Genomic DNA, 87,478 nt, shown 5'->3' on the forward strand with positions numbered 1-87,478 from the left:
GATAGATAACCGCACCCTTGCCCTCGCCCTTATCCGAGATAAAGTCGATCTTCGGGCGGCCAATAATAGTGCCTTTCACTGGCAGCGGCTTATAGATATCAAGCCATTGCTCGCCGTGGAGCACCTTCTTCCAATCCACGCCCGTTTTGGGGTTGCGTAACCAGAAGCCGGGATAGCCCAACACAACCGGCATGGAGGGAACCGTTTTCAACCCGTCCTCATAGACGAATTGCAACTCCTTCTTGTCGCACGGATCCTCGCCAAAACCCAGCCCCAGCGCATAAAGCATGGTATCGCGCTCGGTCACGGTTTGCCTGATTTCATCGAACTCCCAGCTTGAAAGCGCAGCAATATCCAGTGGCATCGGTTCCCCCTTTGATGATGTTAGAGCGTGGCGGCAGACCCCAGAATAGCGGTGACCTGGCTGGTGAGAACACCGCCATTGCCATGCGCCAGCGCCAGGTTCACATCCTTGATCTGCAATCCAGGCGCATCGCCGCGAATTTGGCGGGCGGCCTCTATGATGGTGAAAATGCCGTACATGCCGGGATGCACGCATGAAAGCCCGCCGCCATTCGTGTTCACCGGCAGCACCCCGCCCGGGGCGATCCGCCCGCCCTCGACAAAAGTCCCGCCCTCACCTTTCTTGCAAAAGCCAAGATCCTCCAAAAACAAAATTGTATTGATGGTGAAAGCGTCGTAAAGCTCCACCACATCTATATCCGCAGGCTTCACCCCCGCCGCGGCGAAGGCGCGCTGGCCGGATTCGCGTGCCGCCGTCACGGTGAAATCCGGCATCTGGGAGATCTGACGGTGGGCGCTCTCGGCAGCGCTGCCCAGCACATAAACGGGGGGCTTGGGAAAATCCTTTGCCCGTTCCGCCCGCACCAGCACCACCGCGCCACCGCCATCGGTGACGAGACAGCAATCCCGCACGGAAAGCGGGTCGCAAACCATGCGCGCTGACAGCACTTGCTCTTGCGTCAGCGGCCCGCGCTCGAACGCCTCCGGATTCTGCTGCGCCCAGCCGCGCGCGGCCACAGCCACATCAGCCAGCTGCTCGCGAGTCGTGCCGAATTCATGCATATGACGCGCCGCCGCCAACGCATAAGCGGAAATAGGGTAACGCGGATTGTAGGGGGCCTCATAAGGTGGCGGACGGGAGACCGTGACCAGCTTGCCCGAGGCGGTGCGCTGGTTGGAACCATAAACGATCAGCGCCACATCGCAAAGCCCGGCCTCCAGCGCCATCGTTGCCGAGGTCAGGTAATTCACGAAAGACGAACCGCCGGTCATCGTGCCTTCCACGAAGCGGGGACGGATGCCGAGATATTCCGCCGCCATAAGCGCGGGCATGCTGTCTTCCATCATGGTGCAGAACAGCCCGTCCACGGCGTTCAGCTTGAGTCCGGCATCGCCAAGCGCCGCCAGCGCCGCCTGGGCCATGATCTCATAGGCGGTCAACCCATGCGCTTCACCAAAACCGGCATGGCCTGTGCCCACGATCGCGGCTTTGCCACGCAATTGGTTCGTCATGGTTTTATCCCTCCGCCGGCTTGCAGAGAACCGCCGCGCCCCCCGCGGCCTCGCCGACATAGGCGGTCACTACCATGCCGATCTTTACCTCTTGCGGAGCAAGCCCTTCCACCCGGCTCATCATCCGCACGCCTTCTTCCAACTCCACCATGCAGATATTGTAGTCACCGCCATGTTCCGGTTTCTGCCGCACCACGGTGGTGGTGTGTATTTCGCCCCGTCCGGATACCGGATGCCAGGCGAATTCCATGGCGTGGCAATGGGGACAGACAAGGCGGGGAAAGAAATGAAATTTACCGCAGGAGCGGCATTTCGGCAAAATGATTCTGCCCTCCGCCAACCCGTTCCGGAACATTTTATCCGGATGCCCGGTAGTTTCCATCCCTTGGTCCTTTCCTGGTCGCTTCCGCGCAACAATCTAACGGATGTTAGAATTTTGGCAACCCGGGCTCCGTCCCTTCAATATGATTTGGGCAAGCCTAACGCATTTTCGGCGATAAAGGATAAGATGAGCTGCGGTGTGATCGGGGCGATCCGGAACAATATTGCCTCTCGCACCAGACGCTCTACATGATATTCCTTGGCGTAGCCGAAACCGCCGAAGGTCAGCTGGGCAGTCTGCGTCGCTTTCACAGCGGCCTCGCCGGCAAGATACTTGGCGGCATTCGCCTCATTGCCGCAAGGCTTGCCCGCATCATACAAGGCTCCGGCATGCATGGCCATCAGATTAGCGGATTCAAGCTCAGCCCAGGACACCGCAAGCGGATGCTGCACGCCTTGATTCTGGCCAATCGGCCGGCCGAAGACCACACGCTCATTGGCATAGGCTGCGGCGCGTTTGAGCGCGTTGCGGCCTATGCCGACGGCCTCCGCGGCGATCAACACCCGTTCCGGGTTGAGCCCGTGGAGGATCTGACGGAAGCCCTGCCCTTCTTCCCCGATCAGGTCTTCAGCGGGAATCGGCAGACCGTCGATGAACAACTCATTTGAATCCACGCATTTACGGCCCATTTTCTCGATCTCGCGGACATCGACATAATTACGGTCGAGATCGGTATAAAATAGGCTTAACCCCTCAGTCGGCTTCTTTACTTCATCCAGCGGAGTGGTACGCGCCAAAAGCAGGATTTTATTCGCCGTCTGGGCGGTGGAAATCCACACCTTCTGGCCGTGGACAATATAGCGGTCGCCCTGACGTACCGCCCGGGTCTTGAGCTTGGTCGTGTCGAGGCCTGTCGTTGGCTCTGTGACTCCAAAACAAGCCCGCTCCTTGCCAGCGATCAAAGGCGGTAAATAGCGCCGCTTCTGCTCGTCAGTGGCGAATTTTACCACTGGATTGAGACCAAAAATATTCATGTGAATCGCGGAGGCGGCGCTGTTGCCCCCACCCGATTCGGCGATGGCCTGCATCATGATGGCTGCCTCGACGATGCCTTGGCCCGAGCCGCCATATTCTTCCGGAATGGCGATGCCAAGCCAGCCGTCCTTAGCGAGCTTCTGATGCAGCTCTACCGGGAAGCCCCCCTTGCGGTCGCGTTCAAGCCAGAAGGCATCGTCGAATTCCGCGCAAATTCGTAAAATCGCTTCCCGGATATGCGCCCGTTCCGGCGTCATTTCATAACTCATTTCATTTCCCCTTCATTCCGGCCGCCGCCGCACCAACAATTTCCAAATTCCCTCGACCACGATTTCGCCGCGCTGGTTCGTTACCTCGCGTTTAAGCGACAAGACGCCACGATCCGGCTTTGACGTCTCCCGCTTGTCCTCGACAACCACCCGCAACCCGATCGTGTCGCCAATGAAGGCCGGCTTTGGAAAACGGCAATGCATGTCCAGCAATCCCAGCAGGGACGGCTCGAGAAAATTGTTAAGCAGCATCCGAGTGAAGAGCCCGGACATCACGGCAACCACCAGCAAACCATGGGCAATGCGCTGGCCGAAAGGGGATTTTCCCGCATATTCGGCATCCACATGCAGCCGGTTGAAATCACCGGAGAGGCAAGCAAAGGCTGTAATATCAGCCTCGGTGATCGTGCGGGTCGCGCCTTCAAAACAATCCCCGACGGCGAGATCCTCCCAAAAGATCTGCTCGTCCTTCAATTTGTTGAAATCGACTGTCACCCTCTATCCTCCTGAAGATGAAGCTGGGCGAGTACCTGCTCCTTCAATTCGCCTTTGAGAACGCGGCCGGTGAGATTGCGCGGCACCGACTCCATGAACACAACGCGGCGCGGCCGCTTGTAACGCTCAAGCCGGGCCTCGGCATAAGTGATCACGTCTTCCTCGCTCAACGAGGCGCCTGGAGCCGGGACGATCACCGCGCAGATCAACTCGGTCCAATGGGGATCGGGCAGACCGATGCAATGCGCCTCGGCAATACCGGAATGGTTAATGAGGAGTTCTTCGATATCTCCTGCATAAATATTGATGCCGCCGCTTTTGATGATATCGCGCTTGCGCCCGGCGAACCAGAGCAGCCCGTTTTCATCCATCCGGCCCAAATCACCCACTGTCACATAGTCGCCACGGCGGGTTTCGTTGGTGAGTTCGTTTTCCTTATAATAACAATCGAAGCGAGATTCGCTGCGTGTGCAAATTTCCCCAACCTCGCCCAGCGGAACCTCATTAAGGTCATCATCCAGTAATTTCAGTTCGACTCCAAAAAAGGGACGGCCCACGCAATTGCCGGTCATGTGCGCGCGCAAATCGGCGGCGCGAAGATTGGCGTACGGGCCGGCCTCGGTGGAGGCGGCGTAAATATTCAAGGCATCGCCGAAACGCGCTAGAATTTTGGCTTTTAAATCAGGGAAAATCTCTCCCGCGCCAGATTGTAGCGTGCGCACCGATGAAAGATCGGCGTCATCGAAACCCGGCACTTCGGTGAGACGCTGCAGCATCGCCGGCAGCAGCATGGTCGCGGTGATCCGCTCGGTTGTGATCAGGCGAAGCGCTTCCTCGGCCTCGAAACGCTCCATCAGATACACGGTGCCGCCCAGATAAAGTGGCAGCAAAGTATAGGCGCAACCCGCCGAAAGGCAGATGGGCAAGGCGCAAAGCATCCGATCATCTGGACGAAAACCCTGCTCGATCGCCCGCTCTTCCATGCCATAACGGCTGCGTAGCGCGCCCTTCGGCACACCTGTCGTTCCGGATGTATGCAGCATGATGGTGGTGCCCCCTTCCCCCGGTGGCGGATCAGGCGGGGTGGCAGCGATCATATCCGCCAGCAAAGGCAGGCCGGTATTGCCAGCACGCTCGCCCAGCACCAACATTCCGGGTACGGCATCCCGAAACAACCCGGCATGCTCCAATACCGTTTCATCGAGCAGAAGCAGAGCGCTATCCGCCCGGCGCACCACCTCAGCCATAATCTCCGGCTTGATTCGGTAATTCACCGGCGCCGGAATCGCGTCCAGCCCGGTGATCGCGATATAGGCGGCAAGAAAATCCGGGTGATTCTCGGCGATGATCGCTACCTTATCGCCTGGGGCGATGCGCTGGCCGTGCAGAACCGTCATCATCCGCTCGACCCGGTCCTGAAACGCGGCGTAGGATTGAGGCTGGCCCTTGAAAACCACCGCATCCTTTTTGGGAAACCGCTTGGCATTCAGGCGTAGCGCCTTCAGGAAGGTCATGGGCATCGACGGCTCCTCCGTCAGCTGAACGCGGATAGGCCCAGAATTTCGCGTCCGATGATCAGGGTTTGAATTTCCGAGGTGCCCTCCGGGATCAGGCCGCCCCGTGTATCGCGGAAAATCCGTTCAATGGGATAATCCGTGCTGTAGCCCATGCCGCCATGCGCCTGCAACGCCATGGACGCGACCTCATGCGCCGCCTCGCTGGCATAGAGCTTGGCGATGGAACACTCCCGCCGCGCGCTCAAGCCTTGATCCATCGCCTGGGCGGCACGATCCGTCAAAGCCCGGGCCGCCTCGGTGCGCACCGTCATATCCACAATCAGCTTCTGCACCAATTGGAAACCGCCGATCGTCTTGCCAAACTGCTTGCGGGTTTTAACGTAATCAGTCGCTAAATCCAGCGCCGCCTGGGCCGCGCCCACCGCACCCGCCGCCACGTTGAGCCGGCCGTAATTCAATCCAGTAAGGATCGCTTTCAATCCTTGCCCTTCCGGCCCCAGCAGGTTTTCCCGAGGGATGCGCGCATCGCGGAACCCGAGCTGCGAGGTGGCCGTGGCCTTGACGAACATGGTGCCGACCCGGCTCGCCTCGTACTCCGTTTCATCGCGATCGACCAGAAACAGGCTGAGACCGCCATCGCAACGCGGCGAAAAAGTCCGAGCCACCAGAACTCCCAGGCGGCCGTTCACACCATTGGTGATCCATAATTTATTGCCGTTGACAAGCCAGTGATCGCCCCGCTCCTCCGCCCGGGTGGTGACACTCGCCACATCCGACCCATGCTCCGGCTCGGTGATCCCGACCCAGACGGGCAATTCGCCACGTAATAACGGCTCCAGCCATTTACGCTTCTGCCGCTCATCTCCCAGATGATGCAGGAGTGCCACGACGATGTTCAGGGTGTTCAGCAAAACCCGCAAAGACAACCAGCGATACCCGGCCTCTTCCATCATCATCGCCCACGCGCGATAGGTAAGACCGAAACCACCCGCCTCCTCCGGCAGGAGGCCTCCCACATAGCCGAATTCGCGCAACTGCCCGATGAGTTCCCAGGGAAACGAGCCTCGCGCCTCACTTTCGGCGATACGCGATTCGGACAGGTTCTTACCCATGAACGCGCGAATGCTCTCCCGCAGCATCCGCGCCTCGTCGCTCAGCCCATCTGCGGCTGGGGCCTCAGCCATACCGGCCGCCGGTGATGTGCAGCGTCTCGCCTGAAATATATCCCGCCGCTTCGGAGACCAGAAAAAGCACCCCATTGGCGATATCACGCTCAGTGCCCAGGCGTGGAACGGTGTTCATCGCCAGTGCCCGCTGCTTGATCTTCTCGTAATGGGGTAAAGCGGCGATCATCTCAGTGGCGATGAAGCCTGGCGCGATGGCATTGACCGTGACGTTGAAGCGGCCTTGTTCCATCCCGAGCGCGCGGGTGAAACCGATGATGCCCGCCTTGGCGGCGGAATAATTTGTTTGGCCTGGATTGCCGAAATGCGCCCGGGAGGAGATATTCACGATCCGGCCGTATTGCTGCTTCATCATATGGGGCACGACCGCCGCTGAGCAGAGATACGCGCCCTTGAGTATGACCTCGACAACCGCGTCCCAATCCTCCTCCGGCATCTTGGTGATGTAATTGTCGCGCGGAAAGCCCGCATTATTGACGAGAATATGGACCGTGCCGAACGCCTCGACCGCTTTATCAACCATTGCCGCCACGCTGGCCTTGTTTCGGACATCGCAGGGCACTCCGATCACCTCATAACCCTCGACGGCCAGGGCGCCCCGCGTGGCCTCGGTGGTATCGGGATTGATGTCGGTAATGACGATTTTAGCGCCTTCCTCGGCCAGGGCCCTGGCGGTGACCGCGCCTATGCCCCGCCCAGACCCGGTGACGATCGCCACTTTATCCTTCAAGCCGAGATCCATGCCATCACCCCCCTTCTCAATCTTTCCCGCAGAATTCCGTAAGAACGGCCTGGGTATGCTCACCCAGCGACGGCACCGGTCCGTAATGGCGTTCGGCCCCGCGAACGATTGGCGCCGGAGCTGGAAACGATATTTCCCCCGCAGCGCTTCTCACCGTGATCCGTCGCAAATGCGGGTGGCGGGAAAGCGCCTCCATATCGTTCACCTCCGCAAAGGCGATGTCCGCCTTGGTCAAATGCTTGAGCAACTCCGCCGCTGACAGCGCGCCGAACGCCTGCGCCACGGCAGCGTCGGTCTCGGCCCGGTTGGCGACCCGCAGCACTGTACTCGCAAAACGTGGATCGGAAGCCATCCAGGCAAGTCCGGGCACGCCCGCGCAAAACGCCTTCCATTCCCTCTCATTCTGAATGGAAATGAGAACTTGCCGCCCATCCGCAGTGGAAAACACCCCATAAGGCGCAATGGAGGTATGCGAAAGCCCCGAGCGTTTTGGAGGATTGCCCTGCTCGGCGTTGTAGAGCGGCACGGCCATCCAATCCGCCATCACATCGAACATCGAGATGCGGATATCTGCGCCCTCACCCGTGCGTCCCCGTCCGATCAGCGCCTCTAAAATGGCGGTCTGCGCGGTAACGCCGGTTGAGATGTCAACGACGGATATGCCAACGCGCGCCGGCCCTTCCGGGCCGCCGGTAATGGAAGCCAACCCTGATTCGGCCTGGATGAGCAGGTCATAAGCTTTGCGGTTGGCGAGCGGTCCCTCATCTCCATAACCTGTGATGGAGCAACAGATGAGCCGGGGATAGGCAGCGCGGAGGGATTCGATGGAAAGCCCAAGCCGCGCCATCGCCCCTGGTTTCAGGTTTTGAATCAGCACATCGGCCTGGGCGATGATGGCCCGCAATTGTTCGCGTGCCTCGGGCTGCGTCAGATCGAGCACCACCGATTCCTTGCCGCGGTTCAGCCAGATGAAATAAGAACTCCCCGCAGGCGTCGCCGCGTCATAATACCGGGCGAAATCGCCTTCCGGGCGCTCGATCTTGATCACCCGCGCGCCGGCATCAGCCAGACGCGCGCTGCAAAATGGCGCGGCGACGGCCTGTTCGATACTGACGACCAGCAATCCCTCCAGCGGCAACGCACTCATATCAATACGACCTTGGCATGCCGAGCACATGCTCGGCGATGAAACTCAGGATGAGATTGGTGGAGATCGGCGCCACTTGGTAAAGCCGGGTTTCGCGGAATTTACGCTCAACATCATATTCCGCCGCAAAGCCGAACCCGCCATGGGTTTGCACGCAGGCCTCCGCCGCCTCCCAGGCGGCCTCCGCGGCGAGCATCTTCGCCATATTGGCCTCGGCACCGCAATTCTCTCCGGCTTCGAACAAGCCGGCGGCTCGATGCACCATCAATTCCGCCGCCCGCATCCGCGCATAGGCTTTGGCAATGGGGAACTGGATACCCTGATTCTTACCGATCGGCCGTCCAAACACCACCCGCTCATTGGCATAAGCGGTTGCTTTATCGATGAACCATTTGGCGTCGCCAATGGATTCAGAGCCGATCAGGATACGTTCCGCATTCATGCCTGAGAGGATATAACGGAAACCCCTACCCTCTTCGCCAATCAGATTCTTGGCGGGAACCATCACATTGTCGAAAAACACTTCTGTGGTGGAATGGTTCATCATGGTGGGAATAGGACGAATGGTAAGCCCTGCCTTCTTGGCCTCGCGCATATCCAGCAGAAAAATGGACAATCCGTCCGTGCGCTTTTTCACCGCGTCCAGCGGCGTGGTGCGCGCCAGCAGCAGCATCAGGTCGGAATACTCCGCCCGCGATGTCCAGATTTTTTGGCCGTTGACGATGTAATGATCACCTTCCCGGCGCGCCACGGTGCGCAGAGAGGCGGTGTCGGTGCCGCTGGTCGGCTCCGTCACCCCGAAGGCCTGCAAACGTAACTCGCCGCTGGCGATTTTGGGCAGATATTTAGCCTTCTGTTCCGGGCTGCCATGGCGCAGCAGCGCGCCCATAATATACATCTGCGCGTGGCAGGCAGCGCCATTGCAGCCCGCGCGCTGCACCTCTTCGAGGATCGCCGCGGCCGCTGAAAGGCCGAGTCCCGAGCCGCCATATTCTTCCGGAATAAGCGCCGAAAGCCAGCCTCCCTCGGTTAAGGCTTGGACGAATTTAGCCGGATAAGCATCCTTGCGGTCCAGTTCTTGCCAATAAGAGCCTGGAAACGCGGCGCAAAGCTTGCGCACTTCGGCGCGGATCTCAGCATGCGATTCCTGCTCTGCGGCTTTAGAGGTGGTCAATATCCTACTCCTGATTCCGTTTTCCGTTCCGTGCTGTGTGATCGAATTGGCGTCGAGGATCAAGCCGCCCGATCACTTGGGCTTGGGACCGGATGTTTCCAAAATTTCGGCTTCGGCACGCTGCCAGATCTCGAAGGAAATCGGGTCCTGGCTTTCCTCGAAAATATGCCCGACGAGTCCAATCGCCCGCGCCATCACGCCGAATCCGCGCACGATTTTCCACGGAAAGCCAAACTCGCAACAGATCGCGCCGATCGCCCCCGTGGCATTGATCGGCAACACCTTGCCGGAAGTCTTTTCCGCCTGAGCCTGTATTTTCTGAACCAGTGCCACATACTCGCCAGACATGCCATTCTCGGCGGCGATCTGGAACAGGCGCGGCGCCCGCGGATCTACCGGCTTGTGCAACGGATGGCCCAGCCCCGGCACAATCGCCTTGGCAGCATGGAATTTCTCAACGGTCGCGGCGGCGATAGCATCAAGATCGGCGCCAGAGCCAACCTTCTCGCGCGGCAGCGCCTCGGAGAGCATTTTTGCGGCCCCCTCCATCGAGCCCACAAACACCGAACCCAGACCGCACAACCCGGCCGCCACTGCCGCCTGGAGGGATTCGGGCGCGCCCATATAGGTCATGCGCGCGACGAGCGCCGAAGGGGTAATCCCATGCTCGACCAAAGTGATGAGGATGGCATTGAGCACCCGGCTCTCTTGCGGTGTCGCCTTGCGGCCCATTAATTGTAAAAAGGCGAAATCGCCGAGATCCATGTGTCCGAGGATCTCATTGGGAAGATCGAGACCGCGCACGCAGATTCTATCCGGTGTGCTCCAGGCGATTTTTGAGGTAATTTTCTCTTTACGCTTTGCCATGTCAAATATCCTTGAAGCCCTTCATGCCGCCTTGCGGTATTTATCCAGCCCGCCGGAATGCATCACCCGTCCCATCAAGGGCGCGCCGATGATTTCCTCGGCCTTTTGCGCCGCCGCGATCAGCTTATCGAGATCAATCCCTGTCTCGATGCCGAGTTCGCGGCAAAGAAACACGGCATCCTCGGTGCAAACATTTCCGGCGGCCCGGGCATGGCCGTGCCCCGCAAAGGGACAACCGCCCAACCCCGCTACCGAGCTTTCAAACATGTCCACCCCCATGGAAAGCGCCGCGTAGAGATTGGCGATGCCCATGCCGCGCGTGTCGTGAATATGCATCCCAATCCGAGCCTGGGGAGCCATTTCGCGCAACGCGCCGATCATACGCTTCACCGCCTCGGGATTTCCCCAGCCCATCGTATCGGCGATCACCAGAATGGGAACGGGAATATCTTCTTCCTGGCAAAGTTGTAAAACGAAGCGGAAATCATCGAGAATCCGCTCCTGCGGAATCGGACCTTCGAGATTGCAGCCGAATGCTGTCATTACATAGGCCGCATCCACCCTCAGGCCTTCTTGCTTGTAGAGGCGCACCCAATCCCGCTGCTTCTCCCGTATTTCTGCGGACGAGCAATTGTTGTTTGCGCGCGCGAATTTCTCGGATGGATAAAATAGGAGGCGGGGATCGAGATCCACTTTATGAGCGCTCAGCGCTTTGCGGAATCCCTTTTCGTTCAGCCAGAGCGAGGTGTATTTCACGCCCGGCTTGCGCTCGATCCGCTCGAATAACTCGCCCGTATCCGCCATTTGCGGCACGTATTGCGGGCTGACGAAGCTTCCGACCTGAATACGCTTCAGCCCAGTCTCGCTCAGCATATTCAAAAGCTCGACGCGCTGTTCGATCGGATAGATTTTCTTCTCGATCTGGAAGCCTTCGCGCGGCCCCTCCTCGCGGAATTCGACGAATTTAGGAAAATCGCTCATGCACCTGCCTCCTCGGGCGGCAAAATTTCAGCAATGACCCGGCCCCGGTCGACCATGGCGCCTTTCGTGACGACAATATTCTTGACGATACCCGCCGCGGGTGCCCGGATTGAGATTTCCAGTTTCATCGACTCCATCACCGCGATCACCTCGCCCTCAGAAACAGTCTGATCCTCGGCAACCTTGACATCCACGATCAAGCCGGTCAGGGGAGAGATGACCGCGCGATCCGCCGCTGTATCGCTTTCCGCAAAGGCCAAGGCGGGAGCGGGACGGTACAGAACACATCCTTCCGGCGTGTCGATCTCAATGACGCCGGGGCCGCGTCTAACCGTCACCATATGCACGGCCCCGCCTTCGCTCACGCGCCAGCGGCCCCGCTTTAACTCATGCGCAGCCAGCATGAGCGCTTCGCCATTTTCGGCGATCACCTCGTAATGTTCACCGGCTTTTACGGGGCCTACGCGGAACTCCTCCGAGTCTCCCGCATCATCGGTCAGAATCACCAATTGCCTGGCTTCCATGGCGCCGCCCCCGAGGCCAAGCCGCCATCCGGTGTAGATGTCGCGATTGATCGAGGGATCAGCCATGCCATCCCGGCGCGGCTCCGCCATGAACAATACAGCGGCGAGTGCTTTCCACAACCGATTATGGACGAGTTCGCGCGGACGCAACAATTCGTCCAGGCGCTCATCGATCCAGCGCGTATGCACCCGCATGCGGGCGAAATCCGGATCACGCGCTAAAGCCGCAAGAAAAGCGCGGTTGGTCTGCACGCCTTCCACCGCGACATGATCAAGCGCCTGCGCCAGGCGGGCCAGGGCCGTCTCCCGGTCTGGCGCATGCACGATCAGCTTGGCGATCATCGGATCATAATAAGGTGTGACAGCGTCCCCCGCCTCCACGCCGCTATCGATACGCAACCCGGCGGGCAGGCTGAGCGTGGTCAGTTTGCCGGTGGAAGGCGCGAATTGCATCGCCGGATCCTCAGCATAAAGGCGGGCTTCGACGGCATGGCCATTGATCTTGAGATCGGCCTGGGTCATGCCCAACCCCTCACCTTCGGCCACACGCAAATGCAAGGCAACAAGGTCGAGTCCGGTGATCGCCTCGGTAACCGGATGCTCGACCTGAATGCGTGGATTGACTTCCAGAAAGAAATATTCCTCACCGGCGACAAGAAATTCAACCGTGCCCAGGCCGCGATACGCCAGCGTTTTACCCAGCCGCACAGCGTCATGCGCGATCTTGTCGAGCAAAGGCCGGGGCAGACCCCAGGCGGGGGCTTCCTCGATGACTTTTTGATGCCGCCTTTGCAAGGTGCAGTCGCGCTCGAACAAATGAATGACATGCCCTTTGCCATCCCCAGCGATCTGAATCTCGACATGGCGGGCGCTCGGCAGAAAGCGTTCGAGGAGCAAGCCTTCTGAACCGAAGGTGGATTTCGCTTCGCGCAAAGCGCCTTCGATATCGGCCATTAGCGTCGCCTCGCTGGTGACGAGACGCTGCCCGCGGCCGCCGCCGCCGCCCACGGCCTTGAGCAGCACGGGCAATCCCATTCGCCGCACCTCGGCCGCGATTTCCTCCGGGTTGGAACGGGCGCCCTCCGCCCCTGCGATCACGGGCACGCCCGCCGCGATCGCAGCCTCCTTGGCGCTGGCCTTGTCGCCGAAGCGTTCCAATGTCTCCGGCGTCGGCCCCATGAAGATCATGCCCGCCGCCTCCACAGCGCGGGCAAATTCTGGATTTTCCGCCAGGAAACCATACCCCGGATGAATGGCATCCGCCCCGGCGGTTTTCGCCGCCGCCACCACCGCGTCAATGCGCAGATAGCTCTCCGAGGCAGGGCCGCCGCCAATGCAGAATGACTGGCCGATCTCGCGCACATGCAGCGCGTTCGCGTCAGCCTCCGAATGGACAGCCACAGGGGTAATGCCGAGTTCCCGCGCGGTGCGGGCGATGCGGCAGGCGATTTCGCCACGATTGGCGATGAGAAGCGTTTTGATTTTCATCTGGTTTCGCCTCACATCCTGAAGACGCCGAAATGGGTTTCAACCTTGGGCCGCCGGGAAGTAATGTCCAGCATCATCGCCAGCACGTCCCGGGTTTCACACGGTTCGATCACGCTATCGATCCAAAGATTGGAAGCAAAATTATAGGCTCCCTGAAAATCCTCATATTCCTTCCGGATCGGCGCCTTGAAGGCTTCCTCCTCCTCGCGGGTCCAGCTTTTGCCCTCGCGCTCGTTGATCTGGGCGCGAACCTGGGCGAGCACGCTCGCCACCTGCTCTGGCCCCATGATCGCCGCCCGTCCGGTGGGCCAGGCGAAGGTCGCGTCCGGCCGGAAGGGGCGGCCCAACATGGCGAGATAGCCGGCTCCGTAAGACCCGCCGGTGATGACGGTGAATTTGGGCACCTTGGCCGAGGACATGGCGGTGATCATCTTGGCGCCTGCCTTGGCGATGCCCGCCTGCTCGACATCACGGCCGACCATGAAACCACTGACATCAGCCAGGAAGACCAGCGGAATGTCCCGCTGGACACACAGGCTGATGAAATGAGCGGCCTTAAGCGCCGATTCCACGAATAAAACCCCGGTATTCGCGAGCACTCCCACCTCGTGGCCATGGATGCGGCCCCAGCCAGTCATCAGCGTATCGCCATAAAGCGGCTTGAACTCGTGAAACTCGCTACCGTCCAGCAGCCGGGCAACGATCTCGCGGTTATCGGTAGGAACCTTAGCGTCGCGGCTGACAATGCCATAAATTTCCTCAACCGGATAAGCGGGCGGCTGCGGCGCGAGTGGCGTTTTCCGCGGTTGAGGTTTTTCTCCCAGATGCTTGACGATATTACGAGTAATCGCCAGGGCATGGGCGTCATTCTCCGCCAGATGGTCTGTGACGCCCGACACCGAGCAATGCATTTTACCGCCGCCCAGCGTCTCGTTATCCACCCGCTCACCCGTGGCGGCAAAGGTCAATTCCGGCCCGCCGAGATACATGAAGCCCTGCCCCCGGACGATCACCGCCTCATCGCAAAGGGCGGGAATATAGGCCCCTCCCGCTGTGCAGGGCCCCATGACCACCGCGATCTGCGGCACTCCCTCGCCCGACATGCCGATCTGCTGGTAAAAGATGGAGCCGAACTGCCCTTCATCCGGAAAGATGTTTTCCTGATCCGGCAGGAAGGCCCCCCCCGAATCCACCAGCGTGATTACCGGCAGACGATTGGCCCAGGCGATGCGCTGGGCGCGAACATGCTTCTTGCAGGTCATGCCGAAATATGTGCCGCCCTTTACCGTGGCGTCATTGGCGATGATCATGCAATACCGGCCTTCGATCAAGCCGATGCCGGTAATAATGCTGGCCCCTGGCGGCACGCCCTCATATTTATTGAGCCCAGCGAGTTCCGCCAATTCGAGAAAAGGCGTGCCTGGATCAAGCAGCCGCTCCACGCGCTCGCGCGGCAGCAACTTGCCTTTATCCACGTGGCGCTTGCGGGCGCTTTCGGGGCCGCCCACGCGCTGTAAGCGCCGCAAGGATTGAAGCTCCGCCACCTTGGCCCGGTAGAACGCGTCGTTGGCGCGGAACTCCTCTGAGCCGGCATCCAACAGGGATTTCATTTTTGTCATGGCAGTTGGGGATACTTTCTCAAAACGAAGGCAACTTTAGCGACGCCAGGCTTCTCGAACGTGCCTGGAGGAACGAGCCGCACATCGGCCCGGAAGACCAACGCGTCATGAAGGCGCTGCTCAATTTTTTTCTTCAGAGCCGGATCATCGCTTGGATCCTGGCCAGGGCCGCGCTCGACGATGATTTTGAGCGGCGATTGTGTGGTATGCCCTTCGAAATCAGCCACGATCCTCATCACGCCATTGGTCTCCGGCACCAGCTCATTGATGATGCTATTGATCGCGGAAGGAAAAACATTGGCTCCGCGCACGATCAGCATATCATCAGTACGGCCGGTGCAGCGGATCTTTGGGCCGGTGCGCCCGCAAGAGCAAGTCGTGCCGAGAATCTCGACATAGTCGCCGGAGCGGAACCGCACCAGCGCGCTCGCCTGCCGCCCCAGCGCGGTATAGATCAGCTCTCCCTTCGCCCCGCTTTCCATCGGGATGATCTTGCCGGTTTCAGGGTCGAGCAACTCAGTGAGAATATGATCGAGGCTGACCATATGCATGCCCGATTGCTCTTCACACTCCGCCCAATAGGTAACGCCGAAATCGGTGCCCCCCATCATCTCGGTGCATTTTGCTCCCCAGGCGGCCTCAATTTTGGCACGGATGGCGGGAATACCTCCACCCGGCTCGCCGCCGACAATGACTCGCTGAACGCCAAGTTCGTGCGCCTGCTTGCCCACGATCTCAGGCGCCTTCTCGGCCAGATGCAGGACGAAATTGGGCGCACCCACCATGCAGCGCGGCTTGAGATCGGCGCAAACACGCAAAAGCCGGTCGATGCCGCCATCAGCGCCGATCGGCAGATCGATCGCGCCCATGTATTGGAGCCCCTGCACCACGGGTATACCACCGACAAAGCCTTTCGCCAGCGAGAAAGCATGCAATACCAGATCGCCTGGCCGCACACCATTGGCGAAAAAACAGCGGGCCGTCATTTCATGCCAGGCTTCGGCGTCCGGCTCGGTCAGTGCAACATAAGACGGACTCCCGGTGGTGCCGGACGAGGCCTGGACCTGGATGATATCAGCCATCGGCGCGGCGCGATGGCGGCCGAAGGGAGGCTCAGCCGCCAGACTCTCACGCAGTTCAGTTTTAAAGGTGTAAGGAATCTTCTGGAGATCCTCGATCGTGCGAATCTCGTCGAAACTGACCCCCGCCTTGGCAAATTTGTCTTGATAAAAAGGGGAGTGGGTTTTCAAATAGGCCATTTGCTCAACCAGGCGCCGCTCCTGGATGCGGCGAATCTCGCTCAAGGGCATGCCCTCTATATCATGCCAAAATTTACCTTTAGCCTTTTCGGCCGCGTCAGCCCGGCGGTAACGCATTCCAAATTCCATACTCGTCCTCCCCAATCGCTCAATAAGACCGCGGCAGTCCCATCACTTTTTCGCCGATGAAACTCAGGCAGAGTTCGCGGTTCACGGGCGCCGTGCGCAGCAGGCGCACCAGCGGATACATCTCATAAATCCCCGTATCCTCGGTAAAACCCGAGCCACCATGCGCCTGCAACGCGGCATCCACGGCCTCGATCCCCGCCTCTGCGGCGGCATATTTCGCCATGTTGGAAGACGCGCCCGCCGGCAGTTTGTTGTCAAATTCCCAGGCCGCCCGCCGGGTCATCAGGCTCGCCATCTCAACCGCCGTATAGGCTTTGGCCAGCGGGTGCTGCACGCCCTGATGCGCGCCGATCGGCTGGCCGAAAACATTACGCTCTGAGGCATAGCGTACCGCTTTATTAAGGACATAACGCCCTATTCCGCAGCACAGCGCGCCCAGAATGATGCGCTCAGGATTTAGGCTGTCGAACAGGATGGAGAATCCATGATCCACCTCGCCTACGATATCCTCGGGTCCAAGGTCGACATTATCGAAGAAAAGCGTCCACTGTTCTTCAGGCAGCGGAATCGACACCTTGACCCTCTGTTTATCCACACCCTTCTTCTTGAGATCGACGACGAACAAAGTGAATCCGTCCGTTTTGCGCTGGACTTCGGTATATGGCTTGGTCCGCGCCACCACCAGGCAATAATCCGCCACGTCCACCCCGGTGATGAAGGTTTTCTCGCCTGAGAGGCTGAAACGGTTGCCGTTTCGTTTGGCCAGCGTCGTCGCCTTTATGGTATTGGATCCAGCACCCGGCTCGGTAATCGCGAAGCAGAACTGAATTTCGCCCCGGCAAGCCGCGGGAAGCAATTCTTTCTTATGATATTCGGTACCATGAGCAGCAATATGCGCAAGCGACATGGTAGGCCCCACCACCATCATCAGCAGCGGGATGCCGTGATTGGCCGTACCTTCCATGAACAGCGCCATCTCCGTCATGCCAAGGCCGGCGCCGCCATATTGTTCAGGCACCATGATGCCGAGATAACCGTCGCTCGCGATCTGCTGAAACATCTCCCGCGGGAATTCGTGCCGGCGCGCGTGGTCCAGCCAATAGGTATTACTGAATTTCTGCGCCAACTGCCCGCCATATTCATAGATTTGACGCTGCTCATCGTTCAAAGTAAAATCCATGATTATCGTTACCCTTTGAAAATTGGTTGACGGCGATTTTCGAATGCATCCAAACCTTCGGCCACGTCGCCGCTCGGCAACGCGCGCAGAACAGCATCACGCTCAAGCCGCATTTGTTGATCGATGGTCATGTCATCCCCCTCGCGCGCGAGCCTCTTCATTTCCGCAAGGCCGATGCGGGAGCGCGTTTCCAATTTCCGGCAATAGGCCATCGCGGCTTCTTGGAGTTCGCCGTCAGATACGACATAATTGACCAAACCCGCTTCCTTCGCCTCCGCCGCTTTCAACCAGCGGGCGGAAAACATGAGGTCCAGCGCCCGCCGCACGCCCATCAGGCGCGTTAGCCGCTGCGAACCGCCCCACCCTGGGATCAGACCGAACTGGGCGTGCTGATCCCCGAACTGCGCGCTCTCCGCCGCGAAACAAACATCACAAGCCAGCATCAACTCAATGCCGCCAGCGAGGCACAATCCCTGCACCGCCACCACTACTGGCAGAGCGCTTTTTTCCAGTGCCCGCAAATTTTCCATGCCAAATGATATGAAGTGATCGAGCGCCTTGGGGTGTTGGAGCTTGCCCTTGACCTCGATCAGATCCGCTCCGGTACAGAAATGCTTGCCTTGGGCGCGGATGAGAATGGAGCGGACCGAATGATCCGCCTCGAACCCGGCCCGCGCCTGGGAAATCGCCTCATGCACAGCAACCGAGAGGCAATTGAACTTGTCGGGCCTTGCCAATTCGATGATGCCGACACTCCCATCCTTGCTCACATTGACCGGGCCACTCATTCTGGACTCCTTGAATTTTATAAAAAATTATTCAGGCCACACGCCGTTCCCCGCCGGATGTCCTATCCGGCGAAGCGGGAAAACCGGAACCATGCCTCAAACCACCCTCCCGGCGCGTGACCTACTTTTCAAAAACCTAACAAACGTTAGAATGCCTGGCAAGACACTAAAGGGAGGATTGTGACCATGACCGAGACCGCACGCTACCAAACGCTGCTATCGCCCCTCCGCGCCGGACGCCATGAGCTGCGGAACCGGGTCATCATGGGCTCAATGCATACGCGGCTGGAAACGGCTCCCGATGGGCTGGAGCGGCAGATCGCCTTTTACCAGGAACGCGCCCGGGGCGAAGCCGCGATCATCGTCACGGGTGGCTTCGCCCCGAATGCCGAGGGGCGGTTCGATCTGGAAGGCCCCCGGCTCGATCATGCCGAGGCGGCGCGTGAACTCACCCCCATCTGCGATGCCGTCCATCAGGAGGGCAGCCTCATCTGCGCACAGATCTGCCACGCGGGGCGGTATGCCAAATTTGAAGGCTGTGTGGCTCCCTCTCCCATCCGCGCCCCCATCAATCGGTTCACCCCGCGGGAAATGACCGAGGCGGATATTCACCGTACCATCGCGGATTTTGCCGAAGCCGCCGCCAATGCTCAGGCCGCCGGGTTCGACGGGGTCGAAATCATGGGCTCGGAAGGCTATTTAATCAATGAATTCACCGTGCTCCATACCAACCACCGGAAGGATGATTGGGGCGGCAGCGCTGAAAACCGGCACCGTTTCCCCGTGGAGATCGTGCGGGCCGTGCGGGAACGCTGTGGCCCGCAATTGCTAATCATTTATCGCATTTCCGTGGCGGACCTCGTCGAGGATGGCGCGCCAGCCGGGGAGATCGCGGCTCTGGCGCGCCGGCTCGAGGCCGCAGGAGCAGATATACTCAACAGCGGCATCGGCTGGCATGAGGCCCGGGTGCCTACCATCGCCTATCCCGTGCCCCGCGCCGCCTGGCGCAAGGCCACCGCCCGCGTTAAAGCGGCAGTGTCGATCCCGGTCGTGGCCTCTAACCGGATCAATACCCCTGAAATCGCCGAGGACATACTCGCCTCGGGCGACGCCGATTTGATTTCCATGGCGCGACCGCTTCTGGCCGACCCGCATTTTGCCAGAAAACTGCGTGAAGGGCGGGCGGATGAAATCAACCCTTGCATCGCTTGTAACCAAGCCTGCCTCGATTTCATTTTTTCTGAGAAAACCGTGAGTTGCCTCGTCAATCCCCGCGCCGGGCATGAGACGGAATTCAGGGAAACCCCCTCGGATCACCCGCGCAAAATCGCGGTGGTGGGGGGCGGCGCGGCGGGCATGGCGGCAGCGGCCGAGGCCGCGCGGCTTGGCCATAGGGTAACGCTTTTCGAGGCCAGCGACCGGCTGGGCGGCCAACTCAATCTTGCCCGCGCCGCCCCCGGCAAGGATGAGTTCGATGGCACGCTACGCTATTATGCCGGCCAGTTGAAGAAATATGGCGTCGTCCTGCGGCTCGGCCACCGGGCCGAGGTTGAGGATTTGACCGGTTTCGATCATGTGGTGATCGCGACCGGCGTGACGCCGCGCATCCCCGACCTGCCTGGCATCGATCATCCCAAGGTCGTGACATATGCCGAAATTCTTTCCGGCGCGCGCCAGGCTGGGAAATCGGTGGTGGTGATGGGCGCGGGCGGAATCGGCCATGACGTCGCCGAATTTCTCGCGGTGGACCCGGACGAAGCGAGAAAAGAGGAGGGCTTTTTTGCCAGCTGGGGTGTTGATAGCCGCTTCGAGACCGCTGGCGCGCTGGCCGGTGATCCTTTGGCTCCACTGCCCGCCCAGCGACAAATTCTCATGCTGCAGCGCAAAACAGCCAAGCAAGGCGCCGGTCTTGGAGTATCGACCGGCTGGATATTGCGCAATTCGCTGCGCAAGCATGGGGTGGAGGGGATTTCCGGCGTCACCTACGAGAGGGTGGACGATGCCGGCTTGCATATCCTGGTGGACGGCGCCCTAAGGATTATCGCGGCGGATACCATCGTGCTCTGCACGGGGCAGGAATCCGAGCGCTCCTTGGCCGAAGCCCTGGCCAGCCGAGGTATCGCCGCGACCATGATCGGCGGCGCCGAGGAAGCGGCGGAGCTTGACGCCCTGCGGGCCATAGATGAAGGGGTGAGGCTCGCTCAGAGCTTCTAAAACGTCTCACCACTATAAAACATGCCGTTCGAGCTCTCTTGAACGGCATGGTCTTTCATGCCATCCCATCCGCCATCGCGCCGGGCCTCATTTGGCGGCCGGCTAGGAAATGGAGGAAGCAAACCATGCGGGAAATCGGACATTTCATCGGCGGCAAGCGCGTCGCGGGCGGTAGTGGCCGGTTCGCGGAGGTATTCAACCCTTCCACTGGCTCGGTACAGGCCAAGCTGGCTCTGGCGACGGCGGCGGAGCTGCGCGCGGCGGTAGAAAATGCCAAGGCGGCCCAGCCCGGCTGGGCCGCGACCAACCCGCAACGCCGGGCCCGGGTGCTGATGAAATTCCTGGAGCTGGTCCATAAAGAATATGACAGCCTGGCCGAGCTTTTGGCCAGCGAGCATGGCAAGACAGTGCCCGACGCCAAGGGCGATATCCAACGCGGCCTGGAGGTGGTAGAATTCGCCATCGGCGCGCCGCATCTCTTGAAGGGTGAGTTCTCGGATTCCGCCGGCTCCGGTATCGACGTTTATTCCATGCGCCAGCCCCTCGGGGTGGTGGCGGGCATCACCCCATTCAATTTTCCGGCTATGATCCCGCTTTGGAAGGCTGCGCCCGCCCTGGCCTGCGGCAATGCGATGATCCTAAAACCCTCCGAGCGCGACCCCTCCGTACCGCTGCGCCTGGCCGAGCTGTTTCTTGAGGCGGGGTTACCCCCCGGCATTCTCAACGTGGTGAATGGCGACAAGGAGGCAGTGGATGCCATTCTCGATGACCCGGACATCGCCGCGGTCGGCTTCGTTGGCTCCACGCCAATCGCGCAATATATTTACGGACGCGCTGCCGCCACAGGCAAGCGCGCCCAATGCTTCGGCGGCGCCAAAAACCACGCGATCATCATGCCTGACGCGGATCTTGACCAAACCGTGGATGCGCTGATCGGTGCGGGATATGGCTCAGCGGGCGAGCGCTGCATGGCGATTTCGGTGGCGGTGCCGGTCGGCAAGGAAACGGCGGAGCGGCTGGTGGCAAAGCTCACTCCCCGCGTCGAGGCTCTCAAAATTGGCCCCGCCACGGATGCGAGCGCCGATTACGGCCCCCTGGTGACCAAAGAGGCGCTGGCCCGTGTTGAATCCTATATCGGCATCGGCGAGAAGGAAGGTGCCAAGCTGCTGGTGGACGGACGCGGCTTTAGGCTGCAAGGCTATGAAAATGGTTTTTATATAGGCGGAAGCCTGTTTGATCATGTGACGCCGGCGATGCGCATCTATAAGGAAGAAATTTTTGGCCCAGTGCTCTCCGTGGTGCGCGCGGGCACTTATGAAGAAGCGTTGGCTCTGGCCACCGATCACGAATACGGCAATGGCGTTGCCATCTTCACGCAATCCGGAGACGCGGCGCGGGATTTCGCCAGCCGGGTGCAAGTGGGTATGGTTGGGATCAACGTGCCAATCCCCGTCCCCATCGCCTACCATACCTTTGGCGGCTGGAAACGCTCAGCTTTTGGCGATCTCAACCAACACGGGCCGGACGCCTTCCGCTTTTATACCAAGACCAAGACCGTGACGGCGCGCTGGCCTTCGACCAACCGGGACGGCGCTTCTTTCGTCATCCCCACTATGAGCTAAGATGGGCGGCCCGCCTTTCGGCCTGGGGGAGGAACAAATCGCCATCCGCGACATGGCGCGCGCTTTCGCGGATGAACATCTGGCCCCCCATGCCGCGCTTTGGGACCGCGAGCGGATCTTCCCCGTCGAGACACTGCGCGCCGCAGCGGCGCTCGGCATGGGCGGCATCTATGTGGACGAGGCGCATGGCGGCTCGGGTCTCACGCGGCTCGACGCCGCCCTCATCATCGAGGCGCTGGCGACAGGCTGCCCCTCCCTCGCCTCCTATCTTTCGATCCATAATATGGTCGCGGGGATGATCGACCGCTTTGGCGACGAGACCCAGCGCGCCCGTTATCTGCCGAAACTATGCAGCATGGAGCATCTCGCGAGCTATTGCCTGACAGAGCCCGCCGCCGGGTCGGACGCGGCGGCCGTACGCACCAAAGCGATACGCCACGGGGATGAGTATATCGTCAGCGGCGTCAAGCAATTCATTTCAGGGGCCGGAGCGGCGGATATCTACGCCGTCATGGTCCGCACCGGCGAGGATGGACCACGCGGTATCTCCTGCCTGATCATCGAGAAAGACATGCCGGGGCTCTCCTTCGGCCCGAATGAGCAAAAAATGGGCTGGAACGCCCAGCCGACGCGGCAGGTGATCCTGGAAGAGTTACGCGTGCCCGTGGTAAACCGGCTCGGTCCGGAAGGCATCGGCTTCAAAATCGCCATGGCCGGGCTGGATGGCGGGCGGCTCAACATCGCGGCGGCCTCGCTAGGCGGCGCCCAGACGGCTTTTGAAAAAACCCTCGCCTATATGGCGAACCGCAAGGCATTCGGTCAAAGCCTGACCGAATTCCAGGCTCTGCAATTCCGCCTCGCGGATATGGCGACGGATCTCGAAGTGGCGCGCACCTTCCTCTGGCGGGCGGCCTCCGCCCTGGACGCCAAGGCACAGGATGCGACGCGGCTCTGCGCGATGGCCAAAAAATTCGTCACCGATGCTGGTTTCGAGGTGGCGAACCAGGCGCTCCAGCTCCATGGCGGCTATGGTTATCTTGCTGATTACGGCATCGAAAAAATCGTGCGTGATCTGCGGGTTCACCAGATCCTCGAAGGCACCAACGAGATCATGCGGGTGATTATCGCGCGCGGACTGACCGGGAAAGGCTAGACAAACATGAGCGAAACCCAGGACGTGCTGTTGGAAACGCGCGGGGCACTCGGGCGTATCCGTCTCAACCGGCCGAAGGCGATCAACAGCCTGTCCCTACCGATGATCCTCGCCGTCGAGTCTGCCCTCGATCGTTTTGAAAGTGACCCTTCCATCGGTCTCGTTCTCGTTACTGGCGAGGGTGAGCGCGGGCTTTGCGCGGGCGGCGATATACGGGTTCTGTACGAGAACGGCCGGGAGAAAATGGCCGAAAGCCTCGCCTTTTTCCGCAATGAATACCGGATGAACGCTCATATCGCCCGCTATCCCAAGCCCTATGCCGCCATCATGGACGGCATCACCATGGGCGGCGGGGTCGGCATTTCCGCGTATGGCCGAATACGCATCGTCACCGAACGCACGAAAATGGCGATGCCGGAAACCGGTATTGGCTTCTTTCCGGATGTCGGAGGCACTTGGCTGTTGAGCCGTGCGCCAGGTGAGATCGGCACCTTTATGGGTCTGACCGGCGAGGCGTTCGGCGGCGCGGATGCGATCTATGCCGGGTTGGCCGATTTTTACGTACCGAGCGAGACCCTGACCGGTTTGATCGAGGCTCTGGCCGCCCTCCCTGTGACCGCCGCAGAGGCAAGCGAAACCGTGAAAAAATTCGCCCAGACCGTGCCGCCGCCGCTCGCCGCGCACCAGGAAGAGATCGACCGCGCCTTCGCTTTCGATCGGGTCGAAGAGATCATTGCCGCGCTGCGCGCTTCCCCAACCCCGTTTGCGGCGGAAACGTTGAAAATAATGGGTCGGAAATGCCCACGCAGCATGAAGGTGACCCTCGAGCTGCTGCGCCTTGCCCGCCAGGACACCACCCTAGAGCAAAGCCTGCAACGCGAGTTCGACGCCGTGCATGCCGTGCTGGCCTCGGATGATTTCTACGAGGGCGTGCGCGCCGCCGTGGTGGATAAGGACCGCAACCCGCAATGGTCTCCCGCCCGGTTGGAGGATGTCACCCCGGCGATGGTGGAGGCATATATGAAGCCAGCGGGAGACTCGCTTTTTTAATCCGGACGGGAGGGGAACCATGGCCGAAACAATCGCGTTCATCGGGCTGGGCAATATGGGCCTGCCCATGGCGGCAAATCTGGTGAAGGCGGGATATAAGGTCCAAGGCTTTGATGTGGTGTCCGCCGCCAATGCCGCCGCCGCCAATGTCGGCGCCAAGATTGCGGCCAGCGCCTCTGATGCCGTCAAAGGCGCGGACATCGCCATCTCCATGCTGCCCAATGGCAGGCTCGTGCTGGATTTATATGAAAGCGGAATTCTTCAGGCCGCCGCGCCGGGGACCTTATTCATTGACTGCTCCACTATTGATGTGGATAGCGCCCGCGCCGCGCACGGTTTGGCGGCGGCGGCGAAAATGGAAAGCCTGGATGCGCCGGTCTCGGGCGGGGTGGGCGGCGCCCAGGCCGCAACGCTTACTTTCATGGCGGGCGGTAGCGAGGAAGCTTTCGCACGCGCCAAGCCTGTGCTCGAGCACATGGGCCGCAAGATCGTGCATTGCGGCGGAGCCGGAGCCGGCCAGGCAGCGAAAATCTGCAACAACATGATTTTGGGCATTTCAATGATCGCGGTTGGCGAGGCCTTCGTTCTGGCAGAGAAGCTGGGCCTCTCCCATCAGGCACTGTTCGACGTCGCTTCCACCTCCTCCGGCCAGTGCTGGGCCCTTACCACCTATTGCCCCGTGCCAGGTCCGGTGCCGACGAGCCCCGCCAATAACGGATATAAGCCGGGTTTTGCCTCCGCCTTGATGCTGAAGGATTTGCTGCTCAGCCAGGAAGCGGCGGAATCGGCCGGAGCGGCCACTGAGCTAGGCCATCACGCGGCGGAGATTTATCAAAAATTTGTCAGCGCCGGCGAAGGAAAGATGGATTTCTCCGCTATCATCAACGCCATTCGTAGCGCGTCATCAAATTAAGAGGGTACCGGCTGCATTAAACTCCGCTCCGCGGTTCCGCCTCCCAGATCTGGTGGCGGCGCATCCGGAAAAAGCGGCGTGCGAAGACCGGAGAGCGCCAGCAGGGCTTCCCGATAAGTCTTCGCGTCATGCATCAGCGCGGCGAGAGCCTCATCCAGCATTAAAAGGAGCGCCTGGGGCGGGGGGTCGCGCGGATCGGCACGGTAATGTGCCGCGAGCATCGAGAATATTCTCTGGATACGGTCGCGCATCACCGGCGGTAAGCGCCAGAATTCATGGTGCAATGTGATGATGTTAAAGCCGATCCGCAAATCGCGCAGCACGATGCTCACGGCATCATCCGCGCCAGCGGCGACGGAGGCCAGGCGCGGCACCATAAGCCCCAACCGGTCCATCATAATGCCCGTCAAAGCCGCGCGGTCATAGGCGGTACGCGCCTCGGCGGCAGCGGCGATATCCAGCCAGTTGGCCCGCATAAGCCTATCCGCACCCATCGCCGCCCCTACTGAGCGGATGAGCCGGGTGACGATGAAGGCGCTGGAAATCCCGATGATCAAGGCAAAGGAGTTATTGGCAAACGTCAGAAAATTAGCATGATATCCGTTTTCGAGGGCGAGTTGGGTGGAGCCGAAGGCGCCGAACCGCATGCCTGTATTGAAGGTCGCGGGACGGGAAACCATGACCCCGATGACGAGTCCCAAAGGCAGCAGCACCAGGCAAAGCGCGTCAAAGCCGGTTATGGCAGGCAAAACCCCAAAATTTAAAAGAAAAATTCCGGTCAGCACGATCAGGATATTACGCATGAGCGATGTCAACGCCCGCGCGGGGTCGTCCTGCGCCGCCGACATGCTGCACGCGACCGCGGCTAGAACCGCGGCTCCGGCGCCGGCACTCCACGCCGTTTGAATCCATACGGCGCACACCAGAAGAACGGCGAGCGCCGCACCAATGCCTGAAAGCACGGCCAGCCGCTGGTCCTGGTGCTGGCGTGCCGCCGCCACGTACTCCGCATTTAATTGGACCAGAGAAGCTGGCTCTTCCCTGCCTTCCAATACGTATTGGCGGAGTTTGCGGGATTGATGGGTCAAGCGAACCAGCTCCTCGAGCCGCAGCGCGAGGCTCGTGCGCAACAAGGAGAGCCAATTCTGAACGGGTTCGTTTTCCAAGCCGCGAATATCCTCGAGCAAGGCATCAGCGCCTTCCGCTTTTCCGCTTTTTACCCAGGCGGAGATTGCGGCGAGTACGCCCTTCAAAGCCGGCGTGATCCCTCCCAGCTGTTCAAGTTCCGCAACCCGCGCTCCAACGGAATTGAGGATTGGAATGATGCTGATGAGATAGACCCGTAACCGGGCGATTTGCTCGACCGCTATACGAGCGTTTAATATGTCATAGGCGAGATGCGATATCAGCATAGACGTATCGGCGGCCTCTGCCGCTAGATGCCGCCGTGCCTGCCGGGCTTCGGGCGAAGCCTCCTTACCCGCCAGGGCCGCCTCTGCCCAGTCTAGGCCCGGTTGTACCCAGCTGGCGATACGCCTTGACAATACCGGGAACAAGGCGCGGGGAAAAATTATCATATTGCTGACCGTCGTGCAGACGATGCCGAGCGATATTTCTTCCATACGGGCCAGGGCGGTCTCAAAAACATGGGCGGGAGCGGCAACCGAGGGAAAACCGATAATGGCGGCGGTATAACCTGACAGCATAAAGGCGTAGGAGCGGGGCGTTCGGTCCAAGAGAGAAATATATAGGCAAAGCCCTGTCCACACCGCCATGGCGGCGGAAAGCAGAACCGGAGCGTTGACTAGATTAGGAACCAGCGCCACGGCGGCCGTGCCGCCTGTGATGGTGCCAAAGACGCGGTAAAGAGCCTTGGAGCGTACCGCCCCGGCGAAAGGCTGTGCGACTATATAAGCCGTCGCGAGCGACCAATAAGGATTGTCCAGACCAAGCTTGCAGGAAAAATAAAAAGCCGCCATGCCTCCGGCGAAGGTTTTCATGGCAAAGATGAGTTCGTCTGTCGTGGGCATGAAGCTGTCCCTGGTGACAGGCTATATTCCTCCAAAACCGGAGAGAGGAATAGCCACGCGGGGGGTTACCCCCCTGGCATGCCGGCCTGTTGCTCCAGCAAATCCCGGTAGGGGCCAGAACGGCTTGACAAATCCTCCGGGCTGCCTTGCTCGACAATCCTACCTCCGGCCATTACGACAATCCTATCGAAATCCCGCAAAGTTGAGAGCCGGTGGGCTACAGCGATCACCGTGCGGCCTTCAGCCAAATCGCCCAGCGCCTGATGCACGATCGCCTCGGATTCCGAATCGAGAGCGGAGGTCGCCTCATCGAAAAGCAGAATTGGCGCATTACGCAGAAACGCCCGGGCGATGGCGAGGCGTTGTCGCTGCCCTCCGGAGAGGCGCAATCCGCGCTCTCCCACCAGCGTGTCATACCCTTGAGGAAGGGCGCGAATAAACTCATCAGCATAGGCCGCACGCGCCGCCGCGTAAATTTCTTCCTCACTCGCATCCCAGCGCCCATACCGGATGTTTTCAGCGATCGACCGATGGAACAATTGCACATCTTGCGACACGACTGAGATAAAGTTGGCCAGGCCCGCACGGCTGAAAGAGGCAATATTGATCCCATCAATGCAAATTTCGCCTCGCACAGGATCATAATGACGCTGGATCAAGGCCAGGAGTGTTGACTTCCCTGATCCGGATTTTCCCACCAGCCCGATATGCTCACCCGCCTCGATGTCCAAATTAAAATCGCGCAAGATCATCTCGCCGCCATAGGAGAAGTCAACATTGCGGAACGAAACCGCGCCGCGCGCTACCGGGAGCTTGCGTGCCTCTGGGGCATCCGGCATATCATGCGGGATCAATAAGGCGCGCAACGCTTCGGCCAGTCGCGCCCAATCCTGCACCATTTCCACCAGCGCCACGGCGAGATCCCGGGTACCGTGCAATACCGTAAAACCTAGGGATACCACCAACACGACGTCACCCGGCGTTGCCTGCCCTTTTTCCCAACGCGACAAAATCCAAAACAAAAGGCAGGCCGTAAGCACTGCGGTAATAACCGCGTGAAGAATTCTAAGTTTTTCTAAATAGAGCAGGCTGTTCCGGCGCGTGCCGATCTCTTTCCCGACCTCTGTGGCAAATGTTCGATTTTCCCGGAACAATCCGCCGAACGACCGCACCAAGCCGACATTGTTGATCACGTCCACAATCTGCCCATCCACGGCCGCCGCCGCCTCGGCGTATTTTTGATGCAAATGGCGTCCTCGCCAAGCAAGATAAGCGAGCAGACCGCCCAACATGAGCGACACCAGAATCAAGGCCACTCCCATTGTGGCATCCACGAACATGATCATTACCACCGAACCGAGAACAGCCAGAAGGGGCGGCAACACGTTCCAGACGGTGACGCTTTCAATTCTAAAAACCGCGTTCCCGGTCGCGGAAATACGCCCTGCCAGCGTGCCCGCACGCCGATTTATAAAAAACGCAGGTGAGTGTCCGAGTGTATGTTCAAATAAAATTTTCCTTAAATCACCTGTAACCTCGGAAAATGTTTTCGCAGCAATCCAACCTCCGACACGCCAGGACAAATTATCCGCCCCGATAAGCACTGCCAAAAACAGAAACGCATGCCAAACCGCGGCTATATTGTCTTTTGCGAGAACATCAACGAGATTTTTTACCGCATATTGCGACCCAACCGAGCATCCCACCCCCGCGACCACCGAAAGTAGTATAACGACATGCTGAGCCGCATGACGTTTTACAGCATTAAAAACAAACGCTACCGGGTTGGTAGTTATAGACGATGTAATTTTTTGGAAATTCACCCGTCATTTCCTTGAAGTTTATCCATGCATGGTAAATCGTGCCTTATTACTGCCACATCAACTCTCTTAATCCTCAGTCTCCGTACTAAAAATGAGGTGTGGAAGACAATGCGTATCGCTCAAATTGCCCCATTATACGAATCGGTCCCGCCTAAACTTTACGGAGGGACCGAGCGGGTCGTGTCATTTCTAACGGAAGAACTCGTCGAGATGGGCCATGAAGTCACATTATTCGCCAGCGGCGACTCGAAGACGAACGCCGAACTTTTTTCTGCGTGGCCGCGCGCATTAAGGCTCGATTCGACCATACGCGATGCTCTTGCCCCTCAATTCCTGCTTCTGGAACACGTTTATAAACGGGCCCATGAGTTCGACATTCTCCACTTTCATCTGGATTATTTTCCCTTTTCACTCTTCTCGCGACAAGCAACACCGTTTCTCACAACTCTGCATGGTAGGCTGGACCAGCCCGAGTTGAAGCCTGTTTTCGGCGCATTGCCTAAAACGAATCTTGTTTCAATTTCGAATTCTCAACGCAGGCCTCTGCCAGATACCGATTTTACCGGTACCGTTTATCACGGTCTACCAACAGATTTGCTGCGGCCCGCTGCGGTTCAGCCATCCTATGTCGCGTTTCTAGGCAGAATTTGTCCAGAAAAAAGAGCGGACCGCGCCATCCGGATTGCCCAACGCGCTGGCGAACAGCTCAAAATCGCGGCCAAAGTGGATAAGGTTGATGAAGCATATTTCATCGCTGAAATCGCCCCGATGCTGACCGGAGATGCCGAACTAATCGGGGAGATTTCAGATAGCGAAAAAAGCCAGTTTCTCTCCGGCGCTAAGGCATTGCTCATGCCTATCGATTGGCCAGAGCCGTTTGGGCTTGTCATGATCGAGGCGATGGCTTGCGGGACCCCCGTTATCGCTTTCAATCATGGCTCTGTTCCGGAAATTATCGAGCACGGAGTAACCGGTTTCACCGTGTCCAACGAAGACGAGGCGATCGAAGCTTTACGGAAAATCCACACGCTCGACCGGGGCCTAATTCGTTCCCGTTTCGAAGCACGGTTTTCTGCCCGCCGGATGGCGGAAGATTACGTAAACATTTATCGTGCCCTAGCGCCGGCCAGCACACGCCCAAGACTCACTCTGGTGCAATAGAAACCCTGGACTCGGCTCTCTCAGCCACGGCGCTGATCAAAATTTCGTCCATAAACCATGGAGGCGATAGTGTTCCGCAGGATTTCGGTTGTACCTCCTCCAAGGGAGAAGCCTCTCGCATCGCGCAACATGCGTTCCAAAGGAAAGTCGCGGGTAAACCCGGCATGACCATGGATCTGGAGCGCTTCGTTGGTCACACGCTGTACCATCTCGTTGGCATAAAGTTTGGCAATAGCGGCCTCCCTTGGATCAGGAAACCCATCCACAAGATTGGTCGCCGCCCGGTAGATCATCAGCCGCGCCGCATGCAACTGTACCGCCATGTCCGCGATCTTCCATTGAATCCCTTGGAACTCACAAATTGGGCGCCCAAACTGTTCCCGCTCCTCTGAATAGGCTTTCGCTGCTTCAAACGCTCCTTGAGCCACACCTAAACACATGGCGGCATTCCCCACCCGCTCGGGGCCAAAGGAACTCATTAACCGCTTGAAACTCGCTGTCGATTCAGGATCACCAGCGAGAATTACGTTTTCACGTGGCACCCTGCATTGATCGAAATAAAGCTCAACCTCCGGCATACCACGCCCGCCCATCTTGCGAGCGGGATGACCGACCTCGAAACCAGGCGTGCCGCGCTCAACCACCAACGCGCCAATCCCGCGCGGCCCCTTGGTTTTCCCCCAGCGGGCAAAGACGAGAATATGCGTGGCAAGATGCCCGCCGGTACAATAGGCCTTTTGGCCATTGAGTATAATATGGTCGCCATCCGGCACGGCCGAGGTAATCATATCGGTCATTGCCGAACCGGCCCCCGGCTCACTAATGCCAATGCCGAACATATTCTCCCCACGCGCACAATCCGGCAGCCAGCGGCGCTTCTGCTCCTCCGAGCCCAGCACGGCGATCGCCCGGGACGGGCCGTTGAGCGCCAGCTGGGTTATTAGCGCGGTGTTGAAACAGACACGGGAAATTTCTTCAAGCAGGACCGTGCCCTGGATTACCGGCGCACCCGAGCCGCCATATTCTTCTGGGATCACCATGCCAAGATAGCCGAGCTTGGCGAGCAGATCCCGATTTTCGGCGGGAAACTCTTCCTTTTCATCCCAGTAAGCCGCCTTTTCCCGAAAAGCGCGTTCCGCAGTTTTACGAATCTCCTCGCGAAAGGCCTCGATCTCGTGGTCAAGCTGGAACATGGAACGTCTCCGGATGGTTCGTAATCAATGGCCGACGAAATTCGGCTTGCGTTTCTCACGGAAGGCCGCGGCGCCCTCGCGATGATCGTCGCTGCGCAACACGAGATTTTGGACATGAGCTTCCAGATCGAGGAAAGATTCGAGGCTGGGCTGCACCGCGCCTCGAAACATCCGTTTCCCCATCGCCAACGCAAAGGTCGCGGACTCGGCGAGTTCATCCGCCAGCGCGCCTGCCCGCGTCTCCAACTGGTCGTCCGCCACCACCTCATTGACCAGCCCCATGGATAGCGCTTCGTTCGCCTCCACCAACCGGGCCGACATCATCAATTCGCGCGCCCGCAGCATCCCGATATAATGAGTTAGAAAATAAGCCATTCCGCCATCCGGAGCGAGGCCGATTTTCTTGAAGACCACGCCGAAGCGGGCCGTGTCGGAAGCGAGAATCAGGTCGCAGGCCAGGGCGATGCTCCACCCCACGCCCACTGTTGGCCCCCGCACAGCGGCGATGACTGGCTTGTCGAGGTTGGCGAGGGCCGTGATCACCCGGTGCGCCCTATGGATACGGGCCCGACCTGCCACCACGTCAAATCCCGTCATCGTGCCCACATCGCTCCCGGCGCAAAAGCCGCGGCCTTCCCCCCGGAGAATAACGGCCCGCACATCGCGATCCTTTTGCAGATCCAGCGCGACATCGCCCAATGTCTCCATCATCTCCGCCGAAAGGGCATTAAGCTTGTCAGGCCGCGCCAGAATGACATGCGCAACCGCTCCATGGGTTTCCGTTCTTATCGTCATGGCCGCCTTCCTCCTGCCGATTTCTGGCTGAAAATATGGCCGGCGATCACGTTCTTCTGTGTCTGGGTGGTGCCGCCGGTCAAGGTGAGCATTCGTACATCGCGTACCATGCGCTCAAGCGGCAGCAGGCCAAAATAGCCATAGCCGCCAAACATCTGCTGGCATTGAAGCGTCACGCGCTGGGCCATTTCAGTCGCGAATACTTTGGCCATGGAGCATAGCGCCGGGTCGGGTTTGCCCGCGTCGATCAGCGCCAGCGCCTTGTAACAAAGGCAGCGCGCGGCTTCGATCTCGATCAACGCATCGGCCATCATCCAGCGCAAACCCTGCATATCGCAAAGCTTTTGCCCGAACTGCTCACGCACGGTCATATATTCCCGGGCGAGATCAAATGCTCCCTCTGCCACGCCAAGCGCCATGACTCCCATGCCGACCCGCGTTCCGTTATAGATGGTCAGCGGGCCGACGAAACCACGGGAATTTTCCGGGTCGCCCATCGTAACGACATTGCCGGCTGGCACGCGGACATTATCAAAGAATAGTTCGTTTTCAGCGGCGCCGCGAACGCCCATTTTGCCTTCGATCTTCCGCACGGTCAGGCCAGGGCTGTCGCGCTCCACAAGAATGGTGCCGATCCCCTTCGCCCCGCGCGAGGGTCCGAACCGGGCGTAAACGAGATGCATATGCGCCCGGTCGCCAAAGGTGGTGAACACTTTCTGGCCGTTGACAATATAAAAATCACCGTCGCGTATAGCGGTCGTGCGGATCGCCGTGCCGTCCGATCCCGCCTCTGGCTCCGTCCAGGCGATGCTGCATTCAATCTCGCCTTTCACGACACCGGGCAGCACCCGGCGGCGCAACTCATCCGGCGCATGGTTGGCGATGATCCGCGGCGAGACGTTCTGGTCATGCACGATCATCGCTGTCAGCAGATCAACCTTGGCCAGCTCCTCTATGACGAGATAGGTGCTGACCAGACCAGCCTCGGACCCGCCATATTCACGCTCCATGCTGAGCCCGAGATACCCGAGCTCGGCGAGACGGTGTTTGTTTTCCTCCGGGAATTTTTCTTCCTTGTCCCAGCGCCCCGCCTTATCACGAAATTCCTGCTGGGCCAGACGGCGCGCCGCGTCGCGCAGATGAATTTGGTCTTCGCTTAACTCGAAATCCATATCCGTCTCACTTTGTCTTGAGGCCGAGCAAACCGGCGATCAGATTACGCTGCATTTGTGAGGTTCCGGCCGTTACTGTGGTCACACGCGCGTCCCGGTAATGGCGTTGCATGTCAAATTCCATCATGTAGCCATAACCGCCCATGATCTGCATGCCTTGATTGGCGATGCGCGCATAGGCTTCCGACCCGAAAAGCTTGGCCTGGGAAATCGCCATGAGCGCGTTCTCTCCGCGCGAAAGCTGCCAGGCCGCGCGCCAGGTGAGGAGCCGGCTCGCCTCCACATCGGTGCGCATATCCGCGAGCATGTGGGCGATAGCTTGGAAGGTGCCGATTGGCTGGCCGAATTGCTTGCGCTCCTTCGCGTAATTCAGCGCCAGATCAACCGCCGCCTCAGCCGCCCCGACATATCCTGCGGCGGTCATCAGCCGTTCCAACTGCAAGCCGGAGAGCATATAGGCCCAGCCCTTATTTTCTTCGCCGACCAGACGGTCGGCCGGCACCCGCACATCATCCAGAAATACTTCGTAAGTGCCAAGCGCGCGCCGCCCTAGCGTGTCCAGCTTACGCAAGGTGATACCAGGCGTGGTATTGTCCACAAGAAAGAGCGAAAGGCTATCCTGATGCGGGCCTGTGGGCTGGGTGCGCACATAAAGATTGATCACGTTGTTCTTGGCGCCAGCGCCGGTTGAGAACACCTTCTGGCCGTTGATGACCCAGCCATCCCCATCGCGCCGGGCGCTGGTGCGGATGGCGCCCGCATCGGAGCCGGCCCCCGGTTCGGTCATTGAAATCGACATACGGATCGTGCCGTCGAGCAGGCGCGGCAGCCAATAGGCGCGCTGCGCCTCGGTGCCATTCTTCAGAATATTCAGACCGTTAAAAACACAGGTGCCATACGCGCCCAGGAAATCGTAGCTCTTTCTGCCGAGTTCTTCCGCAATGATCATGAAATCAATCACGCCACCGCCCAGCCCTCCCACCGACTCAGGAAAAGGCATACGGAGCAGACCCATCTCGATGAACGCTTGATACAGCTCCTCCGGATAATAAGGCTCGGTGTCGCAGCGCTTCACATATTGCGGAGTCGCAATACGGTTGAGCATTGTCCGCACGCTTTCGCGCAGCAATGTCTGTTCTTCGGTAAATTCAAAATCCACGCAAACCCTCCGTTGGCCCTTAGAAGCCTAACGGGCCGTCATTTCCTCCTTTGAGCGCGCATCCGGATGGAGAAACCGCTTGAGCCCTCGTTCGGTCCAAGCGGATCACAGGGGGTCGGGGATGTCAAGCGTCAACCATATGACCCATCTTGCCCGCCCGGCTCACTTCGCCCAATATGCTGCTGAGCGCGCCGGCGAAAGGCGGGCCAGCAAAGCAGGAGGAATTACATGTCCATGCCGGATTTGTTCAAGAACCGTCTCTCCGTGCCGGTCATCGCCGCGCCCATGTTCATCGTCTCCACCCCGGATCTCGTCATCGCCGAATGCCGCGCCGGGGTGGTGGGTTCATTTCCCTCTCTCAACGCCAGGCCATCCGGTGTGTTCGAGGAATGGCTCCAACGGCTGCGCCGGGAACTCACCGGCAATGATGCGCCCTTCGCCGTGAATCTCATCGTCCATAAAACCAACCAGCGCCTGATGGAAGATCTCGAACTTTGCGTGAAATACGAAGTTCCGGTGATCATCTGTTCGCTGGGCGCGCGGCCCGAGGTCAACGAGGCCATTCATTCCTATGGCGGCATAGTATTTCATGACGTCATCAATGACGAATTCGCCCACAAGGCCATCGAGCGCGGCGCCGATGGCATCGTCGCCGTTGCAGCGGGGGCGGGCGGCCACGCCGGCACCATCTCACCGTTCGCCCTGGTGCAAGAGATCCGGGCATGGTTCAACGGCCCGCTCGCGCTTTCCGGCGCCATCGCCCACGGCAACTCCATCGCCGCCGCGCGTGCGCTGGAGGCGGATTTCGCCTATATTGGCTCTCCGTTCATCGCGACGCGGGAAGCCAATGCCGCCGAAGCTTATAAACAGATGATCGTCGATTCGACTTCAAAAGATATCCTCTATTCGGATGTCTTTTCCGGTATCCATGGCAATTATCTCATTCCTTCCATTGTAGCGGCGGGTTTCGATATCGCCAAGCTCAAAACCCAGGCCGGCGGCAGCATGGATTTCGGCGCCAGGGTGGATGAAACGGGCGGCGCCAAGGCATGGCGCGACATCTGGGGCAGCGGTCATGGCATCGGCGCGGTACAGGATATCGTGCCGGTGGCAGAGCTGGTGGACCGCCTCGCGCGGGAATACCAGGCGGCGTTGAAACGTCTCTGCGCCGAAGCGTGACCGGTCAGGCGGGACGGTCACCCGCCAAAATGACCCGGTGCATGACGCGGCGAAAGCCGTGATAATCGTTTACCGGGTTATGCAACACGCAGCGATTATCCCAGAACGCGAGCGAACCCGGCCGCCATGAGAAGCGGCAGGTGAATTCCGGCCGCGCCTGGTGCGTGAATAAATAATCCAGCAATGGCGCGCTTTCCGCCTCCGTCATGCCGGCGAATCTCGTAGTGTGGCCATAATTCACATACAGCGCCTTGCGTCCCGTTTCCGGATGCGTGCGCACCACAGGATGCTCGGCTTCATAAATATCCTGCGCATCGGCGCGGGCGCTGTCCCGCAGCCGGTCCTCTCGGGTCTTGGTCGTCTCGGCTTTCACGCTGCTGTTTACGGCGCGCAACGGGCCCAGCATTCGTTTCATGCCCTCGGAAAGCGCATCGTAAGCGGCATAACCGCTGGCGAATAAGGTGTCGCCGCCATAAGGCGGCACTTCCCGCGCGATCAGCAGAGTCGCCATCGGGGGAGAGTCCAGATACGCCGTATCGGTGTGCCAGAGCCCGCCGAAATTCGTGGTCTCATGCTCCAGCTTGATGATGGGAATCACCTCTGGCGCCTCAGCTAGACCTTTGACAAAAGGATATTCGGTCACCTCCCCGAAGCGGCGGGCGAAATCCGCGAAGGCCTTGGGGCCAAGCGCCTCCTGGTCATGGAAAAACACCACCCCGTGCCGGAGCCAGACCTCCCGGATCGCGGCAATGGTCTCCTCTGGCAAGTCCGGCGATATTGTCACGTCCTTGATTTCCGCGCCAATGGCTCCCGCCAGTCGTCGCACCGTTAATCCTCTTTCCTTGATCTCATTATTGATTGTGAGCATCGTTCATTCCTCCTGGAACGAGCATAGCCAGCCTGGCCCGACCGCCTCAAGCTACGCCTCTCGCGCGGTGTTCAGGAGAACTCTTGGGCACCGCGCTGGCGCTTGAGCGCGCCACGCCGGGACTTGGTCTCCAGCCGCCGGGTCTGGGCGGCCTTGGTCGGCTTGGTCGCCCGCCGGGTTTTTGGCTGCGTTGCCGCAGCACGGATTAGGGAAAATAATCTATCCCGCGCCGCCTCACGGTTGCGGAGCTGGGAACGGTAGGTTTCCGCCTCGATGGTCAAAATCCCATCCCGGCTCAGCCGCCTGCCCGCCAGCCGGGCGAGGCGGGCCTTCACCGGTGCTGGCAAGGTCGTATTGCCCCCAAGGTTAAAACGCAACTGCACGGCGGTGGCGGTCTTGTTAACGTTCTGGCCGCCTGCCCCCGTGGCGGTGACAAAAATTTCCTCCAAATCGGTGGAATCGATCTGGAGGGTCCTGGTAATCTCAATCAGCATCTTAAAGCCAGCGGGCGGGCCGGGCTCAACCCCGCTCTCAGGCGGCCTGCGCCCCTCTCTTGGCCAGGGCGCGCTCCAAGCGGCGTTTGAGCGCCAAACCTTCATCTGTCAGCTTCGCATCGGCATGGGAGAGCAGAAACGCGTCCAACCCGCCATTATGTTCAATAGTACGGATGGCCCGAGTTGAGAGTCGCAGCCGGACCGCCCCCAGCGTGTCGGAAAGCAAGGTGGCGGTTTGCAGATTGGGCAGAAACCGGCGGCGAGTCTTATTATTCGCATGGCTGACATTATTGCCAGATTGCACGGTCTTTCCGGTCAGGTCGCAGCGGCGGGCCATGGTGCTCTATCCTCAAAACAACGCAAAGAGGGCCAGCGCAGGAGCCAGCCCGGAATTCGATGGCGGCTTATGGCGGAACCGGCCCGGCCCGTCAAGCTAATGAGGCTGGTCCTTCTCGGCCACGGATTTCATTTCTCCGCTTTCAATGCTTTCGATGGCATTGCGCAAAATCTGGACGACCACATTGTCCGGCAGGGCGCGCGTGAGCAGCCCGATGGCCCCGCCCAGAAGAGCCGAGGCGATGGCAAGTTCCGAGATGTCCTGCCCGCTCATATATTCGATCGCCTTATCCACCACCGAACCCGCATGGCTCAGTTCACGTTCCGGGGGAGGTTGCCTGTCTTCCATGTCCGCCTTTCCTATGTGTCTCGGCTCTTAATCTGGTGTGGCGGGGCGGCGCGTCCAGCCCCGCCCTGTCATTGCGCCGCCGCGACGCCCTCCACCAGCGGCGCGGCGATCTCCGCGACAGCCTGGGCTGCCCACATCCCGGCATACACGCCCCCAGCCGCAAGCAGGCTGGCATGAGTGCCACGTTCCACCACCTGGCCCTCTCGCAACACGAGAATCTCATCCGAATCCGTGACGGTGGAAAGCCGGTGGGCAATGACCAAGGTGGTGCGGTGGCGGGCCACCGAGCGAAGCGCCGTGGAAATCTCCTGCTCGGTCGCCGTGTCCAGCGCGCTGGTGGCCTCGTCCAGGATGAGAATGCGCGGGTTTTTCAAAATGGTGCGGGCGATGGCGACACGCTGCTTCTCGCCACCCGAAAGCTTGAGTCCGCGTTCTCCCACCCGGGTTTTATAGCCTTCCGGCAAGGAGACGATGAAATCATGAATCTGGGCGAGCCGCGCCGCCTCCTCTACTCCCGCCCGCGTGCAGCCAGGGCGCCCATAGGCGATATTATAATAGATGGTGTCATTGAACAGCACCGTATCCTGCGGCACCACGCCGATCGCCGCCCGCAGATCATGCTGGCGGTAATCCCGCACATCATGCCCGTCCACCATCACCCGTCCCGCGGTGGCGTCATAAAAGCGGAACACCAGTCGGGAAATAGTGGATTTCCCCGAGCCGGTGGGGCCGACAATGGCTATTTTCCGCCCGGGCGGGGCGATGAACGAAACGCCCTTCAAGATTTCCCGGTCCGGGTTATAGGCGAAATGCACGTCCTCGAAGCGTATCTCAACGGGTGGTCCCTGCGCCGCCAGCGGCAAGGCATCCGGCTTGTCCCGTACTTCCTGGTTGATGCGCAGTAAAGAAAACATCTGCTCCATATCCACAAGCCCCTGGTTGAGGGTCAGATAGGTGAAGCCCAGAAAATTCAACGGCACGTAAAGCTGGATGAGATAGGTGTTGACCAGCACGAAGCTGCCCACGGTCATTCTATGAGTCACCACCCCATGGGCGGCCATCAGCATCATCACGCCAAGCGCCAGGGAGATGATGATCGCCTGGCCGATATTAAGGGCGTTAAGGGAAATCTGCGATTGCACCGAGGCTTTCTCATAGCGGGCCAGGCTTTCATCGAAGCGTCTGGTCTCGTGCGCCTCATTGCCAAAATACTTAACCGTCTCGTAATTCAGGAGGCTGTCGATGGCCTTGGTCTGCGCCTCGTTATCGGTCTCATTCATGGCCCGGCGGAATTTCGTCCGCCAGGCCGTGAAGGCGAAGGTGAAGGCGATATAAAATCCAACCGCGACGAGGGTGATAAGCGCATACCAGATATTGAAAAGATGCCAGAGCATGAAGGCGGTGAGAAGCAGCTCGATGATGGTGGGCACCAGGTTGAAAGTGGCGAGCCGCAACACGGACTGGATGCCGAGCGTGCCTCGCAAAATGATGTTGGAAAGCCCGCCGGTCTGCCTGTCCAGATGGAACCGCATGGAAAGGGCGTGGAGGTGCTCAAACGTCTTGCGTGCCACCACCCGGGAGGCGCGCATCTGCACACCCGCGAACAACGCATCCCGTAGCTCGCCAAAGGCGGCAGCGGCGATACGCACCGCCACATAGCCGCCAATGAGCGCGGCGGGCAGGCCGAGCGGACCGGCCGCATGGGTCAGCCGGTCAACGAGATGGCCGTAAACCACCGGCACATAAACAGTGGCGAGCTTGGCCAGAATCATGGCGATGCTCGCCAGCACCAGCTTCACGCGTAACCCGGTCTCGCCCTGGGGCCAAAGGTAGGGCAGCAGGGACAGAATGGTGCGCAAAGACCCCTTGGGTTTGCCGGAAACGGCTGGGGCGGGAGGGGGGTTGGCACGGGCGGCGGAACGGGTCATGAACCAGCACATGGCACCGGACGCTGGAATTGCAAAGCTGTTGAGCGATATCGAGGCCTGCCACTCCGCCCGGCTGCCTGATGGGCGACTGCTCCTCTACGCTGGGCCGCATCATATTGGCTATGTCAAACCGGCGCTGGCCGAGCGCCTGCGCGGAGCCTCCCCTGGCATTCGCCTCTCCGCCGGGCGGGTTGATTTGCCGGAGCGCCTATTGCCCCGGCTGAACGAATTGGCGCGGGCGGCCGGGCTTCCCGTCCGGGGCGAGAATTTCGACATACGCGCCACTCCGGACGGGCCATCGCTCGGCGTGCTGGACCGGGGCGCGCTGCCCAGCCTCGGCGTGATCGGCACTGGCGTCCATCTGAACGGGCTAGTCGCCAAGGGGGAGGGGGTGCATCTCTGGGTGGCCAAACGGGCCGCGACCAAAAAGCTGGACCCGGGCAAGCTCGACCACCTAGTGGCGGGCGGCGTTCCCGCCGGTTTCACCCCCTTCGCCGCCTTGCTGAAGGAAGCAGGCGAAGAGGCCGGTCTCGGAGAGGATATTGCCCGCCAAGCGCGGGAGGTCGCGCGGTTCCGCTACGATATGGAGCGGCCGGAAGGGTTGCGGCGGGATTTCATCTATGCCTATGACCTGAATTTGCCGGAAAGTTTCGTCCCCCAACCCATGGATGGCGAGGTGGAGCAATTCTTCCTCTGGCCGTTATCACGTGTAAAAGCGGCGTTGATCGAGACCGGAGACTTCAAATTTAATGTCATCCTGGTTCTCACCGACCTTCTGCTGCGCCACGGGCTATTCCCAGCCGGGGCGGCCGCGCAGCTGCGGACCGCGCTGTACCGGTCATAGGTTAGCGCTCCATTCATTTTTTTACGAAAAAATCCCGGCCGTGAGAGGTTCGGGATGTCAATTGACAGCGCTTATGAGTCCACGCTGAGCACCCTTCAGGCCATTGCCGGGCAAATCGGCCCAGCTGGTTTGACCGCAAGCCAGGCGGGACAGCTTGACGCTTTGCTCGCGAGCCTCGGCGAAGACCCTTACACCCAGTTGATTCTAAACAGCGTGATCCAGGCCGGCGGCGCCGCCGGCACCACCCAGGCGGCTTTCAGCGCCCTCATCGATCAATGGTTTCTGGGGGCGGACGATCCCGCGCCGCTCCCTGGCAACACCATGGTCAACTTCGCCTCTGCGCCGTTATTTCCGGTAAGCTGGAGCGGTGCCTACCATATGGTGCAGCAAGGCTATGAAAATGGCGATTGCTGGCTGGTGGCGGCGCTTGTCGAAGCAGCGGCCATCAGCCCCTCCGACCTGACCTCTGCCATCTGGGCGAATGGCAATGGCACATATGGCGTCCGTTTCTACTCACCCACCGGGCCACAATATCTCACCGTCAATGCGGATCTCATGGTTCTGCAAGGGCAAAGCGGTTTTATTAGCGGCGAGGGGGCGAACTCCACGGATGGTACACTTTGGGCGGGGTTGCTGGAGAAAGCCTATGCCGAGGCGCAAGGCGACGAAATCGCTTTTTCGCTGAGCACGGATGGCGCCTATTCAGCGCCCGGCGCCAATAGCTACGCCACGCTGCAAGGCGGCTGGGACGAGATGCTGAAGGCCCTGACCGGCCGCACCGTGAACAATTATGGGCTGGGCAATATAGCGGCGCTCGCGCCGGGCGGCACGGTTTACCAAACGGTCAGCTATGATCTGCAAAACGGGCTGGACGTTCTCCTTGCCTCGAATACCGACGTGCCGGCCGACGATCTCATCGGCAATCACATGTACGCGGTGACAGGCATCGACCTGACGACCGGAAATTACATCCTCACCAATCCCTGGGGGCAAACCGACCCGGCCGATGCGGAGACCTCGCTCTCCGCCGCCCAGTTGAATGCCCTAACCGGCGCGGGAGATGTAATTCTCGCCGCGGATGGCGGGCTCCTCACCGCGCCGCCCCCCGTGCCGAATTGTTATCTGCGCGGCACGCTCATCCTCACGCCACGCGGCCTGCGCCCAATCGAGCGCCTGGTGATCGGCGACGAGGTCATCACCCGCTTCGGCGGCCTCCGGCCCATAAAATGGATCGCGGAACAGAAATTTCCAGCATATTTTCTTAAAAAAAACTCCCCCCTCGCCCCGGTGCGGATCGCGGCTAACGCTCTGGCTGAGTGTGTGCCCAGGCGGGACCTCCTCGTCTCCGCCGGGCATTCCATGCTGCTTGGCGACGTCCTGGTTCTGGCGGGGGACCTCGTGAACGGCGTTACCATCACCCAGGCCGAGTTATACGGAGACATTCATTATTTCCACATCGAACTCGACACGCATGATTGTATCTTAGCCGAGGGCGCCTGGTCGGAAACCTATGCCAATTGCGCCAGTCACCGCGCGCTCTTTCATAACGCGGCGCAATACCGGGCCCTCTATCCGCACGAACCCGCCGCGGACGCACCGCGGCTTTGCGCGAAGCGGCCCGAGGCCGGGCCATTGCTGGACGCCGCCCTTTTTCAGATCATCATACGCGCGGAGCGGGCCGCGCGGCCACCGCGTATGATCGGCTGTATCGAGAGGCTGGACGAGAAAATCCAGGGTTGGGCGGCAGATGCCGCCAACCCTGGTCTGCCGGTACGGCTGAAAATCCTTTGCGGCGCCGCCCCGCCCGCCATCTGTCTCGCCCGGGGGCCGCGTCCGGACATCCATGTCCCGGGTCTGGAGGTGAACCGTGGCGGATTCCAGTTTCCTCTGCCAGCCGGCATGCGCGCGGCGGAGATCGTCATCGGCCATGCCCTCACCGGAGAGCGTTTAGAGTTCTGGCCTCAGCTGGCCCGCGCCTCGATGGTCGCCACGGGTTGACAGAGGCCGTTACGGCGGCCCTCCTCATCCCTCCATGTCATTGGCGATGCTCGCCAGAACCTGGGGTGATTTGTATTTCAATACCAGGAACCACACGAGACCAATCGCCATATAAATAACAAAGGCCGGGGGAAGCGCGTTGAATGGCGCCGTTGGATAAGGCACCACGGAACTATAAATTACAAATCCCATGAGAGCCGTACCCAATAAACCTAATACGATATAAAATGGCTTACCGGCTCCGTTGCGGTAGGCGTCCACCGGCGCGGTAATGCATACACCGAAGTAAACGATGACGAAGCCATAGGTCGCGATCGTCCCGGTTAAACCGAAGGCCCCCAGGAAACCTTGAGGCAGCAGGGCCAGAATGAGGGCGAGCGTGATGGCGCCACAAACCAGCACCGCCACATGGGGCGTTTTATGCCGTTTATGAACCAGCCCCATTGAGCCATGCAGGAATTGATAGCGGCCCATCGAGTATAGAATGCGCGAACTGGCGTTTAAACAGGCCAGAGCACAGGCAAAGGCGCTGACCAGCGCCGCGAAATAGACGATCGCGGCGGCCCAGGGTAAGCCCGCCTTGTCGGTCATGGCGGCAAAAGGCGAGGCGCTGCCGCCAATCGCCCCGGCATCGTCATCCATGCCCATGATCATGCAATAGCTCAGAATGATGAAAAAAACGCCCGCGGCGGCAGCAGAGCCGATCACCGCGAACGGAACGTTTTTTTGCGGGTCGGCCGATTCCTTGGCGAGCGTCGCCGCGCTTTCGAAGCCGACGAAGCTGAACACGGCGAACACCAGCGCGGACATAACAGCCCCGAATTTAATCCTGCCAATGTCCAGCTGCACAGGGTCCACCACCGTACCGTGCTTGCCTATGACAATCGCGGTGATGACGATGATGATCCCAATGGAAATGGATTCCAGAACCAGAGCGGCACGGGATGAAAGCTGAATATCCCGATACGCCGCGAACACCACCGCCCCCAGAAACAGAATGGTGATCACGACCATTTCAGGCGTGGATAGAGCGATATGAAACACTGAAAGCAAATTGCCGAGAAATAAGGGCACCCCCACCACCACCGCCGCAGCCGTGGCGATATACGCCAAAACCATAGCCCACCCCGCGAGCGCGCCACAAACCGGGCCAAAATTACGGCCGATATAAACGAAATAGGATCCCGCCTCGGGGTGCCTGCGGGCCAGAATTGAAATGCACCCCCCCACGAAAATCAAGCCGATGGTTGCAATCAGATAGGCGAGCCATGACCCCACCCCCGCCAGCCCCGCCACCACCGATATATTCAGTGCCGGGGTGAGCGTTGGCGCGATATTGGCAATCGATTGTCCCATCATCTCGAAGCGGTTGAGCACGCCACGTTTGAGTTGTGGGGATGAATGCGCGGCGATATCCGTGGTAGCAACCATACAAAACACTCCTGTTGCAAAGCCGGGCCGGTTCGCCCGGCCCATTTAGCGTCATTGATAAAAAACGGATGCAAGCGCCGTGCCGGGCAGAAGCCTATCCTCCGCAGCAGCTCCCGCCATGCAGCTTGCTGGCCTTGTTTATGCCCGGCGCGATATCAATGCCCGGATTCTGGTCGAAAAACCCGAGCGGCATCAGTTTGAAGCCGGTTTTGATGCAAGGCTGAACCGGAAAATCTTCGGGACGCGGCTGATGATGCAGTCCAAATACGTGCCAGAGAACGAGATTGGTATTCTCGATATTCCGGTCCTGTTTCACGAAATCCTCCACCCCCCCGGTTCCGTCGGAATGGTTCATATATTCGCCGGCGGGGTAGCGCTCCTCCTCGGCGAATTTCGTCACCCAGAGATGATTGTTCATGAAGCCCGACCGAACCCCCGAAGGCGAGCCCGGCTTGAAATAGGGTGTGAGGGTGGATTCCGGCATTAGCTTGTATCCCACGGGGCGGCCCGTATGGTTCAGCTTGTTGGGATTGATCACCTTCCAATACCGGTGGGTAGCCGGGTTCGCCTTGCGGCACGCCTCCAATTCGGTTTTGAGAATTGTATCCTGTTGGTAAAAGGCATTGCCGTACGGGTTCTTGGCCTCATCTTCCTCAGCGTAGCCGTTGCATTCGACAATGGAATTTCCCGGCCCGTCCACCGCCATCTCCAGCCGCGCGCAAAAAGCGTGCTGATGGATATGGCCTTGAAGGCCGGGCGCGACCTCCACGCCATATTTGGTCGGGTGCCCGGGCAGGCAGGCGGAGGTATTGATGATGCCGGTGGCCTTCATGACGAATTCGATCATTCCGGCTTGGTCCAGATGCCAATAGAAGGCATATTCATAATTACCCACGGTGCAGATGAAGGAAATGACCAGTTTTCGGCCCCGCCGCACTTCCGTGCGCTCGGTCCGGAAGTCCCAATGCTTCCAGAGAATGCCGTCATCCTCCTCATGAATACAGATGGCTTTATCGATATGAAAAATCTCGCCATTCATGGTGTTCAAATCAGCGTCGAGATAGGCGATATGCCCCAGGCAATCGCAGCCCAGTGTGAGGGAGTTGGTCAGTTTGCCCAACCCGTATTCGCCAATATCGAAAACGTTTTTGCGAAAATGCCCATTTTCCGGCACGCCGTAGGGCACCACCATCTCGGCGATGGAAGCGCGGTTGACGATCGGCCGGCCATCGTAGGAAATGTCATGAAGCGTGAGGCCCTCGCGCGCGTTGAAGCCGATGACGCAACTCCATTTATCCCAGGTGATCACGCGGCCATCGAGGCTGAAGCTCGCGCCTTCGGGCTGAACGATATCGAGCGGCTTGAGCGCCGGGCGGAACTCTTTGCGGAATTGGGCCTCGTAATTGAATTCCTGCATCGGCACGGGCACCACCCCGTAATCATCGACACGAATCACCTTGCCGGCCTTGATATCCACCACCGCATTGATGCCCTCGATGGGATGGGCATAGAAATTTTCGTCTTTATAAAGCCTCAGCCAGCAGAATGTATGAGAAAGATAGCCCTCCTCCTCCCCGGCCACGCCAAAATTCCCCGCCGACCACGGGTCAACGCACACCATGCTCATATCGGTGATGCCCCGCTTGGCGCAGGCGGCGATAAACTCGGGATTGGCGCGAACGATATCCTCGATCTGCACGAACTGCTCGAGCTGGATCATGGGCCGGGCATGGGGGAAATAATTCCTGGATGTGATCACCGCGTCGGTCAGAGATAGCGTAAGTCGCCAGATGCCCGGCTCATCCTGGCGGAATACATTTGCCCTCGCCTCGCGCGGCCAGGATCTTCCCTCGGTGAAGGCCGTCAGCGCCTCGCGCGGCGGCTCCTTCAATTCAATGACTTCGAACAAAATCCCCGCTCCAAAATCCCGGTCGGCCCGGATCACAGCCACGGCTTGGCGAATTTCATCCGCATCGAGCGGCGTGAACGGATGGCGCAATACCGGCGAGACCGCTGGCGCCGTGGCAACGGGGAGATGAAGATCGTCCATTATATCACTCCTTGATTTGCCTTTTAATTGTACAAAGCCTTTCAGCTCACCGCAGATTACATCTCAGCCGCCCCGGCATGCGCTTGACATTTCGCGCCGTTTTTCATGAAATCGTTCAGCAGCGCCTATGGTTGCATTTTGTATTGTCAATTTTTTGCCTACTTAATAGGCTTTGATCTGGAGCGGCGGGACGTGCAAAGGAGAGTATGACCGATGATGCCGCAACCAGCCGCCCCTCGTATTGCCGCCGCCGCCGCCAGCGGGGTGACCAAGCTCATCGGTAAATGCGGCGGCGACGCGGAACGCGTCATGAAAGCCGCCCATCTCCAGCCAGCGGATCTGGCCGACCCGTCCCGGCGCCTCGCCTTGCATCATTACTGCGATCTTTTCGAAATTGCCGCCCGTCATACCGGAGCGGGAGATTTCGGCCTGCGCTTTGGCCTGCAATACCGCACGGAGGAGATGGGACCTCTCGGGGCGCTGATCCTCGCCTCGCCTGATCTCGGTACCGCCTTGCGCAATCTCTGCCTTTATTTTCCCGCTCTACAAGACCATTCCTGTTTGCGTTTGCGTGAAGACGCGGGCCTGATGGCGCTCGAATACCAGATCACGGATGGGCGAATTGCCCAACGCCGGCAGGATGCGGAACTCACCCTCGCCATTTTCGCTGGTATCTTCCGGCGCTGCCTGGGTCCAGGCTGGGCACCAGCGGAAGTGCAGTTCGAGCATCTTCGCCCGCCGGAGGCCATGGCCGCCGAGTCCGCTTTCGGCGCGCCGGTTTATTACAGCGCCCCGCGCAACGCCCTATTGTTTCCGCGCGCCGCGTTGCGAACGCCCATGCCCGGTGCCAACATCGCGCGGCTTCCGGTTTTGCAAACCGCGCTGGGCGAGATGGCGGCCGCCGCCGGACCAGAAGACTTTATCGGCCGGGTGTTGAGTCAAATCCGGGCTGGATTTGCCAGAGGCGAAGCGGGGATAGATGACGTCGCGGCCCGGCTCGGGTTAAGCCGGACCGGATTATATCGCCGTCTGGCCCGGGAGGGTGAGGATTTTTCAAAGCTGACCCGGCGCGTCCGGTGCGATCTCGCCAAATTCTACGCCGCCCAGCCCGGCATATCTTTTACCGAGGTCGCCTTGTTGCTCGGTTATTCGGAGTTGAGCGCCTTCTCACGGGCGTTTACCCGCTGGACGGGGCAGTCTCCGGCGCGCTACAGGCAAGCGTGCCGGCACCACCACCCCGCCTAATTCTCGCCAGCAGCTCTGCCAGCCGCATGGCCATGCTATCGGCCGCCGGGGTGCACTGTGTCGCCATGCCGCCGGATATCGACGAGCAGGCTTTGAAACAAGTTTTTCCCGGCCCCGCCAGCGCTTTGCCCGGCGCGTTGGCGCTGGCCAAGGCCCGCGCCATTTCCACCCGCATGCCAGACGCGCTGGTGATCGGCGCAGACCAAATCCTGCTTTTCCACGGCGGGCTCTTTGACAAGCCCCATAGCCTCGCCGTGGCGGCGGCCCAGCTGCGCGAGCTTTCCGGCCAGACGCACGAACTCATCGCCGCCGTGTGCCTGATGCGCGGCGGCGCGCCGCTCTGGCAGCATTCGGAGAGCGCCTCGCTGACCATGCGTCCATTTAGCGAGGCATTCCTCACCGATTATCTTGACGCCGAGGGCGAGGCGCTGCTGCATTCCGTCGGCGCTTACCGGCTGGAGGGGCTGGGCGCACAGCTTTTCGAGCATGTGCGAGGAGATTATTTCACTGTGCTGGGCCTGCCGCTTCTCGCTTTGCTGGGCGCCCTGCGCGCCGAGGGCGTTCTGAAGGTGTGACGGGCCGCGCCTGGTCCAGAAGCGCCTGGATGGCGGTCACGGTTTGGGCGTCTAAATGGCGTAATTCGCGGGCGAACCGGTTGGCCAGGGCGGTCTGCGCGCTGGTCAGCCCGGCGCTGTTCAGTTTGAGGCGCGGACGGGATTGCCGGGCGAGCGCTGCCAAATCATCCGCGTCGTCCCAAATCAGCCCGAGATATTGACAGATCTGGTGAATGAGTCCGGCCGAGGCCGTGCCGCGCCACCCATGCTCCAAGGCGGAGAGATAAGCGGGGGAGACCTCCAACGCCGCCGCCATATCCTTGAGCTTCAAACCGCGCTCCTCGCGCAGGGAACGCAACTTCTCACCCAAGGGTGTCATTAGTGCCGCCTCCGGCGCAGCAACACCCGCACCGCGCCATTATTACGCGCATGCGGATGCGCAAGGCCGAGTATGAACGGCCGCAATTGCGGGTGGTTGAGCCAATGCGGCAACTCGCGAGCCAAAATATCACCATTGCCAGTGATGATCTCGACACAGCGCAGCCCGGAGGCATAGGCGACATCAAGAAATCGTAAGACCTCCGCATGAGCCTGGGCCGCGGTATGGCCGTGCAGATCGAGCCGCGCCTCGGCCCGCATGCGCTGGGTACGGAATTTCGCCCAGGTCGATTTGTCCAGGCCCGGCGGCGCGAAATTCACCCCGAGCCAGCCAGCCGGCGTGGCCATCGGCGCAACCTTGCTCTCCCTGGTGAGCGGAGCGGGCGGGGCGCTCAGCGAGGCTGGCGGGGGAGGTGGCGGCGGGGCTTTCCCCGGAAAAACCCTATGCAATGTGCGGCCATAGGCCGCCCACAGCTCCAGCTCCTCCTCGCTCAGCCCTGTCTTCCGGGTCATCCCGGCGGCTTGAAAAACAGGGATGCCGCCGCCGCATGCGCCCGTTTGGCGGCGATGGCGCCGCGCACCCGGGCGATTTCCGCTTCGAGCTCGCTGATATAAAGCGTCAACTCCTCAACACCAAGCGCATCCAGGGCCAGCGGCTCCAGCAGGCTTTTCTTCCGGGGGGGCGGGTCATCATCGGAAAAACTCATGGCGGTCTTGACCAGCAGGGGGCAGGGGTTCGATAAGCCGCTCCAGTTATACTTGCGCGGCCGACGCGCGTCACTATGTCCGTTCCGGGCGCCTCGGCCCGAAACGAGAGAAGGTTATTGGCCTATGTCTTTGCCCTTGATGCCCAAAGCCACCGCGGTCTGGCTGATCGAAAAAACCAGCCTGACCTTCGATCAAATCGCGGATTTCTGCGGCATGCACCCGCTGGAAGTCCAGGCCATCGCCGATGGCGAGGTGGCGCAGGGAATTGTTGGATATGACCCCGTCGCCAATAAGCAGATCACGGCGGAGGATATTCAGCGCTGCGAGGCCGATCCTTCCCTGCGGCTCAAGCTTTTGCCCCAGCCCGAGATGCACAAAAAGCTGAAAGGCGGCCGCTACACCCCGGTAGCCAAGCGCAACGACCGGCCGGATGCCATAGCCTTCCTGTTGCGCACCTACCCGCAACTCACGGATTCGCAGATTATTCAGCTGCTTGGCACCACCAAGGACACCATCCAGAAAATCCGCGACCGTAGCCATTGGAATAGCGCCAATATCAAACCGCGCGACCCGGTGATTCTAGGGCTATGCAAGCAGTCCGACCTAAATGATGCGGTCGCCACGGCGAATGAGCGTCTGAGCCGCGAGGGCTTGCCACCCCCGCCGCCGCCCGGCTCGGGCAGCGAGGCGGCCTGATTTGCCCAATGCCCGCCGGTAGGCGAGCAGCACGCATATTTCCTCGGCGCAAAGCCAAAGAAAACAGAGTCCGGCCAGGGCCGAGATGAGACCGATTCCCCAATTGGGATTGGCCATGAAAAGACCAGTCACAGCATTTCCTTTTCTAAAACAAGGTTAGTTGCCGGGTTTCGGCGTCTGCGCCGCCTGGCACCCGAAAGCGCGACAACTCCAGAGACCTGCCGGGTTTATCCAGCCCCAGCCGCCGCGCGGCTTTCACAAAACGCTGGGTCAACAAGGCCCCATAGGGGCCGCTGCCCTGAAAGCGGCTGTGAAATTGCGAATCGTTCAGCCGGCCCGCCCGGGTTTGGCGGATGAGACTCAGCACGTGCGCGGCGCGCTCGGGCAAATGGGTCTGCAGCCAGTCCGTGAACAACGCGCCGAGTTCGTGCGGCAACCGCAGAAGGGTCATATGGGCGTTGGCCGCTCCCGCCGCTGCGGCCGCCGCAAGAATGGCTTCCAGCTCGGCATCGTTCAGCCCGGGAATCATCGGCGCCGCCATCACCCCCACCGGAATGCCCGCTTGGGCGAGCTCCGCCACGGCGGCCAGCCGGCGGGCGGGGGATGAGGCGCGCGGTTCCATGGCGCGGGCCAGCACCGGGTCCAGGGTGGTGATGGAAATATGCACCTTGGCTAGTCCCTGCGCCGCCATGCGGGTTAGTATGTCCTTATCCCGCGTTACCCCCGCCGATTTGGTGACGATCCCCACAGGATTGCCGAACCGTTCCAGAACCTCGAGAATCCCCCGGGTGAGAGCCAGCGTCCGTTCGACCGGCTGATAAGGATCGGTATTGGAGCCAAGCACGATGACGCCCGGCTTATAGCCGGGGCGCGAAAGCTCTTTTTCGAGGAGTTTCGCCGCGTCCGGCTTGAAGACGATCTTCGTCTCGAAATCGAGCCCGGGGGAAAACCCAAGATAGGCATGGCTCGGCCTGGCGAAACAATAAATGCAGCCATGCTCGCATCCCCGGTAGGGGTTGACGCTGGTTTCAAACCCAAGATCAGGGCTGTCATTGCGGGTGATAATGCGGCGCGTGGCGTCCCGGATCAGCGTGGTGGGCGGCTTTGCCGCTTCCTCCACCTTTCCGGCCCGCTCCCAGCCATCGTCAAACACTTCCGTCCGCGTTGCCTCGAAACGGTTGGGCGGGTTGCGTCCGGTGCCACGTCCCTTCGGCCCAGCGGCGGGCGGGTTGGGTTTGATACTCAGCGCGGTCACCGGCATGTTCGCTCTCCGTTCTGGTTTGATTAAGATCGTTTCACACTGGTAAGTCAAGAACAAAAAAAGAACGAATATGACGGATTGCTAATTTGTAGCTGATGGTACAAATTCATGCCGGTGCCACACCTGCGGAAGCCCAATTCCATGACCTCGCTTGATCATGCCGGTTCGCCTGCGCCGCCCGCCGCGCCTGGCGGCTCGGCCTCCCCCCTGCGCGAGGACGCCTTGCGGGCGCGTGACCGCCTGCGGGTGGTCTCGGCCCGTCTTGCCCGGCGGCCCCTCACGCTGCTCTGGCTGCTGATCGGGCCAGGCGTACTCGCCATGCTGGGGGAAAATGACGGCCCGAGCATGATCTCCTACGCCACTACGGGTGCCACCTATGGGGTCGGGTTCTTCATTCCCTTTATTTTGCTTACCTTCATGATGGCTTTCGTGGTGCAGGAAATGGTGGCCCGCTTGGGCGCCGCCACCCATCGCGGCCACGCCCAGCTCATTTTTCAGCGTATCGGCCCGTTCTGGGGCTATTTCGCCATGGGCGATCTCGTGCTGGGCAATCTTCTTACCCTGGTCACGGAATTTATCGCCATCCAGGCGGGGGCGCTCTATTTCGGTATCCCGCCCGTTTATTCCGTCGGCGCAGGCATCGCGATCACCATTGCCTCCCTCGCCACGCGACGCTACGCCACCTGGGAGCGGGTGGCGATGGCGCTGGCGGCGTTCAACCTTCTTTTTGTACCCGCCGCCTTGCTGGCCCACCCGGATGGAGCCGCGCTGCTGCGCGCGCTTGTCAGTTGGGGACCGCTGCCGGGCGGCATCCACACGGTTTTCGTTTTACTCATTCTCTCCAATATTGGCGCCACCGTCACACCCTGGATGATTTTCTTCCAGCAAAGCGCGGTGGTGGATAAGGGGCTCACCGTGGCGGATCTGCCTCAGGCCCGGCTGGACACCGCCCTCGGCGCCACCATCGCCGCCATCGCCGCCATCGCCGCCGTCCTGGCCAGTACGCCGCTTTTCACCCACCATGTGCACACCGTGCAATTTGCCACCGCCGCGGATTTCGCCACCGCGCTGCGCCCCTATCTCGGCCACACCGGCGCGGCGCTCTTCGCGCTGGGAATGATCGAGGCGGGGCTGGTGGCGCTGATGACCATATCGGCGAGTTCCGCCTACGCGTTTGGCGAGACGGTCAATGCGGGCAACAGCCTCAATCTCGATTTCACCGAGGGCCGCCGGTTTTACGGCGTCGCCATCGCCTCGATCGTCTTTGCCGGCGCTGTGGTCCTCATTCCAGGCGCGCCGCTGGTCGCCATGACCCTCACCGTTAACGTCATCGCCACGCTATTGATGGCCCCCGCCATTCTGTTTCTCCTCATCCTTATCAACGATAAGGAAATCATGGGCGCGCAGGCGAATGGCACCGCCATGAACCTGCTCGCCGGCGCCATCGTCGTGTTCATCTCGCTGGCCGGCGCGGTATACGGGCTGGTCGCGGTATTTCCCCATCTGCTGGGTTGAAGGAGGTTAGCCTTGGCAGCGGAGCACAACCAGCCCCATCCGGTTCCGGTGGAAATTCTGGAACCCGCCCAGCTCGCGGCGGCCCGGCAAACGCCGCTGCCCCGGCGCGCCTTGCCGCGCGGCGTCGTCGCTTTGCTCTTTCTGCTGCGCATTTATGTACTCGTCGCGGTACCGCTGGTGGTCTACGCCTTCATACGGGCGCTGCGTCATGGTTGAGCGCGGCGTCCCCCCTCCCCCCGAGGCGCGCGGCTTCCGTCAGGCGCGCGCGGCCCGCTCCAGCGTTCTGTTCGAGGATTATACGGAACTCATCGCCGATCTTATCGCCACCCATGGCGAGGCGCGGATGACGGATATCGCCCGCTGCCTCGGTGTCGCTCATCCCACGGCCATCAAGGCGGTCGCCCGGCTCAAGCGGGCGGGGCTGGCGGCCGGGCGTCCCTATCGCGGCGTCTTTCTCACCGAGGCCGGGCAAGCCATGGCGGAACGGTCCCGCACGCGGCATCATCTGGTCGTGGCGGTGCTGCGTGCCGTCGGCGTCCCGGAAGACGCGGCCAGCGCCGATGCGGAGGGGATCGAACATCACGTCTCCGAGGCAACCTTGCACGCCTTCGAGGCGTTCTTGCGGAGGAAGGCGGATAAGCCGCAGCAGGAGTAAGGTCCGGCTGGTCACGCCCGCGCCCTCGCGGTAGCGTGGAGCGTGAAAAAACAGGAGGGAACGATGTCCACGATCATGCTGCCGCGAATGATCCGGGCGGGCGGAGGCGCGCTCAAGGAAGCGGGCGAGGCATTGGGGCTGCTCGGCCTTCGGCGGCCCGCCATCATCACCGACCGCTTCATGGAGGAAAGCGGCGCGGTGGAAAATCTGCGCGCCATCCTTGCCAAGGCGGGGATCGAGAGCCGCCTCTTCGCGGGGGCGGTGCCCGACCCCACCACCGATTGCGTGGATGAAGCGGCGCGCTTCGTGCGGGAAACGGGCGCGGATGCGGTGATCGGCTTTGGCGGCGGTAGCCCGATCGACACGGCCAAGGCTGCCGCCGTGCTGGCGCCGCGCCCGGGGCCGATGCGCGCCCTGAAGGCCCCGCATCAAGAAAACCGGCCCGGCCTGCCGATCATCGCCATTCCCACCACGGCGGGCACCGGCTCCGAGGCGACGCGCTTCACCATCGTCACCGACACGGAGACGGATGAGAAAATGCTCTGCGCCGGCTTGGCTTATTTGCCTACCCTGGCCATCGTCGATTATGAGCTGACGCTGACCATGCCCGCGCGCCTGACGGCCGATACCGGCATCGACGCGCTGACCCACGCCATCGAGGCTTATGTCTCACGCCTCGCCAACCCGTTCTCCGACACCATGGCCCTGGCGGCGATGCGGGCCATCTGGCCCAGCCTGCCTACCGCCTATCACGAGCCGGGCAACCGCGCCGCGCGGGAGCAGGTGATGTTGGGCGCGCTACAGGCGGGCATCGCGTTCTCCAACGCCTCCGTGGCGCTGGTGCATGGTATGAGCCGCCCCATCGGCGCGCATTTTCACGTTGCCCACGGTCTTTCCAATGCCATGCTCCTGCCAGCGGTCACGCGCTGGTCCATCGCCGGGCACGAGGCGCGTTACGCGGAATGCGCCCGGGCCATGGGCCTCGCCGATGACAGCACGGCGGATGCCATCGCCGCCCGCCGCCTCGTGGAGGCCTTAGAGGCCCGCAATGCGGAGCTGGCGGTGCCCAGCCCCCGCCAATACGGATTGGACGAGGCACGCTGGCGCCAGTTGCGGCCCTTGATGGCGGCCCAGGCCCTGGCCTCCGGCTCGCCGGGCAATAACCCCCGCGTGCCGGATGCCGATGAGATCGTGGCTCTCTACGATGAGGTCTGGAATTGATTGACAAGTCAGGGGGATGAGAAGAAGCTCGCGGCAAAATGAGCGGGAGAAAACACGTATGATCCTCAAATCTGGAAGCGGTTTGAATCGGCGTGGCATGCTGCGCGCGGGCGCGGCGGCGGGGTTGGCCAGTCTCGCCTTGCCGGAAACGGGCTGGGGCCAAAGCGAAACGCCGGTGAAAATCGGGAATATCGACCCGCGCACCGGCACCTATGCGGCGCTAGGCGAGAATCAAATTCGCGGCGCCACGATGGCGGTGGCGGAACTCAACCAGAAAGGCGGCATTCTCGGCCGGCCCGTGCAGTTACTGGTCGAGGATTCACAAGGCCTGCCCGGCCCCGCCATCGGCAAGGCGCAAAAGCTGGTCAACCAGGACAAGGTCGATTTCCTCATGGGCTCGGTCAGCTCCGCCGTCTCGGCCTCGCTCAGCCAGTTCGCGCAGCAGCATAATCTCATCTATGTGGATACGGGCGGCCATGCCGATGACATCACCGGCAAAAAATGCAGTTGGAACACCTTCCGCACCTGCTCCACCACCTGGATGCTGACCGCCGGCGATTTCGGTCTGTTATATAAGAAATTCGGTAAGAAATGGTTTTTCCTCACCCCGGATTATGCGTTTGGCCACGCGCTCTACGCGGATTACGTGGCCCAGCTGCAACAAGCGGGCGGCACGGCGGTGGGCAACGCGCTGGCGCCACTCGGCACCACAGATTTTTCCTCCTACCTCATCCAGGCCCGCGCGGCCAACCCGGATGTGCTGATCTGCCTTCAGGCGGGCGATGATCTCGTCAACTTGCTCAAGCAGGCCGTGCAATTCGGCATGGACAAGCAGATGGCGATAGCCGGCGCGATGCAGGAGCTGGAAGTGCTGGAGGCGCTTCCCCCCGCGGCTCTGCTGGGCTGGTGGACCTTCGAATGGTACTGGAATCAGCCCGGCGTGCCCCATGTCGCGGAATTCATATCCGCCTACAAAACCAAATTCGGCAAGGTGCCCACAGCGCGCTCCTGGTTTGGCTACGCCTCGGCCCATGCGCTGGCCCTCGCCGCCAACCAGGCGAAGACCCTGGACGCCCAGAAGGTGGCGAAGGCGCTGGAGGGGCTGGAATTGCCGCCAGAAATCGCGCTGCAACCCGGCAAATGCTATTACCGGGCCGAGGATCATCAGATGATCGCCAATATGTTTCCCGGCTCCGTGCCCAAGGGCGCCACCTATCCCAATCTTTTCGAGGTCGCGCAGACGGTGCCGGGCGGCACCATCGCCAAACCCCCGGCGGAGGCAGGCTGCCATATGGTTTATCCGGGCTGATCCCGCCCGGGGCGAGGCGCGAAATCTCACCGTTCAACCGCGCCGCGGCGCAGAAGGCAAAGAGCCATCGTGGAAGCCCTGCTCATCTACAGCGCCTTTAATGGATTGATCACCGGCATCTTCTACGCGCTAATGGCGCTGGGCCTGTCTCTCATCCTCGGCCTCAACGGGGTGATCAATTTCGCCCATGGCACCTTCATGGCGCTGGGCGCCTATCTCGCCTTCACCATCGAGCCTTATGTCGGGTTCTGGGCCAGCCTGGTCTGCGCCCCGCTGCTGGCGGTGGTGCTGGGCCTCCTGGTCGAGCGCTGGCTGATCCGGCCGTTATACGGGCGCGATCCGCTGTTCTCCCTGTTGCTGACCTTCGGGCTGGCGATGATCATGGAGGATTTGATCCGCACCATATGGGGCTCGGTCGGTCAGCCTTTCGCCCTGCCCGCTTATCTCAATACCCCGCTCAGCGGCTCTCTGTTTTTCCTCACCGGCTACCGGCTGGTGGTCATATTGATCACCGCGCTGATCACGGGCGGGTTGTTCGCGGCGCTGCGCTATACGCGCATCGGCATCCGCATCCGGGCGGGCAACGCGGATCTGGAAACGATCTCCGCCATGGGGGTGAATATCTACGTTCTGCGCGCCGCCAATTTCGGCATCGGCATCTTTCTGGCCGGGCTGGCCGGCATACTCGCCGCGGGGCAGCTCGGTCTTTCTCCCTCCATGGGGTCGTCCCTCATCATGCCCTCTTTCGTCGCGATCATCGTCGGCGGCGTCGGCAGCCTCATGGGCAGCGTGCTGGGCGGCCTCATCATCGGCATCGCCTCCGGCCTCACCGCCGCCCTTTACCCTGTAGCGCAGGAGGTGGTGATCTACGCCATCATGGCGGTGGTGCTGGTCATCCGGCCGCGTGGCCTGCTCGGGCAGGAAGGCCTGCTCGAATGAGGCGCCCCCTCGCCGCCGCCTGCATATGGATCGCTCTGCTCGCCGTGCCGTTCTGGCTGCCGCTCATGGGCGGCTATACGGATCTCGCGACGCGGGCGCTGATCTACGCCATCGCCGCCTCGGGCCTCAACCTGCTGCTCGGCTATACGGGGGGTCTTTCCTTCGGCCATGCCGCCTATTTCGGCCTCGGAGCCTACGGGGCGGGACTCTGCCTCATCCATGTGGCGCCCTCCCTGCCGCTTGCCATTCTCGCCGGCACCGTGCTGGGCGGTATCGCCGGCATCCTCATCGGTCCGCTGGTGATGCGCCGCAAGGGCATTTATTTCTCGATGATCACCATCGCTTTCGGCCAGATGTTCTATTTCATCGCCGTGCGCTGGAACGGACTGACCGGCGGCGAGGATGGGCTGACCGGCTTTTCCCGCGTGCCCGTGCAAATCGGCGGCCATGCGGTTATGCTCGGCCCGGAGCGGTTCTATTATCTGGTTCTCGCCGTCTTCGCGCTGGTCATGGCCGTGATCTGGCAAATTCTGCGCTCCCCGCTCGGTCATGGCTTCGTCGCGGTGCGGGAAAACCCGACCCGGCTGCGCTTTCTCGGCGTGGCGGTGGAACGCCAGATCTGGGTCGCCTTCGCCATTTCCGCCTTCATCGCCGCGCTGGCGGGCGCGTTGAACGCGCTGCTCACCGGCTTCGCCTCTCCGGATAATCTCGGCTGGCAGCTTTCCGGCTCCTTCGTCGTCATCTGCGTGCTGGGCGGCATGCGCAGCGTCTGGGGCCCCTTCCTTGGCGCTGCGATCTTCATCGTTGCCCAGGATTATCTGTCCAGCATCACCCAGAACTGGATGAGCTTCATCGGCCTCATCTTCATCCTCGCCGTGCTGTTCTTCCCCCAGGGCCTGCTGGGCTTTTCCCGGCTCAAGGCCAGCCGATGAGCCTGCTGAAGCTCGAGAATGTCAGCCGGCGCTTCGGCGCGCTCCAGGCGCTCAAGCCCCTCTCCCTCTCGGTGGCGCCGGGCGAGTTGCGCGCCATCATCGGCCCCAACGGCGCGGGCAAAACCACCTTGTTCAACCTCATCAGCGGCTTCTTTCCGCCCAGCTCGGGGACGATCAGCTTCGCCGGGGAGCCCATCACCGCGGTCACTCCCAGCGCGCTGGTGCGGCGCGGCATCATCCGCACCTTCCAGATCACCCAGGTATTTCTCTCTCTCACCGTCCGCGAGAATTTCCGCGTGGCGGCGGAGGCCGCGCTGGGCCTGCAATTGCGCCCCTGGATCTCCCGCGCCACCCGCGCCCAGGTGGAGGCCAAGGTGGAGGAATTGGCGGAGATGAGCCGGCTCGGCCCGAAACTGGATCGCACCGTCGGTGAAATGTCGCATGGCGATCAGCGGGTGGTGGAGGTCGGCATCGCCCTCTCCCGCCGCCCGCGCCTCCTGCTGCTGGATGAACCCACGGCCGGCATGGGCGATGAAGAAACCAGCCATATGACCGATTTCATCCGGCGGCTGAACAAGGATCAGGGTATCACCATCCTCTTCGTCGAGCATGATATGGCCATCGTCTTTGGCATCGCCGACCGCATCACCGTGCTCGATAACGGCGCCCTGCTGGCCGAGGGCAGCGCGGCGGAGATTTCCGCCAACCCCCGCGTGCAGGAAGCCTATCTCGGAGCGGCGGAGAACGCCGCATGAGCGCCGTGCTCGCACTCGAGGGGCTGAACACGTTTTACGGCAAGAGCCATATTCTTCATGGCGTTTCGCTGCGGGTGGAAGAAGGCGAGCTGGTGGCGCTGCTCGGGCGCAACGGCGCGGGCAAAACCACCACCTTGCGCAGCATCATGAGCCTCACCCCGCCACGGACGGGCCGCGTCACCTTGCACGGCCGGGACATCACGCGCGCCCCGCCCTACCGGATCGCCCGGGCGGGGGTGGGCTATGTCCCGGAGGGGCGCAGGATTTTCGGCCATATGAGCGTCCATGAAAATCTGCAAGTGCCGCCGGCCGTCTCGGGTCCCTGGAACATTGGCGCCGTCTATGAGCTGTTTCCCCGGCTGCATGAGCGGCGCCATAGCAAGGGCGGGCGGCTTTCCGGCGGCGAGCAGGAAATGCTGGCCATCGCCCGCGCCCTGCTGCTCAACCCCAAACTGCTGATTCTGGACGAGCCCTCGCAGGGCCTGGCGCCGGTGATCGTGCAGGAGGTGATGCGCGCCATCGCCCGGATGAAGCGGGAGGGCCTCTCGGTGCTGCTGGTGGAACAGAACGCCCGGCTGGCCCTGCAATTGGCGGACAAAGCCTATGTGCTCTCGGATGGCGAGGTCGTCCATCAAGGCCCGGCGGCGGTGTTGCGGGCCGATACGGCGCGGATGGAAGCCCTGGCCGGGGTCAGCCATCTGGGGTGACGCACTTGCCTCGCGCGGCCAAACCTCGTTGAAAGAACCATCCCGCCCGCAAGCAGGATGAAGGACGGAGCATGTCGTTGAAAATGCCCCCGGCGGATGAGCGCATCCTGGCGCGGCGCGATGAGATCATCGCCGCGCTGCGCGCCATCGTGCCCGGTGAGGGCGTCATCCATAAGCCGGATGAACTGCGCCCCTATGAATCGGATGGCCTCACCGCCTACCGCCAGCCGCCAATGGTGGTGGTGCTGCCGGAGACGGTGGATCAGGTCGCCGCCATCCTGCGCTATTGTCACCGGAACGCCGTCAAGGTGGTGCCGCGCGGCTCCGGCACCTCGCTTTCCGGCGGCGCTCTGCCGCTCGGGGATGCGGTGCTGCTCGGCATGGGGCGTTTCAACCAGGTGCTGGAGATCGATTACGAGGACCGGCTGGCCGTGGTGCAGCCGGGCGTCACCAATCTCGCCATCACCAAGGCCGTGGAGGCGGAAGGGTTCTATTACGCGCCCGACCCTTCCAGCCAGATCGCCTGTTCCATCGGCGGCAATGTGGCGGAAAATTCCGGCGGGGTGCATTGCCTCAAATACGGCCTCACCACCAATAACGTGCTGGGTGTGCAGCTCGTCACCATGGCGGGAGAGGTGCTGCGCCTCGGCGGCAAGGCGCTGGACGCGCCGGGCCTCGACCTGCTCGGCGTCGTCGTCGGCTCCGAGGGGCTGCTCGGCGTCGTCACGGAGGTCACGGTGCGCATCCTGCCCAAGCCGGAGACGGCGCGGGCTTTGCTCATCGGCTTTCCCACCGTCGAATCGGCGGGGCAATGCGTGGCCGAGACCATCGCCGCGGGCATCATTCCGGCGGGCATGGAGATGATGGACAAGCCCGCCATTCATGCCGCCGAGGCCTTTGTCCATGCCGGCTATCCGCTGGATGTCGAGGCGCTGCTGATCGTCGAACTCGACGGCCCGCTGGCGGAATGCGCGCATCTGGCGGCGGAGGTTGAGGCCATCGCCCGCCGCAACGGCGCCGTGACCCTGCGCAGCTCGCGCGACGAGGCGGAGCGCCTCGCCTTCTGGGCCGGGCGCAAGGCCGCCTTCCCGGCGGTGGGGCGGATCTCGCCCGATTATTACTGCATGGATGGCACCATTCCCCGCGCCAGGCTGCCTTTGGTCCTGCAACGCATGAAAGCGCTTTCCGGCCAATACGGCCTGGGCGTGGCCAATGTCTTCCACGCGGGGGACGGCAACCTCCACCCGCTGATTCTCTACGACGCCAACCAGCCCGGCGAGCTGGAACGCGCCGAGGCCTTCGGCGCGGATATTCTACGCCTCTGCGTCGAGGTGGGGGGCGTTCTCACCGGCGAGCATGGCGTGGGGGTGGAAAAGCGCGATCTGATGCCGGTGATGTTCTCGGAGGAGGATCTCCGCCAGCAGCAGCGGCTCAAATGCGCCTTCGACCCCGGCCTCCTGCTCAATCCCGGCAAGGTCTTTCCCACGCTGCACCGCTGCGCCGAGCTCGGGCGCATGCATGTGCATCACGGCCAGCTCGCCTTCCCCGACCTGCCCCGGTTCTAACCAAACATGACCGTTTTCACCCCCGATAACACGGTTCAAGTGCAGAGCGTCATCGCGAGCGCCCTGGCGGCGGGGAACAAGCTTGAGCTCGTGGGCGGCGGCACGCGCGCGGAATTTGGCGCTCCCGCCCGCCAGGCCGGACGGCTGAACCTGACGCGTCTATCCGGCATTCTCGAATATGACCCGGCGGAGCTGGTGCTCACCGCCCGGGCGGGCACGCCCCTGGCGGAGATCGAGGCGGCGGTGGCGGCGCGCGGCCAGGCCCTGGCCTTCGAGCCCTGGGGCGGGCAAGGCTCCACCATCGGCGGCGTGCTGGCGGCGGGGGTGGCGGGGTCGCGGCGCGTCTCGGCCGGAGCGGCCCGGGACCATCTGCTCGGCTTCGAGGCGGTTTCCGGGCGGGGGGAGGTGTTTCGCGCCGGAGCGAAGGTCGTGAAGAACGTCACGGGCTACGACCTGCCCAAACTACTTTGCGGCTCCTGGGGGCGGCTGGCCGCGCTGACTGAGGTGACGCTGAAGGTGCTGCCCCGGCCCCAGGAGCGCCTCACCCTCATCTGGCGAGGGCTGGCGGATGAGGCGGGCTTCGCGTTGATGCGGGCGGCGCTGCGCGCCCCCGCCGATATTGCCGCCGCCGCGCACCTGCCCGGCGAGGCGACTTTGCTGCGGCTGGAGGGGTTCGGCCCCTCGGTGGCGGCGCGGCGAGGTTATCTGGCGGCTGCCCTCGCCGCTTACGGCGCGCCGGAGGCGCTGGCGGAGCGGGAGGCCGCCCCGCTCTGGGCCGGGCTGCAAGGGGGCGCCTCCTTTTCGGGCGATGCGCCGCTTTGGGGTCTCAGCCTGCCGCCCCGCGCCGCCCTGGCCGCCATCGCCCCCTTGCTCGAGCTGGGTGGCCGCTATGCCGCCGATTGGGGCGGCGGGTTGATCTGGCTGGCCCTGGACGGGCATGAGGAGGTTATCCGCCGTCAAGCCGGGCAGGCGGGCGGCCACGCCATGCTGGTCCGCGCCCCGGCGGCCTTGCGTGCCCGCATTCCCGCCCTGCACCCGCAACCGCAGCCGGTGGAGGCGCTCTCCCGCCGGGTGCGGCTAGCGTTCGACCCGCTGGGCGTATTCGAGACCAACCGCTTTTTGGACCTGGCCCATGCAGACTAACTTCCCGCCCGCGCTTCTCGCCGATGCCGATATGGCGTCCTCCGCGGGGGTGATCCGCAAATGCGTGCATTGCGGGTTCTGCACCGCCACCTGCCCCACTTACGTTCTCGGCGGCAACGAGCTCGATTCCCCGCGCGGGCGCATCTATCTCATCAAGGACATGCTGGAGAACGAGCGGGCGCCCAGCGCCGACGTGGTCAAGCATATCGACCGTTGCCTCTCCTGCCTGTCCTGCATGACCACCTGCCCCTCCGGGGTCAATTACATGCATCTGGTCGACCATGCCCGCGCCTATATCGAGGCGCGGCATCGCCGCCCGCCCATGGAACGGGCATTGCGGACGCTGGTCGCGGCGATTCTGCCCTATCCGGCCCGCTTGCGGGCGGCGTTGCGCGCGGCGCGGCTGGCGCGGCCTCTGGCGCCGCTTTTGAAAGGCCGGCTACGCCCCGCCGCCGCCATGCTCAAGCTCGCCCCTGCCGGGCCGCTCCCCGCGCCGGCAAGGGCCGAGCCCCGGCGCGGCGATGCCCCGGCCCCGCGCGGCCGGGTGGTGCTGCTGCAAGGATGCGCCGAGCCGGTGTTGCGCCCGGAGATCCGCGCCGCCACGGCGCGGCTGCTGGAGCGGTGCGGCTACCGGGTCGAGTTCGCCAAGGGCGAGGAATGCTGTGGCGCGCTCACCGCCCATATGGGCAAGGCCGGGGCGGCCCGCCAGGCGGCCCGGCGCAACGTGGATGCCTGGATGCGCGAGATCGAGGCCGGGCTGGAAGCCATCGTCATCACCGCCTCGGGCTGCGGCACCCATGTGAAGGATTACGGGTTTCTCCTGCGCGACGACCCCGCCTATGCCGACCGCGCCGCCCGGGTGGCGGCCCTGGCCCGGGATATCAGCGAGGTGCTGGAGGCGGCGGGGCTGCCGCCGCGCGCGGACATTCCGCCCCTGCGCGTGGCCTATCACCCGCCTTGCTCCATCCAGCATGGGCAAAAGCTCGTTTCCGGGCCGCAAAACCTCCTGCGCGCGGCGGGGTTCGAGGTGCGAATGCCCGCCGAGGCGCATTTATGCTGCGGCTCGGCCGGCACGTATAATATTTTCCAGCCGCAAATCGCCGGCGAACTTGGAACCCGCAAGGCGGCGGCATTGGCGCGGCTCAACGCGGATATCATCGCCACGGGCAATATCGGCTGCGCGGTGCAGATCGAACATCATGCCGGAGCGCCCGTGCTGCATATCGTCGAATTGCTCGACTGGGCGACCGGCGGCCCCGTCCCCCTCCCTCTCGCCGACCGGCTTTCAGGAACTCGCTGAAACCTCCAGAGCCGCCTGGAATTCCGCCCACTCCCGCTTAGAGAGACCCGATTCCTCTTGCGTCATCCGCGCGCCGGCCAGCATCCGCTTGAGGCAGGCGAGCATCTGCGCCGAGAACGTCACCGCCCCTAGCCGGTAATCGCGGAACGCCTTGCAGGAGAGCGGCACCCAGGCCTCGGTCAAGCCGAGCATCGCCTCGGCATAGGCGCGAATCTCGTATTGAGCGTGCGGATCGGCGCGCAGGCGCAGGAAATGGAAGAGATTATGGAGATCCGTCTTCCAGTACCATTGCGTATAGGTGTTGAGTGTCAGGTTGATACGGGCCAGTTCCCGCGCCAGGCCGATCTCTTCGCCCAGCATCTCCTCATAATCGGCGTAAGCCTGTTCGGCGTCCCGGCGCAGCAAAGAGAAGACCCGGGCGGCGGTTTCCGGCTCCAGCACGCCGGCGCGTCCCTGGCGGTTATCCTTGGATTGCCGGGCCATATGCTCGGGCGCGGGCAAATAAAAATCCTTATCTAGAATGGAGTACCGGGCGGAATACTCGTTGACGCTGGCGGTGCGGTGGCGAATCCATTGCCGCGCGACGAAAATGGGCAGCTTCACGTGGAATTTGATCTCGCACATCTCAAAAGGGGTGCTATGCCAATGGCGCATGAGATAGCGGATCAGCCCCTCATCCTCCAAAGCCCGCCTGGTGCCCCGCCCATAGGAGACACGCGCCGCCTGCACCACGGCGGCGTCATCGCCCATGTAATCCACCACCCGGACGAAGCCGTGGTCCAGCACAGGCACAGGCAGGAAAAGCCGTTCCTCCAGGGGGGCGACGGTGGGGCGGCGCGTGGCGTGCGCGGCGGCGCGGGCGGTTTCGATCTCCGCCGATTGTTCGGGTGTCAGGCGCATGCCCCTTTCATATTCCAGACAGCGCCCTTATATAAGCCTCGCCGGTTCGCCGGCTATGGCAATAAACGATGCGTGGAATAAGCGTTGTGGACCCGGGGGCAGTACCCGGCGCCTCCACCATGATCTCATGGGGGCGAAACAGATTCGACACGCGTGGTAAAGACCCATCTTTTGCCCGGCATGGTACCGCCGTTATCGGGCTAATCCTAGAAATGCCAACGACAACAACGTTGCATTCGCTGTCGCTGCCTAATCAGTAGCCAAGCGCGGTTCGGGGGGCACCGGGCAACAGAAGCCCCCCACTTCCTCGCATCCGCTTTACCACGGCTCGTTTGGCGTTTCCTTGCGCGCAGCCCGCATGCAGCCATGGGCCTTCCAGTCGGCCGGGAAGGCTGCAAAAAAAAGGCGGCGCCAAAATGCGCCGCCAAGTTTAGGGAGGAAACGTCCAAAAATAGGAGAGGAAACTCATCCTATGGCTGATCATATAGGGCAAGGCTTGGGCCTTGCGAAATAAAAGATTTTGCAGCGCAGCAATGCTAAAAAGCAGATGTCATGAAGTTTTGTACATCGGAAAGCTGGAGTATTCTTCACCCGTTGCGGTACGATGCAAAATGCTTCCGCCGCTCAGCTTCCATCTGGCAGAAGCAGCATCACCGCCGCCTGCGCCGCGATGCCCTCGCCCCGGCCGGTGAAGCCCAGCCGCTCCGTGGTCGTGGCCTTTACCGAAATCCGGTCGATCCCCACGCCGAGCAGTTCCGCCAGCCGCGCGCGCATGGGCTGGGCATGCGGGCCGATTTTGGGAAACTCGCAGATGATCGTCACATCCGCATTGGCGAGCCGCCCGCCCCGCGCCGCGATGCGCTCCGCCGCGTGGCGAAGAAAGCGGGCGCTGTCGGCATCTTTCCAGCTCGCCTCGCTGGGCGGAAAATGGCGGCCGATATCGCCCTCCGCCAGGGCGCCATAAATCGCGTCGCAAAGCGCGTGGATCCCCACATCGGCATCGGAATGCCCCGCCAGACCTTTTTCAAAGGGGATTTTCACGCCACAGATGATCATGTCGCGGTCCGCCGCGAGGGCGTGAACGTCGAAACCGGTGCCAATGCGCGGGGTCATGGCTGTCCTTCCCATTGAATTGCCGGGCGGCAAATGCACGGTCATAGGCAGGAAGGTCAATAACCCGCATTGCGCGAGACGGCGGGGCGGAATACTTTGCCCAAATCATGAGCAACGATATCTTCCCCATGATCAAGCCGCTCACGCTCGGCGCGGGCGCGCGCCGGGTAAGGCTGGAACATCCCGTCATTCTGGCGCCGCTCTCGGGGGTGACGGATCTGCCCTTCCGCGCCCTGGTGAAGGCGCAAGGAGCCGGGCTGGTCGTCTCGGAAATGATCGCGTCCTGGGCGATGGTGCGGGAGAATCGCAATACGCTGCGCATGGCGGAGGTGGTGGCGGGAGGGGGGCCCTCGTCGGTGCAGCTGGCGGGGTGTGACCCCGCGGCCATGGCCGAGGCGGCGAAAATCGCCGTCGGGCTGGGGGCCGATCTCATCGACATCAATTTCGGCTGTCCGGTGAAAAAAGTCGCCATCGGCCAGATGGCGGGTTCATCCCTGATGCGCGACGAGGCGCTGGCCGGACGCATTTTGGAAACAACGGCGCGCGCCGTGGATGTACCCGTCACGTTGAAGATGCGCATGGGCTGGGACCATGCCAATCTCAATGCGCCCCGCCTCGCCCGCATCGCCGAGGCGGCGGGCATCGCCATGCTGACCGTGCATGGCCGCACCCGCCAGCAATTCTACGAGGGGGTGGCGAACTGGGATTTCATCGCCGAGGTCAAGGCGGCGACCTCCCTGCCGGTGATCGCCAATGGCGATATCACCAGCGAGGCCCGGGCCGCCGAAGCGCTGCGCCGCTCCGGCGCGGACGGGGTGATGATCGGGCGCGGTGCCTATGGCCGCCCCTGGTTCCTGCGCCATGTGATTCATTATCTCACCACCGGGGCCCTCGCTCTCCCCCCCAGCCTGGCCGAGGAGAAACAGATCCTCCTGACCCATTACCGCGCCATTCGCGCCCATTTCGGCGAGCAGGCGGGGGTGCGGCTGGGGCGCAAGCATGTCGCCTGGTACAGCCAGGGTCTGCATGGCTCGGCGGGGTTCCGCGCCCGCATGAACCGGCTCGATTCCGGCGCGGCGGTGGAAGCCCTCATCCACGATTTTTATGACCCGCTGATCGGGCGCGGATTCGTCCGGCAGGACGAAATGGCGCTGGCGGCATGAGCGGTTTGCGCAAGGCGTTCAAACTGGCCCGCCGCCCCGCCCCGCGCGAGACGCTGGTGAGGCTGGAGGCCGCCAACATCCTCGAAACCCTGCCCATCGCGCTCATCGTCGTCAACGGTCAGGATATCATCAGCGCGGTCAACTACGCGGGAGAGGAGTTTTTCGGCGCGTCGCGAAGCCTTCTTCTCCAATCCAGCCTCGCTGACCTGCTGCCCGCCGATCATCCCGTCTTTTTGATGACAGAACGCGCCCGCACCGGGGAAATGACGGTGGCGGAGCATGATTTGAGCCTGGAGGGACCCCGGCTGGCGCGGCGCGGCTGCGCCGTGCTCGCCGCGCCGGTGCAGGACCACCCCGGCTATGTGCTGCTCACCTTTCAAGACGAATCCGCCGCCCGGACGATGGATCAGCAGATTTCCGCCCGCAACGCCGCGCGTTCCATCACCGGCATGGCCGCGATTTTGGCGCATGAGGTGAAAAACCCCCTCTCGGGCATCCGGGGCGCGGCGCAGCTGCTGGAGCTCAACGCGCCGCCGCAAGACCGCGAGCTGGCCGTGCTGATCCGTGACGAGGCGGACCGCATCCGCGCCATGGTCGAGCGCATGGAAACCTTCGGCGAGAAGCGGCTGGAACGCCAGGCGGTCAATATTCACCGGGTGCTGGAACATGTCCGCCGGCTGGCCGGCTCCGGCTTCGCGGCGCGGATCAAATTCACCGAGCATTACGACCCCTCGCTGCCGCATGTTCTGGGAGATCGCGATCAGCTCATCCAGGTCCTGCTCAATCTCGTCAAGAATGCCGCTGAAGCCATACTCGGCGCTGACCGGCAGGACGGGGAGATCCAGTTGACGACCGGTTTTCAACACGGGGTGCGGCTCTCCGCCGCCACGGGGCGCTCCCGTCCCAATTTGCCGATCTTCGTCGCCGTGCGCGATAACGGCCCCGGCATTCCCGAGGATATCAAGCGCCATTTATTCGAGCCCTTCGTTTCCACCAAGGCAACGGGGTCCGGTCTGGGCCTCGCCCTGGTGGCCAAGGTGGTGGCCGATCATGGCGGCCTCATCGATGTGGACAGCCGGCCCGGCCGCACCGAATTCCGCATCCATCTGCCCGTTTATGAAGACCCGGAAGAAGGCGTGAACTGATATGACGCTACCCACCGTTCTCGTCGCCGATGACGACCGCTCGATCCGCACCGTGCTCACCCAGGCGCTGGGGCGGGCTGGCTATCAGGTGCGCGCCACATCATCCGCCGCCACGCTCTGGCGCTGGGTGGAGGATGGCGAGGGAGATGTCGCCATCACCGATGTCATCATGCCGGATGAGAACGGGCTCGATCTCATTCCGCGCATCCGCCGCATCCGCCCGGAACTGCCGGTGATCGTGATGAGCGCGCAAAGCACGCTGACCACCGCCGTGCAGGCGACCCAACGCGGCGCGTTCGAATATCTGCCCAAACCCTTCGACCTGACAGAATTGCTGGGCGCGGTGGACCGGGCGCTGAAACAACCCGTGACCCTGGCGCCAGGGCCGCAAGCGGCGAAGGGGGCGGAGGAGGCGCTCCCCCTCATCGGCCGCTCGCCGTCGATGCAGGAAATCTACCGGATCATCGCCCGCCTCACCACCACCGACCTCACGGTGATGATCAACGGCGAGTCCGGCGCCGGCAAGGAGCTGGTGGCCCGCGCCCTGCATGATTATGGCCGCCGCCGCCAGGGTCCGTTCGTCGCCATCAATATGGCGGCCATCCCGCGTGAGTTGATCGAATCCGAGCTGTTCGGTCATGAGCGGGGCGCTTTCACCGGCGCCACCAACCGGCATATCGGCCGGTTCGAGCAAGCGGCGGGCGGCACGCTGTTTCTGGATGAGATCGGTGACATGCCGCCCGAGGCGCAGACCCGGCTGCTGCGCGTGCTCCAGGAAGGGGAGTTCACGGCGGTGGGCGGCCGCCAGCCGATCCGCGCCAACGCCCGCATCGTCGCCGCGACCCACCGGGATCTGCGGGCGCTGATCCGCGCCGGCCAGTTCCGCGAGGATCTGTTCTACCGGCTCAACGTCGTCCCCATCCGCCTGCCGCCCTTGCGGGAACGCCCGGACGACATTCCCGCCCTGGCCCAGCATTTTCTCAACAAGGCGCAGGCGGAGGGATTGCCGGCCAAAACCATCGACCCCGCCGCCATGGCGCTGCTCTCCGCCTATCGCTGGCCCGGAAACGTGCGCGAGTTGGAGAATGTCATCCGCCGCCTCGCGGCGCTGGTGCCGCAGCCGGTCATCAGCGAGGCCGTCATCGCGCAGGAATTGGCTGACCCGGCTCCGCTGCGAGACACCGCCGCCACGCCCGCGGCCGAGGAGGGCGCGAACATCGCGGGGGTGGTGGAGCGCCATATCGCCCGGCTGCTCGCCTCCCTGCGGGAAACCGGCGAGGAAGGCGTGCTCTATGAACGCGCCCTGGCCGAGCTGGAGCGGCCTTTGATCCGCATGACCCTGGCCGAGACGCGCGGCAACCAGATTCGCGCGGCGGCGCTGCTCGGTCTCAACCGCAACACGCTGCGCAAGAAGATCCGGGAGCACGGAATCGGCGTGCAGCGCCGCGTCGGATGAGCAAGACGCCCTCCCCCGCCGAACCGAAACCCCGGCGCGCCGGGTTCGCCTGGGTGGTGGATCTGCTGCTGGGGCGCGTGGCAACTTTGTTCATCGCCTCCGCCGCCCTGGCGCTGGGGATCGTCAGCTTCGCGCTGCTCGCCGGGCGCATCCATCTCTCGCTGCATTCCGGCGGGGCGGTGGCCCTCCTCGTCGCCGATTTCGCGGCGCTGCTTCTGCTCATCCTGGTTCTGGCCGGGCGGGTGACGCGGGTGGTGCTGGAGCACCGGCGCGGCGCCGCCGGGGCGGGGCTGCATGTCCGCCTCGTCATCCTCTTCGGCGCGGTCGCGGCCGTGCCGGCGATTTTGGTCGCCGTCTTCGCGATCGTCTTCTTCAATTTCGGCATCCAGGCCTGGTTCAACGACCGTGTGCAGACGGCGCTGGCCGAGAGCGGGCAGGTGGCGCAGGGTTACCTCACCGAGCATGAGAACGACATCCGCCTGGACGCGCTGGCCATGGCCAATGACCTGTCCCAGGGCGGGGGGGTGTTCTTTGGCAATCCCAACGAATTCGCCACCTATCTCGCCGCCCAAACCTCGGTGCGGGGCCTGACGGAGGCGGAAATCTTCGACCCCCGCTCGGGGCAGATCATCGCCTCCGCCGGGCTGTTCGCCGGGCTGGATACCAGCCTGCCGGACCGTTCCGTCATCGCCCAGGCGGACCGGGGCGGGGTGCCGGTGATCAGCCCGCCCGGCAGCACGGCGGAACAGGCCCTCATCAAGCTCGACATCACCCCTCCTTTGATGCTGCTGCTGGAAAAACCGATCGACCCGGCGATTCTCGACCATGTGAACAAGACCCGGCAGGCCGTGCTCGAATATCAGCGCCTGGCCAGGAACCGCGCCCAGCTGGAGATCTCTTTCGCGCTGATCATCGCCGTGCTCACCCTGCTGGTGCTCTCGGCGCTCATCGGCTTCGGCCTGGTCATCGCCAACCAGATCGCCAAACCGCTCGGCCATCTCATCCGCGCCGCCGAATCCGTGAGCCGCGGCAATCTCGACGTTCGCGTGCCCGAGCGCGACACGGGCGACGAGGTGGAGGGGCTGTCCCGCGCCTTCAACCGGATGACGGCGCAGCTCGCCGCCCAGCATAAGCAATTATTGGATGTGAACCGGCAGCTCGATGAGCGGCGGCGCTTCACGGAAACCGTGCTGGCGGGCGTCTCCGCCGGGGTGATCGGGCTCGACACCAAGGGGCGGATCGAATTGCCCAACCGCGCCGCCTCGGAATTGCTGCATCTCGACCTGCATCTCCATATCGGCCAGAATTTGGCCGAAATCGTGCCGGAATTCGCGACTCTGATCGCGACGGTCATGGCGATCCCGGAGCGGCCCGCCACCGCGCAGGTCGAGCGGGGAACGGGGCCGGAGAAGCGGGTATTGCTCGTGCGGATCGGCGCGGAGATGAATGAGGGCGTGGCGGATGGGTTCATCGTCACCTTCGATGACGTGACGGAGCTGATGGCCGCCCAGCGCAACGCCGCCTGGGCCGATGTGGCGCGCCGGATCGCCCATGAGATCAAAAATCCCCTCACGCCCATCCAGCTTTCCGCCGAGCGGCTGAAACGCCGCTTCGCCAAGGAAATCTCCTCCGACCCCGAGAGCTTCACCCAATGCGCCGAGACGATCGTCCGCCATGTCGGCGATATCGGGCGCATGGTGGATGAGTTCTCCGCCTTCGCCCGCATGCCCCAGCCGGTGATGCGGCCGGAATCGCTCGAACGGCTGGCGCGCGAGGCGATGGTGCTCCAACGCGTGGCCAAGCGGAACATCGAATGGGACGTGCAGATCGACACGCCGCTTTACGCCTTGTGCGACCGGCGGCTGATCGGCCAGGCTTTGACGAATCTGCTGCAAAACGCCGCCGATGCGGTGGAAATGCGCGCGGGAGCGGGCCATGTAACCCTGCGGCTGCACAAGCAGGCCGGCATGGCGGTGCTGAGCGTGACGGATGACGGCATCGGCCTGCCGGAGACCGGGCGGGACCGGTTGACAGAGCCCTATGTGACGCACAAGCCGAAGGGCACGGGGCTCGGGCTTGCGATCGTCGCCAAAATCATGGAGGACCATGGTGGGCGCCTGGTGCTGAAGGCCGCGCCGGGCGGGGTGGGCGCCGAGGTGTCGCTGGTTTTGCCGGCCTTGCCGGAAACTGCGATAATGGAGGAAGCGAAGGAGTTGCCTGCCTGATGCCCGAAATTTTGATCGTGGATGACGAGCCGGATATCCGCATGCTGGTCGAGGCCATTCTCAAGGATGAAGGGTATGAGGCCCGCTGCGCCGGCACCTCCGATGAGGCGCTGGCCGCCTACCGCCTGCGCCGCCCGGATCTCGTCATCCTCGATGTGTGGCTGCAAGGCTCCAAGCTGGATGGCATCGGCATATTGGAGGCGCTGCACCAGGAGGTGCCGCGCGTGCCGGTGGTGATGATCTCGGGCCATGGCACGATCGAGACCGCCGTGGCGGCGATTCAGCGCGGCGCCTATGATTTCATCGAAAAGCCCTTCAATTCCGACCGGCTGCTCCTCGTCGTCAAACGGGCGCTGGAGGCGGCGCGGCTGGAACGGGAGAATGCCGAGCTGCGCCTGCGCGTCGGCAATGACACGAGCCTGATCGGTACCGGCCATGGCATCTCCGCCTTGCGCAACGCCATCGAGAAGGTGGCTCCCTCCGGCTCGCGGGTATTGATCTCCGGCCCGCCCGGCTCCGGCAAGGAGGTGGTGGCGCGGATGATCCATGCGAAATCCCGCCGCGCGGACGGTCCTTTTGTGGTGATAAACTGCGCCATCCTCGCTCCGGAGAAATTCGAGGCCGAGCTGTTCGGCACCGAGGCCGGACCGGACACCCCGCGCAAGCTCGGTGTGCTGGAGCGCGCTCATGGCGGCACGCTGCTGCTGGACGAAGTCTCTGAACTGCCGCTTGAAATGCAAAGCAAAATCGCGCGGGTGTTGCAGGACCAGAGTTTCGAGCGCGTGGGCGGCGCGACCCGGGTGAAGGTGGATATCCGGGTGCTCGCCACCACGGCGCGCGATCTGCCCACGCTGATCAGCGAAGGGCGCTTTCGCGAGGATCTGTTTTACCGCTTGGCGGTGGTGCCGCTGCGCGTGCCGGCGCTGAAGGAAAGGCGGGAGGATATCCCCGCCCTCGCCAACCATTTCCTCACACACGCGGCGGAGATCTCCGGCCTGGCGCCGCGCAGCCTCGCCTCGGACGCCGTCGCCGCGCTGCAAAACCATGATTGGCCGGGCAATGTCCGTCAGCTGCGCAATATCATGGATTGGCTGATGATCATGCGCTCCGGCGAGCCGGGGGATCTGTTCCATGCCGAGCATCTGCCCACGGAGCTCGCCGCCCACGCGCCGCGGGCGCTGGCCATCGACCCGGCTGCGGATGTGATGGCCCTGCCCCTGCGCGAGGCGCGGGACGTGTTCGAGACGCAATATCTCCAGGCCCAGCTGCTCCGCTTCGGCGGCAATATTTCCCGCACGGCCAATTTCGTCGGCATGGAGCGCAGCGCTCTGCACCGCAAGCTCAAGCAGCTCGGCATCGGCGCGGCGGAAGACAAGGTCGCCTGACGAGCACAAACCAGGGGACGATATGGCTCGCATTTTTTCCGGCATTCAGCCCACCGGCATCGCCACGCTCGGCAATTATCTGGGGGCGCTGCGTAACTGGGTGGCCCTGCAAGAGGGCGAGGATGAATGCATTTATTGCCTGGTGGATCTGCACGCCATCACCGTGTTTCAAGACCCGGCGGAATTGCGCGAGCAGACCTTCGCCATGGCGGCGCTCCTGCTCGCCTGCGGGATCGACCCGGCGCGCAGCATTCTGTTTCATCAATCCGCCGTCCCCGCCCATGTGCGGCTGGGCTGGATTTTCAACTGCGTCGCCCGCATGGGCTGGCTGAAGCGCATGACCCAGTTCAAGGACAAGGCGGGCAAGAATCAGGAGGAGGTTTCCACCGGCCTCTTCGTTTATCCCAATCTCATGGCGGCGGACATCCACGCCTATCACGCGACCCGCGTTCCGGTGGGCGATGACCAGCTTCAGCATCTCGAACTGGCCAACGACATCGCCGAGAAATTCAACCATGATTACGGCGTGGCGTTCTTTCCGCGCATAGAGCCGCTGGTGCCGCCCGAAACCGCGCGGGTGATGAGCCTGCGCGACGGCACGCGCAAAATGTCCAAATCCGACCCCTCGGATCAGTCGCGCATCAACATGACAGACGACGCCGACGCCATCGCCCAGAAGATCCGCCGGGCCAAGACCGACCCGGAGCCGTTGCCGGATCATATCGGCGCGTTGGCGTCCCGGCCCGAGGCGCGCAACCTCGTCGGTATTTTCGCCGCCATTACCGGCGAAAGCCAGGAAGCGGTGCTGGCGCGCTTCGCCGGGTCGGGCTTCGGGCCGTTCAAGGAAAAACTGGCCGAGGCGTTGGTCGCGCATATCGTGCCGGTCGGCGAGCGCACCCGCGCCTATCTGGCGGACAGGACGGAGCTGGAGCGGATCTTGCAGACGGGCGCGCGCCGCGCCGCCGCCATCGCCAACCCCATCACGGCGGCGGCGGAGCGGATCGTCGGCTTTCTGCCCGGCGCGGAGTGAGCGCCCGCCCATGGTCTGGAAAACTCTCGCCCGGCATCTGCTTTCCCGCCCCCCGTCCCCGCTCGGCCCCGACGCGGCATTGGCGAAATCCCTGGGCGCGCGGCTGGAGGCGGCCGGGCGGCGGCGGTTGGGCCGCGCTCTGGCCATCCGCCATGTCGCGGCGGGCAGCTGCAATGGCTGCGAGCTGGAGCTGCGCGCCACGCAAAATCTGATTTACGATCTCACCCAATACGGACTCACCTTCACGCCGAGCCCCCGCCATGCCGATATTCTGCTGATCACCGGGGTGGCCGGGGTGAATATGCGCGAGGCGGTGGCGCAGACCCGCGCCGCCATGCCAGACCCCGCCTGGGTGGTGGCGGTGGGCGATTGCGCCGTGGATGGCGGGGTTTTCACGGGTTCCCCCGCCGTGGCGGGCGGGGCGGCGGCGTTCCTGCCGGTCGATCTCCTTATCGCCGGCTGCCCACCCAGCCCCGCGCAAGTGCTGGGCGGGCTGCTGGCGCTGGTCGAGGCCCAAAGCCCGCCCCTGGCTCACCCCTCCCGGCTGGGTTGAAGCGCGGCGGCGGCCGCCGCCTCCCGGGTGATGGCGTCCCAATCCCCGGCGGCGATCGCGGCTTTTTTGACCATCCAGGACCCGCCCACGCAGATGACGTTGGGAAGCCCCAAATAGCGCGGCGCCAGGGCGGGCGTGATGCCACCGGTGGGGCAGAATTGAAGCTGCGGCAAAGGCGAGGCCAGCGAGGCGAGGAAGGGCACGCCCCCTGCCGCCTCGGCGGGGAAGAATTTGGCGAAGCGGTAACCGCGCTCGATCAACGTCATCGCCTCGGAGGCGGTGGCGATGCCGGGCAGCGGCGCCAGCCCCGCCTCCTCCGCCGCGTCGAGCAATCTGGGCGTGATGCCGGGCGAGACGGCGAATTTCGCCCCCGCCGCGGCGGCCTCACGGTATTGGGCGGGGGTGAGAACCGTTCCCACCCCGGGCACCGCGCCCTCCACCTCAGCCGCCACGGCGCGCAACGCGTCCAGCGCCGCCGGCGTGCGCAACGTGATCTCGATCGCCTTCAGCCCGCCTTTCACCAAGGCGCGGGCGAGAGGCACCGCCTCCGCCACGCTCTCGACGATGACGACCGGAACGACCGGAGCGAGGCGGAGGACCGGTTCGAGCCCGTTCTGAATCACGCTGGCTCCTCCTGGCTGGCGAAAATCGTGGCGCCATGATCAGCGCGGTTGACCAGCCGGCGGAACGGGGCGAACAATTCGCGGCCGACGCCATGATGATGCTTATCCAAATCCGCCCAGGCGAGAGGCCGCGCCTCCCATTCCGCCTGGGGCACCAGCGTGTCGAGCGTGCCGGCCACCGCGTCCACGCGCACCACATCGCCATCCTGTAGGCGGGCGAGCGGGCCGCCCGCCAGGGCCTCGGGCGTGACGTGCAGAGCGGAGAGCACCTTGCCCGAAGCGCCGGAGAGCCGTCCATCCGTCACCAGCGCGACCTTGTAGCCCTTGTCCTGGAGCACGCCGAGCGGCGGCATCAGCATATGCAATTCCGGCATGCCGATGGCCTGCGGCCCCTGGAAGCGCACCACCACCACCACGTCCCGGTTCAACTCGCCAGCCTGGAATGCCTCCTGCACCTCCTCCTGGTCGTGGAACACGCGGCACGGCGCCTCGATGACGTGCCGCTCCGGCGCGACGGCGGAGATTTTCGCCACCCCCTGGCCGAGATTGCCCGCGAGCAGCTTGAGGCCCCCGGTGGGTTGAAAAGGCCGGCTGGCGGGGCGCAGCACCTTCTCGTCACGGCTCGCTTCCGGAGGGTCGCGCCAGGCGAGTTCGCCATCGTCCAGATAAGGCTCCTTGGCGTAGGCGGCGAGACCTTGGCCCATCACCGTCTCGATATCCTCATGCACCAGCCCCGCCCCGAGAAGTTCGCGGATGAGAAACCCGGTGCCGCCCGCCGCGTGGAAATGATTCACGTCAGCGGTGCCATTGGGATAGATGCGGCAGAGCAGCGGCGTCACTTCGGCAATTTCGGCCATATCCGCCCAGGTGAGGGATATGCCCGCCGCCGCCGCCATCGGAATGAGATGGATGGTATGGTTGGTGGACCCCCCCGTGGCGTGCAGCGCGACGATGGCGTTGATGAAGCTGCGTTCATCCACCATCCGCCCGATCGGCCTGTATTCATTGCCGAGCGCGGTGAGGGCCAGCACGCGCTGGGCCGCGGCGCGGGTCAGCGCCTCGCGCAGCGGCGTGCCGGGATTGATGAAGGCGGCCCCCGGCATGTGCAGCCCCATCACCTCCATCATCACCTGGTTGGTATTGGCCGTGCCGTAAAAGGTGCAGGTGCCGGGGGCGTGATAGGCCTCGCCCTCCGCCTTGAGCAGTTCCGCCCGCGAGATCTTGCCCTCCACGTAAAGCTGGCGGATCTTCGCCTTCTCGCTATTGGAAAGGCCGGAGGGCATCGGCCCGCCAGGGATCATGATCGAAGGCAGATGACCGAAGGTGAGCGCGCCGATGACGAGGCCGGGCACGATCTTATCGCAAATTCCGAGATAGCAGGCGGCGTCGAAGCTCGCATGGGAGAGGGCGACCCCGGTGGCAAGGGCGATGACATCGCGCGAGAACAGGGAGAGCTCCATGCCGGCCTGGCCCTGGGTAACGCCGTCGCACATGGCGGGCACGCCCCCCGCCACCAGCGCCGCGCCGCCCACGCTATGCGCGGCCTCGCGGATGAGCTTGGGGTAATCCTCATAGGGGCGATGGGCGGATAGCATGTCGTTATAGGCAGTGACGATGCCGAGGCTGGGCCCCGTCCCGTCTCGCAGCACGGATTTATCGGCGAGGCCGCACCCCGCGAAGGCATGCGCCTGATTGGCGCAGCTCAGCGCCTGGCGGCTCGGCTTGGCGCTGGCGGCGGCGGCGATGCGTTCCAGGTAAATCTGCCGCCGTGGCCGGCTGCGCTCGGCGATGCGGGCGGTGACCTCGGCGATGACGGGATGGACCATGATCAGGGACTCCAAAAAATATGCGGGTCGTGGCGCAACAGGGCGCGCACGGGCATTTCCTCGTCCGGGCCGGGCGCCGCCGCCCGCCGCAGCACCTGGCGCTTGGCCTCGCCCTCGATATGCAGGGCGAGAAATCCGGCCGCGGCCAGAACCGGCAGGGTGAGCGTCATTCGCGGCTCACCCGCCCCCGCCGCGCGCATGGTTTCCACCAGACGGCCAGGAGGCGGCCGAAGAGCGGCGGCCAAGCGGTCCCCGCCCGGAAAAAAAGACGCGGTATGCCCGTCTTCTCCCATACCTAGTACCGCCGCCGCCAGCGGCAAGGGCAAGGAAGCCAGCCGCGCCTCCAGCGCATCGCGCCCGGCCTCCGGCGTCCGCGCGCCATCATAAAACGGCACGAAACGGGATGCGGCGGCGGTCTCTCTCAATAACAGGCGGCGGATGAGGGCGGCGTTGCTGCGAGGATGCTCCTCCGGCACCCAGCGCTCATCCACCGGCGTGACGGTCACCCGGCGCCAATCGAGCGGCCTGCGGCTCAGCTCGGCAAAGAAGTTTTGGGGCGTGCTGCCGCCGGAAACCGCGAGCCAGACCGTATCCTGGGTGCGCAGGCGGGCGCTGAGCGCCGCCGCCACCGCATCCGCCAGAGCGGCGGCGAGTTCGGCGCGGCTGGCGAATTCATGGATCAAACGCCGCCATCCATCCAGGTTCGCCCATCGCGCTCGATAAGGGCGATGGCCGCGCTCGGCCCCCATGTGCCCGCCGTATAGGGCTTGGGCGGCTCTGGCGATTGGCTCCAGGCGTCGAGGACGGGGTCGATCCACGCCCAGGCCGCCTCCACCTCGTCCCGGCGCATGAACAGCGTCTGGTTGCCGCGCACCACATCCAGCACCAGCCGCTCGTAAGCGTCCGGGTTGCGCACGCCAAACGCCTTGGAAAAGCTCATATCCAGCGGCACCGGCCGCAGGCGCATGCCGCCGGGTCCAGGGTCCTTGATCATCAGCCAGAGCTTGACACCTTCATCCGGCTGCAGGCGGATGACGAGCCGGTTGGGCGAGACGGGGCCGGCCGCCTCGCCAAAGACCGAGTGAGGCACAGGCTTGAAGACGATGACGATTTCAGAAACCCGCTCGGCGAGGCGCTTGCCCGTGCGCAGATAAAAGGGCGCGCCCGCCCAGCGCCAGTTTTCGATCTCCACCTTGAGGGCGACGAAGGTCTCGGTCTGGCTTTCCTTTTCTCCCAGCTCTTCCAGATAGCCGGGCACCGGGCCGCCCGCGCTGGCTCCGGCGCGGTATTGGCCGCGCACCCAGTTTTGCGGCTGCATGGGTTTGAGCGCGCGCAAAACCTTGAGCTTCTCGTCGCGCACCGCGTCGGCGGCGAGATGGGCGGGCGGCTCCATGGCCACCAGGCACAGCAATTGCAGCATATGATTCTGCACCATGTCCCGCAGCGCGCCCGCCTTGTCGTAATATCCGGCGCGGCCTTCCACACCCAATGATTCGGCCACAGTGATCTGCACATGATCGATATGGGCGGCGTTCCAGAGCGGCTCGAACAACGCGTTGGCGAAACGCAGCGCCATGAGGTTCTGGACCGTCTCCTTGCCGAGATAATGGTCGATCCGGTAGATCCGCTCCTCGGGAAAAACCTTGCCGATCGCCTCGTTCACGGCCCGGGCGGTCTCGCCATCATTACCCACGGGTTTTTCGACGACGACCCGGGCATCGCCTTGCGCCAGACCAAACCGGCCCAGCCGCTCGCAGATCGGCCCGAACAAGGCGGGGCCGGTGGCGAGGTAGAAGACCTTGATCCGGTCCTCATAAGGCCGGAGCTTTTCCGCCAGATCCCGCCAGCCCTCATCGCCCGTAGCGTCGGCGGAGGCATAATGCAGCCGTTGGAGAAAACGCTCCACCAGCGGCGCCGGGCGCTCCCATTCCGGGACATGCTCCTCCACCGCCGCCTTGGCCAGGGCGGTGAACTCCTCCTCCCCCAGCCGGCCGCGGGAAACGCCGATAATATCAGCCGCCTCCGGCAATTGCCCCGCCGCGTCGCGCTGGAACATCGCCGGGATCAGCTTGCGGCGGGCGAGATCGCCCGTCGCGCCGAACACGACCAGAACGAAGGCCTCGACAGGGATCACTCGGCTCGTCATCCGACTTCCTCAAATCATGCCCGAATCAGGCAGCCGGATTAAAGTGCCCAAACCGCCATGCGGGTCATATAGACCGGTTCCGGCGGAGAAGTAACAGCCCGAGCAAGGCCGAGGCGGCAAAAGTGCCGATCCCCAGCCATAGCAGATGGGCATGATCCGGAGCGCTCCCCTTGCCGAGCAAGGCGAACACCAGCGTTTGCGGAATGAAGCCGATGGCCGAGGCGGTCAGGAATGGCAGCAGACGCACCGATGTGAGCCCGGCCGCGAGGTTGAGGAGAAGATTATTACCCACCGGCATCAGCCGCAGCATGAGGGTGGCGGTAAAAGGGTGGCGGGCCAGCGTGCGGTCCACCCAGGCGAGCCGGGCGCCGAATTTACGGCGGCAGAAATCCTGGGCCACGGCGCGGGCCCAGATGAAATCGAGGCTGCACGCCAGGCATTGGGCCACCAGGGCGATGGTGGTTCCATACCAGGGGCCGAAGGCGTAGCCCGCCGCAAAGGCGGGTATCTGCCGGGGCAAGCCTATGGCGACAAACAAGGTGGCAAGAAACAGATAGACGCTTTGCCCGCGCCAGCCCCCCTGACCCAGAACGCCGGTGAGAGCGGTCTCGGCGCCGCCATGGTGAACGAGGGACAGGGCGGCGCCCGCGGCGACGAGGCCGCCCGCCATCAAGGCGGGTTTGAGAACGCGGCCGAGCCCGCCGGCGCTCGCGGCCTGGGTGCTGCTCATTCCCGCCCCTCGATCTGCGGCACTTTCCAGCGGCGCTGGAGCCAGGCCACGCCGGCCAGATCGACCAGCCCCACTTTCAGGCGCTGCCAGTTATTATAATGCGAGGCGCCATGGGTGCGGGGGTGGTGCCGCACCGGCACCGACACCACCTGCCCGCCCGCGCGGATGAACAGGGCGGGCAGAAAACGGTGGATATGATCGAAATGCGGCAATTCGAGGAATGCCTGCCGGCGGAACAGTTTCAGCCCGCAGCCGGTATCGGGCGTCGCGTCTTTCAGCGCCCAGGCGCGGATTTTATTGGCCAGGCGCGAACCGTAGCGCTTGGCGCTGGAATCCTGGCGGTTGACGCGGTGCCCGGCGATGAGCACGGGCCGGGGGCCTTTGGCCTCAGCCTCCCGCATGGCCGCGAGCATGGCGGGGATGTCGGCGGGATCGTTCTGCCCATCGCCATCCAGCGTCGCGATATAGAGACCGCGGGCGGTCTTGACCCCCGTGATGACCGCGCCGCTCTGCCCGCAGCTGCGCTGGTGGCGAACCCGCACCAGGGTGGGAAGGCGCTGGGCGATGTCAGCCAGGATGGCGGGCGTCTCATCCGTGCTCCCATCATCCACGTAGACGATTTCGTGAGCCAGCCCGGCGAGCGCGGCGCTGATGGCCTCGATCAACGGCAGGAGATTGGGCGCCTCGTTATGGACCGGGACAACGGCCGAGATCAGCGGCCCATCCACGGGGGTTTCCATTTGGGAGAAAAAACGCGGTTCGATGTTCATGATCCCGATCAAGCTTTAGCATTAAGGCGCATCTATGGCCCAAAACGGTCTGGAGCTGGGCAGATACCCCTTGCCAAACCGATACGTAAGAGGCGGGAGGCGGCATGTCACTCCGGCGCCGGCAAAAATGCCGCCTTGGCGCGGGCCCGGCCCGTCGCTATAAGCCCGGCCAACGCAAGGGGTGGCAATGGGACTCGCCCCGCATCGATGTTTAAGGACCGATTTTCATGCTGATTTCGTTGCCTCCGGACTACCGGCCCTCGGAAGACGAAGAGTTCATGAATCCCATACAGGTCGAGTATTTCCGGCAAAAATTACTGCGCTGGCGGGCCGATCTGGTGAAGGAGGCCAACGGCACCCTGGCTTCGCTGGGGGAAGGTGGCATATTGGAAGCCGATATCACGGACCGCGCCAGCGTCGAGACCGACCGGGCGCTGGAGCTGCGGACCCGTGACCGGGCGCGCAAGCTGATCGGCAAGATCGACCAGGCTTTGGAGCGGATCGAAAATGGAACCTATGGCTTTTGCGAGGAAACCGGGGAGCCGATCGGGTTAAGGCGGCTGGAGGCGAGGCCGATCGCCACCCTTTCCATCGAGGCGCAAGAGCGGCACGAGCGGATGGAAAAAGTCCACCGGGACGATTGAGGCCCCGAAGCCGGAGCGATGACGCGGGCGCCAGGAAACGCGAGCGCTCCCGGCCCATGCTGGCCCTCCTCCGCTCTTCCGGCTCCGGTGCGTTCTTTGCTTTCAATTCATCGGCCCTCAACTAGCGGGCCTCGTCCAAAATGGTCTATCGTTGCCGGAACGTGCAGTTCGGGAGTGCCAGAGTGGCATTAGAGGATAAAGCCGCCTTCGGCATTGAGGGGCTGGACGAAATCTTACGTGGCGGCTTGGCCCGCGAGCGCCTCTATCTCCTCGAAGGCAATCCGGGCACCGGCAAAACCACAACCGCGTTGCAATTCTTGCTCGAAGGCGCCCGGCGCGGCGAATCCGCGCTTTACGTCACGATGTCGGAAACCGCGGCGGAATTGGCCGAGGCCGCGGCCTCGCATGGCTGGTCCCTGGATGGCATCGAAATTTTTGAACTGGTTCCGCCGGATAGTCTTCTCGATGAAACCCAGCACCAGAGCCTCCTTTATTCCTCGGACCTCGAACTCGGCGAGACGGCGCGGCAATTGATCGCGGCGATCGACCGCGCCAGGCCCAGCCGCGTCGTGGTGGACAGCCTCTCCGAGATCAGGCTGCTCGCCGGCTCGTCTCTGCGCTACCGCCGGCAGGTACTGGCGCTCAAACATTATTTTAGCCGCAACGCGGCCACGGTGGTGATGCTGGATGACCTTTCGGCCGAGACGAAAGACAATACCCTCCACAGCATTGCCCATGCGGTGATCAAGCTGGAGGAGCTGGCGCCGGATTATGGCGCGCAGCGGCGGCGTCTGCGCATCGTCAAATACCGGGGCCAGAATTTTCGCGGCGGCTACCATGACTTCATCATAGCCCGCGGGGGCTTACAGGTTTTTCCCCGCCTGGTGTCGCTTGACCATAAAACCGGCTTCGCGCGCGAGCAGCTCAAGAGCGGCGTGCCGGAGCTGGACGCCCTGGTGGGTGGCGGCATTGAGAAAGGTTCCAGCACGCTGATCCTCGGGCCTGCGGGAACGGGAAAATCCCTGGTATCGATTCAGTATGTCCTTGCCGCCATCGCCCGCGGCGAACGCGCGGCGATGTTCATCTTCGACGAGGAGATGGAATTCCTCTTTAATCGGACCCGCTCCATGGGGTTCGATCTGGAGGGCCACCGGAATCGGGGCCAGCTTTTCATCGAGCAGGTCGATGCCGCCGAGCTCTCTCCCGGTGAGTTTGCCCATAAGGTCCGCCGGGTCGTCGATATCAACCAAGTCAAGACAACGGTCATCGACAGCCTCAACGGCTATCAGGCCGCCATGCCGCAGGAAAAAGCGCTGGTTCTGCATATGCATGAACTTCTGCAATATTTGAACCGGCAAGGGGCCACGACCTTCCTCACCGTGGCCCAGCACGGGCTGGTGGGCGACATGACGACGCCCATCGATATCACCTATCTCGCGGATACCGTGATCTTATTGCGATATTTCGAGGCCTTCGGGCGGATCCGCCGCGCCATATCGGTGGTGAAGAAGCGGGCCGGCGAGCACGAGGAGACCATTCGGGAATATAGAATCAACGCTCATGGTCTTTCCGTCGGCCAGCCTTTGGACGAATTCGCGGGCGTGCTCGGGGGCACACCCCAGTTCAGAGGCTCGCGTGAGGATTTGAAACGCCTCGATCCCAATCCGGATTGAACATGCCCGCCTCTGTTTCAGAAAGGGCGCTGGTGCTGACCCCTCATGGCCGCGACGCCGTGGTGGCCTGCAATCTGCTCGGTGATGCCAATATCGAATCCCACAAGGTCGATCATCTCTCCGAGCTGATTGCAGAACTCGCTGCCGGCGCTGGCGTGGTGCTGCTCGCGGAGGAAGCTCTGGCCGGATCGGATCTGGCGGGCATCAGCTCTTGGCTGGAAAACCAGCCCCCCTGGTCGGATCTCGCCTTCATTCTCATGACCCGTCAAGGCGGCGGTCCGGAGAGAAACCCCGCCGCCGCCCGTCTTTCGCAAATTCTCGGCAATGTCACCTTTCTTGAACGCCCGTTTCATCCCACCACTTTGATCAGCCTGGTCCAGACCGCGCTGCGCGGGCGCCGGCGGCAATATGAGGCGCGCGGCCATCTGGAAGCCCTGCGCGCGAGCGAGGAGCGGCTGCGCGAGTTGAACGCCACGCTCGAACAGCGCGTGAGCCAAGAGGTGGATATACGCACGGTGGCCGAGGAGGCGTTGCGGCAAAGCCAGAAGATGGAGGCGGTGGGCCAGCTCACGGGCGGGGTGGCCCATGATTTCAATAATCTCCTCACCATCATCCGCTCCTCGGTGGATTTCCTCCGCCGCCCTCATCTCAGCGAGGAGCGGCGGAAACGATACATGGATGCGGTCTCGGACACGGTGGACCGGGCGGCGAAGCTCACCGGGCAGCTCCTCGCTTTCGCCCGGCGGCAGGCGCTTCAGCCGGAGGTGTTCAACGTGGCCGAGCGCCTGCGCGGCATTGCCGAAATGCTCGATACCGTCACCGGCGCGCGCATCCGCGTCAAAGCGGTCATCGAGCCCCGGCGTTGTTATGTGATGGCCGATCTCAGCCAGTTCGAAACCGCGATTGTCAACATGGCCGTCAATGCGCGCGACGCGATGAATGGCGAGGGCCAGCTCACCCTGCGCCTGGAAAGCCGCAAATCCATGCCGCGCATCCGGGGGCATGCCGGCGGACCTGGCCCCTTCGTCGTCGTCTCGCTGAGCGATACGGGGCACGGCATCCCGCCCGACCAGCTGAGCCGCATCTTCGAGCCGTTTTACACGACCAAGGGGGTGGGCAAGGGGACGGGTCTGGGATTGAGTCAGGTTTTCGGTTTCGCCAAGCAATCCGGGGGCGACATTCTGGTGGAGAGCATCCCGGGCCAGGGAAGCTGCTTTCAGCTCTATTTGCCGGAGGTGGCCGAGCCGGCGGAACCAATGGCGCCGGCGACGCCGGCCGAGGCGCCGCCCGCCGGCAAGGGGCAGAATGTCCTGGTGGTCGAGGATAATCTCGAAGTCGGAAACTTCGCCACCCAGATCCTCGCCGATCTCGGATATAAGACGACCTGGGCGAAAAACGCGGACGAGGCTCTGGCCTGCCTCACGGCGGAGCCAGGATTCGATGTGGTGTTCTCGGATGTCGTGATGCCGGGGATGAACGGGCTGGAGCTGGCGAAACGCATCCAGAAAACCTGGCCCAGCCTGCCCGTCATCCTCACCTCCGGCTACAGCGATGTGCTGGTCCGGGAAGGAACCCATGGGTTCGAGCTGATCACCAAGCCTTATTCGGCGGAACAGATATCGGCGGCCTTCCTGCGTGTGATCCGCACGCAGTCTTCATAGCCGCGCATCCGGGCGCGCCCCGGCCGCGGGCCGGGGCGGCGATGTTAATATCCGTGATAGACGTTGCCGTAGCTCGTCATGCATTGCGCGTAATTAATGTTGTATTGCTGCTGCATGGTCTGCTCGGCCTTGTTCGATCCCACGGCGGCGAGGCCGCCGCCCAGCAGCAGGCCCGAGCCGGCGCCGATCGCCGCACCCATGCCCGCATTGCCCGCCGCCGCGCCCAGCAGCGCGCCAGCGGCGGTCCCGGCCAGTGTGCCGCCCAGGGCCTTTTTGGTCGAGGAATTCTTCGTCTCCTGCGAGGCGCCATTGAGGTTTTGTGCCGCCACCTGGCGGCAATAGGCGTCCTGTTGCTGGAACTGGGTGGGGCTCACATTCTTGCCCGGAGTGACGAGAACGGTGGGGCCGGTGGGTGTCGCCGGGGCGCAGCCCGCCAGCGCCGCCACGGCCAGAACCGCCGCGCCCAGCCCGGCGCCCCGCAGAATTTTTTTCGACCGTATCATTTTGACCTCCTTTTCCCTCTTTCCGAAGGGGGTGGAAAAACCTCTGCCAGAGCGGGGTGCGCCCGGCAAGCCGTGCCTGGGTTGCGCCCTCTCCTCCGCCTGAGGATAGGCATGGCAATGGGGCGTTTAAAGACACGCCCGGTCTTGCGCCCCGGCGATCAGCGCCGTTCCTCCCGCGCATCCGCCGCCGCCCGCTTCACCGCCCGTTTATGGGTCAAATCGATCGCCGGGCGGAAGCTGTCCGCCCGCGCGGCGCGCCACCAATCGGCGTAGATCGTCTCCTCCGGCGCCTCCAGCAGAATATTGCGGGGCAAAAAGGCGCGGATGCTGTCCATCGGTTCCGCCTTTTCCGGCCCTACCCGGTGCATCAGGTGGTGCGGCTGCAAATCATTCGGATGCTTGAACCCGACGGCGGCGACGATATCCGCCAGCGCCTCCAGGGTCTTGGCATGAAAGCGTGCCGCGCGCTCGCCCTGCACCTGCGGCACCAGCCCGCGCTGACGGCCCGCCGCCTGGCTCGTCACCCCGGTGGGGCAGGTGCCGAGATGGCAGCGCTGGGCCTGGATACAGCCGATCGAGAGCATGAAGGCGCGGGCGGCATTGCACCAATCCGCCCCTTGGGCGATGTTGCGCGCCAGCCCCATGCCGGAATAAATCTTGCCGGAGGCGGCGAGCCGCACCTCATCCTTCAGCCCCGCCCCCACCAGGGCGTTGCGCATCAGCACCAGCCCCTCGGAGAGCGGCATTCCCACCCAGTCGGAGAGTTCCAGCGGCGCGGCGCCGGTGCCGCCCTCGCCGCCATCGACCACGATGAAATCCGGGCGGATGCCGGTCTCCAGCATCGCCTTGACCATGGCGAAGGGCTCGTGCGGCTGGCCGACGCAGAGCTTCAACCCCACGGGCTTGCCGCCGGAAAGATCACGCATCCGCGCCGCGAACTCCATCATCTCGATCGGCGTCGAGAAGGCGGAATGGCCGCGCGGTGAAAGGCAATCCTGATGCGCGGGCACCTGGCGGATGCGGGCGATCTCCTCCGTCACCTTCGCCGCCGGCAATAAGCCGCCATGGCCGGGCTTGGCTCCCTGGTTGAGCTTGATTTCCGTCATTTTCACCACGTCGAGCGCGGCGCGGTCGCGGAATTTCTCCGCGTCGAAGCGCCCCTTGGCGTCACGCGCGCCAAAATAGCCGGAGCCCAGCTCCCAGACGATATCGCCGCCATGCTCGAGATGATAATCGGAAAGCCCGCCCTCGCCGGTATCGTGATAAAATCCGCCGAGCCGGGCGCCGAGATTGAGCGCCCGCACCGCATTGGCGGAAAGGGCGCCGAAGCTCATGGCGCTGATATTGAACACCGAGGCGGAGTAGGGCCGGGCGCATTGGGCATTGCCCACCATTACGCGCGGGCTTTTATCCGGTTCCGGCTCCGGGGCGACGGAATGGTTGAGCCATTGATAATCCTCGCTATTCACGTCGCGCTCGGTGCCGAAGGGATGCGTATCGGTGACGCCGCGCGCCCGGGCATGGACGAGATTTCGCGCCTCGAAGGAATAGGGCCGTCCGCCCAGATCATCCTCGACGATATAGGCGCGCAGAAAGGGCCGCAGCTTATAGAACACCCAGCGCAGCCGCCCGGCGACGGGAAAGTTGCGGGTGATCGTCCAGTCCCGCTGAAAATAATCATAGACGCCGAGGGCGAAGACCAGCAGGAGGATGATTCCCAGCCAAAGCGGGCCCAGCGCCAGGCACAGCGCCGCCAGCACCAGCGCCACCAGCGGTATGATGGCGCGCACGATGAAATCCAGCATCGCTCCTCCCCTTCCCATTGCGTATCCCCCCAGCCTAGCCGAACCGGCGGGCGCGTCCACCCGGCTCAGGGCCGGGGGAAAATCTTCCCCGGCCCGGGCGCCATGAAGCGGCAGACCCGGTAGCTCATCGCCGTCTCGCCGCGGCGGGTGCGCAAGATGGTACCCAGCTGGTCCGGGCAGGTCTCGCCGGTGCCGCGCAAGATGAGCAGGCCGGGCTGGTCCGGCGCCGCCATCGGCCAGGCGAAATCCTGCCAGCGCGGGCCGAACCCCAGCACCGGCACATCACGGGGCGCGTAATAGGCAAGGGCGGCGGCGGTGGCGTAATCATCCGAGGTGAGGAAGGCGGGGTGCGAGGCGGCGGCGGCCTGCGCGAAATCCCGCCAGCCGGCGAGCTGCAAGGCGGCGGGGTCGCGCGCGGCGGGCAGGGGAAAGGGCGCCGCCACGGCCTGCACATACACCAGCGCGGTGACGGCGAAGCCGCTGGCCAGCGCCGCGCCCAGCCAGCGCCGCGGCAGGGCGGCGGCGGCGGCGAGGCAGGCGGAGGGATAGATGATCACGGCCCAGTTCGCCTGCACCCGCCCGCTCAGCACATGTTCCAGAAAGATCGCGGCGGGGGGCAGGCTGAGCCAGAGCGCCAGCGCCGCGCCCGGCGAGCGCTCGCGGCCCAGCCGCCAGAGGCCGCGCGCCGCCAGCACGGCGATGACCGGGGTGAACAGCAGCGCCTGCCCGCCGAGCAGCTCGCCTAAAAATTGCAGGGAACGGCCGAGGTCGAACCCCGCCACCCTGCTTCCCTGCTTGCGGTAGCTGGCCCAGTGATGGGCGGCGTTCCAGACGATATCCGGCGAGAAGAGGAGCAGCGCCAGGGCGAGGCCCGCCCAGGGCCAGGCGGTGCGCAATTGCGGGCGGATGGCGGCGGCGGTGAGCGCCCATAGCCCGGCCCCGGCGAGGAGAAACACGGCGGTGTATTTCGAAAGCAGGGCCAGCCCGGCGAAACCGCCCGCCGCCAGCCACCAGCGCGCGCCGCCCCCCGCCGCCAGCCGGGCCAGCGCCCATAGCCCCATCACCCAGAAAAAGAGCAGCGGCGTGTCGGGCGTCATCAGCACGCAGCCCGCCCCCAGCATCAGCGTCGCGTTGAACAGGGCGGCGGCGGCCAAGCCCGCGCCCCGCCCCGGCCAAAGCCGCGCCCCCGCATCAGCCAGCTCCAGCGAGCCCAGCGCCGCCGCTAG

The 87,478-nt window shown here is 62.7% G+C and carries 78 protein-coding genes, 1 other RNA gene and 1 pseudogene (1 of these 80 cut by a window edge); 35 read left to right on the forward strand and 45 right to left on the reverse strand.

The genetic code is table 11. The features are described from left to right. The 17 genes from M7H45_RS09830 to M7H45_RS09910 form a co-directional block, all read right to left on the reverse strand. Window positions 1-364 carry the 5' end (the start) of a MaoC/PaaZ C-terminal domain-containing protein gene (locus M7H45_RS09830; RefSeq protein WP_298216504.1) on the reverse strand. It extends 494 nt beyond the left edge of the window, so only the first 364 of its 858 coding nucleotides appear in the window; it begins with the start codon at window positions 362-364; its stop codon lies beyond the left edge, outside the window. A 20-nt stretch (window positions 365-384) separates the two neighbouring features. Beyond that, window positions 385-1,536 (reverse strand): thiolase, encoded by a 1,152-nt coding sequence (locus tag M7H45_RS09835; protein WP_298216506.1) that lies wholly within the window; start codon window positions 1,534-1,536, stop codon window positions 385-387. Window positions 1,537-1,540: 4 nt separating this feature from the next. Next, window positions 1,541-1,918, reverse strand: a complete 378-nt coding sequence (locus M7H45_RS09840) for a Zn-ribbon domain-containing OB-fold protein (RefSeq protein ID WP_298216507.1) — start codon at window positions 1,916-1,918, stop codon at window positions 1,541-1,543. A 77-nt stretch (window positions 1,919-1,995) separates the two neighbouring features. Further along, complete coding sequence (locus tag M7H45_RS09845; RefSeq protein ID WP_298216509.1) at window positions 1,996-3,162, reverse strand: acyl-CoA dehydrogenase family protein; 1,167 nt, start codon at window positions 3,160-3,162, stop codon at window positions 1,996-1,998. A gap of 12 nt (window positions 3,163-3,174) precedes the next feature. After that, a complete protein-coding gene (locus M7H45_RS09850) occupies window positions 3,175-3,657 on the reverse strand; it encodes a MaoC/PaaZ C-terminal domain-containing protein (protein WP_298216511.1) in 483 nt (160 codons plus the stop codon). Continuing rightward, the gene (locus M7H45_RS09855) at window positions 3,654-5,177 is read right to left on the reverse strand and encodes a class I adenylate-forming enzyme family protein (protein ID WP_298216513.1); all 1,524 of its coding nucleotides are present in this window, start codon (window positions 5,175-5,177) and stop codon (window positions 3,654-3,656) included. Before M7H45_RS09855 ends, M7H45_RS09850 begins: the two co-directional genes overlap by 4 nt. A gap of 14 nt (window positions 5,178-5,191) precedes the next feature. After that, window positions 5,192-6,358, reverse strand: a complete 1,167-nt coding sequence (locus M7H45_RS09860) for an acyl-CoA dehydrogenase family protein (protein WP_298216514.1) — start codon at window positions 6,356-6,358, stop codon at window positions 5,192-5,194. Beyond that, window positions 6,351-7,100 carry an SDR family NAD(P)-dependent oxidoreductase gene (locus M7H45_RS09865; protein ID WP_298216516.1) on the reverse strand — a complete coding sequence of 250 codons (750 nt, stop codon included), beginning with the start codon at window positions 7,098-7,100 and terminating at the stop codon, window positions 6,351-6,353. Before M7H45_RS09865 ends, M7H45_RS09860 begins: the two co-directional genes overlap by 8 nt. Before the next feature lie 16 nt (window positions 7,101-7,116). After that, the gene (locus M7H45_RS09870; RefSeq protein ID WP_298216518.1) at window positions 7,117-8,247 is read right to left on the reverse strand and encodes a CaiB/BaiF CoA-transferase family protein; all 1,131 of its coding nucleotides are present in this window, start codon (window positions 8,245-8,247) and stop codon (window positions 7,117-7,119) included. A 1-nt stretch (window position 8,248) separates the two neighbouring features. Then, a complete protein-coding gene (locus tag M7H45_RS09875; protein ID WP_366145538.1) occupies window positions 8,249-9,436 on the reverse strand; it encodes an acyl-CoA dehydrogenase family protein in 1,188 nt (395 codons plus the stop codon). Between the two features lie 57 nt (window positions 9,437-9,493). Next, complete coding sequence (locus M7H45_RS09880) at window positions 9,494-10,288, reverse strand: citryl-CoA lyase (RefSeq protein WP_298216520.1); 795 nt, start codon at window positions 10,286-10,288, stop codon at window positions 9,494-9,496. 21 nt (window positions 10,289-10,309) lie between these two features. Further along, window positions 10,310-11,269 (reverse strand): hydroxymethylglutaryl-CoA lyase, encoded by a 960-nt coding sequence (locus M7H45_RS09885; RefSeq protein WP_298216522.1) that lies wholly within the window; start codon window positions 11,267-11,269, stop codon window positions 10,310-10,312. Beyond that, window positions 11,266-13,281 carry a biotin carboxylase N-terminal domain-containing protein gene (locus M7H45_RS09890; RefSeq protein ID WP_298216523.1) on the reverse strand — a complete coding sequence of 672 codons (2,016 nt, stop codon included), beginning with the start codon at window positions 13,279-13,281 and terminating at the stop codon, window positions 11,266-11,268. Before M7H45_RS09890 ends, M7H45_RS09885 begins: the two co-directional genes overlap by 4 nt. 11 nt (window positions 13,282-13,292) lie before the next feature. Continuing rightward, window positions 13,293-14,900 (reverse strand): acyl-CoA carboxylase subunit beta, encoded by a 1,608-nt coding sequence (locus M7H45_RS09895; protein WP_298216524.1) that lies wholly within the window; start codon window positions 14,898-14,900, stop codon window positions 13,293-13,295. Continuing rightward, the gene (locus M7H45_RS09900; protein ID WP_298216526.1) at window positions 14,897-16,288 is read right to left on the reverse strand and encodes a phenylacetate--CoA ligase family protein; all 1,392 of its coding nucleotides are present in this window, start codon (window positions 16,286-16,288) and stop codon (window positions 14,897-14,899) included. Before M7H45_RS09900 ends, M7H45_RS09895 begins: the two co-directional genes overlap by 4 nt. A 19-nt stretch (window positions 16,289-16,307) precedes the next feature. Further along, on the reverse strand, window positions 16,308-17,468 hold the full coding sequence (locus M7H45_RS09905; RefSeq protein WP_298216527.1) for an acyl-CoA dehydrogenase family protein: 1,161 nt from the start codon (window positions 17,466-17,468) through the stop codon (window positions 16,308-16,310). Between the two features lie 8 nt (window positions 17,469-17,476). Next, window positions 17,477-18,256, reverse strand: a complete 780-nt coding sequence (locus M7H45_RS09910) for an enoyl-CoA hydratase/isomerase family protein (RefSeq protein WP_298216528.1) — start codon at window positions 18,254-18,256, stop codon at window positions 17,477-17,479. 186 nt (window positions 18,257-18,442) lie between these two features. Here M7H45_RS09910 and M7H45_RS09915 point away from each other — a divergent pair, with 186 nt between their 5' ends. The 5 genes from M7H45_RS09915 to mmsB all read left to right on the forward strand — a co-directional run bounded on the left by M7H45_RS09915 (window position 18,443) and on the right by mmsB (window position 25,208). Beyond that, window positions 18,443-20,470 (forward strand): NADPH-dependent 2,4-dienoyl-CoA reductase, encoded by a 2,028-nt coding sequence (locus M7H45_RS09915; protein WP_298216530.1) that lies wholly within the window; start codon window positions 18,443-18,445, stop codon window positions 20,468-20,470. 125 nt (window positions 20,471-20,595) lie between these two features. Then, on the forward strand, window positions 20,596-22,092 hold the full coding sequence (locus tag M7H45_RS09920) for a CoA-acylating methylmalonate-semialdehyde dehydrogenase (protein WP_298216532.1): 1,497 nt from the start codon (window positions 20,596-20,598) through the stop codon (window positions 22,090-22,092). Between the two features lies 1 nt (window position 22,093). Further along, a complete protein-coding gene (locus M7H45_RS09925) occupies window positions 22,094-23,245 on the forward strand; it encodes an acyl-CoA dehydrogenase family protein (protein WP_298216533.1) in 1,152 nt (383 codons plus the stop codon). Between the two features lie 6 nt (window positions 23,246-23,251). Continuing rightward, window positions 23,252-24,295 (forward strand): enoyl-CoA hydratase/isomerase family protein, encoded by a 1,044-nt coding sequence (locus tag M7H45_RS09930; RefSeq protein ID WP_298216535.1) that lies wholly within the window; start codon window positions 23,252-23,254, stop codon window positions 24,293-24,295. Window positions 24,296-24,314: 19 nt separating this feature from the next. After that, window positions 24,315-25,208: a 3-hydroxyisobutyrate dehydrogenase gene (mmsB, locus tag M7H45_RS09935; RefSeq protein ID WP_298216537.1), complete on the forward strand. Its 894-nt coding sequence runs from the start codon at window positions 24,315-24,317 to the stop codon at window positions 25,206-25,208. On the opposite strand, the gene M7H45_RS09940 is transcribed toward mmsB, so the two are convergent. Further along, a complete protein-coding gene (locus M7H45_RS09940; RefSeq protein ID WP_298216538.1) occupies window positions 25,205-27,238 on the reverse strand; it encodes an FUSC family protein in 2,034 nt (677 codons plus the stop codon). The genes mmsB and M7H45_RS09940 overlap by 4 nt on opposite strands. A gap of 65 nt (window positions 27,239-27,303) precedes the next feature. Continuing rightward, window positions 27,304-29,061 (reverse strand): ABC transporter ATP-binding protein, encoded by a 1,758-nt coding sequence (locus tag M7H45_RS09945; RefSeq protein ID WP_298216541.1) that lies wholly within the window; start codon window positions 29,059-29,061, stop codon window positions 27,304-27,306. Window positions 29,062-29,169: 108 nt separating this feature from the next. Between M7H45_RS09945 and M7H45_RS09950 the strand changes: the two genes are divergently transcribed. Further along, on the forward strand, window positions 29,170-30,222 hold the full coding sequence (locus tag M7H45_RS09950; RefSeq protein ID WP_298216543.1) for a glycosyltransferase family 4 protein: 1,053 nt from the start codon (window positions 29,170-29,172) through the stop codon (window positions 30,220-30,222). A 20-nt stretch (window positions 30,223-30,242) separates the two neighbouring features. Here the strand turns inward: M7H45_RS09950 and M7H45_RS09955 are convergent, their stop codons facing one another. Genes M7H45_RS09955 through M7H45_RS09970 form a run of 4 tightly spaced genes read right to left on the reverse strand, consistent with a single transcriptional unit; the run spans window position 30,243 to window position 34,541 of the window. Further along, window positions 30,243-31,415 carry an acyl-CoA dehydrogenase family protein gene (locus tag M7H45_RS09955; RefSeq protein WP_298216545.1) on the reverse strand — a complete coding sequence of 391 codons (1,173 nt, stop codon included), beginning with the start codon at window positions 31,413-31,415 and terminating at the stop codon, window positions 30,243-30,245. A gap of 24 nt (window positions 31,416-31,439) precedes the next feature. Then, window positions 31,440-32,210, reverse strand: a complete 771-nt coding sequence (locus tag M7H45_RS09960; protein WP_298216547.1) for an enoyl-CoA hydratase/isomerase family protein — start codon at window positions 32,208-32,210, stop codon at window positions 31,440-31,442. Further along, window positions 32,207-33,382: an acyl-CoA dehydrogenase family protein gene (locus M7H45_RS09965; RefSeq protein ID WP_298216549.1), complete on the reverse strand. Its 1,176-nt coding sequence runs from the start codon at window positions 33,380-33,382 to the stop codon at window positions 32,207-32,209. Before M7H45_RS09965 ends, M7H45_RS09960 begins: the two co-directional genes overlap by 4 nt. A gap of 7 nt (window positions 33,383-33,389) precedes the next feature. After that, complete coding sequence (locus tag M7H45_RS09970) at window positions 33,390-34,541, reverse strand: acyl-CoA dehydrogenase family protein (RefSeq protein WP_298216551.1); 1,152 nt, start codon at window positions 34,539-34,541, stop codon at window positions 33,390-33,392. A gap of 228 nt (window positions 34,542-34,769) precedes the next feature. Here M7H45_RS09970 and M7H45_RS09975 point away from each other — a divergent pair, with 228 nt between their 5' ends. Next, window positions 34,770-35,720, forward strand: coding sequence for a nitronate monooxygenase family protein (locus tag M7H45_RS09975; protein ID WP_298216552.1), 951 nt, complete (start codon window positions 34,770-34,772; stop codon window positions 35,718-35,720). A gap of 4 nt (window positions 35,721-35,724) precedes the next feature. Here M7H45_RS09975 and M7H45_RS09980 read toward each other — a convergent pair whose 3' ends face one another. The 5 genes from M7H45_RS09980 to M7H45_RS10000 all read right to left on the reverse strand — a co-directional run bounded on the left by M7H45_RS09980 (window position 35,725) and on the right by M7H45_RS10000 (window position 39,695). Beyond that, entirely contained in the window at window positions 35,725-36,588 is an 864-nt protein-coding gene (locus M7H45_RS09980; protein ID WP_298216553.1) for a TauD/TfdA family dioxygenase, read from the reverse strand. 71 nt (window positions 36,589-36,659) lie between these two features. Further along, the gene (arfB, locus tag M7H45_RS09985; RefSeq protein ID WP_298216554.1) at window positions 36,660-37,082 is read right to left on the reverse strand and encodes an alternative ribosome rescue aminoacyl-tRNA hydrolase ArfB; all 423 of its coding nucleotides are present in this window, start codon (window positions 37,080-37,082) and stop codon (window positions 36,660-36,662) included. A 37-nt stretch (window positions 37,083-37,119) separates the two neighbouring features. After that, window positions 37,120-37,419 carry a 50S ribosomal protein L28 gene (rpmB, locus tag M7H45_RS09990; RefSeq protein WP_298216556.1) on the reverse strand — a complete coding sequence of 100 codons (300 nt, stop codon included), beginning with the start codon at window positions 37,417-37,419 and terminating at the stop codon, window positions 37,120-37,122. Between the two features lie 96 nt (window positions 37,420-37,515). Next, the gene (locus M7H45_RS09995; RefSeq protein WP_298216558.1) at window positions 37,516-37,767 is read right to left on the reverse strand and encodes a hypothetical protein; all 252 of its coding nucleotides are present in this window, start codon (window positions 37,765-37,767) and stop codon (window positions 37,516-37,518) included. A gap of 68 nt (window positions 37,768-37,835) precedes the next feature. Beyond that, window positions 37,836-39,695 carry an ABC transporter ATP-binding protein/permease gene (locus M7H45_RS10000; RefSeq protein WP_298216560.1) on the reverse strand — a complete coding sequence of 620 codons (1,860 nt, stop codon included), beginning with the start codon at window positions 39,693-39,695 and terminating at the stop codon, window positions 37,836-37,838. Window positions 39,696-39,705: 10 nt separating this feature from the next. Between M7H45_RS10000 and M7H45_RS10005 the strand changes: the two genes are divergently transcribed. Further along, window positions 39,706-40,539, forward strand: a complete 834-nt coding sequence (locus M7H45_RS10005) for an NUDIX domain-containing protein (RefSeq protein WP_298216562.1) — start codon at window positions 39,706-39,708, stop codon at window positions 40,537-40,539. Window positions 40,540-40,593: 54 nt separating this feature from the next. Next, entirely contained in the window at window positions 40,594-42,537 is a 1,944-nt protein-coding gene (locus M7H45_RS10010) for a Hint domain-containing protein (protein ID WP_298216563.1), read from the forward strand. 24 nt (window positions 42,538-42,561) lie between these two features. Here the strand turns inward: M7H45_RS10010 and M7H45_RS10015 are convergent, their stop codons facing one another. Further along, window positions 42,562-43,968, reverse strand: coding sequence for an APC family permease (locus M7H45_RS10015; protein WP_298216564.1), 1,407 nt, complete (start codon window positions 43,966-43,968; stop codon window positions 42,562-42,564). 94 nt (window positions 43,969-44,062) lie between these two features. Continuing rightward, window positions 44,063-46,018 carry a primary-amine oxidase gene (locus M7H45_RS10020; RefSeq protein ID WP_298216565.1) on the reverse strand — a complete coding sequence of 652 codons (1,956 nt, stop codon included), beginning with the start codon at window positions 46,016-46,018 and terminating at the stop codon, window positions 44,063-44,065. A 213-nt stretch (window positions 46,019-46,231) separates the two neighbouring features. Between M7H45_RS10020 and M7H45_RS10025 the strand changes: the two genes are divergently transcribed. Both M7H45_RS10025 and M7H45_RS10030 read left to right on the forward strand, forming a co-directional pair. After that, a complete protein-coding gene (locus M7H45_RS10025) occupies window positions 46,232-47,263 on the forward strand; it encodes an AraC family transcriptional regulator (protein ID WP_298216566.1) in 1,032 nt (343 codons plus the stop codon). A 26-nt stretch (window positions 47,264-47,289) separates the two neighbouring features. Further along, complete coding sequence (locus M7H45_RS10030) at window positions 47,290-47,838, forward strand: nucleoside triphosphate pyrophosphatase (protein WP_298216568.1); 549 nt, start codon at window positions 47,290-47,292, stop codon at window positions 47,836-47,838. On the opposite strand, the gene M7H45_RS10035 is transcribed toward M7H45_RS10030, so the two are convergent. From M7H45_RS10035 to M7H45_RS10045, 3 genes are read right to left on the reverse strand one after another with little or no spacing between them, the layout of a single operon-like run. Next, window positions 47,768-48,196, reverse strand: a complete 429-nt coding sequence (locus M7H45_RS10035) for a helix-turn-helix domain-containing protein (RefSeq protein ID WP_298216569.1) — start codon at window positions 48,194-48,196, stop codon at window positions 47,768-47,770. The two genes, M7H45_RS10030 and M7H45_RS10035, sit on opposite strands and share 71 nt — an antisense overlap. Then, window positions 48,196-48,708: a Smr/MutS family protein gene (locus tag M7H45_RS10040; RefSeq protein ID WP_298216570.1), complete on the reverse strand. Its 513-nt coding sequence runs from the start codon at window positions 48,706-48,708 to the stop codon at window positions 48,196-48,198. The genes M7H45_RS10035 and M7H45_RS10040 overlap by 1 nt, the downstream gene beginning before the upstream one ends. Continuing rightward, window positions 48,705-48,902 carry a DUF1192 domain-containing protein gene (locus M7H45_RS10045; protein ID WP_298216572.1) on the reverse strand — a complete coding sequence of 66 codons (198 nt, stop codon included), beginning with the start codon at window positions 48,900-48,902 and terminating at the stop codon, window positions 48,705-48,707. Before M7H45_RS10045 ends, M7H45_RS10040 begins: the two co-directional genes overlap by 4 nt. 124 nt (window positions 48,903-49,026) lie before the next feature. Here M7H45_RS10045 and M7H45_RS10050 point away from each other — a divergent pair, with 124 nt between their 5' ends. Then, the gene (locus tag M7H45_RS10050; protein WP_298216574.1) at window positions 49,027-49,599 is read left to right on the forward strand and encodes a DUF1013 domain-containing protein; all 573 of its coding nucleotides are present in this window, start codon (window positions 49,027-49,029) and stop codon (window positions 49,597-49,599) included. Between the two features lie 145 nt (window positions 49,600-49,744). On the opposite strand, the gene M7H45_RS10055 is transcribed toward M7H45_RS10050, so the two are convergent. Then, the gene (locus M7H45_RS10055) at window positions 49,745-50,860 is read right to left on the reverse strand and encodes a PA0069 family radical SAM protein (RefSeq protein WP_298216575.1); all 1,116 of its coding nucleotides are present in this window, start codon (window positions 50,858-50,860) and stop codon (window positions 49,745-49,747) included. 141 nt (window positions 50,861-51,001) lie between these two features. Between M7H45_RS10055 and M7H45_RS10060 the strand changes: the two genes are divergently transcribed. The 12 genes from M7H45_RS10060 (at window position 51,002) to glcF (ending at window position 62,901) form a co-directional block, all read left to right on the forward strand. Then, a complete protein-coding gene (locus M7H45_RS10060; protein ID WP_298216577.1) occupies window positions 51,002-52,375 on the forward strand; it encodes an NRAMP family divalent metal transporter in 1,374 nt (457 codons plus the stop codon). 12 nt (window positions 52,376-52,387) lie between these two features. Further along, window positions 52,388-52,591, forward strand: a complete 204-nt coding sequence (locus M7H45_RS10065; RefSeq protein ID WP_298216579.1) for a hypothetical protein — start codon at window positions 52,388-52,390, stop codon at window positions 52,589-52,591. Then, on the forward strand, window positions 52,584-53,030 hold the full coding sequence (mntR, locus tag M7H45_RS10070; RefSeq protein ID WP_298216580.1) for a manganese-binding transcriptional regulator MntR: 447 nt from the start codon (window positions 52,584-52,586) through the stop codon (window positions 53,028-53,030). Before M7H45_RS10065 ends, mntR begins: the two co-directional genes overlap by 8 nt. Before the next feature lie 63 nt (window positions 53,031-53,093). After that, window positions 53,094-54,251: an iron-containing alcohol dehydrogenase gene (locus M7H45_RS10075; RefSeq protein WP_298216582.1), complete on the forward strand. Its 1,158-nt coding sequence runs from the start codon at window positions 53,094-53,096 to the stop codon at window positions 54,249-54,251. 82 nt (window positions 54,252-54,333) lie between these two features. Next, a complete protein-coding gene (locus M7H45_RS10080; RefSeq protein ID WP_298216584.1) occupies window positions 54,334-55,560 on the forward strand; it encodes an ABC transporter substrate-binding protein in 1,227 nt (408 codons plus the stop codon). A 69-nt stretch (window positions 55,561-55,629) separates the two neighbouring features. Continuing rightward, window positions 55,630-56,499, forward strand: a complete 870-nt coding sequence (locus M7H45_RS10085; protein WP_298216586.1) for a branched-chain amino acid ABC transporter permease — start codon at window positions 55,630-55,632, stop codon at window positions 56,497-56,499. Then, a complete protein-coding gene (locus M7H45_RS10090) occupies window positions 56,496-57,431 on the forward strand; it encodes a branched-chain amino acid ABC transporter permease (RefSeq protein ID WP_298216587.1) in 936 nt (311 codons plus the stop codon). Before M7H45_RS10085 ends, M7H45_RS10090 begins: the two co-directional genes overlap by 4 nt. Further along, a complete protein-coding gene (locus tag M7H45_RS10095) occupies window positions 57,428-58,186 on the forward strand; it encodes an ABC transporter ATP-binding protein (protein ID WP_298216589.1) in 759 nt (252 codons plus the stop codon). Before M7H45_RS10090 ends, M7H45_RS10095 begins: the two co-directional genes overlap by 4 nt. After that, window positions 58,183-58,893 carry an ABC transporter ATP-binding protein gene (locus M7H45_RS10100; protein WP_298216591.1) on the forward strand — a complete coding sequence of 237 codons (711 nt, stop codon included), beginning with the start codon at window positions 58,183-58,185 and terminating at the stop codon, window positions 58,891-58,893. The genes M7H45_RS10095 and M7H45_RS10100 overlap by 4 nt, the downstream gene beginning before the upstream one ends. Window positions 58,894-58,964: 71 nt before the next feature. Continuing rightward, window positions 58,965-60,458: an FAD-linked oxidase C-terminal domain-containing protein gene (locus M7H45_RS10105; RefSeq protein ID WP_408832784.1), complete on the forward strand. Its 1,494-nt coding sequence runs from the start codon at window positions 58,965-58,967 to the stop codon at window positions 60,456-60,458. A 6-nt stretch (window positions 60,459-60,464) separates the two neighbouring features. Beyond that, window positions 60,465-61,601 carry an FAD-binding protein gene (locus M7H45_RS10110; protein WP_298216593.1) on the forward strand — a complete coding sequence of 379 codons (1,137 nt, stop codon included), beginning with the start codon at window positions 60,465-60,467 and terminating at the stop codon, window positions 61,599-61,601. Continuing rightward, the gene (gene glcF, locus M7H45_RS10115) at window positions 61,591-62,901 is read left to right on the forward strand and encodes a glycolate oxidase subunit GlcF (RefSeq protein WP_298216595.1); all 1,311 of its coding nucleotides are present in this window, start codon (window positions 61,591-61,593) and stop codon (window positions 62,899-62,901) included. Before M7H45_RS10110 ends, glcF begins: the two co-directional genes overlap by 11 nt. On the opposite strand, the gene thyX is transcribed toward glcF, so the two are convergent. Further along, window positions 62,887-63,801: an FAD-dependent thymidylate synthase gene (gene thyX, locus M7H45_RS10120; RefSeq protein WP_298216597.1), complete on the reverse strand. Its 915-nt coding sequence runs from the start codon at window positions 63,799-63,801 to the stop codon at window positions 62,887-62,889. The two genes, glcF and thyX, sit on opposite strands and share 15 nt — an antisense overlap. 1 nt (window position 63,802) lies before the next feature. On the opposite strand from thyX, the gene ssrA reads away from it, so the two are divergent. Then, window positions 63,803-64,105, forward strand: a transfer-messenger RNA (tmRNA) gene (ssrA, locus tag M7H45_RS10125). 320 nt (window positions 64,106-64,425) lie between these two features. On the opposite strand, the pseudogene ispF reads toward ssrA, so the two are convergent. Continuing rightward, window positions 64,426-64,914, reverse strand: a pseudogene (gene ispF, locus M7H45_RS10130) (2-C-methyl-D-erythritol 2,4-cyclodiphosphate synthase); the annotation flags it as partial. Between the two features lie 107 nt (window positions 64,915-65,021). On the opposite strand from ispF, the gene dusB reads away from it, so the two are divergent. Genes dusB through M7H45_RS10165 form a run of 7 tightly spaced genes read left to right on the forward strand, consistent with a single transcriptional unit; the run spans window position 65,022 to window position 73,871 of the window. Beyond that, the gene (gene dusB, locus M7H45_RS10135; RefSeq protein ID WP_298216599.1) at window positions 65,022-66,077 is read left to right on the forward strand and encodes a tRNA dihydrouridine synthase DusB; all 1,056 of its coding nucleotides are present in this window, start codon (window positions 65,022-65,024) and stop codon (window positions 66,075-66,077) included. Then, window positions 66,074-67,222 (forward strand): nitrogen regulation protein NR(II), encoded by a 1,149-nt coding sequence (locus M7H45_RS10140; protein WP_298216601.1) that lies wholly within the window; start codon window positions 66,074-66,076, stop codon window positions 67,220-67,222. Before dusB ends, M7H45_RS10140 begins: the two co-directional genes overlap by 4 nt. A 1-nt stretch (window position 67,223) precedes the next feature. Further along, entirely contained in the window at window positions 67,224-68,678 is a 1,455-nt protein-coding gene (ntrC, locus tag M7H45_RS10145; RefSeq protein WP_298216603.1) for a nitrogen regulation protein NR(I), read from the forward strand. After that, a complete protein-coding gene (locus M7H45_RS10150; RefSeq protein WP_298216604.1) occupies window positions 68,675-70,903 on the forward strand; it encodes a PAS domain-containing sensor histidine kinase in 2,229 nt (742 codons plus the stop codon). Before ntrC ends, M7H45_RS10150 begins: the two co-directional genes overlap by 4 nt. After that, window positions 70,903-72,288 carry a sigma-54-dependent transcriptional regulator gene (locus M7H45_RS10155; protein WP_408832785.1) on the forward strand — a complete coding sequence of 462 codons (1,386 nt, stop codon included), beginning with the start codon at window positions 70,903-70,905 and terminating at the stop codon, window positions 72,286-72,288. The genes M7H45_RS10150 and M7H45_RS10155 overlap by 1 nt, the downstream gene beginning before the upstream one ends. Before the next feature lie 22 nt (window positions 72,289-72,310). Next, window positions 72,311-73,318: a tryptophan--tRNA ligase gene (trpS, locus tag M7H45_RS10160; protein ID WP_298216606.1), complete on the forward strand. Its 1,008-nt coding sequence runs from the start codon at window positions 72,311-72,313 to the stop codon at window positions 73,316-73,318. Window positions 73,319-73,328: 10 nt separating this feature from the next. Continuing rightward, entirely contained in the window at window positions 73,329-73,871 is a 543-nt protein-coding gene (locus tag M7H45_RS10165; RefSeq protein ID WP_298216608.1) for an NADH-quinone oxidoreductase subunit B family protein, read from the forward strand. Here M7H45_RS10165 and eda read toward each other — a convergent pair. The 6 genes from eda to M7H45_RS10195 all read right to left on the reverse strand — a co-directional run bounded on the left by eda (window position 73,850) and on the right by M7H45_RS10195 (window position 79,966). Continuing rightward, entirely contained in the window at window positions 73,850-74,494 is a 645-nt protein-coding gene (eda, locus tag M7H45_RS10170) for a bifunctional 4-hydroxy-2-oxoglutarate aldolase/2-dehydro-3-deoxy-phosphogluconate aldolase (RefSeq protein ID WP_298216610.1), read from the reverse strand. The genes M7H45_RS10165 and eda overlap by 22 nt on opposite strands. Beyond that, a complete protein-coding gene (gene edd, locus M7H45_RS10175; RefSeq protein WP_298216612.1) occupies window positions 74,491-76,320 on the reverse strand; it encodes a phosphogluconate dehydratase in 1,830 nt (609 codons plus the stop codon). The genes eda and edd overlap by 4 nt, the downstream gene beginning before the upstream one ends. A gap of 2 nt (window positions 76,321-76,322) precedes the next feature. Further along, window positions 76,323-77,003, reverse strand: coding sequence for a 6-phosphogluconolactonase (gene pgl / locus M7H45_RS10180; RefSeq protein ID WP_298216614.1), 681 nt, complete (start codon window positions 77,001-77,003; stop codon window positions 76,323-76,325). After that, entirely contained in the window at window positions 77,000-78,466 is a 1,467-nt protein-coding gene (gene zwf, locus M7H45_RS10185) for a glucose-6-phosphate dehydrogenase (protein WP_298216616.1), read from the reverse strand. The genes pgl and zwf overlap by 4 nt, the downstream gene beginning before the upstream one ends. 64 nt (window positions 78,467-78,530) lie before the next feature. Next, window positions 78,531-79,196, reverse strand: coding sequence for a TVP38/TMEM64 family protein (locus M7H45_RS10190; RefSeq protein WP_298216618.1), 666 nt, complete (start codon window positions 79,194-79,196; stop codon window positions 78,531-78,533). Next, window positions 79,193-79,966 carry a glycosyltransferase family 2 protein gene (locus M7H45_RS10195; RefSeq protein WP_298216620.1) on the reverse strand — a complete coding sequence of 258 codons (774 nt, stop codon included), beginning with the start codon at window positions 79,964-79,966 and terminating at the stop codon, window positions 79,193-79,195. The genes M7H45_RS10190 and M7H45_RS10195 overlap by 4 nt, the downstream gene beginning before the upstream one ends. A gap of 227 nt (window positions 79,967-80,193) precedes the next feature. Here M7H45_RS10195 and dksA point away from each other — a divergent pair, with 227 nt between their 5' ends. The 3 genes from dksA (at window position 80,194) to M7H45_RS10210 (ending at window position 83,944) form a co-directional block, all read left to right on the forward strand. Beyond that, window positions 80,194-80,610: an RNA polymerase-binding protein DksA gene (dksA, locus tag M7H45_RS10200; RefSeq protein WP_298216621.1), complete on the forward strand. Its 417-nt coding sequence runs from the start codon at window positions 80,194-80,196 to the stop codon at window positions 80,608-80,610. Window positions 80,611-80,792: 182 nt separating this feature from the next. Beyond that, window positions 80,793-82,283, forward strand: a complete 1,491-nt coding sequence (locus tag M7H45_RS10205) for an ATPase domain-containing protein (RefSeq protein WP_298216622.1) — start codon at window positions 80,793-80,795, stop codon at window positions 82,281-82,283. A gap of 2 nt (window positions 82,284-82,285) precedes the next feature. Further along, a complete protein-coding gene (locus tag M7H45_RS10210) occupies window positions 82,286-83,944 on the forward strand; it encodes a response regulator (RefSeq protein ID WP_298216624.1) in 1,659 nt (552 codons plus the stop codon). 44 nt (window positions 83,945-83,988) lie between these two features. On the opposite strand, the gene M7H45_RS10215 is transcribed toward M7H45_RS10210, so the two are convergent. The 3 genes from M7H45_RS10215 to M7H45_RS10225 form a co-directional block, all read right to left on the reverse strand. Further along, window positions 83,989-84,447, reverse strand: coding sequence for a glycine zipper family protein (locus M7H45_RS10215; RefSeq protein ID WP_298216625.1), 459 nt, complete (start codon window positions 84,445-84,447; stop codon window positions 83,989-83,991). Between the two features lie 158 nt (window positions 84,448-84,605). After that, window positions 84,606-86,252, reverse strand: coding sequence for an FMN-binding glutamate synthase family protein (locus M7H45_RS10220; RefSeq protein WP_298216627.1), 1,647 nt, complete (start codon window positions 86,250-86,252; stop codon window positions 84,606-84,608). Between the two features lie 65 nt (window positions 86,253-86,317). Continuing rightward, window positions 86,318-87,478 (reverse strand): glycosyltransferase family 39 protein (locus M7H45_RS10225; RefSeq protein ID WP_298216629.1); only part of this gene is annotated, 1,161 nt, incomplete at its 5' end.

Origin of the sequence: Acidocella sp., from assembly GCF_027352905.1 — a bacterium.
Taxonomy (GTDB): Bacteria; Pseudomonadota; Alphaproteobacteria; order Acetobacterales; family Acetobacteraceae; genus Acidocella.

Bases quoted from the DNA above. Each gene is read 5' to 3' on its own strand.
- M7H45_RS09835 (WP_298216506.1), bottom strand. From the start codon at position 1,536: ATGACGAACCAATTGCGTGGCAAAGCCGCGATCGTGGGCACAGGCCAT.
- M7H45_RS09840 (WP_298216507.1), bottom strand. From the start codon at position 1,918: ATGGAAACTACCGGGCATCCGGATAAAATGTTCCGGAACGGGTTGGCG.
- M7H45_RS09845 (WP_298216509.1), bottom strand. From the start codon at position 3,162: ATGAGTTATGAAATGACGCCGGAACGGGCGCATATCCGGGAAGCGATT.
- M7H45_RS09855 (WP_298216513.1), bottom strand. From the start codon at position 5,177: ATGCCCATGACCTTCCTGAAGGCGCTACGCCTGAATGCCAAGCGGTTT.
- M7H45_RS09860 (WP_298216514.1), bottom strand. From the start codon at position 6,358: ATGGCTGAGGCCCCAGCCGCAGATGGGCTGAGCGACGAGGCGCGGATG.
- M7H45_RS09865 (WP_298216516.1), bottom strand. From the start codon at position 7,100: ATGGATCTCGGCTTGAAGGATAAAGTGGCGATCGTCACCGGGTCTGGG.
- M7H45_RS09870 (WP_298216518.1), bottom strand. From the start codon at position 8,247: ATGAGTGCGTTGCCGCTGGAGGGATTGCTGGTCGTCAGTATCGAACAG.
- M7H45_RS09880 (WP_298216520.1), bottom strand. From the start codon at position 10,288: ATGGCAAAGCGTAAAGAGAAAATTACCTCAAAAATCGCCTGGAGCACA.
- M7H45_RS09885 (WP_298216522.1), bottom strand. From the start codon at position 11,269: ATGAGCGATTTTCCTAAATTCGTCGAATTCCGCGAGGAGGGGCCGCGC.
- M7H45_RS09890 (WP_298216523.1), bottom strand. From the start codon at position 13,281: ATGAAAATCAAAACGCTTCTCATCGCCAATCGTGGCGAAATCGCCTGC.
- M7H45_RS09895 (WP_298216524.1), bottom strand. From the start codon at position 14,900: ATGACAAAAATGAAATCCCTGTTGGATGCCGGCTCAGAGGAGTTCCGC.
- M7H45_RS09900 (WP_298216526.1), bottom strand. From the start codon at position 16,288: ATGGAATTTGGAATGCGTTACCGCCGGGCTGACGCGGCCGAAAAGGCT.
- M7H45_RS09905 (WP_298216527.1), bottom strand. From the start codon at position 17,468: ATGGATTTTACTTTGAACGATGAGCAGCGTCAAATCTATGAATATGGC.
- M7H45_RS09910 (WP_298216528.1), bottom strand. From the start codon at position 18,256: ATGAGTGGCCCGGTCAATGTGAGCAAGGATGGGAGTGTCGGCATCATC.
- M7H45_RS09915 (WP_298216530.1), top strand. From the start codon at position 18,443: ATGACCGAGACCGCACGCTACCAAACGCTGCTATCGCCCCTCCGCGCC.
- M7H45_RS09920 (WP_298216532.1), top strand. From the start codon at position 20,596: ATGCGGGAAATCGGACATTTCATCGGCGGCAAGCGCGTCGCGGGCGGT.
- M7H45_RS09925 (WP_298216533.1), top strand. From the start codon at position 22,094: ATGGGCGGCCCGCCTTTCGGCCTGGGGGAGGAACAAATCGCCATCCGC.
- M7H45_RS09930 (WP_298216535.1), top strand. From the start codon at position 23,252: ATGAGCGAAACCCAGGACGTGCTGTTGGAAACGCGCGGGGCACTCGGG.
- mmsB (WP_298216537.1), top strand. From the start codon at position 24,315: ATGGCCGAAACAATCGCGTTCATCGGGCTGGGCAATATGGGCCTGCCC.
- M7H45_RS09940 (WP_298216538.1), bottom strand. From the start codon at position 27,238: ATGCCCACGACAGACGAACTCATCTTTGCCATGAAAACCTTCGCCGGA.
- M7H45_RS09950 (WP_298216543.1), top strand. From the start codon at position 29,170: ATGCGTATCGCTCAAATTGCCCCATTATACGAATCGGTCCCGCCTAAA.
- M7H45_RS09955 (WP_298216545.1), bottom strand. From the start codon at position 31,415: ATGTTCCAGCTTGACCACGAGATCGAGGCCTTTCGCGAGGAGATTCGT.
- M7H45_RS09960 (WP_298216547.1), bottom strand. From the start codon at position 32,210: ATGACGATAAGAACGGAAACCCATGGAGCGGTTGCGCATGTCATTCTG.
- M7H45_RS09965 (WP_298216549.1), bottom strand. From the start codon at position 33,382: ATGGATTTCGAGTTAAGCGAAGACCAAATTCATCTGCGCGACGCGGCG.
- M7H45_RS09975 (WP_298216552.1), top strand. From the start codon at position 34,770: ATGTCCATGCCGGATTTGTTCAAGAACCGTCTCTCCGTGCCGGTCATC.
- M7H45_RS09980 (WP_298216553.1), bottom strand. From the start codon at position 36,588: ATGCTCACAATCAATAATGAGATCAAGGAAAGAGGATTAACGGTGCGA.
- arfB (WP_298216554.1), bottom strand. From the start codon at position 37,082: ATGCTGATTGAGATTACCAGGACCCTCCAGATCGATTCCACCGATTTG.
- rpmB (WP_298216556.1), bottom strand. From the start codon at position 37,419: ATGGCCCGCCGCTGCGACCTGACCGGAAAGACCGTGCAATCTGGCAAT.
- M7H45_RS09995 (WP_298216558.1), bottom strand. From the start codon at position 37,767: ATGGAAGACAGGCAACCTCCCCCGGAACGTGAACTGAGCCATGCGGGT.
- M7H45_RS10000 (WP_298216560.1), bottom strand. From the start codon at position 39,695: ATGACCCGTTCCGCCGCCCGTGCCAACCCCCCTCCCGCCCCAGCCGTT.
- M7H45_RS10005 (WP_298216562.1), top strand. From the start codon at position 39,706: ATGGCACCGGACGCTGGAATTGCAAAGCTGTTGAGCGATATCGAGGCC.
- M7H45_RS10010 (WP_298216563.1), top strand. From the start codon at position 40,594: ATGTCAATTGACAGCGCTTATGAGTCCACGCTGAGCACCCTTCAGGCC.
- M7H45_RS10015 (WP_298216564.1), bottom strand. From the start codon at position 43,968: ATGGTTGCTACCACGGATATCGCCGCGCATTCATCCCCACAACTCAAA.
- M7H45_RS10020 (WP_298216565.1), bottom strand. From the start codon at position 46,018: ATGGACGATCTTCATCTCCCCGTTGCCACGGCGCCAGCGGTCTCGCCG.
- M7H45_RS10025 (WP_298216566.1), top strand. From the start codon at position 46,232: ATGATGCCGCAACCAGCCGCCCCTCGTATTGCCGCCGCCGCCGCCAGC.
- M7H45_RS10030 (WP_298216568.1), top strand. From the start codon at position 47,290: ATGGCCATGCTATCGGCCGCCGGGGTGCACTGTGTCGCCATGCCGCCG.
- M7H45_RS10035 (WP_298216569.1), bottom strand. From the start codon at position 48,196: ATGACACCCTTGGGTGAGAAGTTGCGTTCCCTGCGCGAGGAGCGCGGT.
- M7H45_RS10040 (WP_298216570.1), bottom strand. From the start codon at position 48,708: ATGACCCGGAAGACAGGGCTGAGCGAGGAGGAGCTGGAGCTGTGGGCG.
- M7H45_RS10045 (WP_298216572.1), bottom strand. From the start codon at position 48,902: ATGAGTTTTTCCGATGATGACCCGCCCCCCCGGAAGAAAAGCCTGCTG.
- M7H45_RS10050 (WP_298216574.1), top strand. From the start codon at position 49,027: ATGTCTTTGCCCTTGATGCCCAAAGCCACCGCGGTCTGGCTGATCGAA.
- M7H45_RS10055 (WP_298216575.1), bottom strand. From the start codon at position 50,860: ATGCCGGTGACCGCGCTGAGTATCAAACCCAACCCGCCCGCCGCTGGG.
- M7H45_RS10060 (WP_298216577.1), top strand. From the start codon at position 51,002: ATGACCTCGCTTGATCATGCCGGTTCGCCTGCGCCGCCCGCCGCGCCT.
- mntR (WP_298216580.1), top strand. From the start codon at position 52,584: ATGGTTGAGCGCGGCGTCCCCCCTCCCCCCGAGGCGCGCGGCTTCCGT.
- M7H45_RS10075 (WP_298216582.1), top strand. From the start codon at position 53,094: ATGTCCACGATCATGCTGCCGCGAATGATCCGGGCGGGCGGAGGCGCG.
- M7H45_RS10090 (WP_298216587.1), top strand. From the start codon at position 56,496: ATGAGGCGCCCCCTCGCCGCCGCCTGCATATGGATCGCTCTGCTCGCC.
- M7H45_RS10095 (WP_298216589.1), top strand. From the start codon at position 57,428: ATGAGCCTGCTGAAGCTCGAGAATGTCAGCCGGCGCTTCGGCGCGCTC.
- M7H45_RS10100 (WP_298216591.1), top strand. From the start codon at position 58,183: ATGAGCGCCGTGCTCGCACTCGAGGGGCTGAACACGTTTTACGGCAAG.
- M7H45_RS10105 (WP_408832784.1), top strand. From the start codon at position 58,965: ATGTCGTTGAAAATGCCCCCGGCGGATGAGCGCATCCTGGCGCGGCGC.
- M7H45_RS10110 (WP_298216593.1), top strand. From the start codon at position 60,465: ATGACCGTTTTCACCCCCGATAACACGGTTCAAGTGCAGAGCGTCATC.
- glcF (WP_298216595.1), top strand. From the start codon at position 61,591: ATGCAGACTAACTTCCCGCCCGCGCTTCTCGCCGATGCCGATATGGCG.
- thyX (WP_298216597.1), bottom strand. From the start codon at position 63,801: ATGCGCCTGACACCCGAACAATCGGCGGAGATCGAAACCGCCCGCGCC.
- dusB (WP_298216599.1), top strand. From the start codon at position 65,022: ATGAGCAACGATATCTTCCCCATGATCAAGCCGCTCACGCTCGGCGCG.
- M7H45_RS10140 (WP_298216601.1), top strand. From the start codon at position 66,074: ATGAGCGGTTTGCGCAAGGCGTTCAAACTGGCCCGCCGCCCCGCCCCG.
- ntrC (WP_298216603.1), top strand. From the start codon at position 67,224: ATGACGCTACCCACCGTTCTCGTCGCCGATGACGACCGCTCGATCCGC.
- M7H45_RS10150 (WP_298216604.1), top strand. From the start codon at position 68,675: ATGAGCAAGACGCCCTCCCCCGCCGAACCGAAACCCCGGCGCGCCGGG.
- M7H45_RS10155 (WP_408832785.1), top strand. From the start codon at position 70,903: ATGCCCGAAATTTTGATCGTGGATGACGAGCCGGATATCCGCATGCTG.
- trpS (WP_298216606.1), top strand. From the start codon at position 72,311: ATGGCTCGCATTTTTTCCGGCATTCAGCCCACCGGCATCGCCACGCTC.
- M7H45_RS10165 (WP_298216608.1), top strand. From the start codon at position 73,329: ATGGTCTGGAAAACTCTCGCCCGGCATCTGCTTTCCCGCCCCCCGTCC.
- edd (WP_298216612.1), bottom strand. From the start codon at position 76,320: ATGGTCCATCCCGTCATCGCCGAGGTCACCGCCCGCATCGCCGAGCGC.
- zwf (WP_298216616.1), bottom strand. From the start codon at position 78,466: ATGACGAGCCGAGTGATCCCTGTCGAGGCCTTCGTTCTGGTCGTGTTC.
- M7H45_RS10190 (WP_298216618.1), bottom strand. From the start codon at position 79,196: ATGAGCAGCACCCAGGCCGCGAGCGCCGGCGGGCTCGGCCGCGTTCTC.
- M7H45_RS10195 (WP_298216620.1), bottom strand. From the start codon at position 79,966: ATGAACATCGAACCGCGTTTTTTCTCCCAAATGGAAACCCCCGTGGAT.
- dksA (WP_298216621.1), top strand. From the start codon at position 80,194: ATGCTGATTTCGTTGCCTCCGGACTACCGGCCCTCGGAAGACGAAGAG.
- M7H45_RS10210 (WP_298216624.1), top strand. From the start codon at position 82,286: ATGCCCGCCTCTGTTTCAGAAAGGGCGCTGGTGCTGACCCCTCATGGC.
- M7H45_RS10215 (WP_298216625.1), bottom strand. From the start codon at position 84,447: ATGATACGGTCGAAAAAAATTCTGCGGGGCGCCGGGCTGGGCGCGGCG.
- M7H45_RS10220 (WP_298216627.1), bottom strand. From the start codon at position 86,252: ATGCTGGATTTCATCGTGCGCGCCATCATACCGCTGGTGGCGCTGGTG.